At 75.4% G+C, this 115,343-nt stretch carries 102 protein-coding genes and 1 riboswitch (2 of these 103 only partly in view); of the genes, 37 read left to right on the top strand and 65 right to left on the bottom strand.

Going from position 1 to position 115,343, the window contains the following annotated elements:
* On the bottom strand, positions 1–978 hold the 5' portion of the coding sequence (locus ACI79F_RS09990) for an LCP family protein (protein WP_456544420.1). 648 nt of this gene lie to the left of the window's left edge; the window shows 978 of its 1,626 coding nt (coding positions 1–978); it begins with the start codon at positions 976–978; the stop codon falls past the left edge of the window.
* Positions 979–1,103: 125 nt separating this feature from the next.
* Here ACI79F_RS09990 and ACI79F_RS09985 point away from each other — a divergent pair, with 125 nt between their 5' ends.
* Complete coding sequence (locus ACI79F_RS09985; protein WP_456544419.1) at positions 1,104–1,907, top strand: exodeoxyribonuclease III; 804 nt, start codon at positions 1,104–1,106, stop codon at positions 1,905–1,907.
* A 57-nt stretch (positions 1,908–1,964) separates the two neighbouring features.
* On the opposite strand, the gene ACI79F_RS09980 is transcribed toward ACI79F_RS09985, so the two are convergent.
* Positions 1,965–2,756, bottom strand: coding sequence for an SDR family NAD(P)-dependent oxidoreductase (locus ACI79F_RS09980; RefSeq protein ID WP_456544418.1), 792 nt, complete (start codon positions 2,754–2,756; stop codon positions 1,965–1,967).
* Between the two features lie 110 nt (positions 2,757–2,866).
* Here ACI79F_RS09980 and ACI79F_RS09975 point away from each other — a divergent pair, with 110 nt between their 5' ends.
* Positions 2,867–3,388: a MarR family winged helix-turn-helix transcriptional regulator gene (locus ACI79F_RS09975; RefSeq protein WP_456544417.1), complete on the top strand. Its 522-nt coding sequence runs from the start codon at positions 2,867–2,869 to the stop codon at positions 3,386–3,388.
* 64 nt (positions 3,389–3,452) lie between these two features.
* On the opposite strand, the gene ACI79F_RS09970 is transcribed toward ACI79F_RS09975, so the two are convergent.
* Entirely contained in the window at positions 3,453–4,067 is a 615-nt protein-coding gene (locus tag ACI79F_RS09970) for a GNAT family N-acetyltransferase (RefSeq protein WP_456544416.1), read from the bottom strand.
* Positions 4,068–4,159: 92 nt separating this feature from the next.
* On the opposite strand from ACI79F_RS09970, the gene ACI79F_RS09965 reads away from it, so the two are divergent.
* From ACI79F_RS09965 to ACI79F_RS09955, 3 genes are all read left to right on the top strand, one after another.
* Positions 4,160–5,260: a spore photoproduct lyase family protein gene (locus ACI79F_RS09965; RefSeq protein WP_456544415.1), complete on the top strand. Its 1,101-nt coding sequence runs from the start codon at positions 4,160–4,162 to the stop codon at positions 5,258–5,260.
* Between the two features lie 37 nt (positions 5,261–5,297).
* On the top strand, positions 5,298–6,065 hold the full coding sequence (gene yaaA / locus ACI79F_RS09960; protein WP_456544414.1) for a peroxide stress protein YaaA: 768 nt from the start codon (positions 5,298–5,300) through the stop codon (positions 6,063–6,065).
* 158 nt (positions 6,066–6,223) lie between these two features.
* Positions 6,224–8,824 (top strand): SpoIIE family protein phosphatase, encoded by a 2,601-nt coding sequence (locus ACI79F_RS09955; RefSeq protein ID WP_456544413.1) that lies wholly within the window; start codon positions 6,224–6,226, stop codon positions 8,822–8,824.
* Positions 8,825–8,838: 14 nt separating this feature from the next.
* Here ACI79F_RS09955 and ACI79F_RS09950 read toward each other — a convergent pair whose 3' ends face one another.
* Positions 8,839–9,495 carry an FMN-dependent NADH-azoreductase gene (locus ACI79F_RS09950; protein ID WP_456578898.1) on the bottom strand — a complete coding sequence of 219 codons (657 nt, stop codon included), beginning with the start codon at positions 9,493–9,495 and terminating at the stop codon, positions 8,839–8,841.
* 107 nt (positions 9,496–9,602) lie between these two features.
* Here ACI79F_RS09950 and ACI79F_RS09945 point away from each other — a divergent pair, with 107 nt between their 5' ends.
* The gene (locus ACI79F_RS09945) at positions 9,603–9,977 is read left to right on the top strand and encodes a winged helix-turn-helix transcriptional regulator (protein WP_456544411.1); all 375 of its coding nucleotides are present in this window, start codon (positions 9,603–9,605) and stop codon (positions 9,975–9,977) included.
* A 111-nt stretch (positions 9,978–10,088) separates the two neighbouring features.
* Positions 10,089–11,504 (top strand): amidase, encoded by a 1,416-nt coding sequence (locus ACI79F_RS09940; protein ID WP_456544410.1) that lies wholly within the window; start codon positions 10,089–10,091, stop codon positions 11,502–11,504.
* A 446-nt stretch (positions 11,505–11,950) separates the two neighbouring features.
* Here the strand turns inward: ACI79F_RS09940 and ACI79F_RS09935 are convergent, their stop codons facing one another.
* Positions 11,951–16,885 (bottom strand): NAD-glutamate dehydrogenase, encoded by a 4,935-nt coding sequence (locus ACI79F_RS09935; protein WP_456544409.1) that lies wholly within the window; start codon positions 16,883–16,885, stop codon positions 11,951–11,953.
* 194 nt (positions 16,886–17,079) lie between these two features.
* Positions 17,080–17,448 (bottom strand): phage holin family protein, encoded by a 369-nt coding sequence (locus ACI79F_RS09930; RefSeq protein ID WP_456544408.1) that lies wholly within the window; start codon positions 17,446–17,448, stop codon positions 17,080–17,082.
* A 186-nt stretch (positions 17,449–17,634) separates the two neighbouring features.
* On the opposite strand from ACI79F_RS09930, the gene ACI79F_RS09925 reads away from it, so the two are divergent.
* Positions 17,635–18,822, top strand: a complete 1,188-nt coding sequence (locus tag ACI79F_RS09925; protein WP_456544407.1) for an AAA family ATPase — start codon at positions 17,635–17,637, stop codon at positions 18,820–18,822.
* Between the two features lie 3 nt (positions 18,823–18,825).
* Here ACI79F_RS09925 and ACI79F_RS09920 read toward each other — a convergent pair whose 3' ends face one another.
* The gene (locus tag ACI79F_RS09920; RefSeq protein ID WP_456544406.1) at positions 18,826–19,641 is read right to left on the bottom strand and encodes an alpha/beta fold hydrolase; all 816 of its coding nucleotides are present in this window, start codon (positions 19,639–19,641) and stop codon (positions 18,826–18,828) included.
* Positions 19,642–19,779: 138 nt separating this feature from the next.
* Between ACI79F_RS09920 and ACI79F_RS09915 the strand changes: the two genes are divergently transcribed.
* Positions 19,780–20,532 carry a ZIP family metal transporter gene (locus ACI79F_RS09915; RefSeq protein WP_456544405.1) on the top strand — a complete coding sequence of 251 codons (753 nt, stop codon included), beginning with the start codon at positions 19,780–19,782 and terminating at the stop codon, positions 20,530–20,532.
* 46 nt (positions 20,533–20,578) lie between these two features.
* On the opposite strand, the gene ACI79F_RS09910 is transcribed toward ACI79F_RS09915, so the two are convergent.
* The gene (locus ACI79F_RS09910; protein ID WP_456544404.1) at positions 20,579–22,300 is read right to left on the bottom strand and encodes a SpoIIE family protein phosphatase; all 1,722 of its coding nucleotides are present in this window, start codon (positions 22,298–22,300) and stop codon (positions 20,579–20,581) included.
* A gap of 143 nt (positions 22,301–22,443) precedes the next feature.
* Here ACI79F_RS09910 and ACI79F_RS09905 point away from each other — a divergent pair, with 143 nt between their 5' ends.
* Entirely contained in the window at positions 22,444–22,902 is a 459-nt protein-coding gene (locus ACI79F_RS09905) for an ATP-binding protein (RefSeq protein WP_456544403.1), read from the top strand.
* Positions 22,903–23,222: 320 nt separating this feature from the next.
* On the opposite strand, the gene ACI79F_RS09900 is transcribed toward ACI79F_RS09905, so the two are convergent.
* The 11 genes from ACI79F_RS09900 to ACI79F_RS09850 all read right to left on the bottom strand — a co-directional run bounded on the left by ACI79F_RS09900 (position 23,223) and on the right by ACI79F_RS09850 (position 32,371).
* Positions 23,223–23,726: a hypothetical protein gene (locus ACI79F_RS09900; protein ID WP_456544402.1), complete on the bottom strand. Its 504-nt coding sequence runs from the start codon at positions 23,724–23,726 to the stop codon at positions 23,223–23,225.
* The gene (locus ACI79F_RS09895; RefSeq protein ID WP_456544401.1) at positions 23,723–24,085 is read right to left on the bottom strand and encodes a response regulator; all 363 of its coding nucleotides are present in this window, start codon (positions 24,083–24,085) and stop codon (positions 23,723–23,725) included. Before ACI79F_RS09895 ends, ACI79F_RS09900 begins: the two co-directional genes overlap by 4 nt.
* Positions 24,086–24,113: 28 nt before the next feature.
* Complete coding sequence (locus ACI79F_RS09890) at positions 24,114–24,590, bottom strand: chemotaxis protein CheX (protein WP_456544400.1); 477 nt, start codon at positions 24,588–24,590, stop codon at positions 24,114–24,116.
* Entirely contained in the window at positions 24,587–24,925 is a 339-nt protein-coding gene (locus tag ACI79F_RS09885; RefSeq protein ID WP_456544399.1) for a response regulator, read from the bottom strand. Before ACI79F_RS09885 ends, ACI79F_RS09890 begins: the two co-directional genes overlap by 4 nt.
* Positions 24,926–24,972: 47 nt before the next feature.
* Positions 24,973–25,797 carry a CheR family methyltransferase gene (locus ACI79F_RS09880; protein ID WP_456544398.1) on the bottom strand — a complete coding sequence of 275 codons (825 nt, stop codon included), beginning with the start codon at positions 25,795–25,797 and terminating at the stop codon, positions 24,973–24,975.
* On the bottom strand, positions 25,794–26,933 hold the full coding sequence (locus ACI79F_RS09875; RefSeq protein ID WP_456544397.1) for a protein-glutamate methylesterase/protein-glutamine glutaminase: 1,140 nt from the start codon (positions 26,931–26,933) through the stop codon (positions 25,794–25,796). Before ACI79F_RS09875 ends, ACI79F_RS09880 begins: the two co-directional genes overlap by 4 nt.
* Before the next feature lie 343 nt (positions 26,934–27,276).
* Positions 27,277–27,885: a hypothetical protein gene (locus tag ACI79F_RS09870; RefSeq protein WP_456544396.1), complete on the bottom strand. Its 609-nt coding sequence runs from the start codon at positions 27,883–27,885 to the stop codon at positions 27,277–27,279.
* A 110-nt stretch (positions 27,886–27,995) separates the two neighbouring features.
* Positions 27,996–28,388, bottom strand: coding sequence for a VOC family protein (locus ACI79F_RS09865; RefSeq protein WP_456544395.1), 393 nt, complete (start codon positions 28,386–28,388; stop codon positions 27,996–27,998).
* A 21-nt stretch (positions 28,389–28,409) separates the two neighbouring features.
* Positions 28,410–29,294 carry a hypothetical protein gene (locus tag ACI79F_RS09860; protein WP_456544394.1) on the bottom strand — a complete coding sequence of 295 codons (885 nt, stop codon included), beginning with the start codon at positions 29,292–29,294 and terminating at the stop codon, positions 28,410–28,412.
* Between the two features lie 220 nt (positions 29,295–29,514).
* Positions 29,515–29,967 carry a chemotaxis protein CheW gene (locus ACI79F_RS09855; RefSeq protein ID WP_456544393.1) on the bottom strand — a complete coding sequence of 151 codons (453 nt, stop codon included), beginning with the start codon at positions 29,965–29,967 and terminating at the stop codon, positions 29,515–29,517.
* Between the two features lies 1 nt (position 29,968).
* Positions 29,969–32,371 carry a chemotaxis protein CheW gene (locus ACI79F_RS09850; RefSeq protein WP_456544392.1) on the bottom strand — a complete coding sequence of 801 codons (2,403 nt, stop codon included), beginning with the start codon at positions 32,369–32,371 and terminating at the stop codon, positions 29,969–29,971.
* A gap of 258 nt (positions 32,372–32,629) precedes the next feature.
* Between ACI79F_RS09850 and ACI79F_RS09845 the strand changes: the two genes are divergently transcribed.
* Positions 32,630–33,823 (top strand): acyl-CoA dehydrogenase family protein, encoded by a 1,194-nt coding sequence (locus ACI79F_RS09845; protein ID WP_456544391.1) that lies wholly within the window; start codon positions 32,630–32,632, stop codon positions 33,821–33,823.
* A 129-nt stretch (positions 33,824–33,952) separates the two neighbouring features.
* Here ACI79F_RS09845 and ACI79F_RS09840 read toward each other — a convergent pair whose 3' ends face one another.
* The 12 genes from ACI79F_RS09840 to ACI79F_RS09785 form a co-directional block, all read right to left on the bottom strand.
* A complete protein-coding gene (locus ACI79F_RS09840; protein ID WP_456544390.1) occupies positions 33,953–34,525 on the bottom strand; it encodes a 1,2-dihydroxy-3-keto-5-methylthiopentene dioxygenase in 573 nt (190 codons plus the stop codon).
* A gap of 160 nt (positions 34,526–34,685) precedes the next feature.
* Entirely contained in the window at positions 34,686–34,955 is a 270-nt protein-coding gene (locus ACI79F_RS09835; protein WP_456544389.1) for a hypothetical protein, read from the bottom strand.
* 81 nt (positions 34,956–35,036) lie between these two features.
* Positions 35,037–35,702 (bottom strand): methylthioribulose 1-phosphate dehydratase, encoded by a 666-nt coding sequence (mtnB, locus tag ACI79F_RS09830; protein WP_456544388.1) that lies wholly within the window; start codon positions 35,700–35,702, stop codon positions 35,037–35,039.
* Positions 35,699–36,415 (bottom strand): acireductone synthase, encoded by a 717-nt coding sequence (gene mtnC / locus ACI79F_RS09825; protein WP_456544387.1) that lies wholly within the window; start codon positions 36,413–36,415, stop codon positions 35,699–35,701. Before mtnC ends, mtnB begins: the two co-directional genes overlap by 4 nt.
* Before the next feature lie 11 nt (positions 36,416–36,426).
* The gene (locus ACI79F_RS09820) at positions 36,427–37,491 is read right to left on the bottom strand and encodes a methylthioribose-1-phosphate isomerase (RefSeq protein WP_456544386.1); all 1,065 of its coding nucleotides are present in this window, start codon (positions 37,489–37,491) and stop codon (positions 36,427–36,429) included.
* Between the two features lie 113 nt (positions 37,492–37,604).
* Positions 37,605–37,778, bottom strand: a complete 174-nt coding sequence (locus ACI79F_RS09815) for a hypothetical protein (protein WP_456544385.1) — start codon at positions 37,776–37,778, stop codon at positions 37,605–37,607.
* A gap of 67 nt (positions 37,779–37,845) precedes the next feature.
* Positions 37,846–39,051: an S-methyl-5-thioribose kinase gene (mtnK, locus tag ACI79F_RS09810; RefSeq protein WP_456544384.1), complete on the bottom strand. Its 1,206-nt coding sequence runs from the start codon at positions 39,049–39,051 to the stop codon at positions 37,846–37,848.
* Positions 39,048–40,037: a nucleoside hydrolase gene (locus ACI79F_RS09805; RefSeq protein ID WP_456544383.1), complete on the bottom strand. Its 990-nt coding sequence runs from the start codon at positions 40,035–40,037 to the stop codon at positions 39,048–39,050. Before ACI79F_RS09805 ends, mtnK begins: the two co-directional genes overlap by 4 nt.
* Positions 40,034–40,993, bottom strand: coding sequence for an ABC transporter permease (locus ACI79F_RS09800; RefSeq protein WP_456544382.1), 960 nt, complete (start codon positions 40,991–40,993; stop codon positions 40,034–40,036). Before ACI79F_RS09800 ends, ACI79F_RS09805 begins: the two co-directional genes overlap by 4 nt.
* A 1-nt stretch (position 40,994) precedes the next feature.
* Positions 40,995–42,065, bottom strand: a complete 1,071-nt coding sequence (locus ACI79F_RS09795) for an ABC transporter permease (RefSeq protein ID WP_456544381.1) — start codon at positions 42,063–42,065, stop codon at positions 40,995–40,997.
* Positions 42,062–43,660: an ABC transporter ATP-binding protein gene (locus ACI79F_RS09790; protein ID WP_456544380.1), complete on the bottom strand. Its 1,599-nt coding sequence runs from the start codon at positions 43,658–43,660 to the stop codon at positions 42,062–42,064. Before ACI79F_RS09790 ends, ACI79F_RS09795 begins: the two co-directional genes overlap by 4 nt.
* Complete coding sequence (locus tag ACI79F_RS09785; protein WP_456544379.1) at positions 43,657–44,703, bottom strand: BMP family ABC transporter substrate-binding protein; 1,047 nt, start codon at positions 44,701–44,703, stop codon at positions 43,657–43,659. The genes ACI79F_RS09790 and ACI79F_RS09785 overlap by 4 nt, the downstream gene beginning before the upstream one ends.
* Positions 44,704–44,799: 96 nt before the next feature.
* Positions 44,800–44,911, bottom strand: a riboswitch (SAM riboswitch).
* A gap of 130 nt (positions 44,912–45,041) precedes the next feature.
* On the opposite strand from ACI79F_RS09785, the gene ACI79F_RS09780 reads away from it, so the two are divergent.
* Positions 45,042–46,217 (top strand): pyridoxal phosphate-dependent aminotransferase, encoded by a 1,176-nt coding sequence (locus ACI79F_RS09780; RefSeq protein ID WP_456544378.1) that lies wholly within the window; start codon positions 45,042–45,044, stop codon positions 46,215–46,217.
* Positions 46,218–46,308: 91 nt separating this feature from the next.
* On the opposite strand, the gene ACI79F_RS09775 is transcribed toward ACI79F_RS09780, so the two are convergent.
* The 11 genes from ACI79F_RS09775 to ACI79F_RS09725 form a co-directional block, all read right to left on the bottom strand.
* The gene (locus ACI79F_RS09775) at positions 46,309–47,925 is read right to left on the bottom strand and encodes a methyl-accepting chemotaxis protein (protein WP_456544377.1); all 1,617 of its coding nucleotides are present in this window, start codon (positions 47,923–47,925) and stop codon (positions 46,309–46,311) included.
* A gap of 308 nt (positions 47,926–48,233) precedes the next feature.
* The gene (locus ACI79F_RS09770) at positions 48,234–49,865 is read right to left on the bottom strand and encodes a methyl-accepting chemotaxis protein (protein WP_456544376.1); all 1,632 of its coding nucleotides are present in this window, start codon (positions 49,863–49,865) and stop codon (positions 48,234–48,236) included.
* A gap of 463 nt (positions 49,866–50,328) precedes the next feature.
* The gene (locus ACI79F_RS09765; RefSeq protein WP_456544375.1) at positions 50,329–51,939 is read right to left on the bottom strand and encodes a methyl-accepting chemotaxis protein; all 1,611 of its coding nucleotides are present in this window, start codon (positions 51,937–51,939) and stop codon (positions 50,329–50,331) included.
* 321 nt (positions 51,940–52,260) lie between these two features.
* Positions 52,261–53,868, bottom strand: a complete 1,608-nt coding sequence (locus ACI79F_RS09760; protein WP_456544374.1) for a methyl-accepting chemotaxis protein — start codon at positions 53,866–53,868, stop codon at positions 52,261–52,263.
* Between the two features lie 293 nt (positions 53,869–54,161).
* Positions 54,162–54,911, bottom strand: a complete 750-nt coding sequence (gene otsB, locus ACI79F_RS09755) for a trehalose-phosphatase (protein WP_456544373.1) — start codon at positions 54,909–54,911, stop codon at positions 54,162–54,164.
* Positions 54,908–56,323 carry an alpha,alpha-trehalose-phosphate synthase (UDP-forming) gene (locus tag ACI79F_RS09750; RefSeq protein ID WP_456544372.1) on the bottom strand — a complete coding sequence of 472 codons (1,416 nt, stop codon included), beginning with the start codon at positions 56,321–56,323 and terminating at the stop codon, positions 54,908–54,910. Before ACI79F_RS09750 ends, otsB begins: the two co-directional genes overlap by 4 nt.
* Before the next feature lie 31 nt (positions 56,324–56,354).
* Positions 56,355–56,714: a fluoride efflux transporter FluC gene (locus ACI79F_RS09745; RefSeq protein WP_456544371.1), complete on the bottom strand. Its 360-nt coding sequence runs from the start codon at positions 56,712–56,714 to the stop codon at positions 56,355–56,357.
* Positions 56,711–57,124, bottom strand: coding sequence for a fluoride efflux transporter CrcB (gene crcB / locus ACI79F_RS09740; protein WP_456544370.1), 414 nt, complete (start codon positions 57,122–57,124; stop codon positions 56,711–56,713). The genes ACI79F_RS09745 and crcB overlap by 4 nt, the downstream gene beginning before the upstream one ends.
* A 162-nt stretch (positions 57,125–57,286) precedes the next feature.
* Positions 57,287–59,041, bottom strand: coding sequence for an N-acetylglutaminylglutamine synthetase (gene ngg / locus ACI79F_RS09735; protein ID WP_456544369.1), 1,755 nt, complete (start codon positions 59,039–59,041; stop codon positions 57,287–57,289).
* A 16-nt stretch (positions 59,042–59,057) separates the two neighbouring features.
* The gene (locus ACI79F_RS09730; protein WP_456544368.1) at positions 59,058–60,839 is read right to left on the bottom strand and encodes an N-acetylglutaminylglutamine amidotransferase; all 1,782 of its coding nucleotides are present in this window, start codon (positions 60,837–60,839) and stop codon (positions 59,058–59,060) included.
* Between the two features lie 106 nt (positions 60,840–60,945).
* Positions 60,946–62,421: a S8 family peptidase gene (locus ACI79F_RS09725; protein ID WP_456544367.1), complete on the bottom strand. Its 1,476-nt coding sequence runs from the start codon at positions 62,419–62,421 to the stop codon at positions 60,946–60,948.
* Between the two features lie 237 nt (positions 62,422–62,658).
* Here ACI79F_RS09725 and ACI79F_RS09720 point away from each other — a divergent pair, with 237 nt between their 5' ends.
* The 3 genes from ACI79F_RS09720 to ACI79F_RS09710 all read left to right on the top strand — a co-directional run bounded on the left by ACI79F_RS09720 (position 62,659) and on the right by ACI79F_RS09710 (position 64,546).
* On the top strand, positions 62,659–63,651 hold the full coding sequence (locus ACI79F_RS09720) for an aldo/keto reductase (RefSeq protein WP_456544366.1): 993 nt from the start codon (positions 62,659–62,661) through the stop codon (positions 63,649–63,651).
* A gap of 72 nt (positions 63,652–63,723) precedes the next feature.
* A complete protein-coding gene (locus ACI79F_RS09715; protein ID WP_456544365.1) occupies positions 63,724–64,086 on the top strand; it encodes a hypothetical protein in 363 nt (120 codons plus the stop codon).
* The gene (locus ACI79F_RS09710) at positions 64,079–64,546 is read left to right on the top strand and encodes a hypothetical protein (RefSeq protein WP_456544364.1); all 468 of its coding nucleotides are present in this window, start codon (positions 64,079–64,081) and stop codon (positions 64,544–64,546) included. The genes ACI79F_RS09715 and ACI79F_RS09710 overlap by 8 nt, the downstream gene beginning before the upstream one ends.
* On the opposite strand, the gene ACI79F_RS09705 is transcribed toward ACI79F_RS09710, so the two are convergent.
* Complete coding sequence (locus tag ACI79F_RS09705; RefSeq protein ID WP_456544363.1) at positions 64,483–65,301, bottom strand: hypothetical protein; 819 nt, start codon at positions 65,299–65,301, stop codon at positions 64,483–64,485. The genes ACI79F_RS09710 and ACI79F_RS09705 overlap by 64 nt on opposite strands.
* Positions 65,302–65,450: 149 nt before the next feature.
* Here ACI79F_RS09705 and ACI79F_RS09700 point away from each other — a divergent pair, with 149 nt between their 5' ends.
* Positions 65,451–67,775, top strand: coding sequence for a SpoIIE family protein phosphatase (locus ACI79F_RS09700; RefSeq protein WP_456544362.1), 2,325 nt, complete (start codon positions 65,451–65,453; stop codon positions 67,773–67,775).
* A 168-nt stretch (positions 67,776–67,943) separates the two neighbouring features.
* Here ACI79F_RS09700 and ACI79F_RS09695 read toward each other — a convergent pair whose 3' ends face one another.
* Both ACI79F_RS09695 and ACI79F_RS09690 read right to left on the bottom strand, forming a co-directional pair.
* Positions 67,944–68,474, bottom strand: a complete 531-nt coding sequence (locus ACI79F_RS09695; protein ID WP_456544361.1) for a flavin reductase family protein — start codon at positions 68,472–68,474, stop codon at positions 67,944–67,946.
* Positions 68,475–68,487: 13 nt separating this feature from the next.
* Positions 68,488–69,450 (bottom strand): hydroxymethylglutaryl-CoA lyase, encoded by a 963-nt coding sequence (locus ACI79F_RS09690; RefSeq protein ID WP_456544360.1) that lies wholly within the window; start codon positions 69,448–69,450, stop codon positions 68,488–68,490.
* 162 nt (positions 69,451–69,612) lie between these two features.
* Here ACI79F_RS09690 and ACI79F_RS09685 point away from each other — a divergent pair, with 162 nt between their 5' ends.
* Positions 69,613–70,506: a diguanylate cyclase domain-containing protein gene (locus ACI79F_RS09685; protein ID WP_456544359.1), complete on the top strand. Its 894-nt coding sequence runs from the start codon at positions 69,613–69,615 to the stop codon at positions 70,504–70,506.
* Between the two features lie 11 nt (positions 70,507–70,517).
* Here ACI79F_RS09685 and ACI79F_RS09680 read toward each other — a convergent pair whose 3' ends face one another.
* From ACI79F_RS09680 to ACI79F_RS09655, 6 genes are all read right to left on the bottom strand, one after another.
* Positions 70,518–71,138: a hypothetical protein gene (locus ACI79F_RS09680; protein WP_456544358.1), complete on the bottom strand. Its 621-nt coding sequence runs from the start codon at positions 71,136–71,138 to the stop codon at positions 70,518–70,520.
* A gap of 68 nt (positions 71,139–71,206) precedes the next feature.
* Complete coding sequence (pgm, locus tag ACI79F_RS09675) at positions 71,207–72,841, bottom strand: phosphoglucomutase (alpha-D-glucose-1,6-bisphosphate-dependent) (RefSeq protein WP_456544357.1); 1,635 nt, start codon at positions 72,839–72,841, stop codon at positions 71,207–71,209.
* A gap of 26 nt (positions 72,842–72,867) precedes the next feature.
* Complete coding sequence (locus ACI79F_RS09670) at positions 72,868–73,197, bottom strand: hypothetical protein (RefSeq protein WP_456544356.1); 330 nt, start codon at positions 73,195–73,197, stop codon at positions 72,868–72,870.
* Positions 73,194–73,601: a VOC family protein gene (locus ACI79F_RS09665; RefSeq protein WP_456544355.1), complete on the bottom strand. Its 408-nt coding sequence runs from the start codon at positions 73,599–73,601 to the stop codon at positions 73,194–73,196. Before ACI79F_RS09665 ends, ACI79F_RS09670 begins: the two co-directional genes overlap by 4 nt.
* Positions 73,598–74,455 carry a helix-turn-helix domain-containing protein gene (locus ACI79F_RS09660; protein WP_456544354.1) on the bottom strand — a complete coding sequence of 286 codons (858 nt, stop codon included), beginning with the start codon at positions 74,453–74,455 and terminating at the stop codon, positions 73,598–73,600. Before ACI79F_RS09660 ends, ACI79F_RS09665 begins: the two co-directional genes overlap by 4 nt.
* Positions 74,456–74,531: 76 nt before the next feature.
* On the bottom strand, positions 74,532–75,380 hold the full coding sequence (locus tag ACI79F_RS09655; protein ID WP_456544353.1) for an alpha/beta fold hydrolase: 849 nt from the start codon (positions 75,378–75,380) through the stop codon (positions 74,532–74,534).
* Between the two features lie 71 nt (positions 75,381–75,451).
* Here ACI79F_RS09655 and ACI79F_RS09650 point away from each other — a divergent pair, with 71 nt between their 5' ends.
* Positions 75,452–77,188 (top strand): helicase, encoded by a 1,737-nt coding sequence (locus ACI79F_RS09650; protein WP_456544352.1) that lies wholly within the window; start codon positions 75,452–75,454, stop codon positions 77,186–77,188.
* Positions 77,189–77,258: 70 nt separating this feature from the next.
* On the opposite strand, the gene ACI79F_RS09645 is transcribed toward ACI79F_RS09650, so the two are convergent.
* Positions 77,259–78,809, bottom strand: coding sequence for a flotillin family protein (locus ACI79F_RS09645; protein WP_456544351.1), 1,551 nt, complete (start codon positions 78,807–78,809; stop codon positions 77,259–77,261).
* Positions 78,806–79,360 carry an NfeD family protein gene (locus ACI79F_RS09640; RefSeq protein ID WP_456544350.1) on the bottom strand — a complete coding sequence of 185 codons (555 nt, stop codon included), beginning with the start codon at positions 79,358–79,360 and terminating at the stop codon, positions 78,806–78,808. The genes ACI79F_RS09645 and ACI79F_RS09640 overlap by 4 nt, the downstream gene beginning before the upstream one ends.
* 124 nt (positions 79,361–79,484) lie before the next feature.
* Between ACI79F_RS09640 and ACI79F_RS09635 the strand changes: the two genes are divergently transcribed.
* The 3 genes from ACI79F_RS09635 to ACI79F_RS09625 are packed head-to-tail and all read left to right on the top strand — an operon-like array spanning position 79,485 to position 81,926.
* Positions 79,485–80,825, top strand: coding sequence for a DNA polymerase IV (locus tag ACI79F_RS09635; RefSeq protein WP_456544349.1), 1,341 nt, complete (start codon positions 79,485–79,487; stop codon positions 80,823–80,825).
* Between the two features lie 26 nt (positions 80,826–80,851).
* Entirely contained in the window at positions 80,852–81,298 is a 447-nt protein-coding gene (locus ACI79F_RS09630; RefSeq protein WP_456544348.1) for a pyridoxamine 5'-phosphate oxidase family protein, read from the top strand.
* A gap of 37 nt (positions 81,299–81,335) precedes the next feature.
* Positions 81,336–81,926, top strand: coding sequence for a class I SAM-dependent methyltransferase (locus tag ACI79F_RS09625; protein WP_456544347.1), 591 nt, complete (start codon positions 81,336–81,338; stop codon positions 81,924–81,926).
* 78 nt (positions 81,927–82,004) lie between these two features.
* On the opposite strand, the gene ACI79F_RS09620 is transcribed toward ACI79F_RS09625, so the two are convergent.
* A complete protein-coding gene (locus ACI79F_RS09620) occupies positions 82,005–83,186 on the bottom strand; it encodes a PucR family transcriptional regulator (RefSeq protein ID WP_456544346.1) in 1,182 nt (393 codons plus the stop codon).
* Between the two features lie 106 nt (positions 83,187–83,292).
* Here ACI79F_RS09620 and ACI79F_RS09615 point away from each other — a divergent pair, with 106 nt between their 5' ends.
* The 3 genes from ACI79F_RS09615 (at position 83,293) to ACI79F_RS09605 (ending at position 86,808) form a co-directional block, all read left to right on the top strand.
* Positions 83,293–84,402 (top strand): ferredoxin reductase, encoded by a 1,110-nt coding sequence (locus tag ACI79F_RS09615; protein WP_456544345.1) that lies wholly within the window; start codon positions 83,293–83,295, stop codon positions 84,400–84,402.
* A 59-nt stretch (positions 84,403–84,461) separates the two neighbouring features.
* Positions 84,462–85,661 (top strand): fatty acid desaturase family protein, encoded by a 1,200-nt coding sequence (locus tag ACI79F_RS09610; protein ID WP_456544344.1) that lies wholly within the window; start codon positions 84,462–84,464, stop codon positions 85,659–85,661.
* A 76-nt stretch (positions 85,662–85,737) separates the two neighbouring features.
* Positions 85,738–86,808: a DUF2235 domain-containing protein gene (locus ACI79F_RS09605; protein WP_456544343.1), complete on the top strand. Its 1,071-nt coding sequence runs from the start codon at positions 85,738–85,740 to the stop codon at positions 86,806–86,808.
* Positions 86,809–86,957: 149 nt separating this feature from the next.
* Here ACI79F_RS09605 and dnaB read toward each other — a convergent pair whose 3' ends face one another.
* From dnaB to ACI79F_RS09575, 6 genes are all read right to left on the bottom strand, one after another.
* The gene (gene dnaB, locus ACI79F_RS09600) at positions 86,958–89,570 is read right to left on the bottom strand and encodes a replicative DNA helicase (RefSeq protein WP_456544342.1); all 2,613 of its coding nucleotides are present in this window, start codon (positions 89,568–89,570) and stop codon (positions 86,958–86,960) included.
* 654 nt (positions 89,571–90,224) lie between these two features.
* Positions 90,225–90,671 carry a 50S ribosomal protein L9 gene (rplI, locus tag ACI79F_RS09595; protein ID WP_456544341.1) on the bottom strand — a complete coding sequence of 149 codons (447 nt, stop codon included), beginning with the start codon at positions 90,669–90,671 and terminating at the stop codon, positions 90,225–90,227.
* A gap of 11 nt (positions 90,672–90,682) precedes the next feature.
* A complete protein-coding gene (gene rpsR, locus ACI79F_RS09590; RefSeq protein ID WP_014378671.1) occupies positions 90,683–90,919 on the bottom strand; it encodes a 30S ribosomal protein S18 in 237 nt (78 codons plus the stop codon).
* 38 nt (positions 90,920–90,957) lie between these two features.
* Positions 90,958–91,446, bottom strand: coding sequence for a single-stranded DNA-binding protein (locus ACI79F_RS09585; protein WP_456544340.1), 489 nt, complete (start codon positions 91,444–91,446; stop codon positions 90,958–90,960).
* A gap of 2 nt (positions 91,447–91,448) precedes the next feature.
* A complete protein-coding gene (gene rpsF, locus ACI79F_RS09580; RefSeq protein ID WP_456544339.1) occupies positions 91,449–91,739 on the bottom strand; it encodes a 30S ribosomal protein S6 in 291 nt (96 codons plus the stop codon).
* A 211-nt stretch (positions 91,740–91,950) separates the two neighbouring features.
* Entirely contained in the window at positions 91,951–93,036 is a 1,086-nt protein-coding gene (locus ACI79F_RS09575) for a hypothetical protein (protein WP_456544338.1), read from the bottom strand.
* Between the two features lie 116 nt (positions 93,037–93,152).
* Between ACI79F_RS09575 and ACI79F_RS09570 the strand changes: the two genes are divergently transcribed.
* Positions 93,153–93,965 (top strand): deoxyribonuclease IV, encoded by an 813-nt coding sequence (locus ACI79F_RS09570; protein WP_456544337.1) that lies wholly within the window; start codon positions 93,153–93,155, stop codon positions 93,963–93,965.
* Here the strand turns inward: ACI79F_RS09570 and ACI79F_RS09565 are convergent.
* From ACI79F_RS09565 to ACI79F_RS09555, 3 genes are all read right to left on the bottom strand, one after another.
* Positions 93,946–95,373 (bottom strand): glycosyltransferase family 87 protein, encoded by a 1,428-nt coding sequence (locus ACI79F_RS09565; RefSeq protein ID WP_456544336.1) that lies wholly within the window; start codon positions 95,371–95,373, stop codon positions 93,946–93,948. The genes ACI79F_RS09570 and ACI79F_RS09565 overlap by 20 nt on opposite strands.
* Positions 95,374–95,501: 128 nt before the next feature.
* Positions 95,502–97,889 carry a transglycosylase domain-containing protein gene (locus tag ACI79F_RS09560; RefSeq protein ID WP_456544335.1) on the bottom strand — a complete coding sequence of 796 codons (2,388 nt, stop codon included), beginning with the start codon at positions 97,887–97,889 and terminating at the stop codon, positions 95,502–95,504.
* A 173-nt stretch (positions 97,890–98,062) separates the two neighbouring features.
* On the bottom strand, positions 98,063–98,476 hold the full coding sequence (locus ACI79F_RS09555; protein ID WP_456544334.1) for a DUF5318 family protein: 414 nt from the start codon (positions 98,474–98,476) through the stop codon (positions 98,063–98,065).
* A 170-nt stretch (positions 98,477–98,646) separates the two neighbouring features.
* Here ACI79F_RS09555 and ACI79F_RS09550 point away from each other — a divergent pair, with 170 nt between their 5' ends.
* The 3 genes from ACI79F_RS09550 to ACI79F_RS09540 all read left to right on the top strand — a co-directional run bounded on the left by ACI79F_RS09550 (position 98,647) and on the right by ACI79F_RS09540 (position 101,279).
* Positions 98,647–99,258, top strand: coding sequence for a PadR family transcriptional regulator (locus ACI79F_RS09550; protein ID WP_456544333.1), 612 nt, complete (start codon positions 98,647–98,649; stop codon positions 99,256–99,258).
* A gap of 70 nt (positions 99,259–99,328) precedes the next feature.
* Positions 99,329–100,408 (top strand): inositol-3-phosphate synthase, encoded by a 1,080-nt coding sequence (locus ACI79F_RS09545; RefSeq protein ID WP_456544332.1) that lies wholly within the window; start codon positions 99,329–99,331, stop codon positions 100,406–100,408.
* 100 nt (positions 100,409–100,508) lie between these two features.
* On the top strand, positions 100,509–101,279 hold the full coding sequence (locus ACI79F_RS09540; RefSeq protein ID WP_456544331.1) for a hypothetical protein: 771 nt from the start codon (positions 100,509–100,511) through the stop codon (positions 101,277–101,279).
* A 226-nt stretch (positions 101,280–101,505) separates the two neighbouring features.
* Here the strand turns inward: ACI79F_RS09540 and ACI79F_RS09535 are convergent, their stop codons facing one another.
* A complete protein-coding gene (locus ACI79F_RS09535; RefSeq protein ID WP_456544330.1) occupies positions 101,506–102,165 on the bottom strand; it encodes a YqgE/AlgH family protein in 660 nt (219 codons plus the stop codon).
* Positions 102,166–102,276: 111 nt separating this feature from the next.
* On the opposite strand from ACI79F_RS09535, the gene ACI79F_RS09530 reads away from it, so the two are divergent.
* A complete protein-coding gene (locus ACI79F_RS09530) occupies positions 102,277–103,578 on the top strand; it encodes an MFS transporter (protein WP_456544329.1) in 1,302 nt (433 codons plus the stop codon).
* A 227-nt stretch (positions 103,579–103,805) separates the two neighbouring features.
* Here the strand turns inward: ACI79F_RS09530 and ACI79F_RS09525 are convergent, their stop codons facing one another.
* Positions 103,806–105,317, bottom strand: coding sequence for a CCA tRNA nucleotidyltransferase (locus tag ACI79F_RS09525; RefSeq protein WP_456544328.1), 1,512 nt, complete (start codon positions 105,315–105,317; stop codon positions 103,806–103,808).
* Positions 105,318–105,359: 42 nt separating this feature from the next.
* Between ACI79F_RS09525 and ACI79F_RS09520 the strand changes: the two genes are divergently transcribed.
* The 8 genes from ACI79F_RS09520 to ACI79F_RS09485 form a co-directional block, all read left to right on the top strand.
* Positions 105,360–105,836: an NUDIX hydrolase gene (locus ACI79F_RS09520; RefSeq protein WP_456544327.1), complete on the top strand. Its 477-nt coding sequence runs from the start codon at positions 105,360–105,362 to the stop codon at positions 105,834–105,836.
* Positions 105,833–108,175, top strand: a complete 2,343-nt coding sequence (locus tag ACI79F_RS09515; RefSeq protein ID WP_456544326.1) for a DUF6049 family protein — start codon at positions 105,833–105,835, stop codon at positions 108,173–108,175. Before ACI79F_RS09520 ends, ACI79F_RS09515 begins: the two co-directional genes overlap by 4 nt.
* The gene (gene murJ, locus ACI79F_RS09510) at positions 108,172–110,181 is read left to right on the top strand and encodes a murein biosynthesis integral membrane protein MurJ (protein ID WP_456544325.1); all 2,010 of its coding nucleotides are present in this window, start codon (positions 108,172–108,174) and stop codon (positions 110,179–110,181) included. Before ACI79F_RS09515 ends, murJ begins: the two co-directional genes overlap by 4 nt.
* 76 nt (positions 110,182–110,257) lie before the next feature.
* On the top strand, positions 110,258–111,922 hold the full coding sequence (locus tag ACI79F_RS09505; RefSeq protein ID WP_456544324.1) for a hypothetical protein: 1,665 nt from the start codon (positions 110,258–110,260) through the stop codon (positions 111,920–111,922).
* Positions 111,923–111,962: 40 nt separating this feature from the next.
* On the top strand, positions 111,963–112,985 hold the full coding sequence (gene trxB / locus ACI79F_RS09500) for a thioredoxin-disulfide reductase (RefSeq protein ID WP_456544323.1): 1,023 nt from the start codon (positions 111,963–111,965) through the stop codon (positions 112,983–112,985).
* A 99-nt stretch (positions 112,986–113,084) separates the two neighbouring features.
* Positions 113,085–113,411, top strand: a complete 327-nt coding sequence (gene trxA / locus ACI79F_RS09495; protein WP_456544322.1) for a thioredoxin — start codon at positions 113,085–113,087, stop codon at positions 113,409–113,411.
* Between the two features lie 145 nt (positions 113,412–113,556).
* Positions 113,557–114,708, top strand: a complete 1,152-nt coding sequence (locus ACI79F_RS09490; RefSeq protein WP_456544321.1) for an N-acetylmuramoyl-L-alanine amidase — start codon at positions 113,557–113,559, stop codon at positions 114,706–114,708.
* 79 nt (positions 114,709–114,787) lie between these two features.
* Positions 114,788–115,343, top strand: the start of a protein-coding gene (locus ACI79F_RS09485) for an aminotransferase-like domain-containing protein (protein WP_456544320.1). It continues 854 nt past the right edge of the window; only the first 556 of its 1,410 coding nucleotides appear in the window; its start codon is at positions 114,788–114,790; the stop codon falls past the right edge of the window.

Raw genomic sequence — 115,343 nt, 5'->3', positions numbered from 1 at the left:
GCCGTCGAGGTTGACCAGCACGAAGTAGTCGATGGTCAGCCCGAGCGCCTCGCCGACGCCGAGCTTGAGGAAGTCCGCGCCCGGGTCGTCGGTCGGCCCCAGGATGTCCGGGTACGCGGCCGGGCCGTTGCGGTAGACGGCGTTGAGCAGCCCCTCGCTCTCCGTGCTGCCCTCGAACCCGTCGGGGTAGACCTCGGCGAGCGGGCTGTCCTCGGGGAACGGCAGGTCCTCGAGGTTGCGGGGCAGGCTGAACAGCACCGTGTCCCCGCTGTCGGTGTCGATGCTGGCCACGATGACGGTGTCGGTGCGCACGCCCTCGCGGCCCTCGCCGCCGTCGCCGCCGAGGAGCAGCACGTTGACGCGCTCCTGGTCGCCGAAGGGGTCCGGCTCGTCGACCACCGTGGCGGACTCCCGGTCGTCGGCGAAGACGTCGTCGATCAGCCCGCTCTGCGCGACCGCGAACTGCCCGACCAGGTACGCCGGGTAGCCGATGCCGACGACGAGGGCGGCCACGAGCAGCGCACCCACCACGTGCTTCGACCTCGAGGTCGGCCGCGGCAGCAGCGCCCGGTAGCCGAGCACCACCACCAGCGCCCACAGGACGGCAACGGCCACCACCCCGGCCAGCAGCCAGCGCAGCTGCGCGGTGTCGAAGGCGATGCCCAGCGCCGTCCGGCGGCCCTCCGTCGCCAGCCAGGCGAGACCGCCGACCAGCAGCAGGAACAGGACGAGCACCACGGCCCCGGTCCGGCGGCGCCCGGCCGCCAGGAGTCCCGTGCCGGGGACGACGGCGTTGGCGACGGTCCAGGCCAGCGCGGAGCCGAAGCGGCGGGGACGGCGGCCGGCCGTCCCCGCGGCCGTCCCCGCGGTCGGCCCGGCAGGCGGCCGGCGGCGCCGGGACGGCACGGCAGCCGGAACGGGGGGCAGCCCGGCCCGGGGGGACCCGATCGGCCGGGTCGCGTCGTCGGCGTCCGTCACGCACGCACTCCCACGCGCCAGCTGCTCATCCCGCCATCGTCCCATCTGTCCAGGTCACCGGGGTCGGGCCCGCACGCGACGAGGGGCGATTACCCCTCCGAGGTGCATCCGTAAGCTCGTCAGGCGTGCGCTTGGCCACCTGGAACGTGAACTCGATCCGCTCCCGCGTCGACCGGGTGGTCGCCTGGCTGCAGCGCTCGGACGTCGACGTCCTGGCCATCCAGGAGACGAAGTGCCGCGACGACCAGTTCCCCGAGGACCGGTTCCGCGAGCTCGGGTACGAGTCCGCGCACGTCGGCCTCTCGCAGTGGAACGGCGTCGCGGTGCTGTCCCGGGTCGGCCTGACCGACGTGCAGGTCGGCTTCCCCGGCATGCCGTCGTGGGCGGCCAAGGAGGGCCTCGACCCCGCGCCGGAGGCCCGCGCGCTGGGCGCCACCTGCGGCGGCGTGCGGGTGTGGAGCCTGTACGTGCCCAACGGCCGCCAGCTCGGCGATCCGCACCTGGACTACAAGCTGGCCTGGCTGGAGGCGCTGCGGGTCTCGGCCGGCGGCTGGCTGACCGAGGACGCCGACGCGCAGATCGCGCTCGTCGGCGACTGGAACATCGCCCCGCAGGACGACGACGTGTGGGACATGTCGGTCTTCAGCCACTCGACCCACGTCTCGCCGCCCGAGCGGGAGGCGTTCCGCGCCGTCGTCGAGGCCGGCTACGCCGACGTCGTCCGCCCGTACACCCCCGGCCCGGGCGTGTACACGTACTGGGACTACACCCAGCTGCGGTTCCCCCGCCGCGAGGGCATGCGGATCGACTTCGTGCTCGGCTCCCCCGCGCTGGCCCGGCGGGTGTCCGGCGCGCGCATCGACCGCGAGGAGCGCAAGGGCAAGGGCGCCAGCGACCACGCCCCGGTCGTCGTCGAGCTGGCCGACTAGCGGACCGCTCCCCGGGTCGGGGCACATCCCGGGCACGGGATCCGGCTCTGCTGCACGTCAGAGGACCTGGACCAGGCGGCCCCCGTCCGCACGGAGCGCCCCGCCGTTGGTGGCCGAGGAGAGCGGGCTGGCGAGGTACGCGACCAGGTTCGCCAGCTCGGCGGGCGTCAGGAAGCGCTGCACGAGCGAGGTCGTGTTGCCGGCGGCGATGGCGGCCTTCATGTCGTCCTCCGACAGCCCGTGCAGGTCGGCGACGTGGCGAACGGCGGACGCGACGCCGTCGCTGTACGTCGGGCCCCCGAGCACGGTGTTGACCGTGACCTCGGTGCCCCGGGTGAGCTTGGCGAGGCCGTTGCCCAGCGCGAGCATCGCGGCCTTGCTCACGCCGTAGTGGATCATGTCTGCCGGGACGTCGACCCCCGACTCGCTGCTCACCATGACGATGCGTCCCCACCCTCGCTCGAGCATGCCCGGCAGCAACCGTCGCGAGAGCCGCACGGCGCTCATCAGGTTCACGTCGACGACCCGACGCCAGTCCTCGTCCGCGATCGCCGCGAAGGGCGTGACCTCGAAGATCCCGACGTTGTTCACCAGGACGTCGACATCGCCGACGGCCTCCAGCAGGCGGCCGGCCTGGGCGTCGTCCGCGACGTCACCCGCGACACCCGACACGTCGACGCCGTACCCGTCCGCGCGGAGACGGCGGACGGCGTCGTCGACGCTCTCGCGCGTGCGGCCGTGGAGGACGACGGCAGCGCCCTCGGCCGCGAGTGCCCGGGCGACGGCATGGCCGATGCCCCGTGTCGAGCCGCTGATGAACGCCCGCTTGCCCCGCAACCGCAGATCCATGTCCGCCCCATCTCGCCGCTCGTGACTTGCTTGAGCAAGTGACAGTACACATGACTTGCTCAGGCAAGTGATCTAGTCTGCGTGCATGCGCCACTCCAGCCGCCCCTCCCATGAGTGAGCTCTCCGGAGCAGCCGGATTCGACGACGACGAGCTGCGCACCTGGTCGGGTCTCGCCACGGTGCTGGAGTGGTTGCCGGCCCTGCTGGACGCCCAGTTGCAGCGCGACGCCGGTCTGACGCACTTCGAGTACGGCCTGCTCTACGCGCTGTCCTCCGCCCCGGACCGGACGCTGCGGCTGAGCGTGCTCGCGGGCTACGCGAACAGCACGCTGACCAGGCTGTCGCGCGCCGTCACCCGTCTGGAACGACGGCAGTGGGTCGTCCGCGCGGTCGATCCGACCGACGGGCGCTACACCCTCGCCACCCTCACCGACCTCGGACAGGACAAGGTCGACCAGGCCACGCCGGGGCACGTCGCGACCGTCCGGCAGCTGGTCCTCACGCCCTTGACCGCAGCCCAGCGCCAGCAGCTCCGGGAGATGACCCGGCGCATCCTGACCGCGGCCAGCCCGGTGCAGCCCTGGCGAGCCCCCGGGGCGGAGACCCCGGCTGACACGGACGGCCACGGCTGAGTCCCTCGAGCCCGCCACGGCGGCCCTCCCGCAGTCCGGACTCCTCGACGGAGTCAGACCCCGGTCATCGTCGGGCTGGGCGGCCGACCTCCCGCCGCATCACCCACCGCGCCCGGCCGCCGCTGCGGCCGGTCGTGGGCGCCGCGCGCTCGAACCCGGCCCGCTCGAACAGCTCGACGGTGCCCACGTATCCGGAGATGACGTCGACCCGGCCCTCGCCGGCCTCGACCGGGTAGCCCTCCACCACCTCCGCCCCGTGCGCCGCCGCGTGCTCGACGGCGCCGCGCAGCAAGGCGTGCATCAGCCCGTGCCCGCGGTAGCCGGCCCGCACGACGAAGCAGACGGCGACCCAGGCGTCGCGGTCGTCGAGCACCGGGATGGTGCGCGAGTTCAGCAGCCGCCGGTAGCTCGCCCGCGGGGCGATCGAGCACCAGCCGGCGACGACGTCGTCGACGTAGACCAGGACGCCGGGGCCGGGCTCGGCCGCGCACTCCGACCGCATGTACGCCGGCCGCTCGGCGTTCGGGACGCGGCTGTCCCGGTAGGCCATGCACCAGCAGCCCTCCGCGCCGGGCCGCTGGGTGCCGACCACCGTCGCGAAGTCGTCGAACCGCCCCACCGCGGGGCGGACGTCCACCACCGGCTCGGTGCCGGCCGGGTACCGGGGGCGCGCGGGCATGGCCGGAGGCTAGTGGCCGACGGCGCTCCGGGTGGGCCAGTTCACGCCCTGAGCTGGGCGGACGCCACCCCCCGGCGGTGTTGTACCGGGCGATGACCACCCCGGTGCTCGCCCCGCTCGCTCCCCCGCCCTCCCGCCTCTGGACCCCCTCGCGCGTCCTCGTCACCCGCTCGGCCGCCGAGCGGCCGCACGGGCAGCGCGTCCTCGCCCGCCTCGAGGCCGCCGGGGTGGACGCCGTCGACCTGCTGCGCGGCGACCGGCTCCCCGACCTGCGCGGGGACGGCGACCGGGCGGCGTTCATGGCCGCCAAGGACACGCTGGCCCTCGTCGTGCCGCCGCCGTCCAAGCGGGCGCTGCAGCCCATCCCGCCGTCGGCGGACTTCCGGCTCGACCTGGCCGAGGGCTGCCCGGCGCACTGCCAGTACTGCTACCTCGCCGGGTCGCTGTCCGGCCCGCCGATCACCCGCGTCTGGGCCGACCTCGACGAGGTGATCGCCGGCCTGGACCGCTACGTGGGGCGCGGCGCCGTCACGTCCGGTACCGCCGGGCGCGGCGCCGAGGGGACGACGTTCGAGGCGTCCTGCTACACCGACCCGCTCGCGATCGAGCACCTGACCGGCGGGCTGGCGCGGATGGTCGAGCACTTCGGCACCCACGCGTGGCCCGGCCCCGTGCAGCTGCGCGCGACGACCAAGTTCGACGACGTCGCCGGCCTGCTCGACCTCCCCCACGGCGGCCGCACCCGGCTGCGCTTCTCGGTCAACGCGGCCTCGGTCGACCGCCGGTTCGAGGGCGCCACGGCGCGGGTGCCCGCCCGGCTGCGTGCGCTGTCGGCGGTCGCCGCGGCCGGTTACCCGGTCGGCCTGACGATCGCGCCGATCATGCCCGTCGACGGCTGGCGGGAGGAGTACGGCGCCCTGCTCGACGCCGTCGCCGCCGCCGTCCCGGCCGGGCACGACCTCACCGTGGAGTGCATCACCCACCGGTTCACGCCCGGCTCGAAGCAGACCCTGCTCGACTGGTACCCGCGGACGAGGCTGGAGATGGACGAGGAGCGGCGCACGACCAAGCGCGGGAGGTTCGGCGCGGTGAAGCACGTCTACCCGAGGGAGACGATGGCCGAGCTGCGCGGCTGGTTCGAGCGCGAGTTCCCGGCCCGCCTGCCCGGCGCCCGCCTCCTCTACTGGACCTGAGGCACGCGCGGGGGCCGCGCCCGTAGCCTGGTCCCCCGTGCTCGTACTGCTGCCCCCGTCGGAGACCAAGCACCCCGGCGGCGACGGCGCCCCGCTCGACCTGGCCGCGCTGGCCACGCCCGAGCTCACGCCGGTGCGCGAGCGGCTGGTCGGCGCGCTGGTCGAGCTGGCCGCCGACCCGGCCCTGGCGTGCAAGGTGCTCGGCCTGTCCGAGAAGCAGGCCGCCGAGGCCGCCCGCAACGCCGTGCTGCGCACCGCCCCCACCCTGCCGGCGCTGGACCGCTACACCGGCGTCCTCTACGACGCGCTCGACGTGCGGTCGCTGACCCGCGCGCAGCGGGCCCGCGCGGACCGGCGGCTCGCAGTCGGCTCGGCGCTGTTCGGGCTGGTCCGCGGCACCGACGCCATCCCGGCCTACCGGCTCTCGGCGGGCAGCGTGCTGCCCGGCCAGCCCACGCTGCGGACGCTGTGGAAGCCGGTGCTCGCCCCCGCCCTCGCCGCGGCGGGGGAGCTCGTCGTCGACCTGCGCAGCGGCTCCTACCAGGCGCTCGCCCCGGTCCCGGGCGCGGTGACCGTCGACGTCCTCAGCGAGCGCCCCGACGGCTCCCGCTCCGTGGTCAGCCACTTCAACAAGGCGCACAAGGGCCGGGTCGCCCGGCTGCTGGCCACCACGACCGCCGAGCCCGGCGACGTCGTCCGGCTGCGGGCGCTGCTGCGGCGGGCCGGCCTGCGGGTGGAGCACGACGGCGGGACGGCGCTCACGCTCGTCGTCCCCGCGGCGGAGGTCGTTCCGCGCCGGGCCTGACGTGGGACGCATGTGACCACGCTGCGTGATGTGACGGATCTTTTCCGTTGCGGCCGTTGCTCGCAACGGAGCCGCCGTGACATAACAGGAACCGACACCGCGGGCCCCAGCGACGGATCGGCCGCGCCGACCCCACGCCCTCGGGGCTGAGGAGAACCGTGCACGACCCCGAGCGGCCGGAGCCCGCCGCCGACGGCCGGGCGACCGCCCGCGCCGCCGCGGCCGTCCGGTCGGACCCCGAACGGGTCCGTGCCGCGGCGCGGCTGCGCCCCGCCGACGCCGGCAACCCGGCCCTCGACCGGATCACCGAGCTCGCCGCGCGGCTGCTCGGCGCGCGGTCGGCGCAGATCTCGCTCGTCGACGACGTCCTGCTGGTGGCCGGCGGCGCCGGTGACGCGGTGCCCACCGTGGGCACCGAGAGGCCGGTCGAGGAGTCCTTCTGCGGCCTCGCCGTCGCCGGCCGGGCGCCGCTGGCGATCGGGGACGCCGCCGCCGACCCGCGCGTCCGCGACCTGCACCGGGCCACCGGCATCGGCGCCTACCTGGGCGCGCCACTGGCCGGCGCCGACGGCCGGGCCGTGGGCACCCTGTGCGTCTTCGACCCGCAGCCGCGGGACTGGTCCGACGCCGACGTCGCGCTCCTGGCCCAGCTCGCCGCCTCCGCGACCGCGGAGCTCGAGCTGTCCGCGCTGGTGCGCGAGTACGAGCGGGTCCGGCTGGGCTGGCAGATGGCCGTCGACGCCGGCGGCGTCGGCGCCTTCGACTGGGACCTGCGGACCGGCGAGCTGGCCTGGGACGACCGGCTGACGGAGATGTTCGGCTACGCGCCGGGCGAGTTCGACTCGACGATCGACGGCTTCACCGCGCGGGTGCACCCCGACGACCGGGCCCGGGTGTCCGAGGCGCTGCAGGCGGCGATCGAGACCCGGGGGGAGTACGAGGCCGAGTACCGGGTCGCCCTGCCCACCGGCGAGACCCGCTGGGTGCAGGCCCGCGGCCGGGCGATCGCCGACGGGGACGGCGCCGCGGCCCGGGTGATCGGCGCCGCCTACGACACCACCGACCTCCGGGCCGAGGACGTGCGCGTGACCCGCGTCCTGGAGGCCATGCCGGCCGGCTTCTACTCGCTGGACCGGGACTGGCGCTTCAGCTACGTCAACGCCGAGGCCGAGCGGCTGCTCGGGCACTCCCGGGACGAGCTGCTCGGCGAGCTGCTCTGGGAGGCCTTCCCGGCCGCGGTCAACAGCGTCTTCGAGGAGCAGTACCGCACCGCCGTCCGCACCGGGCGCCCCGCCGCCTTCGACGCCTACTACCCGCCGCCGCTGGACGGCTGGTACGAGGTGCGCGCCTGGCCGAGCCCGGAGGGCCTGTCCGTCTACTTCGTCGAGGTCACCGAGCGCCGGCAGGTCCAGGACCGCGCCGAGCGCTCCGCGCAGCGGCTGGCCCTGCTGGCCCAGGTCAGCTCCGAGCTGGCCGGCACGCTGGACGCCACCGTCGCCACCGCGCACCTGCCGCGGCTGGTCGTCCCGGCGCTGGCCGACTGGTGCATCGTCAGCCTCGTCGACGACGACGGGCGCACCCGCGACGTCGGGCACTGGCACGCCGACCCCGCCCAGCGCCCGCTGGTCGCCCGCTACGCGGCGGCCCGCCTCGACGCCATGCCGGCGACGGCGCCGGTCGGGCGGGCACTGCTGTCCGGCGAGCCGGTGCACGCCTCCTGCCGCGAGGTGCTGGCGATGCTGCCGCCCGGCGAGGCGCACGACACCCTCGAGCTGCTCGACCCCGAGGGCGGGGTGGCCCTGCCGCTGCGCGCCCGCGGGCGGACTCTCGGCGTCCTCACCCTGTTCTTCCGGCGGGGCTGGACGCCGCGCCAGGAGGACGTCGCGACCGCCCAGGACGTCGCCGACCGCGCCGGGCTGGCGCTGGACAACGCCCGCCTCTACCGCCAGCAGCAGCAGCTCGCCGAGGGCCTGCAGCGCAGCCTGCTCACCGAGCCGCCCGAGCCCGACCACGCCCAGGTCGCGGTGCGTTACCTGCCGGCCGCCGAGGCGGCCCGGGTCGGCGGCGACTGGTACGACGCCTTCCTGCAGCCCTGCGGCGCGACCATGCTGGTGATCGGCGACGTCGTCGGCCACGACACGGAGGCGGCGGCCGCGATGGGCCACCTGCGCGCCCTGCTGCGCGGCATCGCGACCTACAGCGACGCCGCGCCCGCCGAGGTGCTGCGCGGGCTGGACGCCTCCATGGCGGTGCTGAACACCCAGGTGCTGGCCACCGCGGCCGTCGCCCGGCTGGAGCAGACCGACGACGAGCGGGCCCGCGGGGTCACCCGGCTGCGCTGGGCCAACGCCGGGCACCTGCCGCCGCTGGTGCTGCAGCCCGACGGGAGCGTCGCCGACCTGGCCTCCTGGCACGGCGACCTCATGCTCGGCGTCGACTCCGGCGCGGTCCGCCAGGAGTCGGTGGTGACCCTCGACCGCGGCGCCACGGTGCTGCTCTACACCGACGGCCTGGTCGAGCGGCGCGACTCCGACCTCGACACCGGCGTCCGCCGGCTGCGGGAGGCGCTGGCGGACCTGGCCGACCGGTCCCTGGAGCAGCTGCTCGACGAGGTGCTGGAGCGGCTGGTCGACGGCCGCCCGGAGGACGACGTCGCGGTGGTCGCCGTCCGGCTGCACCCGCAGGACCGGCCGCGCCCGGTCGAGGCCGGCCCCAACCGGGTGCCCGACGTCGTCCCGGACGACCCCGCCTCCGGCTGAGGGGCCCCGACCCCTCAGGCGGCCGCGGGCTGGCGGCCGAGCAGGTGCGGGCCGTGGACGGCAGCCTCCCGCTCCGCCGCGGCCTTCAGCTCGGCGGCCACGTCGGTGAAGGAGTCCAGCGCGGGGTTGACGCCCACGAGCGTGAACTCGCGCTCCACCACCCGCAGGTCGAGCTGCCAGACGTCGGCGAGGATCCGGCGCATCCAACCGGTGGCGTGGTCCCAGCCCTCCCGCGGCGTGCCGGCGGAGTAGTTGCCGCCCCGGACCGTCACCAGCACCGCCGGGCGCCCGGCCAGCGGCGACTCGCCGCCGGGGGCCATCCGCGGGTCGGTGAGCACGAGGTCCACCCAGGTCTTGAAGTGCTGCGAGACGCCGAAGTTGTAGAGCGGGACGGCGAACAGCAGCGCCTCGGCGTCGAGGAGCTCGTCGGTGAGCGTCGCCGCGAGCGCCACCGCCTCCGCCTGCTCGGGACTGCGCCGGTCGGGGAGCAGGCCGGAGCCGGCGACGGCGGCACCCCAGGCGGTGGCGGGCACCGGCTCGGTGCCGAGGTGGCGGCGGACGACGGGGGCGGACGGGTCGCCGGCCCGCCAACCGGCCTCGACGATGTCCGCGATCTCGCGGCTGGCCGATCCCTCGACGCGGATGCTGGCGTCCAACCGGAACAGCGACATGGCGACGCTCCTCATGACGTAGCGACTAGCTCTTTGCTAGCACTACGAGAAAGCTAGCACTTCGATTTCCGGAGCGCACGGTTGCGGGTGCCACCTACGATGGCGGCGTGCCCGAGGAGGTCCTGCACACGCCGCAGGCGTGCGACGACGCCCTCAGCCGGGCCTTCGGCTTCCTGGGCAAGCGCTGGAACGGACTGATCATCGGGGTGCTGCGGACGGGGCCCGCCTCGTTCAGCGGGCTGCGCCGGGCCGTCGGCGGGATCAGCGACTCGGTGCTGTCGGACCGGCTGAGCGAGCTGGCCGCGGCCGGCCTGGTGCACCGCGCGGTCGACGCAGGGCCGCCGGTCGCGGTGACCTACGCGCTCACCGACGCGGGGGCCGCCCTGTCGCCGGTGCTCGACCAGCTCACCGCCTGGGCGCGCACCAACCTGCCCGCCGAGCGGTGCACCGAGGAGGCCGAGGCCGCGACACCGTCGGCCTAGCGGCCGGCACCGGGGCCAGGAGCCCTCCCCGACCTGCGCTGAGCCCCCTCGTCGCACCCGTCGCCGAGCCCTGCGGGCCCTTCCCAGGGCCGGCGTGACAACCTGCGAGGCGTGACCGCCGACGACGAGCTGTGCCTGCGCCCCGCGACCGAGCTGGCCGCGCTGCTCCGGGCCCGCGAGGTCTCCGCCCGCGAGCTGCTCGAGGCGCACCTGGCGCGGATCGAGCGGGTGGACCCGGCGCTCAACGCGATCGTCACTCTCGACGCCGAGGGGGCGCGCGCGGCGGCCGACGCCGCCGACGCCACGCTCGCCGCCGGGGACCCGGTGGGGCCGCTGCACGGGCTGCCGGTGGCCCACAAGGACACCCACGCGACCGGCGGCATGCGAACGACGTGGGGCTCCCCGCTGCACGCCGAGCACGTGCCGGACGCCGACGAGCTCGTCGTCGAGCGCCTCCGGCGGGCCGGCGCGGTCCGGGTCGGCAAGACCAACACCCCGGAGTTCGCCGCCGGCTCGCACACCTTCAACACGCTCTTCGGGGCCACCCACAACCCGTACCGGCACGGGCTGTCCGCCGGCGGCTCCAGCGGGGGCGCGGCCGCCGCGCTCGCCGCGGGCCTGGTGCCGCTCGCCGAGGGGAGCGACATGGGCGGCTCGCTGCGCAACCCGGCCGCGTTCTGCGGCGTCGCCGGCCTGCGCCCCACCCCCGGCCGGGTGCCCACCTGGCCGGCGCCGATGGCCTGGTCGCAGCTGTCGGTGCAGGGGCCGATGGGCCGCACCGTCGCCGACGTGGCACTCACGCTCTCGGCGATCGCCGGGCCCGACCCCCGCGTGCCGATCTCCCTGGCGGACGACGGCGCCGGCTTCGCCGCCCCCCTGCCGGAGGAGCTCGCCGGGCTGCGGGTCGCCTGGGCGCCCGACCTCGGCGGGCGGATCGCCGTCGACCCGGCGGTCCGGGCGGCGCTCGCGCCCGCGGCCGCGGTGTTCGAGCGGCTCGGCGCGACCGTGGAGGAGGCCTGCCCGGACCTGTCCGGCGCCGACGACGTCTTCGGCACCCTGCGCGCCTGGATCTTCGAGGCCGCGTACGGCGAGCTCGGCCGCCGCTCCCCCGAGCTGGTCAAGGAGGCCATCCGGTGGAACGCCGAGCAGGGCGCCCGGCTGACCGGGGCCGACATCGCGCGGGCCGAGCAGCAGCACACCGCGCTGTACGAGCGGGTCGTCGGGTTCTTCGAGCGCTACGACGTCCTGCTGGCCCCCACCACCCAGGTGCTGCCGTTCCCGGTCGAGCAGGAGTACCCGACGGAGATCGACGGGGTCCGGCTGACCAACTACCTGGAGTGGATGCGCTCCTGCACGCTCATCACGCCGACCGGCTGCCCGGCGCTGTCGGTGCCGGCCGGGCTCACGCCCGACGGCCTGCCGGTCGGCCTGCAGGTGGTCGGCCCGCCGCGCGCCGACCGGCGGGTGCTCGAGGTCGGGCACGCCTTCGAGCAGGCGCGCGGGCCGCTCCCCTCCCCCGCCCTCTGACCCCGTCTGCCGCTCTCTAGCCGACGCGCTAGAGAGCCGCAGACGAGGACATCGGCGCCGGGATCGCTCCTCCCCGTGCCGGACCGGAACTGTGCACGTGTCCACGTCAGGGACGGGCGATGAGGTGGACAGGTGCACAGTCATCCCTCGCCGGGGCGCTCACGCACCACCGACGACAACGGGAGGCGACGCCGCGGCCGTCGCCCCGGGGGTGGCCGGTGAGTTCCCCGCCCGCAGTGGGGGCCGGGCCTCGGCCGCCGGCAGTCCGGGCAACCGCACGGTCACGGCCGAGCAGTCGAGGCGCTCGCACGCCTCGACCGCCGTGGCCGCGGCCGGTGTGCCCACCAGGCCGCGCTCGGCGCAGAGAGCCCGCAGCCGGGCGAGGAACTCCTCGTCGGCCCTGTCCGGCCCTCGCCCGGGAACCACCCCGCGCCCCCCACGTCCTCCTAGAGACTGCGGAGGCCGCGCAGGGTCCGGACGGCGACGACCAGCTCGGCGAGCTCCTGCCGGTCGCCCGCGGCCAGGTCGGCCAGCTGGGCGGCGGCGCGGCGCTGGGCGGCGTCCCACCCCTCGACCCAGGCGGCGACCAGCGCGGCGGCGTCCGCGCCCGGTCCGGCGCCCTCGACCACCTGGGCGGTGAGGGCGGCCTGCTCGGCGGCGAGGTCGTCGCGCAGCGTGGCACGGGCGAGCGACGGCCAGCGGCGGTCCCGCGGCAGGGCGGTGACCAGGTCACGCAGCGGCACCAGGCCGAGGCGCTCGGCCACGACCTGCATGACCCGGCCGGCCAGCTCGATCGGCGCGCCCGTGCGCTCGGCGACGACGGCCAGGTCCAGCGCCGCCGGCAGCAGCGGCGCCACCGCCGCCTCGGCCGCCAGCTCCTCGGGCACGCCGGCCACCCGCAGCCGCTCGGCCCGCTCGGCGTGCGCGGCCGCCTCGGCCCCGAGCAGCCAGCCGGCCAGTCCGGCGCGGACCGCCGCCACCGGCCGGGCGAACCGCCCGGCGACCTCCCCGACCGGCACGGGGCGGTCCCCGGCCAGCTCGGGCAGCCGCAGCAGCCACCGGGTGGCGCGCTCGGTCAGCCGGGTGGCCTCGATGCGCAGCTCGGCCTGGGTCGCGGCGGGCACCCGGTTGTCCAGGGACCGTGGGGCGTCCCAAAGCCGGTCGGCCTCGAACACCGCGCGCGCGACCGCGTGCGCCCGCACGACCCCGGCGAGGGCCACGCCGGTCTCCTCGGCCAGCCGGAACAGGCCGGTCACCCCGGCGGTGTTCACCGCCCGGTTGGTCAGCGCGGTGGCGACGATCTCCCGGCGCAGCGGGTGCCCGGCCACCGCCTCGGGGAAGCGCTCGCGCAGCGCCGTGGGGAAGTACGCGGTCAGCAGCGGGGCCAGCGCCGGGTCGTCGGGCAGGTCCGAGGCCAGGACGGCGTCCCCCGCCTCGAGCTTGGCGTAGGCGAGCAGCACCGAGAGCTCGGGACCGGTCAGCGCCGAGCCGTCGCGGCGGCGCTCCGCCAGCGCCCGGTCGTCCGGGAGCGCCTCCACCCCCCGGTCGAGCCGCCCGGAGCGCTCCAGCGCCCGGATGAAGCGCTGGCCGGCGTCCAGCAGGCTGCGGGCGGAGGCGACCTCGACGGCCAGCGTCGCGTTCTGCGCGTGGTTGTCGGCGAGGACGGCGGCGGCCACCTCGTCGGTCATCTCCTGCAGCAGCGCCGCCCTGCCCGCGGCGTCCAGGGCCCTCGAGGCGACCACCCCGTTGAGCGCGATCTTGATGTTGACCTCGTGGTCGGAGGTGTCGACGCCGGCGGAGTTGTCGATCGCGTCGGTGTTCACCCGCCCGCCGGTCAGGGCGTACTCCACGCGGCCGCGCTGGGTGAGGCCGAGGTTGCCGCCCTCCCCCACCACCCGCACGCGCAGCTCCCGGCCGTCGACCCGGACGGCGTCGTTGGCCTTGTCGCCGGCGTCGAGGTGGCTCTCGGTGGAGGCCTTCACGTAGGTGCCGATGCCGCCGTTGAACAGCAGGTCCACCGGCGCGAGCAGCACGGCGCGGATCAGCTCCACCGGCGCGAGCGAGTCGACGCCGGCCGGCAGCCCGAGCGCGGCGCGCATCGGCTCGCTGACCGGCACCGCCTTCGCCGTCCGCGGCCACACGCCGCCGCCGGGGCTGATCAGGGCGGCGTCGTAGTCGGCCCAGGACGAGCGCGGCAGCGCGAACAGCCGGCGGCGCTCGGCGAACGACGCCGCGGCGTCCGGGTCGGGGTCGACGAACACGTGCCGGTGGTCGAAGGCGGCGACCAGCCGGATGTGCTCGGAGAGCAGCATCCCGTTGCCGAACACGTCGCCGGACATGTCGCCGATGCCGACGACGGTGAACTCCTGGCTCTGCACGTCCACGCCGAGCTCGCGGAAGTGCCGGGTCACCGACTCCCAGGCGCCGCGGGCGGTGATGCCCATCGCCTTGTGGTCGTAGCCGACCGAGCCGCCGGAGGCGAAGGCGTCGCCCAGCCAGAAGCCGCGCTCGAGGGAGACCTCGTTGGCCAGGTCGGAGAACGTCGCCGTCCCCTTGTCGGCGGCGACGACGAGGTAGGTGTCGTCGCCGTCGTGCCGGACCACCCGCGCCGGCGGGACGACCCGGCCCTCGACCAGGTCGTCCGTGAGCGAGAGCAGGGCCCCGATGAACAGCCGGTAGCAGGCCTGCCCCTCGGCGAGCTGCGCGTCCCGGTCGCCGCCCACCGGCGGCCGGCGGACGACGAACCCGCCCTTGGCCCCGGTCGGCACGATGACGGTGTTCTTCACCATCTGCGCCTTGACCAGGCCGAGGACCTCGGTGCGCAGGTCCTCGTGCCGGTCGGACCAGCGCAGCCCGCCGCGGGCGACCGCGCCGAACCGCAGGTGCACGCCCATCACCCGCGGCGAGCTGACCCACACCTCGCGCTCCGGGCGCGGCTGCGGCACGTCGGGCACCTCGGCCGGGTGCAGCTTGAGCGCCAGCGGCCCGCCCGCGTAGTACGTCGTCCGCTGGGTGGCGAGGACGGCGGCGAGCAGCGCCGTGAGCACCCGGTCGGCGTCCAGCGACTCCACCTCGCCGATGGCGCGGCGCAGCGACGCGGCCAGCGCCTCCTGCCGCTCGGCGCGGCCGGCCGCGCGGTCCGGGGAGAAGCGGGTCTCGAACAGGGCCACCAGCCGGGCGACGACGTCGGGGTGGGCGGCCAGCGTGGACTCCACGTAGGACTGGCCGAACGGCAGCCCGGCCTGGCGCAGCCACTGCACGTAGGCGCGCACCACGGCCACCTGCCGCCAGTTGAGCCCGGCGAGCAGGACCAGCGCGCCCAGGCCGTCGTCCTCGGCGTCGCCGCGCCACACCGCCAGGACGGCGTCGGTGAACCGCTCCGGCAGCGAGCCGGCGAACGGCAGCTCGCCGGTGGGCGCCGACAGCCCGAAGTCGTAGATCCAGGCGATCGGCGCACCGATCCGGTCGATCTCGTAGGGCCGCTCGTCGATGACGTCGACGCCCATGTGCTGGAGCACCGGCAGGACGTCGGACAGCAGCAGCCGCTCCCCCGCCCGGTAGACCGACAGCCGGGCCTCGCCGCCCTCGCGCGGGCGGCGCAGCCGCAGCCCGATCTCGCCCGGCGAAAGCGCCTCCAGCCGGGCCAGGTCGTCGACGGCGGTCGCCGCGGAGAAGTCCTCCTGGTAGCCGATCGGGAAGGCGTCGGCGACCCGGGCCAGCAGCCGCTCGGCCGCCTCGGCGCCGTGCCGCTCGTGCAGGGCCTCGGTCAGCTCGTCGGTCCAGCTGCGCGCGGCGGCGGCGAGCTCGGCCTGCAGCGCGGGCACGTCGACGTCGGGCAGCGCCGGGCGGCCGCCCCGGCTGACCGGCGGGCGGACGACGAAGTGCAGCCGGGCCAGCACCGACTCGGTGACCCGCGCGGTGTACTCGATGCCACTGCCGCCCAGCCGCTCCAGCAGCAGCTGCTGCATCCGCGTGCGGACCTCGGTCGTGTAGCGGTCGCGGGGCAGGTAGACCAGGGCCGACCAGAACCGCCCCTGGGGGTCGCGGCGCAGGAACAGCCGGGTCTGGCGGCGCTCCTGCAGCTGCAGCACGCCGAGCGCGACCGGCAGCAGCTCGTCGGCGCCGACCTGGAGCAGCTCGTCGCGCGGGTGGGCCTCGAGCAGGTCGACCAGCGCCTTGCCGGTGTGGCTGTCCTCGGGGACGCCGGTGCGGGCCACCACCTCGGCCACCCGCCGCCGGACCACCGGCACGTCGCGCACGCTGCTGGCCTCGGCCGCGGTCGACCACAGCCCGGCCAGCCGGTGCTGGCGGACGACGCCGTCCTCGCCGGGCAGCGTGACCGCGACCAGGTCCAGCCAGGCCCGCCGGTGCACGCTCGCCCGCACGTCGGCCTTGGTGACCGTCAACAGCGCGTCCCCGTCGGCCGAGCGGGACTCGGGCGGGGCGGCGCCGGCGGAGGGGTCGCTGCGGAGCATGCCCAGGCCGCTGCCGGGCACGGCGCGGACGGTGCGGGCGCGCCCGGTGGGCAGCTCGACGTCGCGGGCGCCGAGGAAGACGAAGTGGCCGTCGGCCAGCCAGCGCAGCAGCGCGGCGGTCTCGGCGGGGTCCTGCGCGGGGTCGTCGGTCGCGGCGGGCTCGGCGTCCCCGGCGAGGGCCAGCTGGTCCAGCCGGTCGGCCAGCGCGAGCGCGCGGGCCCGCGTGCGGTCGGCGTCCTCGTCCACGGCGCGGACGTCGGCGAGCACCGTGCGCAGGCCGGTGACCAGGTCGCCGCGCGCCTCCTCGTCCAGCGGGCCGTCGAGGACGACGGCCATCCACGACTCGGCGAGCGCGTCGGGGCCGCACTCCGCGGGGTCGGCGCTGTCGCAGAAGGCGCCGATCCGGCCGGTCACGTCCCGCCGCACCACCAGGACGGGGTGGACGACGTGCTCGAGCCGGAAGCCCTGGCGGACCACCTCGGCGGTGACCGAGTCGACCAGGTAGGGCATGTCGTCGGTGACGACGAACACGATCGACCGGCTGCGGTCGGCGCCCTCGCGCCGGGTGACCTCGACCGTGGCCGAGCCGCGCGGCCGGACGGCGGCCAGCCGCAGGTGGTCCAGCGCCAGCGCGGCGAGCTCGGCGGGGTGCTGGCGGAGCACCTCGGCCGCCGGCTCGCTCCAGTAGTACCGGCGGAACAGCCCGGGCAGGTCGGCGGCGGTGCAGCCGGCCGGCAGGCCCTCGGCGGCGCCGGGGGTCTCCTCGGCGGCCTGCTCGAGCAGCCGGCGCTTGGCCTCCCGGGCGGCCTCGAGTGCGGCGAGGTCGTCGGGGGCGCCGTTCGCGGGGGTGCCGCCGGCGGTCTGCTGCTGCTCGGCCTCGGCGACGTCGCCGGTGGTGCGGGCCATGACCCGACGCTAGTCGCGCGGGGCACCCCGGGCCCGCCGACGCGACGGGCCGGTGCGGCCACGATCAGCTGACCTGATCATGCGGCGTCCTCCCTCACCGTGTGCGGTGAGGGAGGACGCTCCACGATCAGGGAGGCTGATCGTCGCCGGACGTCGGCCGGTGCGGCCGGGGGTCGGCGGGGCGGTCGCCGGGGTCAGTCGCGGTCGAGGACCTGGTCGGCCAGCCAGCCGCCGACGGCCAGGAGCAGGCCGCCGAGGACCGCGCTGCCGAACCCGTCGACGGTCAGCCGGTCGGTGAGCGCGGCGGTGAGCCCGAGCAGCGCCGCGTTGATGACCAGCAGGAACAGGCCCAGCGTGAGCAGGACGAACGGCAGGCCCAGCAGCCGCAGGATCGGGCCGACGATCGCGTTGACCACGGCGAAGATCAGCGCGATCCACAGCCAGGTGCCGAACTCCCCCAGCGGGCCGTCGGGGTTGGAGATCACCTCGACGCCGTCGAGCAGGTAGGCGACGAGCCAGAAGACCCCCGCCATGAGCACGACCTTGAGCGCGAACTTGATCACGACGGCACGCTAGCGGCGCCCGACCCCCGGTGCCGGGACGTAGGGCACTCTACGGCTCTCTAGCGTGTCGGGTAGACGGCTCTCGACGCCGGTCGAGAGGTCCGACGGCGGCTCCGCCGCGACACGCGCTGTGCTGTTCTACGGATGTCTACGGTCGCGGCTAGAGAGGGCCATACGGTGCTCGACGTGGATCCCGTCCGGAACCCCTACGCCCCCGGCGCCGGCCAGCGCCCGCCCGAGCTGGCCGGCCGGGACGACGAGCTGTCGGCCTTCGACGTCGTCCTGGAGCGCATCGCCCGCGGCCGGCCGGAGCGCTCCCTGGTGCTGACCGGGCTGCGTGGCGTCGGCAAGACCGTGCTGCTCAACCAGCTGCGCTCGGCGGCGATCGGCCGCGGCTGGGGCACCGGGAAGATCGAGGCCCGGCCGGACCAGTCGCTGCGCCGGCCGGTCTCCTCCGCGCTGCACATGGCGCTGCGCGAGCTGCGCCATCCCGACCAGGAGTCGATGGACGCCGTCCTCGCGACGCTCAAGGCCTTCGCCCAGCGGGCCGTGGGCGCCGACGCCAAGCTGCGCGACCGGTGGCAGCCGGGCATCGACGTCCCCGCCGCCACCGGCCGGGCCGACTCCGGGGACATGGAGATCGACCTGGTCGAGCTGCTCAGCGATGCCGCGGGGCTGGCCGCCGACGTCGGCAAGGGCATCGCGCTGTTCATCGACGAGATGCAGGACGTGCAGGCCCCCGACGTGTCGGCGATCTGCGCGGCCTGCCACGAGCTCTCCCAGCAGGGCGCGCCGCTGATCGTCGTCGGGGCGGGCCTGCCGCACCTGCCCGCGGTGCTCAGCGCCTCGAAGAGCTACTCCGAGCGGCTGTTCCGCTACCTGCGGATCGACCGGCTCGACCGGGCCGCCGCCGACCGGGCCCTGCTGGCGCCGGCCGAGCGGGAGGACGTCGGCTTCGAGCCCGCGGCGCTGGACGCGCTGTACGCCGCCGCCGACGGCTACCCGTACTTCGTGCAGGCCTACGGCAAGGTCACCTGGGACGTCGCCGCCACCTCCCCCATCACCGCCGCCGACGTCGCCATGGCGGCGCCGGTCGCCGAGGCGGAGCTGGCGGTCGGGTTCTTCGGCTCCCGCTACGACCGGGCCACCCCGGCCGAGCGCGAGTACATGCACGCGATGGCCGAGCTCGGCGGGCCGCAGGGCAACGCCGTGGCCACCTCCGAGGTCGCCGTGTCGCTGGGCCGCAAGCCCGCGTCGCTGTCCCCGGCACGCGACTCGCTGATCAAGAAGGGGCTGGTCTACTCGGCCGAGCGCGGGCAGATCGCCTTCACGGTGCCGCACTTCGGCCGCTACCTGCTCAGCCACCCCGACTAGCGGTCAGCCGGGCCGGAGGAAGGCGCTGACGTCGGCGGCGACGTCCTCCGGGCGCTCCCAGTTCGGGCAGTGCCCGGTGTCGGGGTACACCCGCAGCCGGGCGTCGGGCAGCGCGGCGAGCAACCGGTCCTGCTGCCCGCGGTCGAACAGCGCGTCCCGGTCGCCCCACAGGACGAGCGTGGGTGCGCGGACCGCGCCCAGCCGGTCGCGGTCGTCGGACCGGACCAGTCCCTCCCAGGACTCCCGGTACACCCATCCCGGCGCCCGGCGGCTCTCGGCGACCAGCGCGTCGAAGAACCCCGGTGCGACCGGGCGGTGCACGGTGCTCGCAGCGAACTCCCGGGCGAAGCCCTCGGGGACCTCGTCGGGCAGGTCGGCGATCGCCGTCCGCACCTCCTCGACCAGGGCCTCGCCCATCCGGTCGGCCGAGCCGATGAGGACGAGCCGGTCCACCCGGTCGGGGTGCAGCTCGGCGGCCCGGCGGACGACGAAGCTGCCGAAAGAGTGGCCCACCAGGTGCGCCCGCCGCACGCCGAGCGCGTCGCAGAGGGCCACCAGGTCGTCGGCGAACCGGTCCAGGGCGTACCCGCCGGCCGCCGGCCGACCGGAGGCCCCGAACCCGCGCTGGCTGTAGGCGATCGCGCGCAGCCGCGGGTCCAGGTGCTCGAGGACCCGGCTCCAGGAGAACCACGAGTCCGGCCAGCCGTGCACGAGGACGACCGGTGGCCCGGTGGCGTCGCCGCCCTCGACGGTGTCCAGCCGGAGCCCGCCCGGCAGGGTCGTGGCGGCGGTGCGGAGCGTCTGCGTCGTCCCGGGCACGGGGTCCTCCCGAAGGTCGGCCCCCGTGCGCTGACGACCGTAGGACCGACGAGCCCCGAGCGGGGCCGGCCCGACCACTCCCCCGACGTGCCCGCTGCGGCGGGTTGCCGTCCGGTCGCGGTGGGCAGGGGGCCCGTCGTGCCGGAGTGGGTGGAGGCGGGGCTGTGGGGGCTGCTGGGCGGCGCGGCGCTGGTGCTGGGCGCCCTGGTCGCCTGGTTCGTCCGCGTGCCGCAGACGGTCATCGCGTCGGTGATGGCCTTCGGCTCCGGGGTGCTCATCTCGGCGGTCGCCTTCGACCTGGTCGCCGAGGCCGCCGACACCGGCGGGCTGGGGCCGACGGCGGTCGGCTTCCTCGGCGGCGCGCTGGCCTACCTGGGCGCCAACGCCGCGCTCGCCCGCCGCGGCGCCCGGCACCGCAAGCGCTCCGGGGACCAGCAGCCCTCGGAGGACGAGCAGGCCGGCAGCGGGGCCGCGATCGCCGTCGGCGCGCTGCTGGACGGCGTCCCGGAGAGCGTCGTCCTCGGGCTGGGCCTGCTCCCCGGCGGCGGGGTGAGCGCCTCGGTGCTGGCCGCGGTGTTCATCTCGAACGTGCCCGAGGGCCTGTCCAGCGCCGCGGGCATGAAGCGCAGCGGCCGCTCGGCGGGCTACGTGTTCGGCATCTGGGGCGGCATCGCCGTGCTCAGCGGGCTGGCCGCGCTGGTGGGCTACCTGGCCCTGGGCGGCGCGGCGCCGGAGCTGGTCGCCGTCATCACCGCGGTGGCGGCGGGCGCGATCCTGACGATGGTCGCCGACACGATGATCCCCGAGGCCTTCGAGCAGACCCGGACGTGGACCGGCCTGATCACCGCGGTCGGCTTCCTGACCGCGTTCGCGATCGAGCGGGCGGCCTGAGCCGGCCGGCGGCGGCCCCCGTGCTCAGGGGCGACGGCGCCCGGGCTCAGCGGGCGCCGGCGCGGGTGCGCACGGCCAGCACCGCGACGTCGTCCTCCGCGCCGTCGGCCAGCATCACGGCCAGCAACCGGTCGCACAGGTCCTCCAGCGGCCGGTCGCCGAACCGGGCCAGCAGCCGGCGCACCTGCTCGCGCCCGTCGTCCAGCGGGACGCCGCGCCGCTCGAACAGCCCGTCGGTGAACAGCAGCACGGTCGCGTCGTCGGGCAGGTCCGCGGCCCCGTCGGCCCGCGGCCCGCGCCAGCCGATGCCCAGCGGCGGGCCGATCGGCGCGGCGAGGTCGGTGACCCGGCCGTCCGGGGTGAGCACCAGCGGCTCGGGGTGGCCGGCCGAGGACCAGCGCAGCGTCCGGCCGCCGGCGCCGTCGTGCTCGATCCGGCAGACCAGCGCGGTCGCCATGGTGGGCACCGCCAGCCCCACGAGGGCGTGGTCGACCCGGCGCAGGACCCCGGCCGGCTCCTCCAGCCGGTCGAAGGCGATGCCCCGCACCAGCGTCTTGACCTGGCCCATGGCCGCCGCGGCCTCGATGTCGTGGCCCATGACGTCGCCGATGACGACGACGAGGTCGCCGTCGGGCTGCAGGAAGCTGTCGTACCAGTCGCCGCCGATGGACACCCCGCGGGTGGCGGCCCGGTAGCGGACGGCGGTCTCCAGGTGCGGCTGCTGCACCGGTGGGGACAGCAGCGACAGCTGCAGCCGCTCGGCGACCTGCTGGTTGGCCGCGGCCAGCCGGGCGTTGTCCAGGGCCAGCGCGGCCCGGCGCGAGGCCACCTCGGCGGTGCGCAGCTCGATGTCGGTGTGCGCCCCGCGGTCGGGGCCGTTGACCAGGGTGATCGCGCCGAACTGCTCGCCGCGGGCGAGCAGGGGGAAGGTGGCGACGGCGGTGGGCCGCAGCGGCGCCAGCGCCTCCCGGCTGAACTCGTCGGCGACCATCTGCTCGATGTGCGCACTCGTCAGCTGCGGGATCACGACCGGCTGGCCGCTGCGCAGCACCGTCGGCACCGGCGCGTTGGGCCGGTTGCTGCCCACGCGCGCGTCGGCGTAGCGGTGCATCGCCTCGACCATCGCGGGGTCACGGTGCGCCCGGCCGACGTCGCGGCGGGTGCCGTCGGGGTCGATGACGCTGACCAGGCACCAGTCGGCGAGCAGCGGCACGACGAGGCGGGCGAAGCGGCCGACGGCCTCGTCGGTGTCGAAGGTCGAGGTCATCGCCTGGCTGATGTCGCCGAGCAGCATGAGGTGCCGGCCGGCGAGCTCCGCCGACGCCGCGGCGTCGGCCGCGCGGAGGGCCGCGTCGGCCGCCCGCTCGGCGGCCTCCTCGCGGGCCGCGACGGCGGCGGCGCGTTCCTCCTCGGTGCGGCGGCGGTCGGTGACGTCGTCGTAGGTGACCACCAGGCCGGCGTCGGTGAGGAAGGCGTCGGCCTGGAACCACTTGCCCAGCGGCTCGAACCACGCCTCGGCCCGGCCGGACTCCCCCGTCGCACGCACCTTGGTGTAGAGCTCGTCGAAGGGCCCGCCGACGGCGTCGGGGAACGCCTCCCAGATCACGCGGTCGAGCAGCCCTTCGACGGTCTGGCCGAGAACGGCCGCGCCGGCGGGGTTGACGTAGACGATCCGCCACTCCGCGTCGAGGACGATCATCGGGCGCTCCATGCCCTCGACGGCCTGCACCAGCAGGTCGCCCGGCGGCTGCGCCCGGTCCGTGATCACGGCGCCCACTCTGCCTCATCGCGGCCGTTCCACCTGTGACTCGGCCCACGGGACCACTCCGACGGTCATCACACGGTTGAGCGACGGCCCCCGTGGGCACCGCAGTGTGCATCCGAGAAGCGGAAGCCGACGGGGGAGAGGACATGAGTCGACTGGCATGGCCCCTGCGGCCGCTGCCGGACGGCCGGGGCGAGATGTGGCGGTGGGACCTGGGGTCCCTCGCGGAGCTGCCGGCGGTCCGCGCGGCGCTGCGTGCCCGGCTCGACGAGGTGGGCTTCCCGCGTGATCCCGACGACCCCGTCGCCGACCGGATGATCCTGGCCTTCGACGAGCTCGCGTCGAACGCGCTGCGGCACGGTGGCCGGCCCGTGGTCGCCACGGTGATCGCCGGCAGCGGTGGCTGGATCCTCGACATCAGCGACCGGGCACGGGAGTCCATGCCGGCGCCGGCGGTGGGCCGCGACCCCGCCAAGGGCGGGCTGGGCCTGTACCTGGTGGCCCGGCTGTCGGTCGCGCACGGCTGGTATGTCGACGAGGTGTGCAAGCACGTGTGGGCCTGCCTGCCGACGACGGTCGACGACCTCTCGCCCGCCTACGGCTGAGCGCGGGCCGGCGGAGGCCGCCCCGCTCGCTGTCACCTGGCAGCGCTGCCGTCGGACCACGCGCCGACGACACCGCTGCAGGGTGACGGTGACGGCGCTGGGGTCGCGTTGCCGGCCCGAGTGGGGCCCGGAGGGCTCCGCGCAGGGACGGCAGAGGCGGCTCGGCGCCGGTCGGGAACGGCTCCTGGCCGCGGTGTCGTCCGGAGGACGACGGTGTTGTCGCGCCCGGGGCGGCGGGGCGCGGATGGCCCTGCGCCGCCCCGGGGCAGCTCCTCAGTGGCCCGGGGATCGCCCGGGCCGTGCGGGGAGTCGGTGCGGTGTCAGGCCGCCCCCGACGGGATGACCAGCGACAGGTTGCCCTTGCCGTAGCCGGGGACCTCGACGGCGACGTCGAGCCGGTTGAAGGCGGCGAGCATGCCGGCGATGTCGGCCGGCACGTCGTCCCCGGGGGCGTAGAGCTGGTACAGCTTCGAGTGCGGCGCACCCGGCACGTTGAACAGCGCCGAGACCACGTTGACGACCTCGTGCAGCGCCTCGGTGAGCATCGTGGTCAGCTCGCCGTCCTCCTCGACGGCGTCCTGGCAGCCGCCGGGGGGCAGCAGGGCCAGCGCACCGCCGGTGTAGGCCGACAGCGCGAGGTCCATGACGCACAGCGCGTTGACGTTCAGGTGCGGGTCGACGTACACGGCCACCGACACGGGCGAGCGCTCGGTCGGGGTGACCGGGGCGCCGGGGGCGACCGAGACGGGCTTGCCGACCAGGCCGGTGAGCATGTCCTTCACGGCCTTGAGGTCGGGCAGGACCATGGCCAGCGGGGCGGTCACGCGATCACCCCGTCCAGGGCCTCGGTGAAGGTCTCCTCGTTGAACGGCTTGGCGATGAGGAACAGCGCGCCGGCGTCGGCGGCCCTGTCCCGCATCTCCTGCGAGCCCTCGGAGGTGACGAAGCCGAACGGCACGCTGGAGCCGGACGACCGCAGCGCCTGCAGGCACTCGATGCCGGTCATGTTCGGCATGTTCCAGTCCGACAGCACCAGGTCGGGGCTCTCGGTCTGGACCTTGTCGTAGGCGTCGCGGCCGTCCTCGGCCTCGACGATGTCGTGGCCGTCGTACCCGGCCTGGCGCAGGGTCCGGATGACGATCTGCCGCATGACACGGCTGTCGTCGGCGATCAGGATCTTCACAGGAGCACTCCGTTCCGTGTCGTGCTGGTCAGTGGGGGATCGGGGTCCCGAGGGACCCCTGGGCGGTGATGGTCAGCGGCTGGCCGCGCCAGAGGACCTCGACGCGGCAGCTGTCCTCCGGCGTGAGCACCGGGGGCGGGGTGGTGCCGGTCTGCGGCAGCCCGAGGGCCGACGGACCCGGCAGGACGGCCTTGACGTTGCCGCCCACGACGTTGGCGATCTCGCCGAGCGCGTCCTCGACGTCCTCGGCCTCGAGCTGCGCCGGGGCGTGCTCGCGCAGCAGGGCGCGGGTCAGCTCCGCGGCGGTGTCGCGGCCGCAGGTGACGACGACGACGCCGTTCCACGGGCCGGCGATCGTGACCCAGGAGCTCAGCGTCGCGGCCGGCAGCGGCGCCGGCAGCGGCACGAGGAACTCCTCCTCGCCGACCAGGGCCGACCACGCCTGCTCGGCGATCTCGGTGACCGTCGCCTCGTCCAGCAGCGCGGTGACGAGGGTGGCGTTCACAGGGAGACCTCCTGCGGGAGCAGGCCGAGCAGCGCGAGTTTGTCGGCGAGCGCGTCGGCGGTGAAGGGCTTGATCACGTACTCGTGGGCGCCGGCGGCCAGCGCGCGCACGATCTGGCCGTGCTCGCTCTCGGAGGTGACCATCATCAGGGTCACCGCGCGCCAGGCCGGGTTGCTGCGGACGGCGGAGACGAACTGCAGCCCGTCCATCACCGGCATGTTCCAGTCGATGGTGCACAGGTCGGGCACCCAGCCCTCCAGGAGCACGTCGAGCGCCTCCTGGCCGTGGCCGGCGTCCCGGGTCTCGTAGCCGAAGCCCCCCAGGGTCCCGCTCACGATGCGCCGCATGGCGCGTGAGTCGTCGATCACCAGAGCACGCACGGTCAGGCCCCCTTCAGCGGGCGGTAGGCGGAGCTGCGGCCGAGCACGACCCGCTCCCAGGAGTCGTCGACGCCGAGGGTGGTCTCGGCGGCGCCGAGGAACAGCCACCCGTCCGGGCGCATGAGGGCGCGCACCCGGCGCAGGATCGCCTGCTTGGTGGACAGGTCGAAGTAGATGAGGACGTTGCGCAGGTAGACCACGTCGAACGGGCCCATCCGCGGCAGCGGGGCGGCCAGGTTGCACTCGCTGGCCGTCACCATCCGGCGGAGGTTCGCGTTGACCTCCCACTCGGCGCCGGCCCGGCTGAAGTGCCGGACGAGCATCGGCGCGGGCAGGCCGCGGTTGACCTCGAGCTGGCTGAACCGGCCGGCGCGGGTGCGCTCGACCATCTCGCGGGAGATGTCGGTCGCCGTGATCGAGACGCGGGTGCCGGCGTTGGGCAGCGCGTCCTCGAGCAGCATCGCGATGGTGTACGGCTCCTGGCCGCTGGAGCAGGCCGCGGACCAGATCTGCAGCCGCTCGTGCGGGGAGCGGGCCGCCTGCAGCGCCGGCAGCACCGTCGTCGTCAGGGCGGAGAACGGGTCGCCGTCCCGGAACCACGAGGTCTCGTTCGTGGTGAGCGCCTCGACGATCTTCCGCGTGTTCTCGGGGCTCGGCCGCGACCGCACGCTGTCGACCAGCTGGCCGACGTCGGTCAGGCCCAGCTGGCGGGCGATCGGCAGCAGCCGGGCCTCCACCAGGTACTCCTTGCCGGGCTGGAGCACGATCGCGCTCTCCCGGTGGACCACCTGGCGGACCCAGTCGAAGCTCGTGGCGGTGAGGGTCACCGGACACCTCCTGCGGTGAGCGCTGACGTCCGGCCCGGGACGGGGGACGGGCCGGTGGCCGGGCCGGTGAGGCGGCGCAGGATCGCCTCGGCGATCCGGTCCAGCGGGAGGATCTCGTCGGCCAGGCCGGCCGAGGCGACGGCCCCGGGCATGCCCCACACCACCGAGGTGGCCTGGTCCTGCACGACGACGGACCCGCCGGCCTCGCGGATGCGGGCGGCGCCGAGCCGGCCGTCGGAGCCCATCCCGGTGAGGACGACGCCGAGCACCGCGCCCCGGTGGGCGTCGACGGCGGAGCGGAACAGCGGGTCCACCGCCGGGCGGCAGAAGTTCTCCGGCGGGCCCTGGGTCAGCATCGTCGTGCCGCCGCGGGGGCCGGTGCGGATGGTCAGGTGGTGGTCGCCGGGCGCGAGGTGGACCGTGCCGGGGGCCAGCGGGGTGCTGTCGACGGCCTCGACGACCCGCAGGGCGCAGAGGCGGTCCAGCCGCTGGGCGAACTGGCGGGTGAAGACCGGCGGCATGTGCTGGACCAGGAGCACCGGCACCGGCAGCGACGCCGGCAGCGCGGGCAGCACCTTGGTGAGCGCCTCCGGCCCGCCGGTGGAGGAGCCGATGACCAGGATCGCCGGCTTCTCGGCCGGCGTGGTACGCGGCGCGGCCGGGCGGGGCGCGGGCAGCGGGGCGGCCGGACGCGCCGGCCCGGGGGTGACCGGGCGCCCGGTGAGCGCCTTGATCTTGGGGATGAGCTGCTCGCGGACGCTCTCCATCGACTGCGCGACGCTGCCGACGTTGGCCGGCTTGGTGACGTAGTCGTTGGCGCCGGCGGACAGCGCGTCGAGGGTCGCCGCGGCCCCGCGCTCGGTGAGCGTGCTGAACATGATGATCGGGACGCGGCTGCGGGTCGCCCCGCCCGATCCGGAGCGGATGGCGCGGACGGCGTCGATGCCGTTCAACTCCGGCATCTCGATGTCCATCGTCACCAGGTCCGGCTTCAGCTGCTCGACCTTGCCGAGCGCCAGCTTGCCGTTGACCGCGGTGCCGACGACCTCGATCGCGGGGTCCTGTGACAGCACGTCCGTCACGATCTTGCGGACGACGACCGAGTCGTCGACCACGAGTACCCGGATCGGGTTCATCCGTCCTCCTGCTCCCTGTCGGACAGCCGACAGGGGCTGTTCTGAGCTGTGTCGGCACCGGCGGCGGGCGCGTCCGTCTCGGCCGCGCACACCCGGTCCCCTGGGTGGCGACGTCCCGGACGCCTCACCCGTCACGGAAGTTGTCGGCCGCCCCAAACGTCTCCTGAAGTGCTGGGGCGAACTCGTTACGCAGTTCGCGGTGACCGTCTCCGGAAATGGCTCCTCGGCCATTTGTCGACAGCCGGGGACGGTCATCTCCCGGCGTCGCGCACGGCAGGTGACCAGCGGTTTCCCCGCCCGATCCGGGAATGGCCGGAGAAGTGGCGGCGAGGGTCGCGGGCGGTCAGTCCGTGCGGGGGTGGCGGTCGGCGAGCGCCCGCTCGACCGCGACGAAGTCGCGGGCGTCCCGGGCGTGCTCCCGGAGGCGCGCGGCCGGGACCCGACCGGAGCTTCTCCCGCCGGTGCGCCGAGCGGTGTACGCCGAGAGACCGTTCGGCCCCCCGAACGGGCACGGAGCGCACATCGCCCGTGTCCCTCCTGGCGATATGGAGCGCGCGGGCAGATCGTCCCGGCCGAGGTGCCACACGGGCCCGCCCCCGCGCGGCACGGTGACCTGGACGGCGCCGTGCCGGACCCCGGGGAGGAACGTGGTCGGCTGCGGCTGCCCCGACGACTCCGGGGTGACCTGGTTGGCCGGCCCGACCGGGATCTCGACCGTCGCCCCGGTGCGGTCGTCGTAGCCGAACACCGCCGTCCAGCTGCCGTCGGCGTGGACCGTGACGCAGTCGACCAGGGGGACGACGTCCGGCGGCGCGGAGCGGTCGGGGTTCGCTGCGGCGGCGCCGGGGGCCAGGGCCAGGGCGGCGGCGACGCCGGCGGTGGGCGAGCCGGCCGGCGCGATGTCGGCGGGGTGCGGGCACGGTCGGTCCTCGGTGTCGGCGGGCTGTCTCACCTGACACCTGGACATCGACGCGCCGGGCCGCCGTCCGGAGGGGAGATCCGTGAACCTCTCGTGTCGTCCACCGCACCGACCTGCGGCATCGGGACCGGACCGGCCGCGGGTCAGTCCCGCAGCAGCTCCGGCGGCGGCGCCAGGGTCGTGATGCAGAACGGGTGCCCGGCGGGGTCCAGCAGCACCCGCCAGCGCGGGTCGGGCTGCGGCTCGGCCAGCCGCGCCCCCAGGGCCAGGGCCCGGGCGACCGGCTCGTCCAGCGCCTCGCCGGCGGTCAGGTCCAGGTGGACGACGGAGGCGCCGGGCCAGGCCGGCGGCCGGTACCCCTCGACCCGCTGCGGGATCAGCAGCACGCCCGGCACCCGGACGCCGACGCTGGACTCCCGCCGCCACAGCACCCGGCCACCGAGCAGCCGCAGGTAGAAGTCGGCCAGCTCGCCGGGGTCGGCGCAGTCCAGCGACACCCCGACGAACCGCACGTCGGCCGGTTCGGACTCGTCCACGGCCGGGACCGTAGCGCCGCCTCAGGCGGTGGTGATCCGCTCCCACGGGGCCAGCAGCACCGACAGGGCGCTGGTGTCCAGCAGGTCGGCCATGGTCAGGCCCTGCACCACGCCGGCGACGGCGTTCCACACGCCCTGCGCGCCGTCCCGGCCGTCGAACCCGCCGTCGGCGAACGCCTGCACGGCCAGCAGCTGCGCGGCGGCCAGCACGCGGAGGCGGCCGGAGACGTGCGCCGCCCAGGCCGCCTCGTGCATGGCCCGCGCCCACGGCCGGCGCTCGAAGCGGCCCTCGTCCACCGCGCGGCGCCAGCGGGCGCGCGCGACGTCCTCCTGGTCCCCCAGCGCGGTCAGGAAGGCGCGCACCTCGACCGCGGCCGGGCCGAGGTCCGGCTGCGCCGCCGGCACCAGGCCGGTCGCCGTCGCCAGGGCCAGCGGCCCGGTGAGCTGGCGGCGGACCAGCGGGGGGAGGACGTCGGAGGCGAAGGAGCCGACCACGGCGTCGCCGAGCACGTCGGCGGCCGCGGCCAGGACGTCCTCGGGGAGGTCGGCCACGGCCGGGTGCTCGGGGCCCAGGACGTCGTCGCGCAGCACCCGCTCGACGGCGGCGGCGTCGCCGATCATCCCGCGCTCGAGCTGCTCGACCAGGACGGCGGCGCGGTCGCCGGTGGCGGCCGAGCGCAGGTGCGGCACGGAGGCGGCGAGCTCGCGGGCCCGGCGGGCGCGGACGGCCAGCACGGCCCGCTCCTCGCGGTCGCGGCCGGCGGCCGGGTGCGCCCCGGCGATGAGCTCCAGGGTGGCGGCGTCCGCGGTCAGCCCGGTGAGCAGCACGTCGGCCACCTGGCGCCCGAGCGGCAGGCGGACGAGGTCGAAGCCGAGGGTGGCGGCACTGACCAGCGAGTACGGCACGACAGCGCCTCCGAGGGCCGGGACAGGGGCCTGCCCATGCTGACCGTCATCGGCGGTGATCGCCACGTGCACGTCACTCGTTGGCTGGAGACGCGCCGGCCGGCGCTTGCGTGTCCACCCCGCCTGTGTCATCGCACGCTCACACTGCGTGAGGTGCAGACGCCCCGGAGACGGCACAGGCCCCCGCGCCGGTGCCGGTGCAGGGGCCTGGTCGCCGGGATCAGGCGGAGACGGCCTTGTGGACGTCGAGCGCGAGCAGCAGGTGGCCGTCGAGCTTGAACGCGCCGCGGATCAGCTCGCGCGCCGTCCCGTCCAGGGTGTCCGGCGGGGCCTCGAAGTCGGCCGGGTCGACGTCGACGACGTCGGCGATCGCATCGACCAGCAGGCTGACCGCCTCGCCGTGCAGCCGCACCACGATGACGACCGCGTCGGTGTCGGCCGGCCGCGGCGGGCGGCCGAGCCGCTCGCGCAGCTCGATGGCGGTGACCACCTGGCCGCGCAGGTTGATCAGCCCGGCGACGGCGGCGGGCGCCAGCGGCACCCGGGTCAGGCTCTGGCTGCGCAGCACCTCCTGCACGTGCGCCACCTCGACGCCGTACAGGTCGCCGTCCAGCCAGAAGGTGGCCAGCTGGCCGCCGATGGCGGGGGCAGCGGTCTCGGTCGCGGCAGTCACGTCAGACCTCCATCAGGGACGAGGGAACGCCCCGGGGCGTCGCGGAGTCGGTGGCGGCGCTGTAGAACGCCGGGTCGGCGGCCAGGATGGCCGCGCGGACGTCGAGCAGCTCGGTGACCTTGTCGCCGAGGACGGCGGAGCCGAGCAGGCCCATGTCGTCGATGTCGCTGCGGACGGCGGCCTCGCCGTCGACGATGTCGAGGATCTCCTCGACCACGATGGCGACGCTGCGGCCGTGGTCGCTGTAGACGATCACCTCGAGGACCTCGCGGTCGGCCTCGCCGTAGGCGCCCAGGTGCCGGTCGAGCCGGACGATCGGCAGGATCGCGCCGCGGTACTGCACGACCTCGCGGTTGCCCACGCGCTCGACGTTCTCGGTGCGCACCTGCTCGAGGCGGGTGACCGTGTCGAGCGGGATGGCGACCCGCCGGCCCCCGCCGATGGCGGCCAGCAGCATCCGCTGCCGCTGCGACTCGCTGTCGGCCGCGGCGACGGCGGCGGCCACGCGGGCCTCCTGCCGCTCGGCGCTCTCGGTGCGCAGGGCGCGGCGGGCCAGCGCCTGCACGTCCAGGATCAGCGCGACGGTGCCGTCGCCGAGCACGGTGGCGCCGGAGTAGAGGCCGATCGCCTTGAGCTGGCCGCCGACGGCCTTGACGACGATCTCCTCGGTGTTGATGACCCGGTCGACGACCAGGCCGAAGCGCCGGCCCTCCGACCGCAGCACCGCGATGACCACGTGCCCGTCGTGCCGGTCGGAGGTGAGCCCGAGGACGTCGGTGAGCCGGACCAGCGGCAGCAGCTCGCCGCGCAGCCGGTAGACCGGCGCCCCGCCGACCTCCTCGACGGCGTTGGCGGCCTTCTCGGCGTCCAGGCTGACGAGCTCCTGCAGGCTGATCTGCGGGATGGCGTACCGGTCGCCGGCGCACTCGACGGTGAGCGCCGGGACGATGGCCAGGGTCAGCGGGATGCGCAGCCGGCAGACGGTGCCGGTGCCGGCGACCGACTCGACCTCGATGGTGCCGCCGATCGACTCGATGTTGGTCTTGACGACGTCCATGCCGACGCCGCGGCCGGAGACGTTGGTGACGGCGGCGGCGGTGGAGAAGCCGGGCGCGAAGATGAGCTGGAGCACGTCGGTCGGGCTCATCCGGGCCAGCTGGGCGTCGGTGACCAGGCCCTTCTCGACGGCCTTGGCGCCGATCCTCGCCGGGTCGATGCCGGCGCCGTCGTCGGCGACCTCGACCACGACCTGGCCGCTCTCGTGCTTGGCGCGCAGGGTGAGCACGCCCTCGGCGGGCTTGCCGGCGGCGCGGCGGCGGTCGGGGGACTCGATGCCGTGGTCGACGGAGTTGCGGACCAGGTGGGTCAGCGGGTCCTTGACGGCCTCGAGCAGGGTCTTGTCGAGCTCGGTGTCCTTGCCCTCCATCTCGAGGCGGACGGTCTTGCCGCACTGGATGCCGAGGTCGCGGACGACGCGCGGCAGCTTCGACCAGATGTGGTCGATCGGCTGCATGCGCGTCTTCATGACGCCCTCCTGCAGCTCGCTGGCGATGAGGTTCAGCCGCTGCGAGGCGCGCACCAGGTCCGTGTCGTTGGACCGACCCACGTACTGGACGATCTGGTTGCGGGTCAGCACCAGCTCGCCGACCAGCAGCATGAGCTCGTCGAGCAGGTCGACGTCCACCCGGATGGTGCTGTCGGCGACGGCGCGGCGAGCGCCGCCGTCGGCCGAGGGGGCCGGCTCGGGGTCGGCGGCCTCGGTGGCCGGGGCCGGCCGCGGCGCGGGGACGGCGGGGGCGGCGGGCACCTCGGCGACCGGGGCGCGAGCCGGCTCCGGGGCCGCGGCGGGCGCGGGGGTGGGCTCGGGGACCACGGCCACCGGCGCCTCGACGACGGGGGCCGCGGCGACGGGGGCCGCGGTGACGGGCGCCGCGGCGGCCGGGGCCGGCGCCTCCACCGCGGGCGCCTCCTGGGCGGCCGGCGCCGGCGCCTCCGCGACGGGCGCCTCCTCGGCGGGGCGGTCCTCCATGGCGGCGCTGATGTCGGCGACGACGGCGGAGACGTCGACCGTGCCCTCCCCGCCGGTGGCCTCGATGGAGCCGAGCAGCGACCGGACGGTGTCGACCATCCGCAGCAGCACGCTGGTGCGGGCCGGGGTCAGCTCCAGGGCGCCGTCGCGCAGCCGGGAGAGCATGTTCTCCCCGACGTGGGTGACCTCCTCGAGGCGGTTGAACGCGAGGAAGCCGCTGGTGCCCTTGATCGTGTGGATCGTGCGGAAGATGCTCGACAGCCGCTCGCGGGAGTCCGGCTCCTGCTCGAGGACGACCAGGTCGGTGTCCAGCTGGTCGAGGTTCTCGTGGCTCTCGACGAGGAACTCCTCGACGATGTCGTCCAGACCGTCCACGGTGCCTTCTCTCTGTCGTGCGTCCGCCGGCCCGCGCGGGGCCCCGGAGTTGTCTCGGCGGTCGGGCCCGCGACTCAAGGCGAGTCGGCGGCCCTCGGGCTCCAGAAGCTAGGAGCCGCCCACCGCCGTCATCGGCACCCGCGGGGCGTGTCGGAACCGGCTCGGCCAAAAAGCTCGGCGAGCGTCCGCCCCCGGTCGACAAGGCGATGTCCCGCCCGCGCGGCGGCCCCCGGACCGGCCGGTGCGAGACTCCGGCGCATGAGCAGGGAGATCGTGGACAGCCCCGCCGCGGCGCTCGCCGCGGCCCGGTCGGTGGCCGACGCGCTGGCCGCGGACGTCGTCGCCCGGGACGCCGCGGGCGGCACCCCGGAGCCGGAGACGGCGCTGCTGCGCGGGTCGGGCCTGCTGCCGCTCCTGCTGCCCGCCGAGCGCGGCGGCACCGGGGCCGGGTGGGACACCGCCTACGCCGTCGTCCGCACCGTGACCGCCGTCGACCCCTCGATCGGCCAGCTGCTGGGCTACCACTACCTGCACTCGTGGCGGATCCGGCTCAACCGGGACGCCGACGCGGTGGCCCGGCTGGACGCCGCGGGCGCCGCGGCCGGCTGGTTCTGGGGCGGGGCGGGCAACCCGCGCGACGCCGGCTTCGAGCTGCGCCCGGTGGAGGGCGGCTACCTGCTGAGCGGCACCAAGCACTTCGCCACCGGCGCGGAGGTGGCCGACCGGATCAACGCCAGCGGCACCCGCACCGACACCGGCGAGAAGCTGTCCCTGGCGGTCGACGCGCACTCCGACGGCGTCCGGCACGGCCGGGACTGGGACGCGCTGGGCCAGCGCCGGTCGGCGTCGGGGTCGGTCACCTTCACCGACGTGTTCGTCGCCGCCGACGACGTCCTCGGGCCCAACGAGCAGGCCACGCCGGGTGCGCCCGCCTACGCGACGCTCCACGTGCTCGCCTTCCAGGCGATGCTCAACCAGCTGCACGTCGGCATCGCCGAGGGCGCGCTGGCCGCCGGCGCCGAGTACACCCGCACCCGGTCACGGGCCTGGGCCACGTCCGGCGTCGCGGAGGCGGTGCAGGACCCGCTGGTGCGGCAGCGCTACGGCGAGCTGTCGGCGCGGGTGCAGGCGGCCGCGGCGCTCACCGACCGCGCGTGCGCGGCGCTGACCGAGGCGGCCGGCCGCGGCTGGGAGCTCACCGCCGGGGAGCGGACGGAGGTCGCCGTCGGGCTGGCCGCGGCGAAGGTCGTGACCACGGAGGCGGCGCTGGAGGTGGCCGGCACCGTGTTCGAGCTGACCGGCGCCCGGGCGACCAAGGCCGGCACCGGGCTGGACCGCTACTGGCGCGACGCCCGCACGCTGACCCTGCACGACCCCGTGGCGCACAAGGCCGTGGAGGTCGGCGACTGGCTGCTCACCGGCACCGCGCCGGTGCCCAGCGCCTACAGCTGAGGCTCAGCGCGGCGGTCGTCGGCGCCGGTGTGCACGTGTCCACGTGAGGCGGCGTGAGTGACGTGGACAGGTGCACAACGGCGCTCACGGACGGCGGCGGGGAAGGGTCGTCGGCTCCCCGGCCGGGGCTCAGCGGGCGGCGACGATCTCGTCGTACGTCGGGAACGAGCGGGAGACGTCGCTGCCGGTGAAGTTGCCGATCCAGCCGTCGTCGTCGTGGAAGAACCGCACCGACACGTAGTCGGGGTCCGTGCCCATGTCGAACCAGTGCGTCGTGCCGCCGGGCACCGACAGCAGGTCGCCGGCCTCGCACAGCACGGCGTGCACCTTGCCGTCGACGTGCAGGTAGAACACGCCCGAGCCGGTGGCGAAGAACCGGTCCTCGTCGTCGTCGTGGGTGTGCTCGTCCAGGAACTTCGCGCGGCTCGTGGCCACGGTCTCCGGCCACGACGGGTCGTCGCTGGGGTGCATCTGGACGACGTCGACGAGCACATAGCCCTCCGACCGCGTGACGCCGTCGATGCGCTCGCGGTAGGCGGTCAGGACGTCGTCCTGCGTCGGGCGCTCCGGGAGCTCCTGCACCGGCCACTGCTCGAACCGGACGCCGATGCCCTTCAGCACGGCGGTGATCTCCGCGGCGTCCTCGGTACGGAGCTCGGGCGTCTGGGGAGCCTCGTCGCGCCACACGGTCAGCAGGGTCATCTCGCACCTCTCCCTCGGGTGGTTGCGCTTCCCGACCGGCAGCGGCCCGGACCCCCCACTGTATTCCCGGCTCCCCCGGGTCCCGGACCGTTCCCAGCTCCCCGGGCCCCGGAGAGCGGCCACGTCCGGCCGCTGGTCCCCCGGCGACCCGCGGGGGGCGTCAGACCCTCCGCCAGACGCTCGGGATGCGCGCGAGCACGCTTCCCCGTCCGCGGGGCGGCGCTCCGGTGACGGTGCCCTCGTACCGGAAGTGACGCCCACCCTCGGCGTCGACGAGCTCGACCGGTCCCACCACCTCGAAGGTCTGCCAGAACAGCACCTCGTGGACGTCCGCGGCGAGCGACTGGCGCCGCAACTCCCCCTGCAGCACGGCGGTCGCCTGCGCCAGGTCCGCACGGGTCAACGTCGTCGTCGCCGAGAAGGTGGACACCGGTCCCCCATCACCGGACGGCGTCGTCCCGAAACCACCCGGGCAGGTGATCCCGCGCGCCGTTCCACGTGGAACCGGGGATCAGCGGGCGGCGCTGACCGATCCGCCCGGCCGGGTCTCCGTCGCGAACTGCATGAGGAACTCGACGATCTCGGTGTGGTGCCGGGCCTGCTTCAGGTCCCGGCCCCAGGCGTACATGCCGTGCCGGGCGACGATGAAGGCCGGCACCTGGCCGTCCCACACCGGCTCCCAGGCGCCGGCGATCTCGGCCATGTCCTGGCTGTTGGGGACGACGGGGATGGTCACCGTCTCGTCGTGCGCCCTCCGGCCGATGCCCTTGAGCATCTCCAGGTCGCGCAGCGGCAGGCCGTCGGGGTACCAGTGGCCGGCCAGGACGGCGGACATGCAGTGCACGTGCACGATCGCGTCGGCGCCGGCGTGCGCGGCGATCCGGGCGTGCAGCGCGGCCTCGGCCGACGGCGGCAGCTCCGGGTGCGGCTGGTCGGGCACCGCCAACCCGCGCTCGTCGACGACGACGACGTCGCCGCTGGTCAGCTCGCCCTTGTCCAGGCCGCTCACGGTGACCGCCAGCCGCAGCGGGTCGCGGGTGAGCACCACCGAGAGGTTGCCCGACGTGCCGCGCATCCAGCCCATCGAGGCGAACCGCGCCGACTCCGCGGCCAGCGCCCGGCCGGCGGCCTCGAGCGCGCCGCGCGGGACCCCGCCGGCCTGCACCAGCCCGCTCACGCCGGCACCACGTCGAGCTCGGTGAAGTCGCTGACGACCGCGACGTCGCCGAAGTCCGCGCCGGCGTTGGGCTCGCCCTCCCGCCGGACGCCGACGGCCTGCCAGCCGGCCTCGCGGGCGGCGAACAGCTCGGCGGGCAGGTCGGAGAGGAACAGCAGCCGGCCGGGCTCGTCGCCGAGCGCGGCGGCGATCGCCGTGTAGGAGGCCGCCTCGCGCTTGGGGCCGGCCTTGACCGTGTCGAAGTAGTCGGTGACCAGCGGGGTGAGGTCGCCGGCGGGGGCGTGCCGGAACCAGGGCACCTGGCTGGCCACGGAGCCCGACGAGAACACCGCCAGCCGCACGCCGCGGTCGTGCCAGGCGCGCAGCCGCGGCACGACGTCGTCGAAGAAGTGCGAGGAGAGCTCGCCGGCGGCGTACCCGGCCGCCCAGATCTGACCCTGCAGGGTCTTCAGCGGGGTGGCCTTGACGTCGTCGTCCATCCAGCCGTGCAGCACACCGACCACCTCGTCGGTCCCGGCGTCGGCCGGCAGCCCGCCGTCGGCCTTGGTCTGCGCCACCGCCTCGGCGACGGCCGGGTCGTCGGCGTGCGCCTCGATCCACGGGCCCAGCCGCGGCCGGGCGTGGTCGTAGAGGGTGCCGTGGACGTACCCGGCGGCGCCGGTGGTGCCCTCGATGTCGAGGACGACGGTGCGCGCGGTGAGGCTCAGGGTCACGGGAGGCCAGCCTACTGAGCGCCCGCCTGCGGAGCCGCGTGGTACTCGGCCACCCGGCCCGGCTCGAAGGAGCCGCGGTCGGTGACGATGCGGGTGACGAAGCGTGGCGGGGTGACGTCGAAGGCCGGGTAGTGCCCGCGCTGCACCAGCGGCGACGCCGAGCGGACGCCGAGCACCGACAGCACCTCCTCGCCGTCCCGCTCCTCGATGACGACGTCCGCGCCGGTCGGCGCCTGCGGGTCCGGGGCCTGCACCATCGCGTAGAAGGGGACGTCGAACGCCGCCGCGGCGACCGCGTGCCCCAGGGTGCCCACCTTGTTGATCACGTGCCCGTCCATCGTCACCCGGTCGGCGGCGGTGACCAGCGCGTCGACCCGGCCGAGCGTGGAGGTCGGCGCGAGCACGGCGGCGGCCATCCCGTCGGTGATGAGCGCGACCTCCTGGCCCATCTCCACCAGCGTGTGCGCCGTCAGCCGGGCGCCCTGCAGGTAGGGGCGGGTCTCGGTGGCGACGTAGGTGTAGCGGGTGCCCGCGGCGTCGGCGGCCCGGACCAGCTCGATGAGGTAGGCGTCGGCCCAGCAGTGGGTGAGCACCCGCGCCCCGTCGGGCAGCAGCGCGACGGTGTGCGCGGCCAGCGCGGCGCTGCGCGACCGGTACTCGGCGTCCAGCTCCCGCGCGCCCGCCGCGACGGCCTCGGCCAGCTCGGGCGCGGTCCGGGCGCCGGCGACGTCGGGGCGGACCAGCAGCGCGGCGACGGCGTCCCGGACGGCGTTGTTGGTCGGCCGGGCGCCGGTCAGCGCCGAGCCGGCGGCCAGCAGCGCCGCCCGCGCCTCGTCGATGGGCCGGCCGGCGTGCTGGCGGGCGTCCAGCGCCATGCCGGCCAGCGCGGCGTAGAAGGGCCCGGAGCTCTGCGTGACCATCGCCCGGATCGCCTCGGCCACCTCCGCGGCGTCGCGGGCCAGCACCCACTCCTCGCGGGCGGGGAACACCCGGCGGTCGAGGATGCGGACGCCGTCGTCGGTCAGCCGGACACTGTCGTCGAGCACCGGCCGCGGCAGGGTGGAGGAGGCGGTCACGCGCCCCAGTCTCCCCCGCTCGGGCGGCCACCACCGGCACGGGCGCTGTGCGCTGCGTGACCGTCACGGCCGCCGGACGGTCCCCGGGCGCACACCGCTCGTGGCCTGCTACGTCAGGCGGCGGTCGCCCCCGCCGGCACCGGGGCGCACCGTGCGCGGCCGACGAGGCGGTCGGCCAGCCGGACGGTGACCGGCGGCAGCAGCGCCATCAGGCCGCGGGAGACCGCCCCCAGCACCACCCCGGCGAGCACCGCCGCCAGCACACCCCCGCCCACCCTGCGCAGCACCTCGTCACCCTCCGCCGTCCGCCGTGGCGGCGGCAGGGTCCGGACCCCCGACCCGGCGCGGTGCCGGTCAGCGCGCGGCGACCAGCGCCGCGACCGCCGCGGGGTCCGGGGCGCCCGTCGCGTCGCGGAACGCCGGCCGGTCCAGCAGCAGCGTCCGCGCCGCGCGCAGCACTCCGATGCTGGCCGGGCCCGGGTCGGGCAGCGTCTCCAGGTCGGCGGCGTGCGAGTAGCCGGCGACCCGCCGGACCATCTCGATCGCTGCGAAGCCCAGGGTGTCGTCCCACACCGACGCGAGCTGCCGGGTCAGCCAGCCCTCGTCGAGGAAGGTGTCGACCCGCCGCGGCCAGCCGGCGGCCCAGGCACCGGTGAACGCGCCCCACAGCACCCCGGCCTGCCCGGCCCGGTCGGCGGCCTCGGCGGCGTCGCCGAGGGCCGCGCTGCGGGCCGCGGCGATCAGCGCGTTGGCCAGGTAGAGCCCGAGGTCCAGCCCGATGGGGCCGACGACGGCGAACTCCGGGTCGATCACCCGGACCACCGCGGCGCCGTCCCGCTCCCCCACCATGACGCTGCCCGAGTGCAGGTCGCCGTGCACCAGCGCCTCGCAGCGGGAGCCGAACGCCGCCCGCAGCAGCGACACCTCGGTGCGCACCGCCGGGTCGGCCCGCAGCGCGGCCACCTCGGCGTCCAGCAGCGGGTGGTTGCTGTTGTTCTCGTGCACCGTCAGCGGCTCCGACAGCAGGTACCGCTCGGTGACCTCGGCCAGCACCGGGTTGACCGAGGCGGCCAGCAGCGTGGCCCGGTCGGCCGCCGAGGAGCCCGCGACGCCGGTGGCGAAGGTGACCCGGCCGACGAGGTCGCCGACCTGCCGGGTGGTGTCGCCGAAGGAGGCGCCCGCGGTGAGCGCGGTGCGCAGCACGGTGAGGTCGGAGAGGTCCTCCATCGTGAACGCGAACCGCTCGGGGTCGACGTCGACCACGGCGGGGGTCTGCTCGGGGGCGAACCGGGCGAAGGTGGCCAGCGCCCGCGCCTCGACCATCGCCCGCTCCGGGCTCATCGGCACCGACGGGCCCAGGGCGCGGATCCACGGCGGCGCCTGCTTGACCGCCAGCGAGCGCCCGCCGCCGTCCGGGACGGCGACGAAGACGCGGTTCATGTTGCCGTCGCCGACCTCGCGGACGGCGCCGGTGCTGCCGGCCGGGGCCAGGCCGCGGCCGGTCAGGTAGCCCCAGACGTCGCCGGGCTCGAGCACGGCGCCCGCCGGGCCGCCGCTCATCGGGTGCCCGCCAGGACCCCGACGAAGTCGGCGAGGAAACCGGGCACGTCGACCCCGGTGACGACCCGCGTGGGCGGCGCGGTACGCGCCTCCTCCTGCGCGAAGGGCACGGGCAGGCCCTCGGCGGTCTGCAGCAGGTGCGCCCGGGAGAGCAGCCCGTCGGGGACGACGGCGACCGGGCCGTCGACCCACGCGGTGGTCCAGCGCGGCTCGACGAGCAGGCCGGCCGCCAGCCCGTCCCAGGCCGGGGAGACCCGGCGGCCCCAGGCGTACTGGTAGAAGTCCATGTAGGACTCCAGGGCCGCGGCGCAGAACTCCCCCACCGGCGTGCCGCTGCGGTGCAGCACCTGCACGGCGGACTCGTCGACGATCGTCTGCCCGCCGACGTTGACCCCCACCATCACCAGCTCGCTGCGCGGCGCGGCGAACACCGCGCGGGCCGCGGCCGGGTCGTTGCTGACGTTGGCGTCGACGGTCTGCGTGACGCCCAGCGGCGGGAACGGGCCCGAGCCGCCCATGAGCACCGTGGAGCGGAACTTGGTGAGCACCAGCGGGTCGAGCTCCAGCGCCAGCGCCACGTTGGTCAGCGGCCCGAGCGGCAGCAGGTCGTACTCCCCCGGCGCCGAGTTGGCCAGCTCCACCAGGAGCTCCGCGGAGCTGTGCGCGACGACGGCGGGGGCCGGGCGGTCCAGGCCGAGGTCGCCCATGCCGTCGTCGCCGTGCACGTAGGGCGCCAGGTGCGCCGGCCGGCCGTCGACCGGGCCCGCGGCGCCGGCGGCGACCGGCACGTCCTCGAGCCCGGCCAGCCGCATGACGGAGCCGATGTTGAGCAGGGCGTCGTCCACCGAGCAGTTGCCGAACACCGAGGTGACCGCGCAGATCTCGGCGTCGGGACGGCCGGCCAGCCACAGCAGGGCCAGGGCGTCGTCGATGCCGGTGTCGGTGTCGACGACGACCCGCCGGGGTCCGGTGGGCGGCTGGGTCATCGGCTCTCCTCGGGGTGGACGACGGCCTCGGGGTGGGCGGCGCTCTCGGCGGCGACCGGGTCGGCGGCGCGCAGCCGGCGGCGCACGCGGACCCGGGAGAGGACCAGCACCACGAGCGTGACCAGGTAGGGGGCGGCGTCGGTGAGCTGCTGGGGCAGGCCCAGGCCCTGCAGCCGGAAGCCCCACGCCTCGGCGGCGCCGAACAGCAGGCAGGCGCCGAGCACCCACAGCGGCCGGTTGACCGCCAGCATCACGGCGGCGACGGCGACCCAGCCGCGGCCGGCGGTCATGTTCTCGGTGAACGCGGTGACGGTGCCCAGCGACAGCTGCGCCCCGCCCAGCCCGCACAGCGCGCCGGCGACCAGCACGGTCGCCGCCTGGTAGCGGGTGACCGGCACGCCGAGGCTGGTGGCGGCCTCCGGGTGCTCCCCCACCCCGCGCAGCCGCAGGCCGACCGAGGTGCGCGACAGCCACAGCGACAGGACGACGGCCAGCACGACCGCCAGCGGCACGAGCACGGTCGCGCGGCCGAGGACGGGGCCGAGCACCGGGACGCCGTCCAGCACGTCGAGGTCGGGCAGCCCCTGCAGGCCGGCGGGCGCGAAGGTGCCGGTGGCGTCGAGCGCCTCGCGCATCACGAAGCCGGTCGCGCCCAGCGCGAGCAGGTTCATGCCGACGGCGACGATGATCGGGTCGGCCCGCCAGGTGACCGCGCCGAGCGCCAGCACGACGCTGAACACCGCGCTGGAGAGCACCGCCGCCAGCACGCCCAGCCACGCGCTGCCGCTCCACCAGCTGACCGCGACGGCGGTGAACGCCCCCCACAGCAGCTGGCCCTCGAGGGCGATGTTGAAGACGCCGGCCCGGCCGCACAGGGCGCCGCCGAGCGCGGCGTACAGCACCGGGGCGGCCGAGGTCAGGACGGCGGCGACGAACGCGAGGTTGAAGACGTCCACGTCAGGCCCTCCCCCCGGCCACGCGGCGGGCGCGGGCGGCCATCCAGCGGGCGGCGAGCACCCGCAGCGCCAGCACCAGGATGACGACGGCCTGCAGCACCTGCCCGAGCTGGCGGGGCACGTCGACGTCGCGCTCCATGCCGGCCGCGCCGACCGACAGGACGGTGAACAGCGCCGCGGTGACCGGCAGCAGCGCGGGCCGGCCGCCGGCCAGCAGCGCCGCGGCGACGCCGGCGAAGGTGTAGCCCGGCGCGGTCAGCGCGTCGTCGATGAACCGGAACGGCTGGCTCATCACGATCACCGCGCCGGCCAGGCCGGCGACCGCCCCGGCGGCGGCCAGGGTGCCCAGCGTCAGCCGGGGCACCGACAGGCCGCCGTAGGCGGCGAACCCGCGGTTGGCGCCGGCGACGCGGATCTCGTAGCCGACCGGGGTCCGCGCGTCGACCCAGACGGTGGTGACGAGGACGAGCAGCACCAGCACCAGGCCGGCGTTGGTGTAGCTCATGCCCGGGAAGGCCGGCAGGTGGGCGGCGTCGGGCAGCCGCGGCGTCTGCGGGACCGGCGAGCCCTCCTCGGCCATCGGGAAGCGCACCAGGTAGGAGGTGAGCGCGACCGCCGGGGTGCTGAGCAGCAGCGTGGAGATGATCACCGGGACGCCGGCGCGGGTGGACAGCGGGGCGGAGACCGACGCCAGCGCCCCGCCGGCGAGCATCCCGGCGACGACGCACAGCGGCAGCAGCAGCGCGGCGGGCCCGGGCACGTAGAGGGCGACGGCGGCCGCGGCGATGCCGCCGGCGACGAGCTGCCCGTCGCCGCCGAGGTTGTACTCCCCCATCCGCGCCGGGATGGCGAAGGCCAGTGACATGGCGAGGATCGCGGTGAACCCGGCGACGGCGAAGTCGATGTTGCTGACGCTCAGGGCGCCGCGAACCATCGCGTCGTAGCCGAGCAGCGGGTCGACCCCGGCGGCGAGCATGACCACCGCGCCGACCAGCAGCGCGACGACGACGGCGCCGAGCGGCACCAGGGCGGCGGGGGCCTGCAGCCGCAGCCGCTGCGCGAGCGCGGTCACGCTGCTCCTCCCCCGGCGGCGGTCGCGCCGCTCCCCGCGGCGGCCACACCGGCGTCCCCGTGCACCATCGCCGCGCCGAGCACCTCGTCGGTGGCGTCGGCGGCGTCCAGCTCCGCGGTCACCGCGCCGTCCAGCATGACCAGCACCCGGTCGGCGAGCGCGCGCAGCTCGCTGATCTCGTAGGAGACGAGCAGCACCGCGCCGCCGCGGGCGCGGTACTCCAGCAGCAGCCGGTGGATCTCCTCGCCGGCGCCGACGTCGACGCCCTGCGTGGGCTGCTCGACCACCAGCAGCGGCGCCTCGTGGTGCAGCTCGCGGGCGAGCACGACCTTCTGCGCGTTGCCGCCGGACAGCGAGCTCAGCGGCACGGTCACCCCGGCGGTCTTCACGCCCAGCCGGGCGACCAGCTCGGCGGCCTGGGTGCGCATCGCCCGCGGGGAGAGCCGGCCGCGGCGGGCGATCGGCGGGGTGCGGTGGTGGCCCAGCGCCAGGTTGTCGGCCACCGGCAGCGCGGCGGCGGTGCCCACGCCGGGGCGGTCCTCGGGCACGTAGGCGACGCCCCGCGCGCGGCGCTCGCGGATGCCGAGGCCGGCCAGGTCGCGGCCGTGCAGCCGGACGACGCCCGCCTGCGGGGTGCGCAGGCCGACGACGGCCTCCACCAGCTCCCGCTGGCCGTTGCCGGAGACCCCGGCGATGCCGACGACCTCGCCGGGGTGCACGCGCAGCGAGACGTCCTGCACGCGGCTGGCGCCGGGCGCGGCGGGCATCCGCAGGCCGGTCACCTCGAGCACCGGGTCGCCGGTGACGGCGCCGCGCGGGTTGACGGCGGGGACGAGCCCGCGGCCGATCATCGCCTCGACGATCTCGCCGGCGGTGGTGTCGCGGGTGGTGAGCCGGGCGGTGACGGCGCCGTCGCGCAGCACGGTGACCCGGTCGGTCGCCTCGAGCACCTCGCGGACCTTGTGGGTGACCAGGGCGACCGTCGTCCCCTGCTCGGCCATCCGCCGGACGACGGCGAACAGCGAGTCGACCTCGCCGGGGGTGAGCACGGCGGTCGGCTCGTCGAGGATGAGCACCTCGGCCTGCCGGTGCAGCGCCTTGAGGATCTCCACCCGCTGGCGGACGCCGAGGGGCAGCGTGTCGACGCGGGCGGTGGGGTCGACGTCCAGGCCGATGCGGGCGGAGAGCTCCGCCACCCGCCGCTCGGCGGCCCGCCGGTCCAGCACCCCGAAGCGGGCCGGCTCGGCGCGGTAGACGACGTTCTCGGCCACGCTCAGCGAGCCGAACAGCCGGAAGTGCTGGTGCACCATGCCCAGGCCGGCGGCGATGGCGTCCAGCGGCGAGGACAGCCGCACCTCGCGGCCGTCGCGCAGCACCTGCCCGGCGTCGGGCCGGTGCAGGCCGTAGAGCACCGACATCAGGGTGGACTTGCCGGCCCCGTTCTCCCCGACGACGGCGTGCACGGTGCCGCGCTCGAGGACCAGGTCCACGCCGTCGACGGCGACGACGGGGCCGAAGCGCTTGGTGATGCCGCGCAGCTCGGCCGCGGGGGGAGCCCCCGCGGCCGAGCGCGCGTCGGTCGTGCTGCCGGTCATCCAGCGGCCGGGTCGTCCACGGTGATCGTGCCGTCGATGATCTGCTGGCGGATGCCCTCGAGCTGCTCGATGACGTCCGGGCGGTCGGCGATCAGGCAGCCGGAGTCGGCCACGTCGTCGGCGAAGGCGGTCAGGCCCACGCCGTCCTCGGCCAGGCCGTAGACCTGCGAGCCGCCGCTGTCGCCGTCCAGGATGGAGCGGACCGACTCCTCCAGCGCGACGTCGACGTTCTTGATGACGTTGTCGACGACCTGGCCCGGGGCCGAGCCGCACTCGTTCACGTCGACGCCGTAGGCCTGGAAGGCGCCGGACGCGGCGACCTCGAAGGCGCCGACGTTGCTGCCGGAGGCGGCGAGCAGCACCTGGTCGGCCCCGCCGTCGGCGAGCACCTGCGCCTGCGCCCCGCCGCGCGCCGGGTCACCGAAGGGGTTGTCGCCGCCGACGAACAGCGGGGTGGAGGCGACGGTGGGGTTCACGCTCTGCGCGCCGGCCAGGAAGGGGTCGACCCAGCGGCGGATGAACGGGGTGTCGAGGGCGGCGACGACGCCGATCTGGCCCGACTGGGTGAGGAGCCCGGCCTCGACGCCGGCCAGGTAGGTGGCCTCGTGCTCGCGGAAGGCGGCGCAGGTGACGTTGTCCGGCTGCGGGTCCGGGCAGCCGTCGACGAGCAGGAACTGCTGGTCGGGGTTGTCGACCGGCACCGTGGCGAAGGCGTCCTGCAGGGAGAAGGTCAGGCCGATGACGATGTCGGGCTGCTCGCGGACGGCGGCCTCGACGTTCTGCTGGATCGACGTCGGGTCGTTGCTCTCGAAGACGTCGAGCTCCAGCCCCTCCTCGTCGGCGACCCGCTGGGCGCCCTCGATCGCGAGCTCGAGGAAGTTGTTGCCGCCGACCGGGTTGGGGGTGATCACGATGATCGAGCCGGCGGAGTCGCCGCCGTCGCCGCTCCCCCCGCCGGAGTCGCTGTCGGAGCAGGCCGTGAGGCCCGCGAGGGCCACGAGGGCCAGCGCGGGCAGCCGGCCCCGGCTGTGGACGAGGTTCATCGGGTCTCCCTGGGAGCGGGCGCGGCGTGCGCGCTGGTCGGGCGACACCGTGACCGGTCCGGCCGGAGGGGGGCGGCCTCGGCGTCCACCCGATCCTCCTCGTCCTTACCGGGACACGGTGTCCAGGTCTGGTCGTCACCCGGAAGCACCCCGCGACGGAGAGGGTTGCCGGCCAGCGAGCCGGGGCTTGACGCTGGCGCTCAGGACCGGTCGAGAACTTACACGCGCCCGGCCCCCGGGAGGGCGGCGGCCCTCCGCCGACCGTCCCGCAGCCCGGGACGGCGGTCCACTCAGTGGGACGCCGTCCGGCCGCAGCCGCCGGTGGGAGACTGGCCGCCGTGACCCTGCCCAGCGCCGCGCTCACCGAGCGGATGCAGCCCTTCGCCACCACGGTGTTCGCCGAGATGTCGGCGCTGGCGGTACGCACCGGGGCGATCAACCTGGGCCAGGGCTTCCCGGACACCGACGGGCCCGACTCGCTGCTGGAGGACGCCGTCGGCGCGATCCGCGGCGGCGCCAACCAGTACCCGCCCGGCCCCGGCGTCGCCGAGCTGCGGGAGGCGGTCGCCGCCCACCAGGCGCGCTTCCGCGGGCTGCGGGTGGACCCGGGCGACGTCCTGGTCACCGTCGGCGCGACCGAGGCGATCGCCGCCGCCGTCCTCGCGCTCACCACCCCCGGCGACGAGGTGGTGACCTTCGAGCCCTACTACGACAGCTACGCCGCCACCGTCGCGCTCGCCGGGGCCACCCGGCGGACCGTGGTGCTGCGCTCGCCGGACTTCGCCGTCGACGAGGCGGCGCTGCGGGCGGCGTTCACGCCCCGCACCAGGCTGGTGCTGCTCAACACCCCGCACAACCCGACCGGCAAGGTCTTCACCCGCGCCGAGCTCGAGCTGGTCGCCCGGCTGGCCGCCGAGCACGACGCGGTCGTCGTCGCCGACGAGGTCTACGAGCACATGACCTACGGCGTCCCGCACCTGTCGATCGCGACGCTGCCGGGGATGGCCGAGCGGACGCTGACCATCTCCTCGGCCGGCAAGACGTTCTCGGTGACCGGCTGGAAGGTCGGCTGGGTGCACGGTCCGACGGAGCTCGTCGCCGCCGTCCGGGCGGTCAAGCAGTTCCTCACCTACGTCGGCAGCGGCCCGTTCCAGCCGGCCGTGGCCCGGGCGCTGGCCCTGCCCGACGAGTACTTCGACGGGCTGCGCGCCGACCTCGCCCGCAAGCGCGACCTGCTCGTGGCCGGGCTGACCGCGGCGGGCTTCGCAGTGAACCGGCCGGACGGCACCTACTTCGTCACCGCCGACGCCGCGCCGCTGGGCTACACCGACTCGATGGCGCTGTGCTGGGACCTGCCGCAGCTGGCCGGCGTGGTGGGCGTGCCGGTGCGGGTGTTCCACGACGACCAGGACGCGGCGCCGTCCCTGGTGCGGTTCGCGTTCTGCAAGCAGGACGCCGTCCTCACCGAGGCCGCCGAGCGGCTGGCCCGCCTCGGCGCCCGCCTGGCCCGCTGACCCCGCCCCCCTCGACGAGATCTGCACAGTCGACGCCATCAGCCGTCGATGGTGACGAGTGTGCAGATCTCGCCGAGGGGGCGGTCCTTCCTCAGTAGGTGAAGCGGCCGACGGTGCTGCGCAGGTCCGACGCCATCCGCGACAGCTCGTCGACGGCGGTGCGGGTCTGGGCGAGCGCCTGGGTGGTGGAGTCGGCGGCGGTGGAGACGCCGGTGATGTTGTCGGCGATCTGACCGGAGCCCTGCGCCGCCTCGGCGACCGACCGCGCCATCTCGTTGGTGGTGGCGGTCTGCTCCTCCACCGCGCTGGCGATGGTGGTCTGCCGGTCGGAGATCTGGGCGACGATCGAGCTGATCTCCCCGATCGCCGCGACCGCGGCGGTGGTGTCGCCCTGGATGGCCTGCACCCGCCGGGCGATGTCCTCGGTGGCCTTCGCCGTCTCCTGGGCCAGCTCCTTGACCTCGTTGGCGACGACGGCGAAGCCCTTGCCGGCCTCGCCTGCGCGGGCGGCCTCGATGGTGGCGTTGAGGGCGAGGAGGTTCGTCTGCTCCGCGATGCTCGTGATCACCTTCACGACGTTGCCGATCTCCGCAGAGGACTCCCCCAGCTTCGCCACGGTGGCGGTCGTCGTCTCGGCCGCCGTGACGGCGCGGTGCGCGACCTCCGAGGCCTCGGCGGCGTTGGTCGCGATCTCCCGGATCGAGGCGCCCATCTGCTCCGCGCCCGCGGCCACGGTCGCCACGCTGCGCGACACCTCCTCGGCGGCGCCGGCCACCACCCCGGACTGCGCCGAGGTCTCGCCCGCCGAGGCCGAGATCTGCGCCGAGGACGCCGACAGCTCCTCCGACGACGCCGCCACCGCGTCCGCCGCGCCGACCACCGTGGCCATGACGCCGCGCAGGCTCTGCTGGGCGGAATCGAGCGCGGCGGCCATGCGGCCCACCTCGTCCGCGCCGTCGACGGAGACGGCCACGGTCAGGTCGCCGGCGGCCAGGGCCTCGGCGGAGCGCTGCACGGCCTGCAGGTTGCGGACCATCCGGCGGACGACGACCACGGTCAGCCCGACGGCGAGCACCACGGCGGTCAGCGAGGTGACCAGCAGCAGCGTGATGGCGTTGCTCGCGTCGTCCTCGCTGGCGGCGTTGCGGGCGACGGCCTGCGCCGACTGCGCCAGGCCCTCCTCCTCGAGCCCGTCGGCGATGTCGGTCAGCAGCGGGCTGGAGACCTCGCGGTAGACCTGCGCGTAGAGGGCGAGGTCGCCGCTGTCGGCGGCGGGGAACAGCTGGGTGGCGCTGGTGGACAGGAACTCCTCGCGGGCGCTCTCGTACTTCGCGATCGCGTCGGGGTCGACGACGAACGGCCGGTACTCGGCCAGCGCGGCCTCGACGTCGGCGTTCTTCTCCTCCATCTCGCCGAGCAGCTCGACGCGGCGGGCGGGGTCGGAGACGGCGTACTCGAGGGTGCGGGCGCGGTGCGCGGCGGTGGCCCGCTGCACGGCCGACAGCGCGTTCAGCGGCTGCAGGTTCTCGGTGTAGATGCGCTCCTGGCCCTCGCGCATCTCCCCGATCCGGACCACGGCGAGCAGGTTGGTGGCGAGGACGACGACGGCGAGCAGGCCGACGACCGCGCCGATCTTCACCCCGAGGGGACGGTCGGCGAACCAGCCGCCGCGTCGCCGTGGACGGGCGGGGGTCGTGGGAAGGGACATGAGCTCTCCTGCGCGGGGACGGCCTGCCGGGGACGCCGGCTCGACGGTGCTGATGTGCGGCTGCGCGAGGAGCGTGCGGCATTGCGGACGTTGCCGAACCCGAATTCGGAGCGTGTCGCACGGCCCGACCGAGAAAGGTCGGTGACCGCTTCCCCCGGGTCGACTTGGCGCCATTCCGGCGCGCCTGGGAATGGTCGCGGGAATGGCACGGGGGCGCGGGACCGGAATCGGTCCCGCGCCCCCGTGTTCACTCGTCGCGGGCAATCGTGCGGTTCTGCACGGTGCGGAACCGCACCATCGCCCGGTCGTCAGTAGCTGAAGCGGCCCACCGTGGTGCGCAGGTCGGCGGCCATGCGACTGAGCTCGTCGACGGCGGTGCGGGTCTGGGCGAGCGCCTGGGTGGTGGAGTCCGCGGCGGTGGAGACGCCGGTGATGTTGTCGGCGATCTGACCGGAGCCCTGCGCGGCCTCGGCGACCGAGCGGGACATCTCGTTGGTGGTGGCGGTCTGCTCCTCCACCGCGCTGGCGATGGTGGTCTGCCGGTCGCTGATCTGGGCGACGATCTGCGAGATCTCGCCGATCGCCGTCACGGCCGCCGTGGTGTCGCCCTGGATGGCCTGCACCCGCCGGGCGATGTCCTCGGTGGCCTTCGCCGTCTCCTGGGCCAGCTCCTTGACCTCGTTCGCGACCACGGCGAAGCCCTTGCCGGCCTCGCCGGCCCGGGCGGCCTCGATCGTGGCGTTCAGCGCCAGCAGGTTGGTCTGCTCGGCGATGCTCGTGATCACCTTGACGACGTTGCCGATCTCGGCCGAGGACTCCCCCAGCTTCGCGACGGTGGCGGTGGTCGTCTCCGCGGCGGTCACCGCGCGGGAGGCGACGTCCGAGGCCTCGGCGGCGTTCGTGGCGATCTCCCGGATGGAGGCGCCCATCTGCTCGGCACCGGCGGCCACGGTCTGCACGCTGCGGCTGACCTCCTCGGCGGCGGAGCTGACCACCCCGGACTGCGCCGAGGTCTCCTCCGCCGACGCCGAGATCTGCGCCGAGGACGCCGACAGCTCCTCCGACGACGCCGCCACCGCGTCCGCCGCGCCGACCACCGTGGCCATGACGCCGCGCAGGCTCTCCTGAGCCGAGTCCAGCGCCGCCGCCACACGGCCCACCTCGTCCTGCCGGTGCACGCCGGTCGACCGGGTGAGGTCACCGGCCGCGAGTGCGTCGGCCACCGCCACCACCGCGTTGAGCGGCCGCACGATGCGGCGGGCGACGGCGAGGGCCAGCGCCAGGACCACCAGGGCTCCCAGGGCGATGACGACGATCATCGTCCACTGGCTGCGGGTTCGCTCGTCGTCGGCGGCCCGGTCCGCCGCGACCACGCGCGCCTGCAGCGACTCCTTGAGCTCGGTCGTGAGCCCGAGGATGTCGAAGTACACGTCGTAGCCGTCGCCGAGGATCAGTGCGTCGGCCTGGTCCTTCGCGGCCGGGGTGCCCTGGCCGTAGAGGGCGGCGACCTGGTCGTCGATGGCGAAGAAGTCCTGCCAGCGCTGCTGGATCTGCCCGTAGTCGTCCGCCTCGTCGGCGGTCAGCGCGTCCACCGGCATCGCGTCGAGCTCCGCGCGGAGCGTGTCGCTGATGTCGAGGAACCCGGCTCGGTTGGAGCTGGTCGGGTCGACCGCCTGCACCGGCCCCACACGGCTGGCGTCCCACGCGTACGCCGTCTGCCAGCCGCTCACGTCGGCGTTGAGGTACTCCATGGTCTGGGCGTGCTGCAGCGCCGCGGCGATCTCCGAGACCTGCCCCCGCGCGTCGGCGGCGCTGCCGAGCCCGGTCAGGGCGACGCCCCCGACGGCGACCGCGGCCGCCATGCCGGCGGCGCCCACGGCCAGGACGGAACCGCGGACCCCGATGCTGCGGCCCTGCCGGCCCGAGCTGCGCTCTGTCATGAATGGTTCTTCCTCGTTCGACGGGGTGGATTGACGACCTGAGGAGGGTGCAGCATTCCGGACGATCTCGAGCCATTTTCCACGGCGCGTCGCAGGACGGTCGGAGAATGGTCGGTGAGCGCAGCTCGCACGTCGACATGGCGCCAGTTCCCGCGGCCGGTAGCAGCCGCAGAGCGGCGGGAGGGCGCGGGACCGGAGCACGGCCCCGCGCCCTCGGCGCAGCATCAGGACGAGAAGCGACCCACGGCCGTGCGCAGGCCGGCGGCCATCCGGGACAGCTCGTCCACGGCGGTGCGGGACACGCGTCCAGCGTGTCGTCGAGAGCCTGTACACGACGTCTCGGGAACGGAGTCGACGATTTCCGCGACATCGCCGACGACCATTCTCCCGCCTGTCGACGAGGCGGTCGGGGAATGGCGAACGCCCGGGGCGGCCGGCGTCGTCGCCGGCCGCCCCGGTGCGGTCAGTAGGTGAACCCGGAGACCGCGGTCCGCAGGTCCGCCGCCATCCGCGACAGCTCGTCGACCGCGGAGCGCGTCTGGGTCAGCGCCTGCGTGGTCGAGTCGGCCGCCGTCGAGACGCCGGTGATGTTCTCCGCGATCTGCCCGGAGCCCTGCGCGGCCTCGCTGACCGACCGGCTCATCTCGCTGGTGGTGGCGGTCTGCTCCTCCACCGCGCTGGCGATGGTGAGCTGGTAGTCGTTGATCTGGCCGATCACGCTGCTGATCCGGCCGATCGCCGCCACCGCGCCGGTGGTGTCGTGCTGGATCGCCTCGACCCGCCGGGCGATGTCCTCGGTCGCCTTCGCCGTCTCCTGGGCCAGCTCCTTGACCTCGTTGGCCACCACGGCGAAGCCCTTGCCGGCCTCGCCCGCGCGGGCGGCCTCGATCGTGGCGTTCAGCGCCAGCAGGTTGGTCTGCTCGGCGATCGAGGTGATGACCTTGACGACGTCCCCGATCTCCCGCGAGGACTCGCCGAGCTTGGTGATCTGCCCGGTGGTCGCCTCCGCCTCGGTGACGGCCGCGGCGGCGACCCGCGCCGCCTCGTTCGCGTTCTGCGAGATCTCGCGGATGGAGGCGCCCATCTGCTCGGCGCCGGCGGCCACCGTCTGCACGTTCCGGCTGACCTCCTCGGCCGCCGAGCTGACCACACCGGACTGCGCGGAGGTCTCCTCCGCCGAGGCGGAGATCTGCGCCGAGGACGCCGACAGCTCCTCCGACGAGGCGGCCACCGCGTCCGCGGCGCCGGCCACGCCGGCGAACACCCCCCGCATGCTCTGCTGCGCGGACACCAGGGCCTCGGCCATCCGGCCGAGCTCGTCGCGGCCGTGCACCTCCGGGGCGACGGTCAGGTCCCCGCGGGCCAGCGCCTCCACCGCGCCCTGCACGCCGCGGACGGTCCGGACGATCTGCCGGACGACGTAGAGCGCGAGCCCGGCGGCCAGGACGACGCCGGCGCCGAGGAAGGCCCACAGCGTGACGACGGCGGAGGACGCGATGTCGCTCGCGTGGTCGGTGGCGTCCTGCCCGGCCCCGACGCGGCGCTCCTGCATGCCTGCGTACCCGTCCATGATCGCGTCCGAGGCGGCCTGCAGCGGACCGGCGATCAGCTGCCCGGCCAGGACCACGTCGCCGGCCTGCGCGGCCGGGACGAGCTGGGTGTCGGCGACCCCGTAGTACTGGTCGACGTGCCCGCGAAACTCCTCGAACGCCTGCGGGCTGACGGTCACCGCGGCGTAGGCGTCGAGCTGCTCGTCGATCGTGTCGCGGCGCTCGGCCAGGTCGGCCAGGATCTCCGCCTGCGTCTGCCCCGACACCAGGGCGAGGGAGTTGTACCGGGACCGGTCGCCCTGCCAGGACCGCTGGATGTCCGACAGGTCCGAGAGCGTGACGACGTTGTCGTTGATGTCGCCGGCCGCGCTCTCGAGCGTGGAGATCCGCGAGACGGCCAGCACGGTCATGGCGACCGCGACGACGGCGAGCGCCGCGATGGCGGAGCCGATCTTGACGGCGATCGGCCGGTCGGCGAACCAGCGGCCGCGGCGGGCGGGCGCGGGGGGAGGGGAGGCGTTCATCGGGTCGTGCTCCTGTGCTGGCCGTGGGCGGGGCCCCGGGTGCCGCCGCGTCGCGGACCGGGGTGCGACAGGAATGGTGCGGCACGGACCCGGCCGCGCGACCATTTCCCGTGGCGTGTCCGATCGTGATCCGTAATTGTCCGGACGACCTCCTCCCCGCCGTCCCCATGTCGACAGGAGAACGGTGGTGACCATTCCGCGGAATGGTCACGGGAATGCCCGAGGGCGCGGGACCGGCGTCCGGTCCCGCGCCCCCGTGTGCGCTCCTTGCGGGCAACAGTGCGGTTCTGCACGGTGCAGAACCGCACTCCTGCGCGGTCGTCAGTAGGTGAAGCGGCCCACCGCCCCCTGGAGGTCGGCGGCCATCCGGGAGAGCTCGTCGACGGCCACCCGGGTCTGGGTGAGCGCCTGCGTGGTGGTCTCGGCGGCGGTGGAGACGCTGGTGATGTTCGCCGCGATCTGCTCGGACCCGCCGGCGGCCTCGGACACCGACCGGGACATCTCGCTCGTCGTCGCCGTCTGCTCCTCGACGGCGGAGGCGATGGTGGTCTGCCGGTCGCTGATCTGCGCCACGATCTGCGAGATCTCCCCGATCGCCGCGACCGCCGCCGTCGTGTCGCCCTGGATCGCCTGCACCCGGCGGGAGATGTCCTCGGTCGCCTTCGCCGTCTCCTGGGCCAGCTCCTTGACCTCGTTGGCGACGACGGCGAAGCCCTTGCCCGCCTCCCCGGCCCGGGCGGCCTCGATGGTCGCGTTCAGCGCCAGCAGGTTGGTCTGCTCGGCGATCGAGGTGATCACCTTGACCACGTTGCCGATCTCGATCGACGACTCGCCCAGCTTGTTCACCGTCGCGGTGGTGGCCTCCGCCGCGCTGACCGCCCGCATCGCGACCTCGGAGGCCTCCGCCGCGTTCTGCGAGATCTCCCGGATCGAGGCGCCCATCTGCTCCGCGCCCGCGGCGACCGTCGCCACGCTGCGGGAGACCTCCTCGGCCGCCGAGCCGACGACCCCGGACTGCGCCGAGGTCTCCTCCGCCGACGCCGAGATCTGCGCCGAGGACGCCGACAGCTCCTCCGACGACGCCGCCACCGCCTGCGCCGAGGCCGCGACCCCGGCCATGACCTCGCGCAGGCCGGCCTGGGCGGCGTCGAGCGCGCCGGCCATCTGGCCGACCTCGTCCCGCGAGGTCACCCCGGCCGAGGCGGTCAGGTCGCCGGTCGCCAGCGCCTGCAGCGCCAGCTTGACCCGGTGCAGGGGGCGGGTGACCGAACGGCTGATCAGCCAGCTGATGGCCAGGATCGCGAGGACGGCGCCGGCGGCGACCCCCAGGCTGATCCGCTCGGACTGCGCGATGGCGTCCTGCAGGCTCTGCTCGGCATCGGCGCGGGCCGCCGACAGCTCGTCCTTGGCGGCGCTCACCGCGCCGTCGGTGAGGTCGTTGGCCGCCTGGATGTCCTCCCAGCGCAGCCGGCTGCCCGCCTGGTCGGCGACCGCGCCGTCGACGAAGACCTGGATGGCGCTGGTGTAGTCGCCGAAGCTGGCCTCGAGGTCGGCGACCGCGTCGGCGGCCGCGCCCTCGAGCCGGATGCCCGCGAGCTCCTGCAGGATCCCCTCGGGGGTCGCGATGTCCTCGGCGAGCTCCGCGAGCTGCTCGGCCGGGACGTCGCGCACCAGCGCCTTGAACCCGTCGACCTTGAGCTCGCTGGCCCGGGTGTCTATCTGCAGCACGAGCGTCTCGGCGTCGGCGAGGTCCTGCAGCCGGCCGGTGGCGTCGCGGACGGCGCTGTTGCCGACCAGGACGGCGGTGAGCAGCCCGGCGAAGGCGAGGACGACGACGCCGACGAGGACGCCGAACTTCACCGCCAGCGGCCGGTCGGCGAACCAGCCGCTGCTGCGGTGGGCGGGCGGGGCGAGTGCGGGAGCGGTCACGGGGACTCCAGAGAGGCGGCGGGTCGAGCGGCGTCATGGTGTGACGCGCACCACCGCCGCGCCGGGACCCCGGCCCGTCAGTGACGGAATCGTCGTGCGCACTGCCGGCCACCGCCGGTGCGGGTGTCGACCTGTCGACGGGGACCACGTCGACCCCGTCGGCCGCCGAGGGTGTCCCCGCAGGTCACGCCGGGGGAGAGGGCCCGCCGGGCGGCCCGGGTCGCCGGTCCGGGAGGCGGTGACCTCCGGCGGTCGGGCGACACGCCGGGTGGCAGCCGGCCGTACGCCGGGGGTCAGCCGGCGGTCAGTGCCGCGCCGAGCGCGGCGAGGACGGTGAGGGCGCCGTCCGGGTCGGCCACGCGGAAGGCGGCCACGGTCTCGCCGGGACCGACCTTGACGCCGGCGTCGTCCGGCCCCAGGACGGCGAAGGCGTCCTCGTCGGTGACGTCGTCCCCGAGATAGAGGACGGTGGCGGCGCCCAATTCGTCGCGCAGGCGGCGCAGCGCGCTGCCCTTGTCGGCGTCGGTGACGGCGAGCTCGAGGACGTCCTTGCCCGGCTTGCGGGTGACCGCCGGGTCGGCGAGCTCGTCGGCGCGGGCCAGCAGGGCGGCGGCCGCGGCCCGGTCGGCCACCTGGCGCACGTGCACGGCGACGCTGGCCGGCTTGATCTCCAGCCGGGCCGCGGGCGTGGCCGAGACCACCGGCGCCAGCACCTCGGCCAGCGCGTCGCGGCGGCCGGCCAGCTCCCCGGTGATCGGCCCGTCGAACTCGGCGCCGTGGCTGCCCACGAAGCGGTAAGGACCGCTGAGCCCGCTGGTCGCGCGCAGGTCGGCCACGCCGCGGCCGCTGACCAGCGCCACCGTCACGCCCTCGTGGGCCGCCAGCCGCGCCAGCGCCTCGGCGACGCCGGGCTCCGGGACGGCGGCCGCGGGGTCGTCCCGGAGCCGGGCCAGGACGCCGTCGTAGTCACAGGCGACCAGCAACGGCCGGCGCGCGGCCAGCCGCGGGAGTGCGGCCGCGAGGTCGTCGGGGAGCACGCTCACGCCTGGGCCTTCAGGGCCGCGAAGAAGGACGACGCCCAGTGCTCGAGGTCGTTCTTCGCCAGGTGCCGGCGCATCGCCCGCATGCGCTTGGCGCTCTCCTCCGGCTCGATCCGCAGCGCCCGGACCAGCTGGTTCTTCAGCCCGGCGATGTCGTGCGGGTTGACCAGGAAGGCCTGCTTCAGCTCGGCGGCGGCGCCGGCGAACTCCGACAGCACGAGCGCGCCGCCGAGGTCCCCGCGGGCGGCGACGTACTCCTTAGCCACGAGGTTCATGCCGTCGCGGTAGGGCGTCACGAGCATGACGTCGGCGGCCCGGTACAGCGCGGCCAGCTCCTCGCGGGGGACCGACTGGTTGATGTAGTGGACCGCCGGGCCGCCGAGCGTGCCGAAGACGCCGTTGATGTGGCCGACCTGCTGCTCGATCGTCTCGCGCATGTGCACGTAGTGCTCCACGCGCTCGCGGCTGGGGGTGGCCACCTGCACGAACACGGTGGACGGCGCCTCGACCACGCCGTCCTCCAGCAGCTCCTGGAAGGCGTTGAGCCGGACGGCGATGCCCTTGGTGTAGTCCAGCCGGTCCACCCCGAGGATGATCTTGTCCGGGTCGCCCAGCTCCTTGCGGATCTCGGCGGCGCGGGCGACCACCTCGGGGGAGCCGGCCAGCCGGTCGAAGGCCTCGGTGTCGATCGAGATCGGGAAGGCGCGGGCCGTCACGGTCCGCCCGTCGTACTGGATGACGTCCTTGCGGGTGGGCAGGTCGTGCAGCCGGCGGGCCAGCTGCACGAAGTTGCTCGCGGCGCTGGGCAGCTGGAAGCCGACCAGGTCGGAGCCGAGCAGGCCCTCGACGATGGCCGAGCGCCACGGCAGCTGGGTGAACAGCTCGTACGGCGGGAACGGGATGTGCAGGAAGAAGCCGATGGTCAGGTCCGGGCGGCGCTGGCGCAGCATCGCCGGCACCAGCTGCAGCTGGTAGTCGTGCACCCAGACGATCGCGCCCTCGCCGGCCACCTCGGCCGCCCGGTCGGCGAACCGCTTGTTGACCTGCACGTAGGTGTCCCACCAGGTGCGGTGGTACTCGGGCTTCTCGACCACGTCGTGGTACAGCGGCCACAGCGAGGCGTTGGACATGCCCTCGTAGTAGCGGTCGACCTCCTCCTCGGAGAGCTCGACCGGGATCAGCGACATGCCGCCGGACTCGAACGGCTCCGGCGCCGGGCCCGCCGAGCCGGACCAGCCGACCCACGCGCCGCCGCGGCCGGCCACGAAGGGCTCGAGGGCGGTGACCAGCCCGCCGGGGCTGCGCTGCCAGCGCGTGCTGCCGTCGGGGTCGGTGACCTGGTCGACGGGGAGCCGGTTGGCCACGACGACCACCGGGCTCTCCGCCCGCGTCTGGTGCTCCGTGCTGTCGGCCATACCGAGGGCGACCCTACCGATGTGCGGGCGCTCAGACGGCGGCGGCCACCGCGTACCCGGCGGCGGCGACCCCGAGGCCCAGCGCCAGCGTCCCGGTCAGGTAGGCCGCCGCTCGGCCGACGGCGCGTTCCTCGACCAGCCGGACGACGTCCGCGCCGAAGGTGGAGAACGTCGTCAGGGTGCCGCAGAAGCCGGTGCCGACCAGCGCCACCACCTCCGCCGGCGCCTCGCGGAGGCCCAGCAGCACCCCGAGCACGAGCGAGCCGGCCACGTTGACGGCGAGCGTGCCCCGCACGCTGCCGCGGCCGCGGCGGGCCGCGGCGACCCGGTCGGCGAGCAGCCGCAGCGGCGCGCCGGCCACCGCCCCGAGCACCACGAGCAGCGCGGTCACGCGACCTCCTCCTCGGCGGCCTCGACCGCGGGGATCGGCACGCCGCCGCGCCGGCCCAGCACCACCCCGGCCGCCGTGGCCAGGACCCCGCCGACCACCGAGGCGAGGACGTACCCGGCGGCGAGGCCCGGCGCGCCGTCGTCCACCAGCCGGACGACGTCCACCGCGAAGGTCGAGTACGTCGTGTACCCGCCGCACAGCCCGGTGCCGAGCAGCGGCCGCAGCCAGGCGCGGTCGGGGAGGCGGGCGAAGACCGCGCCGAGCAGGACGCCGAGCAGTAGGCAGCCGGTCAGGTTGACCAGCAGCGTCGCCCACGGCCAGCCGCCGGGGGAGGGCTCCAGCGCCGTCCCCACCCCCCAGCGGGCGAGCGCGCCGAGGGCGCCTCCCAGCGCCGCGAGCAGATACGCCACGCGCCCCGTCCCTCCCAGGCAGAGGAAGCAATCCCCACGTCCCGGCGGCCAGGACGTGGGTGGAGCTTCCTATGCCACGGGGGAGCGGGTGCCTCGGGGGAGCGGGTGCCTCGGGGGAGCGGGTGCCTCGGGGGAGCGGGGGCCTCGGGGGAGCGGGGCGGGTCAGCGGCGGCGCGTCTCCGGGAAGAGCAGGTCGACGAAGCGCGCGGCGGTGGGCTGCGGCTCGTGGTTGGCCAGGCCGGGGCGCTCGTTGGCCTCGATGAACACGTAGTCCGGCCCGTCGACCGCGGGCACCAGGAAGTCGATGCCGGTGACCGGGATGCCCAGGGCCTCGGCCGCCCGCACCGCGGCCTCGGCGATCTCCGGGTGCAGCCGGTCGGTGACGTCCTCGATCGTGCCGCCGGTGTGCAGGTTCGCCGTCCGCCGGACCTGCACGCGCTCGCCCCGCGGGGGGACGTCGTCCATGGCGTAGCCGGCCTCGGCGACCACCTCGGCGGTCGTGTCGTCGAGCGGGATGCTCGACTCCCCGCCGGTGGCGCGCTCGCGCCGCCGGCTGGTCGAGCGCACCAGGTCGGCCACCGGCAGGCGCCCGTCGCCGATCACCTCGGCCGGCCGCCGGACCGCGGCGGCCACCACCTGCCGGTCGATGACGACGACCCGCAGGTCCTCCCCGGGGACCAGCTCCTCGACCAGCACGTCGGGGCAGAACTGCAGCGCCAGGGCGACCGCCCTCTCCAGCCCGGCCGCGTCCTTGACGCCGACGGTGATGCCCCGGCCCTGCTCGCCGCGGGCGGGCTTCACCACGACCTCCTCGACCGCCTTCATCAGCGCCAGGGCGTCGGTCAGGTCGCCCTCGCGGGCCAGCGCGCCCTGGGCGACGCGGACGCCGGCCCGGCGCATGATCCGGCGGGTGACGCGCTTGTCGTCGCAGCGGCTCATGGCCACGGCGCTGGTGAACTCCGACAGCGACTCGCGGGTGAGCACCGAGCGGCCGCCCAGCGTCAGCCGCATCTCGCCCCACTCGGCGTCGGTGACCTCGACGCGGATGCCGCGGCGCAGCGCCTCCTCGGCGATGATCGTGGCGTAGGGGTTGAGCTTGTCCAGCCCGGGCGGCCGCGAGGCGAACAGCGGCGTGTTGATCGGGTTCTTGCTCTTCACGCAGACGGCGGGCACGCGGGCGAAGCCGAGCTTGCGGTACAGCGTGATCGCCGGCTTGTTGTCGTGCATGACCGACAGGTCGAGGTAGGCCCGGCCGCGGGCGACGTAGCGCTCGGCCAGCACCCGCACGAGCGCCTCGCCCGTGCCGGGCGGGGCGTCCTGCTTGTCGGCGACCAGGCACCACAGGCTCGTGCCGCCCTCCGGGTCGCCGAAGGCGAGCACGTGGTCCACGCCGGTGACCGTGCCGACGATCTTCCCGGTGCGGGTGTCCTCGGCGACCAGGTAGGTGAAGGTCCGGGTGCGGTGGTTGGCCCACATCAGGTCCGGGTCGGCGGCGACCATGCCGTTGCGGGCGTAGAGGTCGTCGATGACCTCCATCTCCGCCTGCGAGGTCACCGTGCGCACGAAGACGCCGCGGATGACGTCGGGCCGCGGCCGGTACCGGTGCAGGTCCAGCCGGTAGGTGAGCGACGGGTCGATGAACAGCTCGTCGGGCGCCATCCCGACCAGCACCTGCGGGTCCCGCGGGTAGACGCAGATGTCACGGCGGCCGGTCTCCTCGCCGCGCAGCGCGTGCACGATGTCGTCGAGCTCGCGGAACGTCTGCCCGAAGACCAGTCGTCCCCAGCCCAGGTCGAGGACGACGTCCTGCGCCATCCCCTCCAGCTCGTGCGGGGACGGCTGGTGCCAGGACCGGCTGGTCAGCTCGGGGGTGGACGGGACGGGGCGGCGCCGGTGGCCGGCCAGCCGTGGAGTCACGGTGTCGGTTCCTTCCTCAGACCCCGTGGTTCTGCAGCCAGAGCTCCAGCAGCCCGAGCTGCCACAGCTTGTTGCCCCGCAGTGGCGTGAGCCCGCCGTTCGGGTCGCCGAGCAGGCCCTCGACGTACTCCGGCCGGAACAGGGCCCGGTCACGGGCGGCATCGCTGCTCAGCGCGTCGCGGACCAGGTCGAGCACCTTGCCCTCGAGGTGGGTGATCGCCGGCACCGGGAAGTAGCCCTTGGGCCGGTCGATGACCTCCGGCGGGATGATCCGGCGGCCGATGGCCTTGAGCACGCCCTTGCCGCCGTCGGCCAGCTTCAGCTCCGGCGGGCAGGCGGCGGCCAGCTCCACCAGGTCGTGGTCGAGGAAGGGCACGCGGGCCTCCAGGCCCCACGCCATGCTCATGTTGTCCACCCGCTTGACCGGGTCGTCGACGAGCATGACCTCGCTGTCCAGGCGCAGCCCGGCATCCACCGCCGTCTCGGCGCCCGGCGCCTCCATGTGCGCGGCCACGAACGCCCGGCTGACGTCCTCGTCGAGCGCGTACCGCTGCGAGACCACCTGCAGCAGCTCGGCGTGGGTGCGGTCGAAGAACGCCGCGGCGTAGCGGTCCACGGCCTCGCCGCGGGGGACGCCGGCCAGCGGCGGGTACCAGTGGTAGCCGGCGAAGACCTCGTCGGCGCCCTGCCCGGACTGCACCACCCGGATCGACTGGCTGACCCGCTCCGAGAGCAGGTCGAAGGCGACGACGTCGTGGCTGACCATCGGCTCGGCCATCGCGCCGATGGCGTGGCCGAGCGCGCCGGCCAGCTCGTCGGAGCCCACCCGGATGCGGTGGTGGTCGGTGGCGAACCGCTCGGCGATGACGTCGGAGTACTGGAACTCGTCGCCCTCGCGGCCGCCGACGGACTCGAAGCCGATGCTGTACGTGGCCAGGCCGGTCTGCCCCTCCTGGGCGAGCAGCCCGACGATCAGGCTGGAGTCCAGCCCGCCGGAGAGCAGCACGCCGACCGGGATGTCGGCCACCAGCCGGCGGCGGACGGCGACGCGCAGCGCCTCCTCGATCGCGTCCTCCCAGTCGCGGGACGACCAGTTCGCGTGCTCGGCGCGGCGCTCGTACGCCGGCGCCCAGTACCGGTCCTCGCGGCTGGTGCCGTCGGCCTCGACGACCCGGACGGTGGCCGGGGGGAGCTTGCGGACGCCGTTGAGGATCGTCCGCGGCGCGGGGACGACGGCGTGCCAGGTGAGGTAGTGGTGCAGCGCGACCGGGTCGATGGAGGTGTCGACGTCCCCGGCGCGCAGCAGCGCGGGCAGCGTGGAGGCGAACCGCAGCCGGCCGGGCGTCTCGGCGAGGTACAGCGGCTTGATGCCCAGCCGGTCGCGGGCCAGGACCACCCGGCCGGTGTCGCGCTCGTGGACGACGAACACGAACATGCCGTGCAGGTGGTCGACGACGTCGGTGCCCCAGTGGTGGTAGCCCTTGAGGATCACCTCGGTGTCGGAGGTGGAGAAGAAGCGGTAGCCGTGGCCCTCGAGCTCGGCCCGCAGCTCCTTGTAGTCGTAGATGCAGCCGTTGAAGACGGCGGTCAGGCCGAGCTCGTTGTCGACCATCGGCTGGCCGCCGGCGGCGGACAGGTCGATGACCGAGAGCCGGCGGTGACCGAAGGCCACCCGCCCGGCGCTCCACATGCCCTGCCCGTCGGGGCCGCGGGGCACGAGCTGGTCCACCATCCGCCCGACCGCGGTGGTGTCGGCGAGCGTGCCGTCGAACCTGATCTCGCCGGAGAGGCCGCACATACGAGACGATCCAACCCGAGACGACCGGGGATCGCGACGCGAGACGGCGCGTCGTGAGCGGCGTCACGGCGGTTCCACGTGGAACGCCGCGACGCCGCCCACCCGCTCAGCGCAGGGCGGCGACCGCCGCCACGACGTCGACCAGGCCCGCGCCCTTGTCGAAGGACGTCGTCCGCCCGCCGACCGTGGTGTACGCCGCGCCGTCGGCGTAGCGGTGCGCGGTGCCGACCAGCGCGGCCTCGATCTCCGCCGGCGTCGCGGTCGGGTCAGCCTGGAACAGCTGGGCCACGATCCCGGCCACGTGCGGCGCGGCCATCGACGTCCCGCTGATCGTGTTGAACGTGCCGACGTCGAGCAGGCCGGGGCCGTTGCGCGGGTCCAGCCCCGTGGCGCAGATCGGCAGGTACAGCCGGCAGGACGACGTGATGGTGTCGCCGGGCGCGGACAGGTCCGGCCAGGTCGAGGGGTCGGCCGCGGCGCCGCGCGAGGAGAACTCGCTGACCACGCCGTCCCGGGTGCCGGTCTCCTGGTCGGAGTAGGACGCCACGGAGATGATGCCGCCGGTCGGGTCCTGGCCGGGCGGGTTGGTCAGCGAGGCCGAGCCGTCGCCGCCGTCGTTGCCGGCCGCCCACACGGTGACCACGCCCTCGGCGGCCAGCGCCCGCTGCAGCTTGACCGTCGCCGAGTCGGAATCGAACGCCCCGCCCCCGGACGGGCCGTAGGAGTTGTTCGTGACCCGGATCGGCGGGCAGACGTCCGCGGGGACGCCCGCGCCGCACGGCGCCGCATGGTTCTCCAGCACCCAGTTGAGCGCCGAGTCGGCGCCGACGATGAGCAGCGCGGCGCCGGTCGAGATGGACACGATGCTGGCGCCGGGGGCCGCGCCCTGCAGCCGGCCGCCGTCGGACAGGGTGGTCGGGCGGCCGGCGACGATGCCGGTGACGTGCGTGCCGTGCCCGCCCACGGCGAGCGTGTCGGTGTCCACGACGGTCGGCACCGGGACGACGCAGTCGGGCGTCGTCACCGTCTCGACCAGGCAGAGGCTCTTCAGGCTGGCCACCACCGCGCTGGAGCCGTCGGCGCCGTGCAGGTAGGGGTGGGTGGGGTCGACGCCGGAGTCGATGACGGCGACGGAGACGCCGCGGCCGTCCAGCGGCCGGCCGTCGGCGCCGATGAGCGTGGCGACCGCCTCGGCGCCGCGGGTGGCGGTGTTCGACGTCTCCTGCGCGAACTCGATCGGGGCGTTGCCCTCGAGGTAGGTGACGCCGGGCTCGGCCCGGACCGCCTCGACCTGGGCGGCGGTCCCGCGCGCGACGACGACGCCGATCCGCTCGAACTCGGTCACCGGGCGCAGGCCCGCGGCGGCGACGGCGTCCCGCGCGGCGTCCGCGTCGGTGCCGTGCACGAGCACCGTGGTCGGCACCGCGGCCGCCAGCCCGGCCAGCTGGCCGGCCAGGAAGTCCTGCACCGGGGCGAGCGGCGCCGGGGGAGCGGCCTGGGCGGGGGTGGCGGCGAAGAGGGCCCCGGCGACCAGTGCGGCCAGGCTCCCTCCCCCCACGAGTCGACGGGCGGACCGGGTCATGGGCTCTCCTCGGCGCTGGGGCGAGCGGATGGGGTGCGCCCTGTCCGAACGAGCGGGCGTGCGCCAGGTCACGGCCGGCCGGCGTCGTCGTCCTCCCTCACCGCAGCGCGTCCTCCCTCACCGCAGCGGGTCCTCCCTCACCGCCCACCCCGAGGGAGGACACGCCACGATCAGGTCACCTGATCCCGGCCGGGCGGCCGGGGTTGCCACGCGCGGGGGAGGGGCAGGAGCGCGAGCATGCAGACACGCACTCTGGGTCAGCTCACCGTCCCCGCCATGGGCCTGGGCTGCATGGGGATGAGCGAGTTCTACGGCACGGGCGACCAGGGCGAGGCGGAGCGCACCATCCAGCGCGCCCTCGACCTCGGCGTCACGTTCCTCGACACCGCCGACATGTACGGGCCGTTCACCAACGAGCGGCTGGTCGGCCGCGCGATCGCCGGGCGCCGCGACGAGGTGGTGCTGGCGACGAAGTTCGGCAACGAGCGCGGGGAGGACGGCTCCTTCCGCGGCATCAACGGCCGGCCGGACTACGTGCGCCGGGCCTGCGACGCCTCGCTGCAGCGCCTCGGCGTCGACGTGATCGACCTCTACTACCAGCACCGGGTCGACACCGCCGTCCCGGTGGAGGACACCTGGGGCGCCCTGCGCGAGCTGGTGGACGCCGGCAAGGTCCGCGCCACCGGGATCTCCGAGGCCGCGCCCGAGACGATCCGGCGGGCGCACGCGGTGCAGCCGGTGACGGCGGTGCAGACCGAGTACTCGCTGTGGACCCGCGACCCCGAGGACGACGGCGTCCTCGCCACCTGCGCCGAGCTCGGCATCGGCTTCGTCGCCTACTCGCCGATCGGCCGGGGCTTCCTGTCCGGGCAGATCCGCAGCGTCGACGACCTCGCCCCGGACGACTTCCGCCGGCACAACCCCCGCTTCCGGGGCGAGAACTTCGCCCGCAACCTCGAGCTGGTCGACCGGGTGCGGGAGATCGCCGAGGAGAAGGGCGTCACGGCCTCGCAGCTGGCGCTGGCGTGGGTGATGGCGCAGGGCGGCCGGGGCGGGAACCCGGAGATCGTGCCGATCCCGGGCACCAAGCGGGTGGCCTACCTGGAGGAGAACGCCGCGGCGGCGGGGGTGACGCTGACCGACGAGGACCTGCGCCGGCTCGACGAGGCCGCCCCGCGCGGGGCGACGGCGGGGGACCGCTACCCGGACATGAGCAGCGTCCACCGGTAGCGGTCGCGGCCCGGCGGCGGGCGGGCACGGCGACCGCGAGAGGATGGACGTCGTGCGCAGCGGAGCGGCCCGGTGACGACGTCGCTGGTCGTGGCCGTCACCGCGGCCGCCGTCCTGCTCGCGCTCGCCGGCCTGGCCTCCACCCTCACCCGGCGCCGGATCGGCCTGCTGCACCTGGCGCTGGCCGGCGTCCTCGAGGCGCTGCTCGTCCTCCAGGCGGTGCTGGCCGGCGTCCGGCTGGCCGGCGCCGACCTGCCCGAGACGGCGACGTTCCTGGGCTACCTGGCCGGGGTCCTGCTGCTGCCGGTCGCCGGCGTCCTGTTCGCGCGGACGGAGACCAGCCGGTGGGCGGGGACGGTCCTCGCGGTGCCGGCCGCCGCGGTGGCGGTCATGGTCTGGCGGCTGCTGCAGCTGTGGGAGGCCGGCGGTGGCTGACGCGGACCGGGCGGGGACCGCCCCGCCGGCGACCGGGCTGGGCCGCGTCCTGGTCGCCCTCTACGCCGTGTTCGCGCTGGCGGCCGGGTCGCGGGCCGCCGTCCAGCTGGCGACGCGCTTCGCCGAGGCGCCCCTGGCCTACCTGCTGTCGGCGCTGGCGGCGCTGGTCTACGTCGCCGCGGCGGTCGGGCTGCTGCGCGGCGGCCGCGGCGGGTGGCGCACCGCCCTCGTCGCGTGCGCGGTCGAGCTGGCCGGGGTGCTGGTGGTCGGCGTCCTGTCGCTGGCCGACCGGGCCGCGTTCCCGGACGAGACGGTGTGGTCGGGCTTCGGGCAGGGCTACGGCTACGTGCCGCTGGTGCTGCCGGTGCTGGGCCTGCTGTACCTGCGGGCGCAGGCTCAGAAGTCGCCGCCGCCGAAGTCGCCGTCGAAGCCCCCGCCGTCGAACCCGCCGCCGTCGTAGCCGCCGCCGAAGTCGCCCCCGCCGTAGTCCCCGCCGTCCGCGGCGTAGTCACCGCCGTCGCCGCCGTCGCCGCCGTCCGCTCCGGCGCCGTCCTGGTAGCCCTCGGCGTAGGCCTCCTCGTCGCCGCCGCCGAACAGGCCGCCGTCGCCGAGGCCCGTGTCGAACAGCGCGTCGGCGACCGCGGTGCCCACGACGAGGCCGCCGATGGTGCCGAGCATGGTGGCGCCGATCCCGGCGCCGATGCCGCCCATCCCGAAGCCGCCGCCGAAGCCCCGGCCGTACCCCGGGCCGTAGCCGGGGCCGTAGCCGGGACCGCCGTAGCCGGGCCCGTAGCCGCCGGGCCCGTAGCCGCCACCGGCGCCGGGTCCGAAGGCGCGCTCCAGCGTGCCCGGCTGGCGCAGCTCGGCCCGGGTGGCCGCGCGGGCCAGCGTCCGCGGGTCGTCGGAGCGGGGCCGCTCGCCCGAGGGGACCGCCGCGGCCAGCTGCACGAGCACCTGCTGCCGCTGGTCCGGGGTGAGCTGGGCGAACGCCTCCGCGTGCGCCTCCTCGATCTGGTCCGGCGGCGCGGTGCGCAGCAGGTACCGGTAGCGCTCGACGGCCTGCTGGTCGGTGAGCTGCCGGCCGCCGCCCGCGGCCGGCGGCGGGGACGGCTGCCGGTACCCGTCGTACCCGCCGTCGTAGCGGTCGTCGTAGCGATCGCCGTACCGGTCGTCGTGCCGGCGCGAGCGGCCGAAGAGGCGGTCGAGCAGTCCCATGGTGATCCCCTCCCGGACGGCGCGGTCGTCGGACGGACCGACCCCGTGCTGGGTGCCCGCTCGCCGGCGGCCCACACCTCGCACCGGGTCCCCGCTGGTCAGGCGTGCGGTCGTGGTGTCGGTCGCGCACGATCGTTTACGCTCAGGTGGTGCCGCCCGCCGACGACGACCTCCGGGTCGCGGACGTCATGACCCAGGTGGCAGGCACCGCCGCGGGGTCGCAGGCCGGGTCCCAGGCCGGGTCCCAGGCGGGCGTCGTGGCCAGCGCGAGCGCCGTCGTCTCCGAGTCGGGGAGCGCCGCGACCACCCTGCCGGGGGTGCTGGCCGACGCCCCGGTCGCCGTCCTGCTGATCGACCGGCAGGCGAGCACGGTCACCTTCGCCAACCCGGCCGCCGTGGAGCTGGCCGGCAACGTGCACCTGCCCGTGGGGATCGACGCGTGGGGCGCGGCCGCCGGCCTGACCGACCTGGGCGGCGCGCCGCTGGCGTCCACCAGCGGGCCGCTGTCCCTCGTGGCGCAGGGGCAGCCGGTGACCGGCGAGGCGGTGCGGCTGGTGCCGGGCCGCAGCACCGAGACGGCGCGCGCGGCGGCCGACGACGGCACCCGCGACCGGCTGCTGTGGGTCACCGGCTTCCCGCTGTCGCACGCGGGCAGCGACGGCCACCAGCTCTCCCTCGTCGTGTTCCTCGAGGTGGAGACCCCGGACGGCACCGCGGACCCCGACGCCGCGCTGCAGGCCCTGCGCGACCGGGCGGTCATCGCCACCGACATCGCGTTCACCATCAGCGACCCCCGCCAGGAGGAGGACCCGCTCATCTGGGTCAACCCCTCGTTCACGCGGATCACCGGCTACGGGTACGACGAGGCAGTGGGCCGCAACTGCCGGTTCCTGCAGGGCCCGGCCACCGACCCGGCCGCCGTCCAGGACATCCGGGAGGCGCTCGCCGAGCGGCGGGCGGTGACCACGACGCTGCTCAACCACCGCAAGGACGGCACCGCCTTCTGGAACCAGCTGTCCATCAGCCCGGTCTTCGACGGCGAGGGCGAGCTGGTGAGCTTCGTCGGGGTGCAGACCGACGTGACCGAGCGGGTCCGCGTCGAGCACGAGCGGGAGACCGCCTTCGCCGCCGAGCAGACCGCCCGTCGCGAGGCCGAGCTCGCCCGCGCCACCGCCGAGCAGGCCCGCGCCGACGCCGAGGGGGCGCGCAGCCAGGCCGAGCAGGCCACCAACCGGCTGGCGCTGATGGCCGAGGCGACCAGCACACTGATCGCCACGCTGGACATGTCCGACCTGCTCGACCGGCTGGCCGGGCTGTGCGTGCCGCTGCTCGCCGACTGGGTGTTCCTCACCCTCGTCGACGAGCACGGGGACGTCGTCGAGACCGCCTACCGGCACCGCGACGGCCGGGAGCCGGAGCTGCGCACGCTCAGCACCGTGCACGCCCTGCACCTGCCGCCGGGCTCGCCGAGCCGGCAGAGCATGCGCAGCGGCCGCCCGACGCTGATCGACCACGACCGCGCGCGGCTGGAGGGTGCGTTCGCCTCCGACGCCGCCCGCCGCGCGTTCGACGCGCTCGGCGGCCACTCGGTGCTGACGGTGCCGATGGTCGCCCGCCGCCGCACGCGCGGTGCCATGGCGCTGGTGCTGGCCGACGAGGACCGCACGTTCACCCCGTCGGACGTCGACCTCGCCGAGGACCTCGCCCGCCGCGCCGCCCTGGCGATGGACAACGTGCGCCTCTACCAGCAGGAGCACGCGGTGGCCGACACGCTGCAGCGCTCGCTGCTGCCCGAGCTGCCGGAGATCGCCGGCCTCACCGCGGCCGCCCACTACGTCAGCGCCTCCACCGCCGCCGACGTCGGCGGGGACTTCTACGACCTGCTGCAGCTGCCCGACCGGTCGGTCGGGCTGGTCATCGGTGACGTCGTGGGGCACGACATCGCCGCGGCGGCGGCCATGGGGCACCTGCGCGGGCTCATCCGCGCCTGCGTCTGGGACGCCCCCGACCCCGACCCGGGCGTCGTCCTCGGGCGGGTCGACCGGCTGGTCCAGGGGCTGCGGGTCGCCTCCATGGCCACGATGGCCTACGCCCGCGCCGTTCCGCCGGCCGAGCCGGGCGGGCCCTGGCGGGTGCACGTCGCCGACGCGGGGCACCCGCCGCTGCTGCTGCGCGAGCCCGGCGGCGGGGTGCGCACCCTCTCGGAGGTCCGGGGGCTGCTGGTCGGGGTGGACGAGGGGGCGCGGCGCCCCACCACGGTGCTCGACGTCGACCCGGGCTCGACCCTGCTCGCCTACACCGACGGGCTGATCGAGCGTCCGGGCGTCGACCTGGACCTGGGCATCGCCGAACTGGTCGCCCGGATCGAGGGGACCCCGCCCGGCGCCGACCCGGGGGCCCTGTGCGACGCGGCCGTCGCCGGCCGCCTGCACGGCGGGGACGACGTCGCGGTGCTCGCCGTCCGGCTCGGCTGAGACGCGACGGGCGCGCCCTCACGGGCGTCGTCCCCGCCCCGGGCCCACCGGCCGCTCAGGGGCCGACGCCGGCGCCCGTTGTGCGCTCCTCCACGTCACCGCGCCCGCAGGACGTGGACACGCGCACACTCGCCCAGCGTTCGCTCAGCGCCGGGGCGGGGCCGCCGGTCAGCCGTCGGAGCCGGGACCGCCGTCGAGCAGCCCGTAGCCGCCGCGGTGGAACAGCAGCGGCCGCCGGGCCGCGTCGGCGCCGAGGTCCAGCACCCGCCCGGCGACCAGCGTGTGGTCCCCGCCGTCGTACTCGGCCCACAGCGCGCAGTCGATCCAGGCGACGACGCCGTCCAGCACCGGCTGGCCCTGCGGGCTGGGCCGCCAGGGCACGCCGGCGAACCGGTCGGCCGCGGAGCCCGCGAACCGGGCCGACAGCGCGGTCTGGTCCTCGGCCAGCACGTTCACGCAGAACCGGCCCAGCTCGCGCAGCCGCGGCCACGTCCGCGAGGAGCGGGCCGGCGCGAAGACGATCAGCGGCGGGTCCAGCGACAGCGAGCTGAAGGACTGGCAGGTGAACCCGAGCGGACCGGCCCCGGTCGCGGCGGTGACCACGGTGACGCCGGAGGCGAAGTGGCCCATCACCTCGCGCATGAGCCCGGGCTCCACCGCCTCGACGGGACCCCCGGGGGAGGGGAGGGCGGCGCTCACGGCATCGAGTCCATCACGACCCGGCGGCCGCCTGCTCCGTGACCCTCGGCACGGACCGCCCGCCGGCCCGGTACAGCGAGCTCGGCAGGTCGTGGCCGACCGCCCGCTCGGTGACGGCTGCGGCGGCGAGGACGGCGTCGAGGTCCAGCCCGGTGTGCACGCCGGACTCCTCGAGCATGTACACGAGCTCCTCGGTGGCGATGTTGCCGCTGGCCCCGGGGGCGAACGGGCAGCCGCCCAGCCCGCCCACGGAGGAGTCGAGCTGGGTCACCCCGGCCTGGATCGCGGCCAGCGCGTTGGCCTGGCCGGTGCCCCGGGTGTCGTGGAAGTGCACGCCGACCGGCACGCCCGGGCACACCCGCCGGACGGCGTCGAGCAGCCGGACCACCCGCATCGGCGTGGTCGTCCCGATGGTGTCGCCCAGGCACAGCCGGTCGGCGCCGGCGGTGACCGCGGCGCGGGCGACGTCCACGGTGCGGGCGATCGGGGTGCGGCCGTCGAACGGGCAGTCCCAGGCGGTCGCGATGATCACCTCGAGGGTGCCACCGGCGCGGTGGGACAGCCCAGCGATCTCCCCGACCGCCCCGACCGCCTCGGCGGTCCCGCGCCCGGCGTTGGCCCGGCTGTGCCCGTCGGAGGCGGAGACGACGTACTCCAGGTCGGGGACGCCGGCGTCCACCGCCCGCACCGCCCCGCGGGCGTTGGCCACGAGCGCGGAGAACGCCACGCCGCTCCAGCGGCCGAGCTCCGCGGCCACCTGGTCCGCGTCGGCCAGCGCCGGCACGGCCCGGGGCGACACGAACGACGTCGCCTCGATGCGGCGCACCCCGGTGGCGACGAGGGCCTCCAGCATCGCGAGCTTGCCCGCCAGCGGAACGGGCGCCTCCAGCTGGAGCCCGTCGCGCATGCCGACCTCGCGGATGTCGACGGCGGGCGGGAGGACCAGGTCGAAGGGGTCCCTGTCGTCGAGGTGCACGGTCTCTCCTCTGCTCGTCCGCTCGCGCTCGTCGCCATCGTCCTCCCTCCCGGGGAACGACCAACACCACGTTCCACGTGGAACGGATCGGGGCATGACGGGAGATCGGACGGGCCGAACCGTCACAGGGGGCGACCAGGATGCTCGCTGAGGAGGTGGGACGTGGCCGAGTCGGCGAACGGGGGAGCGGTGGTTGAGGCGCGCCCGGTCGTGGTCGGCGCCGCGTTCGCGCACGCTCCGCTGGGCATGGCCGTCTGCGGGACCGACGGTGAGTTCCTCGCGGTCAACCCGGCGCTGGAGCGGCTGGTCGGCCGGCCGGCGGGCCAGCTGACCGGCGCCTCGCTGTTCGACCTGACCGAGCCCGCCGAGCGGCCGGCGGCCCGCGAGGCCTGCGCCTCCCTGCAGCTGCGGCCCGAGACCACCTCCCGGCTGGAGACCCGGCTGCTGCACGCCGACGGCAGCGCCGTCCCGGTGCAGATGACCGCGTCGGCGATGGCGGCGGAGGAGCCCACGCACCTGGTCGTCGTCGTCGAGGACATCACCGACCGCAAGGCGCTCGAGGCCCAGCTGGTGCACCGCTCGCTGCACGACCCGCTGACCGGCCTGCCGAACCGGATCCTGTTCGGCGACCGGCTGCGGCACGCCCTCGAGCGCGGGCACCGGGAGCGGACGCCGACCTGCGTGCTGATCGTCGACCTCGACGGCTTCAAGGCGGTCAACGACGAGTACGGCCACCCGATGGGCGACGCCGTCCTGGTGGCGTTCGCCGAGCGGCTGACCTCGGTGCTGCGGGCCAGCGACACCGCCGCCCGGCTGGGCGGCGACGAGTTCAGCATCGTCTGCGAGAACACCGAGCCGCCCGAGGCCGAGGTGCTCGCCGACCGGCTGCGCACGACCGTCCTCGAACCGCTGGACATCGAGGGCACCCGCATCCCGCTGGGCATGAGCGTCGGGATCGGCGTCGCCGAGCCCGGGGCCGACCCGGACGAGGCCTGCGAGCGGGTGGTCCGCAGCGCCGACGACGCGATGTACGCCGACAAGCACCGGACCCGCTGAGCGGACGCCCGTCAGGAGGGCGGGGCGCTCCCGACCCAGCCGAGGGTGGCCGGCAGCCGGGCGAAGACGGCGGTGAGCACCGGCAGCGCGCCGGCCAGCAGCACGAAGGAGGCGATGCCGACGACGGCGTCGTCGTCGAAGCTCCCCGCGCCCACGAGCAGCGCGACGAGCAGGACGGCGACCGCGGCCAGCGCCGAGCCGAACAGCAGGGTCGGGGAGCGGCGGGCCAGCAGCCGCACGGCGCCGGCGATCATCCCGGCGGCGCACGGCAGGCCGAGGACGAGCACGACCGTCGCGGCGTCGTCCTCCCCGGTGAGCACGGCGATCAGGAAGCCGAGCGAGCCGAGCAGCGTGAGCCCGCCGGTGACGAAGCCCAGCACGGCCGCCGCGGTGGCGACCCCCGGCCGGCCGGGGCCGTGCGGCCAGGTCGGCGGCGCCGCGCCGGGCCAGGCCGGGCCGTACCCCGGCGGGTACGGCGACGGCGGGTACGGCGCCGGCGGGTACGGCGCCGGCGGACCGTAGGGCGGCTGCCCGTACCCGTACGGGGGGACGGCGGGCGGACCCGGCGGGGGACCGTAGGCGGGCGGCCCCTCGTACCCGGGCTCCTGCGACCAGTGACCGTGCGTGCTCATCGCCGACGAGTCTGCGGGCGCGGCGGCCCTCCTGTCCCGGAGCGGGCGCGGCGAGTCCCCCGCCGGGGTCAGCCGCCCAGCGCCGCGGTGACCACCTCGCGGGCCTCCTGCTGCACCCGGGCCAGGTGCTCGGGGCCGTGGAAGGACTCGGCGTAGACCTTGTAGACGTCCTCGGTGCCGGAGGGGCGGGCGGCGAACCAGGCGTTCTCGGTGACCACCTTGAGCCCGCCGATCGCGGCGTCGTTGCCCGGCGCGCGGGTCAGCTTCGCGGTGATCGGCTCGCCGGCCAGCTCGGAGGCCCGGACGTCCTCGGGGGACAGCCGCCCCAGCGCCGCCTTCTGCTCGCGGGTCGCCGGGGCGTCCACCCGCGCGTAGGCCGACTCGCCGTACCGCGCGGTGAGCTCGCCGTGCAGCTGGGACGGCGACCGGCCGGTCACCGCCTGGATCTCGCTCGCCAGCAGCGCCAGCAGGATGCCGTCCTTGTCCGTCGTCCACACCCCGCCGTCGCGGCGCAGGAACGAGGCGCCGGCCGACTCCTCGCCGCCGAACCCGACCGACCCGTCGAGCAGCCCCGGCACGAACCACTTGAACCCGACCGGCACCTCGACCAGCCGCCGGCCGAGGCCCGCGACCACCCGGTCGATGAGCGACGAGGACACCAGGGTCTTGCCGACGGCGACGTCGGCCCCCCAGCCGTCGCGGTGCGCGAACAGGTACGAGATCGCGACGGCGAGGAAGTGGTTGGGGTTCAGCAGCCCGCCGTCGGGGGTGACGATGCCGTGCCGGTCGGCGTCGGCGTCGTTGCCGGTCGCGATGGCGTAGTCGGCGCGCTTGCCGATGAGCGAGGCCATGGCCGACGGCGACGAGCAGTCCATCCGGATCCTGCCGTCCCAGTCCAGGGTCATGAACCGCCACGTGGGGTCGACCAGCGGGTTGACCACGGTGAGGTCGAGCCGGTGCCGCTCGGCGATCGCGGCCCAGTAGTCGACCGACGCCCCGCCGAGCGGGTCGGCGCCGATGCGCACGCCGGCGTCGCGGACGGCGTCGAGGTCCAGCACCTGCGGCAGGTCGTCGACGTAGGTGCCGACGAAGTCGTACGCCTGCGCTGCGGCGCGGGCCCGGGCGAACGGCACGCGCCGCACGCCGTCGAGGCCGGCCCGCAACAGCTCGTTGGCGCGGTCGGCGATCGCCTTCGTGGCGTCGGTGTCGGCCGGCCCGCCGTGCGGCGGGTTGTACTTGAACCCGCCGTCGCGCGGCGGGTTGTGCGACGGGGTGACGACGATGCCGTCGGCGAGGCCGCTCGTGCGTCCGCGGTTGGCGCGCAGGATCGCGTGGCTGACCGCCGGGGTGGGCGTGTACCGGTCGGCGGCGTCGACGAGCACGGTGACGTCGTTGGCGGCCAGCACCTCCAGCGCGCTGGCCCAGGCCGGCTCGCTCAGCGCGTGGGTGTCGCGGCCGAGGAACAGCGGGCCGTCGACGCCCTGCGCGGCGCGGTACTCGCAGATCGCCTGGGTGGTGGCGAGGATGTGCGCCTCGTTGAACGCCGCGTCGAACGCCGAGCCGCGGTGGCCCGACGTCCCGAACGCCACCTGCTGCGCCGGGTCGGCCGGGTCCGGCTCGAGCGTGAAGTAGGCGGTGACCAGGGACGCGACGTCCACCAGGTCGCTGGGCTGGGCGGGCTGACCGGCACGGACGTCGCTCATGGGCCGATCCTCGCGCCCCTGCCGGGTCAGCGGCGACCCGGCCCCCGCTCCCGCAGCAGGCGGGCCGGGGCGCGGCGGGCCCAGGCCTCCTCGAGCAACTCGGCCACCAGGTCCGGCGCGGCGGCGGGCAGGTCCACCCGGACGCCGGACAGCGCCTTCCCCCACCACAGCAGGCCGCACGGCCCGCCCTCGACCGCCCGCGCGGTGGACTCGTCCAGCAGCACGTTGAGCTGGACGTCGCTCCACTGGGTGGCGAGCACCTTCGTGCCGAGCCGGTAGGCGGTGCGGCCGTGGTGGTCGCCCTCGGTCACCTCGGGCAGGGCGAGGGCGAGCCCGCGGACGTCGTCGGGCGTCACGAGCGCGGCGCCCCGCGGTAGCTGCCCACGCTCCAGCTGTTGCCCTCGGGGTCGCGGACGGAGAACTCGAGGCCGCCGTACGGCGGGGACTCCAGCGGCCGGAGGACGTCGGCGCCGGCGGCCTGCACCCGCGCCCAGACGGCCTCGACGTCGTCGGTGACCAGGTAGGCGCCGGTGGCGCCCGGCTTGACCGCCCAGCCGCCGTCGTCGCGGGCCGAGCCGAGCATCACGCCGCCGCCGGGCGGCCAGGCGAGCTCGGCGTGCACCACGAGATCGCCGTCGCGGACGACGAGGGTCTCGGTGAAGCCGAGGACGTCGACCAGCCAGCGGATCAGGGCGGGGGCGTCGGTGGCGCGGAAGGCGGGCCAGACGGTGGGGGCCGGGGCGTTCTGCGGGTTCGTCATGCCGCCGACCCTGCCGCGAGCACGACCCCGCCGTCTTGGACGAATCCGAACTCCGCGTCGAGCCAGCGCAGCGGGGAGAGCCCGGTGAACGCCCGCCAGTCCCGGGTCAGGTGCGACTGGTCGGCGTAGCCGGCCGCGGCGGCCAGCCCGGCGAGGTCCGGAGGACCCCCGGCCGCGACGCGGGCGGCCAGGGTGCGCCGGGCGCGGTCGAACCGGACCACCCGCGCCGCCTCCTTCGGGCCCAGGCCGGTCTCGGCGCGGAACCGGGCGGTGAGGTGCCGCTCGGACCAGCCGACCCGCCGCGCGAGCTCGGCCACCCGCAGCCGCCCGCCGGAGACCGTCGTCAGCCGCCACGCCTCGGCGACCTCGGCCGGCGGCCCGCCGGTCCCGCGAGCCGCACGCAGGAGCACGTCCTCCACCGCGGCGAACCGCGCGGCCCAGCCGCGCGCCGACCGGACCCGCTCCAGCATCTCGCCGGTCAGCCGGGCCCCGAGGACGTCCTCCACCCCCACGTCCACCGACACCAGGGCCGACGCCGGCACGCCGAGCAGCGCGCGCACGCCCATCGGGGCGAGCGCCAGCTGGATCCCCTCCTGGCGCCCGGGGTGGGCGAGCAGCGCGGGACGGGTGTGCAGGCCGCCCAGGATGCTGTCGAAGGCCCCGGGGCGCTGCGCCGGGTCGGCATGCGCCATCACCACCAGCGGTGCGTCCACCGGCAGCACCAGGGTGAGGAACGGCGAGGGCAGCCCGCGGTGGACGCCGGGGTCGAGCCCCTCCTGCCGGTAGCCGACCGCGCCGGCGACCAGCCCGCTCAGCGGCCCCGCCGGCCGGTGCACGACGAACTCGCTGGTCACCGCCCCAGGATGGCAGCGGCCGGGCCACGCCTCCAGCCCCCGGCCGGGCAGCTCAGGCCTCGACGGCGTCCAGGCCCTACCGTTGCTCGACCACGTCGAGGAAGCGGCGCAGGGTCTCCAGGAAGACCTCGGGCTGCTCGGAGTGCACCCAGTGCCCGGCGCCCTTGATCCGGACCAGCCGGGTGTGCGGGAAGAGCTCGTCCATCCGCGGCCGGTCCTCGGGCAGCACGTAGTGACTGGTCGCGCCCGCCACCCACAGCACCGGCCCGTCGAAGGTCGCGCCCGGCGGCGGGTCGGGGAAGCCGCGCAGCTCGCCGAGGTCGCGGCCGAGCAGGTCGAGGTTGAGCCGCCAGCGCCAGCCGCCGTCGGCACCCAGACCCTCCCGCACGAGCGACTGCAGCAGGAAGGAGCGCACCATCCGGCTGGGTACCGCCTCCCGCAGCGCGGCGTCCGCCTCGTCCCGCGTCTTCAGCCGGTCGAGGTCGAGCGCCTTCATGGCGGCGATGAACGCCGCGAAGGGGGAGGCCTCCTCGTCCGGGTCGTCGGTCCGGCCGCCGGTCTCGGGGTAGGCGACCGGGGCGACGTCGACGACGACGAGGGCCCGCAGCAGCTCCGGCCGGCGCAGCGCCAGCTGCATCGCGACCTTGCCGCCCATCGAGTGCCCGACCAGCGTCACCGGCTCGCCGGAGGACTCGAGCTCGGCGGCCACCAGCGCGGCCATGTCGACGTAGTCGACCCGGTCGGTCCACGGCGAGTGCCCGTGGTTGGGCAGGTCGAGCAGCGTGACCCGGTGCCGGTCGGTGAGCCCCTTGGCGATCGTCGTCCAGTTCTTCCCCTGGCCGAACAGCCCGTGCACGAACACCACCCGCGGGCCGGCCTCGCCCAGCGTGCGGGCGTGCAGCCGTTCCTCGGAGTTGACCGTCACCCGGCGATTCCACCAGATCCCGTCGGCCCGCCCGCCTACCGTCGTCGGCCGGACGACAGGGGGAGCTCCACATGCCCGGACGGCGCCGCCGGACCACCACCCGCGCGAGCGGCACCACCCGCACGGCGACCAGGCGGCGCGCGCCCGCCCGCCGCGCGGCCCCGGAGGTCCCCGACCTGCCGGTCGCCGGCCCGGGGGAGCGGGTGTGGGTGCTCGCCGTCCCGTTCCGCGCCCCGGCGCCGGGCGCCGTGTGGCACCCCGGGCTGCAGGCGCACGTGTGGGTCGGCCGGCAGCTGCCGCCGGAGCTCGCCGCGTACGACCCGGCGCCGTACACCCTGGAGCGGTTCCTCGAGGACGAGCTGAACGACGAGCCCCGCGCGCTGCCGCCGGTGAAGTCGCTGGAGCCGCGCGAGGAGCAGTGCACCGGCGCGGAGGCGGTCGTGGCGAGCGCCGCGGCCGGGCACCGGGTGTTCCTGCTGGGCGACGACCCGGGCGTCGGCAAGACCGGGACGGCGATCATGGCCGCCCGCGAGATCTGCGAGATGCGCAGCGGCGACCGGGTGCTCGTCGTCGCCGACCGCCCCGCCGCGATCACCATCCCGCACTGGACCCGGTCGATCGCCGGCTTCGGCGACGGCGGGCTGCGCTGGTGCGTCACCACCTGGGACCGGCTGGCCAAGGTCGCGGCGCTGCTCAGGACGGCGCCGCAGTTCGACGTCGTCATCGGCGACGAGGCGCACATGGTCCGGCACACGACCACCCAGCGCTGGAAGCACTGGAAGGCGGTCTCCGGCGCGGCGCGCGTGAAGGACGCCCCGTTCGTCGTCGCGGCCACGGCCACCCCGGCGCACACGCCGCTGGAGCTGCCCTACCTGGCCCCGCAGTTCGCCGCCCGGGCCGGGGAGCCGCTGCGGGCCTGGGCGGACCTGCCGGCGAAGCTGGCCGAGCACGGGTTCCACGTGGAACGGGGCCGCTACGGCTGGGCCTGGACCGAGGACCCCGACGAGCGCCGCGCCGACCTCGACCGGCTGCAGGAGTGGCTGACCGGCGGCGACCCGCCGGCGGCGCTGCACCGGTCGGCGCCGTGGGGGGCGGTGTCGGTGGGCGGCGCCGCGGTGGCGCTGAGCCCCGCCGAGCGGGCGAGCTACGAGGCCGAGTGGAACGAGTTCCGCGCCGAGATGCAGCTGGCACGCAGGGGCCGGCAGACCGCCCGCGGCCGCGCGGCCCTGCTCCGGTTCCGCCAGAAGGCGGGGCTCATCCGGGTGCCGGCGACCGTCGACTGGGTGCGAGCGCAGGTCGAGGCCGAGCGGCAGGTGGCCGTCTCGGTCGAGTTCGTGGAGACGGCGGCCGACCCGATCCGGGAGGCGCTGCTGGACGCCGGGATCGCCGTCGCCGGCATCTACGGCCGCGACCGGTTCGACGTCGAGGCCGAGCGGCTGCGCTTCCAGACCGGCGCCGCCCCGGTGTGCGTCTTCACCGTGACGGCGTCGATCAGCCTGCACGCCGGGGAGCTGCTGCCCGGGGGCGCGACCGCCACCGACACCCCGCGGGTCGGGCTGTTCCACCAGCCGCGGTTCTCCGGCATCCAGGCCCGCCAGGTCACCGGCCGCACCCACCGCGACGGGAGGACCTCGCCGTGGCGGGTGGCCTTCGCCGAGGACACCGTCGAGGAGCAGGTCGCCCGGGTGATGGTGGAGCGGCTGGCGGTCAGCGGCTCGACCGCCGGCGCGGACACCTCGTCGCTGCAGGAGATCGCCGAGCTGCTGGACGCCGACTGGCTGCCGAGCGCCGCGCTCACCGACGCCTGAGCCGCACCGCCGTCCCCGGAGCCGGCACGTGCCGCGGCTCCAGGGGCGACGGTGCGGCTCGAGCCGGGCCTCAGCGCGAGGTGGCGCCGTTGCCGTCGGAGGCGGGGCCGCCGTCGACCGGGATGCGGGTGACCCCGTCGCCGTTCCCGCCGGCCGCGCCCGCCGCCCCGGACAGCCGGCGCAGCAGCGCGTTGACGTCCAGGCCGGTCAGGTCCCCGGACAGCTGCAGGCCCTGGGCCACGTTCGACGCCACGGACCGGCTCAGCGCGTTGGCGCCGTCGGCGGAGATGACGGTCATCTTGTCCACGCCGGCCAGCGGCGCGGAGGCGGCGCCCACGACCTCCGGCAGCACCTTGACCAGCATCTCCAGGATCGCCGCCTCGCCGTACTTCTCGAACGCCTCGGCCCGCACGTCCAGTGCCTCGGCCTCGGCCTGCCCGCGGGCGAGGATCGCGGCGGCCTCGGCCGCGCCCTCCCGCTCGACCGCGTCGGCGATGGCCTGGCGGCGCAGCTTCTCGGCCTCGCCGCGCTTGGCGCCCTCGATCGCCTCGGCCTCGGCCAGCGCCGACCGGCGGGCCCGCTCGCCCTCACCGGAGAGCTTGGCCTGCTCGGCGGCGGCCTGGGCGGCGGCGATGGTGGCCTGCCGCTCGGCCTCGGCGGTGAGGATCGCGGCGTTCTTGCGCGCCTCGGCCTCCTGCTCGACGCGGTAGCGCTCGGCGTCGGCCGGGCGGCGGACCTGGGTGTCCAGCTGCCGCTCGGTCAGCGCCGCGGTGCGGACGGCGACCTTCTCCTGCTCGCTGAGGATCGCCTGGTCCTGCGCGGCCTGCGCGAGCGGTCCGGCGGCGGCCGCCTTGGCCTTCGCCGCGTCGGTCTCGGCGCTGATCTCGGCCTGCCGCAGCGCCAGCTGCCGCTGCGCGACGGCGATCGCCTCGTCGGCCAGCAGCTGCTCCTGCTGCGCGGCCTGCCGGGCGCGGGCCTCGGCGATGCTGGCCTCCTTGAGCACCCGCGCCGCCTCGGGCCGGCCGAGGTCGGCCAGGTAGGTGCCCTCGGCCTGGATGTCCTGCAGCTGGAAGGTGTCCAGCACCAGGCCCTGGCCGGTGAGCGAGGACTCGGCCTCCTCGGCGACGGCGGAGGCGAAGGCGGCGCGGTCGCGGATGATCTCCTCGATCGTCAGCCGGCCGACGATCGAGCGCAGCGCGCCGGCGAGCACCTCCGAGGTGAAGGTGTCGATGCCGCCCTGCTGGTTGAGGAAGCGCTGCGCGGCCGCGCGGATGGCGCCCTCGCTGCCGCCCACCTTGACGATCGCGACGCCTTCGAGGTCGCACTTCACGCCCTGCTTGGACACCGCGCCGCGGATGCCGACCGGGATGCGCCGGCTGGACAGGTCCATCGTGTGCAGCTTCTGCACGACCGGGAGCACGAAGACGCTGGCCCCCATGACGACCTTCTGGCCCGAGGCGTCGCGCGAGATCACGCCGTCCGCGCCGGTCACCTGGCGGCCCTGCCGGCCGGTGACGATGAAGGCCTGGTTGGGCCCGGCCACCTTGATCCGGCTGAGCACGAACAGCACGAGCACGATCGCGAGGACGACGATGCCGCCGATGGCGAGCAGCAGGGTCATGCGGGTTCTCCGAGTTCTGGGAGGGGGTCGGGCGCGGTCGAGACGACGTGGACGGCGGTCTCGCTGAGCACCTCGACCACGTAGACGGGGGTGCCGGCCGGCAGCGGGACGTCGCTGCGGGCGGCGTACTTGATGCTCTGGCCGGCCAGGCCCAGCCGGACCTCGCCGAAGCCGGCGGCCGGGATGGCCGAGACGACGACGCCCTGCGTGCCGGCCAGGTGGTGGCGGGTCAGGGTCTCGGTGGTCGGCATGTCGCGCAGCGCCCGGGACAGCCGGATCGCGCCCCAGGCCAGGGGGACGGCGAGCGCCAGCCCGACGAGGAGGGCGATGACCACCGCCCCGCCGGTCGCCAGCGTCTCCGGTAGCAGCGCGAGCGCGGCGGCACCGCCGAAGCCGACCCCGCCGAGCAGCGCCGCCACCGCCTCGAGCGAGAAGGGGCCGCCGTCGGCGTCGAACGCCAGGTGCCCGATCTCGCCGACGACGAGGGAGATCACGAGCAGGACGACGCCGATCCCGCCGACGACGAGGAAGGTGGTCGCGGCGGCGGTCACGGTCCTCCTCGATCGGCGGGTGCGGCCGCAGGATCGCAGGTCAGCAGGCCCCTGCCAACCGATTCGGGGACGGCGCCGTGCCGGTTCACCCGGGCGTGTCGGCGGCCTGGGGGAGGATCGGGGCGTGCGTCGAGAGGCCAGCGTGCTCCACCTGGACCTCGACGCCTTCTTCGCCGCCGTCGAGCAGCGGGACAAGCCCTCGCTGCGGGGCCGGCCCGTGGTCGTCGGCGGGGTGGGCGGGCGCGGCGTCGTCGCGACCGCCTCGTACGAGGCCCGCGCCTACGGCGCCCGGTCGGCGATGTCGACCGCGGAGGCCCGCCGCCGCTGCCCGCCCGGGACGGCGTTCCTCGGCGGCCGGTTCGGCGCCTACCGGGCCACCTCCGACGTCGTGATGGCGCTGCTGCGGGAGCTGTCGCCGCTGGTCGAGCCGGTGTCGATCGACGAGGCGTACGTCGACCTCGCGGCCGGCGCCGGCGCCGACCTGTCGGTGGACGGCGTCACCGCGCTGGCCCGCGGGCTGAAGGAGCGGATCGCGGCGGCGACCGGCGGGGTGACCGGCTCGGTGGGCATCGGCAGCTCGAAGCTCATGGCCAAGCTCGGGTCGGAGCTGGACAAGCCCGACGGCCTGGTCGTCGTCGCGCCCGGCACCGAGCTGGACGTGCTGCACCCGCTGCCGGTCACGACGCTGGGCGGCGTCGGGCCGGCGACCGCCGAGCGGCTGCACGCGGTCGGCGTCCGCACGGTCGGCGACCTGGCCGCCCGCTCCCTGCCCGACCTCGTCGCGCTGGCCGGCCGCGCGCACGGCACCGGGCTGTACCAGCTGGCGCGGGCCGAGGACGACCGCGCCGTCGTCCCCGACCGGGAGACCAAGTCCGTGTCGGCCGAGGAGACCTTCGAGCGGGACCTGACCGACCGGGCGGTGCTCGGCCGGGAGATCGACGCGATGGCCGCCCGCGTCGGCGGCCGGCTGCGCGCGGCCGCGTACTCCGGCCGCACGGTGACCCTCAAGCTGCGCCGCTACGACTTCACGACGCTGACCCGCTCGCAGACGCTGCCGCAGCCCACCGACGACCCGCGGCAGATCGCCGGCATCGCCCGGCGGCTGCTGGACGAGGCCGGCACGGCGGGCGGGCTGCGGCTGCTCGGTGTGGGGGTCTCGGGGCTGTCGCTGTACGTGCAGGGGGACCTGTTCGCCGAGGAGCCGGACGACGGCGACGACGCGGAGGCGGCCGTCCCCGACGCCGCGGAGCCCGAGCCCGACCTGCCCGCGGAGCGGCGCTGGTGGCCGGGGCAGGACGTCCGGCACGACGAGCTGGGCCCGGGCTGGGTGTGGGGGCGCGGCATCGGCCGGGTCACGGTGCGGTTCGAGGGGCCGCGCACCCCGCCGGGGCCGGTGCGGACCTTCCCCGCCGACGACCCGGCGCTGCGCCCGGCCGACCCGCCGGACTGGCGGGCTCCCGCCTGAACGCCGCGCGGCGCACACTGCCCCGCATGGCGCGGTGGGCCGAGGTGGCGGCGGAGGTGCCGGACCTGGCCGGCCTGGTGCGGGCGGCCTTCGCCACGTCGCCGCACGCGACGATGGCGACGCTGCGGGCCGACGGCGGGCCGCGGATCAGCGGCACCGAGGTGGAGTTCACCGCCGACGGCGAGCTGCGGATCGGCTCGATGACCGGCGCGGTGAAGGCCCGGGACCTGCTGCGCGACCCGCGGGTGGCGCTGCACAGCCCGACCGTGGACCCCGGCGAGGGCGGCACGGCCTGGCCGGGCGAGGGGAAGGTCGCCGGGCGGGCGGTGCACGAGGGGGAGGCCGACGGCGCGCACCTCTTCCGGCTCGACCTCGCCGAGGTCGTGTGGACCGGCCACACCGCCGACCGGACGGCGCTGCGCATCCTGGCCTGGCACCCCGGCCGCGGCCTCGAGGAGCACGTGCGGACCTGACCGGCCGGCCGCGGCGGCGTCCGGAGAGGATGGGCCCATGACCGAGCCGAGCGCCTGGGTGCGGATGACCGAGGCCGACCCCGGCCACTCCCCGGCCTACGTGGAGCGCTTCCGCCGGCTGGCCGCGCAGGGCACCGACATCGTCGGCGAGGCCCGGCTGGTCGACGCGATGCTGCCGCGCGGCGCGCGGGTGCTCGACGCCGGTTGCGGGCCGGGCCGGGTCGGCGGGCACCTCGCCCGCGCCGGGCACGACGTCACCGGGGTGGACGTCGACCCCGTGCTGATCGCCGCCGCCGTCGAGGACCACCCCGGGCCGCGGTGGCTGGTCGGCGACCTGGCCGAGCTCGACCTGCCCGACCGGTTCGACGCGATCGTCTGCGCCGGCAACGTCGTGACCTTCCTGGCGCCGAGCACCCGCGTGGAGGTGCTGCGCCGCTTCCGCGCGCACCTGGCGCCCGGCGGGCGGGCGGTCGTGGGCTTCGGCGCCGGCCGCGACTACGCCTTCGACGACTTCCTCGCCGACGCCGGCACGGCCGGGCTGGCGCCGTCGGTGCTGCTGTCGACCTGGCACCTGCACCCGTTCACGCCCGGCTCGGACTTCCTCGTCGCGGTCCTCGTCCCGGCCTGACGGGACGAGATCTGCACAGTCGTCGCCATCAGCGCTCGATGGCGACGACTGTGCAGATCTCGCGGAGGTCGTGTCGGGTCAGATCGCCGGGACGGCGAGGGCCAGGGTCAGCTCGAGCACCGTCCGCGGGTCGTCGAGCCGGTCGCCGAACAGCTCCCGCAGCTGCCCCATGCGGTACCGGACCGTCTGCGGGTGCACGAACAGCTCCGCCGCCACCTGCTCGCGGCGGCCCTGGTGCAGCAGCCACGAGCGCAGCGTCTCGGTGAGCTTCTCCCGCGCCGCCACGCCGACCCGGTCCAGCGGGGCCAGCACCCGGGCGCGGAGGTCGGCCAGGGCGGTGGCGTCGGCCCGCAGCACCAGCTCCGCGAGCCGCTCCTCGGTGTCCAGCGGCGCGCCGTCCTGCGGCCGCAGGCCCATCTGCAGGGCCCGCTGCGCGCGGGCGTAGGAGGTGTGCGCCTGGGCCCACGGCCGCGGCGGGCCGACGACGGCCTCCTTGCCCTGCAGCGCGGCCAGCAGCGGGGCCCGCCCGCGCCCCTCGGCGTCCGGGACCAGCAGCGTCACCCGCTCCGGGCCGGGGCCGACGTCGGGGATCTCCTCGGTGCTGACCAGGGTGCGCACGTCCAGGCCCGACAGGGCGGTCCGGGCGGAGGTCTCGGGCAGCAGGACGGCGGTGAGCGTGCGCGGCGGCAGCCACTCGGCGCGCTCGGCGGCGGCGGTCAGGTCGTGCAGCGGGCGCCCGGCGAGCAGGACGGCGGCCAGCCGCTCCAGGTGCCGGCGGCGGGCCCGGCCGGTGGAGGCCAGCTCGTCGGCGTGCCCGGCGACGCTGGAGGCCGACAGCTGGTCGATGTAGGCGAACACCAGCTCGGCGAAGCGGGCCAGGCCCTCCGGGGACAGGCCGGCGGCGACCGCCGCGCTGCTCATGTGCCGCCAGGCGACCCGGGCCCCCACCCGGTAGGCCGCCAGCAGCGCGTCCATCGACCGGCCGCTGCGGGCCTCGCCGCGACCCAGCGAGTAGGCCCCGTCCAGGGCCGGCCCGACCGGCCGGCTGGGGTCGGCCCCGCCGGTGGCCAGGGTGAGGAAGCCGCCGAGGGCCAGCTGGACGGCGCGGTCGATGGTGCGGCCCATGTCGCCGCCCAGGGCGTCGGTGTAGCTGGGCACCTCGTCGACGATCGCGGCGATGGTCGACTCCGCGACGGCGGGCAGCTGGCGGCCCAGCGCGACCGCCACGTCCGGCGGGAACGGCGATCCGTCCTCGGCCACGGCGTCCCCTCCGATCCGGCGCGGTTGTCCCCTGCGAACAAAGTACCGGCGCCGATTCACGTCAACGGCACAGGTACTTGGTCCCTTTCTTGGGAAACCTCGTGACATGACCGTGACCCAGCCGAGTCCTTCCCCGGCCCGGCCCCGGCTGACCGCGCTGCGGGACCGCGTGCTCAAGCTCGCCGAGTTCGCCACGACGCCGCTGCTGCCGTCCGACTACCTCGACCTGGTCGACCCGCTGCGCTCCGGCGCCGCGCTGCGCGGCCGGATCGAGGCGGTGCACCGCGAGACCCGGGACGCCGCGACGATCGTGATCCGCCCCGGCCGCGACTGGCGGCCGCACGTGCCGGGCCAGTACGTGCGGATCGGGATCGACGTCGACGGCGTCCGCCAGTGGCGCGCCTACTCGATCACCTCGGTGCTCGGGCGGGCCGACGGCTGCTTCACGATCACCGTCAAGGCCATCCCGGACGGGCGCGTGAGCAACCACCTGGTGCACCGGACCGAGCCCGGCACCCTGGTGCACCTGGACCAGGCCACCGGCGAGTTCGTGCTGCCGCGGCCGTGCCCGGACAAGGCGCTGTTCGTCACCGCCGGCTCCGGGATCACGCCGGTCATGGGCATCCTGCGCAACCTCGCCGACGACGAGCTCACCGACGTCGTCCTGGTGCACTCCGCGCCCACCGCCGAGGACGTCGTCTTCGGCGCCGAGCTGCGCGACCTGGCCGCCGCCGGGCGGATCCGCCTGGTCGAGCAGCACACCGACACCGCCGGGATGCTCTCCGCCGCCGACGTCGCCGCCCTGGTGCCCGACCTGGCCGAGCGCGCCACCTGGGCCTGCGGCCCGGTCGGGATGCTCGAGGCGCTGGAGGAGCACTGGGCCGGCGCCGGGCTGGCCGACCGGCTGTACACCGAGCGCTTCCGGCCCACCGTGATCGCCGCCGACGGCGAGGGCGGCACGGTCTCCTTCACCCGCAACGGCGCCACGGTCGACGCCGACGCAGCCACCCCGATCCTCGACGCCGCCGAGCAGGCCGGCGTCCTCATGCCGAGCGGCTGCCGCATGGGCATCTGCTTCGGCTGCGTGCTGCCGCTGCGCGAGGGCGCCGTCCGCGACCTGCGGACCGGCGAGGTGACCACCGCCGTCCCGGGCGACGGCGTCCTCGTCCAGACCTGCGTGAGCGCCGCCGCCGGCGCCTGCGCCATCGACCACTGAGCCGAGCCCCGGCCACCCCGACCGCACCCCGACCTGACCTGAGGAGCGGAACCTCCCGCATGACCGCCATCCAGAAGAAGTCCGACAACCCCATCGCGCACCTCACCGCCGAGGACGTCGAACTCCTCGGCAAGCAGCTGGACGCGATCCGGCAGAGCGTGCTCGACAGCCGCGGCGAGTCCGACGCCCGCTACATCCGCACGGTCATCGACGTGCACCGCAAGCTGGAGCTGGGCAGCCGCGCCGTCCTGCTCGCCTCGGGCTTCCCGCCCGCCTGGATCCTGGGCACGATCGGCCTGTCGGTCGCCAAGATCCTCGAGAACATGGAGATCGGGCACAACGTCCTGCACGGGCAGTGGGACTGGATGCGCGACCCGAAGATCCACTCCACGACGTGGGAGTGGGACATGGCCAGCCCGGCCGAGCAGTGGAAGCACTCGCACAACCAGCTGCACCACACGTACACGAACGTGATCGGCAAGGACAACGACCTGGGCTACGGCATCATGCGGGTCGACGAGGACCAGAAGTGGGGGCCGGGCTACCTGCTCCAGCCGCTGTGGAGCTTCGTCAACGCCTGCTTCTTCGAGTACGGGATCGCGGCGTACGACCTGGAGCTGGGCGCCGTCCTCGCCAAGAAGCAGACGGGGGACCCCGAGTTCCGCCGCCGCGGCAAGGCGGTGCTGCGCAAGATCGGGCGCCAGGTCCGCAAGGACTACGTCGTCCACCCGCTGCTGTCCGGGCCGAACATCGTGCCCACGCTGGCGGCCAACTTCGTCGCGAACATCGTGCGCAACCTGTGGTCGAACTCCGTGATCCTCTGCGGGCACTTCCCCGAGGGCGTCGAGACGTTCGAGAAGCGCTCGATCGACGGCGAGACCAAGGGCGAGTGGTACATCCGCCAGATGCTCGGCTCGGCCAACATCTCCGGCGGCAAGGCCATCCACCTGATGACCGGCAACCTCTCGCACCAGATCGAGCACCACCTCTTCCCCGACCTGCCGAGCAACCGGTACGCGGAGATCGCACCGAAGGTGAAGGCCCTGTTCGACGAGTACGGCCTGAACTACCACTCGGCGCCGATGTACGAGCAGGTGTACTCGGCCTGGCACAAGATCTTCCGGCTGTCGCTGCCGAACGGGTGGCTGGACAACACGACCGTGAAGAACCTGCCGCAGCAGCTGGTCAAGCTGTGGCGGATGTCGACCGGCTCGAAGGTCACCCGCCGCCGGCTGCAGCTGGCCGAGATGGCCGCCTGACGCCGCACCACCGATCCGCCGGACACCCGCGGCCCGGGACGCCCCACGTCCCGGGCCGCGGGTGTTCGATCGTCCGATGCCGCGGAACCTCGCCGCCTTCCTCGACGGCACGTGGAGCGACAGCAACGCGCACACCAACGTCGTGCAGGTCTGCAACCGGGTGCCCGACGAGGCGCCGGGGGTGCGCCAGGAGAAGTGCTACGTCCGCGGCGTCGGCACGGGGGTGTCCGACCGCCTCGTCGGCGGCGCCTTCGGCGTCGGGGTGGACGAGAACATCCGCCGCGCCTACGCCTTCCTGGCGGAGCGGTGGGCCTCCGACGACGACCGGATCTTCCTCATCGGGTACAGCCGGGGGGCGTTCACCGCGCGCAGCCTCGCCGGGATGATCGCCAAGTGCGGGCTGATCCGCGCCGAGGACCTCCCCGCCGAGGCCGTCTTCCGGCGCTACCGCGACACCTCCGCCCCGGGGCTGCGCGAGATGCAGGCCGGCGAGCGGCGGCCGCGCACCGCCGAGGACGAGCTCGTCCTCGCCTCCTCGCGGCTGGTGCGGATCCGCTTCCTGGGCGTCTTCGACACCGTCGGCGCGCTCGGCATCCCCGGGGGGCTGGGGCGCTGGCTCACCCGCCGCCGCTACCAGTTCCACGACACCAACCTGAGCGGCCTGGTGGACGTCGCCTGCCACGCGGTCGCCGTCGACGAGCACCGCGGGTGGTTCGAACCGACGATGTGGACCAGCGTGCCCGTCCCGATCCCCGGCCACCCCACCACGGTGGAGCAGCGCTGGTTCGTGGGCGGGCACACCAACGTCGGCGGCGGGGGGACGAGGGAGCCGCAGCGGCGCAACCCGCTGTCGGTCGTGACCCGCGAGTGGGTCGTCGGGCGGGCGGTCGAGGCCGGGCTGGTGGTCGACCCGCCCCGGCCGGCGCCCACCGGGGACGAGTGGCAGGGCCGGATCGACGACTGGTCCCGGGGCCTGCTCGGCCGGCTCACCGGCCTCCTGCCGGGGAACCGCACGCTGCTGCGCCCGGTCCGCGAGGCCGTCGCGGAGACCCTGGACGACGGCGTGCTGCGCCGGTGGGGGACCGGCCGGCCGCCGTACGAGCCGCGCAACCCGCACCTCGAGCCGTGGGTGCGGTCGCTGCTCTGACCGGGTGGGACCAGCTGCTGTGTGTGTGGCCCCGGCCGCGGCGCACGGGAACCCGCTGCCGCTGCTGCGCGCGGGGGACTGACACCCGAGAACGACCGAGGCCCGCAGCGATCGCACGCTGCGGGCCTAGGGTCGAGAGGGCGCCGGGGTCAGTTGGCCATGTCCACGAAGCGGCTGTAGTGGCCCTGAAAAGCGACCGTGACGTTGGCCGTCGGGCCGTTACGGTGCTTCACCAGCATGATGTCGGCCTCGCCGGCCCGCGGCGACTCCTTCTCGTACATGTCTTCTCTGTGGATCATCATCACCATATCGGCGTCCTGCTCGATCGAGCCCGATTCGCGAAGGTCGGAGAGCATCGGCTTCTTGTCCTGCCGCTGCTCGGACCCACGGTTCAGCTGCGACATCGCGATGACCGGGCACTCGATCTCCTTGGCGAGGAGCTTGAGTGCACGGGAGAACTCGGAGACCTCCTGCTGGCGGCTCTCCACCCGCTTGCCCGACGTCATCAGCTGCAGGTAGTCGATGACCACGAGCTTCAGGTCGTTCCGCTGGCGGAGACGCCGCGCCTTGGCTCGGATCTCCATCATCGTCATGTTGGGCGAGTCGTCGATGTAGAGCGGGGCGTCGGCCACCTCACCCATCCGGCGGGCCAGCTTCGACCAGTCCTCGTCCGACAGCGTGCCGGCGCGCATGTGGTGCAGCGGCACCTTGGCCTCGGCCGACAGCAGACGCATGGTGATCTCGTGCTTGCTCATCTCGAGCGAGAAGATGACCGTCGCCATGTGGTGCTTGATCGCCGCTGAACGCGCGATGTCCAGGCCCAGCGTCGAGTTGTGGGTCGGGATGAAGCTGCGGCCGGCCAGGAACAGCGAGTCGGCCGCGTCGACCTGGATGCAGCGCACCGGCACGCTCGCGATCGGGCGGACGTCGGTGATGAACCGGCTGCCCCGCGCGGTGAACGTGCGGGCCCCCCGCTCCTTGTGCAGCAGCTTCTTGCGCTCGAGGCGGAAGACCTCGTCGTCGGTGCTGAAGGTCAGCGTGTAGCAGGTCGAGGACTCCTCGCTGCGGCCCTTCACGCGCTTGGTGGTCATCCGCACCCGGTGCCCGAGGCTCGCGATCAGCTCGCGGGTGTCCTCGGCCAGCCGCCGGCTGGTGACCCCGAACTGCACGACCCCGCTGGGGGCCACGGTGCCGTCGGTGTCGAGCAGACCCGCCAGCAGTGCCCGCCGCTGGGCCACCGAGGCCCGCAGGTAGGCGACGGGGATGTGCTTGTCGCCGAGCACCCCGAGGCCGCGCAGGAGCGCCTTCACGGTGCCGTGGTCGTCCCGGCAGGCCTGGCACTGGGCGAGGCCGGACGACGGCCCGCCGCAGTCCGGGCAGGTCGCCTGGCGACCGACGCCGCCGCCGGCGCGCAGCCGCCCACCGCACGTCTTGCCACAGGTCTGCACCTGCGACGTCCGCGGCACGAACAGCTCGCCGCAGATCGGGCACGGGCGGGCGGCGACCTCGGCCTGCGGCAGCCGGAGCGAGTACCGCCGGTCGGTGCCCGTCGGCTCGGCAACGAGCCCCTCGGCCTCGATGTACACGGCGATCTCGGGGTCGGCGCTGGTGAACTGGGCCGCGGCCGAGGTGCCGTCGCCGAGCCAGACGCCCAGCGCGTACGGCGGCAGCGGCAGGTCGGCCTCGGGCAGGTCCAGCGGGGCTGCGTTGGTCACCGAGTGGTTGAGCCGGGCGTCCCGGGTCGCGCACCGGACGGTGCGGGCGATCTCCTCGGTGGTGCGCACCTCGGCGAAGGTCTGCTGGCTGCGGTACCCGTTGTAGCCGCTGCGGGCCGCCTGCGCCGACTTCCGGCTGGCGCGGGTCTCGGTGAGCCACTGGTGCTGGGCGTCGGCGACGATCACGGAGCCGTCGGAGAAGTGCACCTCATAGCAGGGCCGGCCGGTCATCACCTCGGTCGCCGCGACCACCGTCGTCGGCCGGCCGTCGGAGCCGAGCACGCGGTCGCCGATCGCGATCTCGCCCATCGTCGTCCACCCGGTCGGCGTCGCGATGGGGGTGTCGAGCGCCAGGGCCTTGCCGACACCGGGACGGGCGGCGATGACGACCATCTGACCGGCCTGGAGGCCGTTGGTGAGCTCGTCGAGGTCGCGGATTCCGGTCGGCACGCCGCGGCTGACCCCGCCGCGGCTGGCGATGGCGTCGAGCTCGTCCATCGTCGGCTGGAGGATGTCCTCGAGCCGCGAGTAGTCCTCGCTCATCCGCTTCTCGGTGACGTCGTAGATCTCCTGCTGGGCGCGGTCGACGATGTCGTCGACGTCGCCCCGCCCGCCGGCCGCGCCGTAGCCCAGCTGGACGACGCGCGTGCCGGCCTCGACCAGCCGCCGCAGCACGGCCTGCTCGGCCACGATCGCGGCGTAGTAGCCGGCGTTGGCCGCGGTGGGCGTCGAGGCGATCAGCGTGTGCAGGTAGACCGCGCCGCCCATCTTCGACAGCTGGTCGGTGCGGTTGAGCTCGGCGGCGACGGTGATCGCGTCCGCGGGCTCGCCCCGGCCGTAGAGGTCGAGGATGCAGTCGAAGATGATCTGGTGCGCCGGCCGGTAGAAGTCGGCGCTGTGCAACTGCTCGACGACGTCGGCGATCGCGTCCTTGCTCAGCAGCATCCCGCCGAGCACCGACTGCTCCGCCTGGACGTCCTGCGGCGGCTGCCGGTCGTACTCCGGCGCCGTCGCCTGCGGCCGGCTGAAGTCGTCGGCCACCGCCACGTCAGTCCTCCATCCACTCTCCGGCGCACCCCGTCACAGGCCCCGGCCGCTGAGCCGGGGCCTGGTGGGGGAAGCACCAGGACGTCGTCCACCTGTCTCGAACGCTTGTTCGAGACGTTCCTACCGGCGGCCACCGACAGTTCGGGCCGGACGGGCAGGCGAAGAGGACGTTAGGAACGGCGGACCGGTCCGTCCATCACCGCTGTGGGCCCCGTTCTGCACAACTTGTGGACAAGTCGGTGGACACAGGCGTGTCGACATGTGGAGACAGCGGGGGACGGCGACGCGCTCGGGCGCGTATCCCGCGGCTGACCAGCGCAGGGACGACACACCGGGTGTGGACGGGAGAAATCCGGGAGAACTCGCCGTGTCGTCCCCCGGCGTGTCGCCCGCCCGGCGCACCCGTCCCAGGCGCCCCACCGGCGGGTCGTCGTCCACAAGAGCCGGACGTCACGAGCGGTGTGCGGCCACGACCCGATCCGGCCGCCGGACGGTCGTGCGGCGCACAGCGCCCGTGGCACGGGTCGGGGCGCGGGGGGCGCGGCGGGGCGTGCCGCGGGCCCGGAGCGGGGCGCAGCGCCCTGTCAACGCCCCGGGAACGCCACGAGGGGCGCCGGACCGGAGTCCGACGCCCCTCGTGGGGTGCTGCGGGTGTCAGGCCGCGACGACGTCGATCGTCAGCTCGGAGGCCACCTCGGGGTGGATCCGGACGGTGACCTTGTGCTGGCCGGTCGTCTTGATGCTGCTGGGCAGCTCGATGCGACGACGGTCCAGCTCCGGGCCGCCGGCCGCGGTGACCGCGGCGGCGACGTCGGCGGTGGTGACGCGGCCGAACAGGCGGCCGCCCTCACCGGCGCGGGCCGGCACGCGGACGGTCAGGCCACCGAGGCGGCCGGCCACGGCCTGCGCCTCCTCGAGGCTGCGCACGTCGCGGGCGGCACGGGCCCGGCGGAGCGAGTCCACCTGCTTCTCGGCACCGCGGGTGGCGACGATGGCCAGCCCGCGGGGCAGGAGGTAGTTGCGGCCGTAGCCGCCCTTGACCTCGACGGTGTCGCCGGAGGACCCGAGACCGGTGACCTCCTGCGTCAGGATCAGCTTCATCGTGCTCATGGTCAGCGCGCCGTGGAGGTGTAGGGCAGCAGCGCCATCTCGCGGCTGTTCTTCACGGCCGTCGCGACGTCACGCTGGTGCTGGCTGCAGTTGCCGCTGACGCGGCGGGCACGGATCTTGCCGCGGTCGGAGATGAACTTCCGCAGCAGGGTCGTGTCCTTGTAGTCGACGTAGGTCGCCTTGTCCTTGCAGAACTGGCAGACCTTCTTCTTGGGCTTGCGCACGGGGGGCTTGGGCACTGGGTTCTCCAGGTACGACGTGGATCAGGGAATGAGGATCAGAAGGGCGGCTCGTCGGACGGGCCGGCGGGCGTCGACCACGGGTCGCTCGCGCCACCGCCGCCGCCACCGCCACCGAAACCGCCGCCACCGCCGCCGCCGAAGCCGCCGCCACCCTCGCCGCGCTGGGCCTTGGTGACCTTCGCGGTGGCGTAGCGCAGCGAGGGGCCCACCTCGTCGACCTCGAGCTCGACGACGGTGCGCTTCTCGCCCTCCTTCGTCTCGAAGGAGCGCTGCTTGAGGCGACCGGAGACGATGACCCGCGAGCCGCGGGTGAGGGACTCGGCGACGTTCTCCGCCGCCTGCCGCCACACGTTGCAGCGCAGGAAGAGCGCCTCGCCGTCCTTCCACTCCTGCGACTGACGGTCGAACGTCCGCGGGGTGGAGGCGACGGTGAAGTTGGCGACCGCGGCACCCGACGGCGTGAACCGCAGCTCCGGGTCGGAGGTCAGGTTGCCGATGACGGTGATGACGGTCTCGCCGGCCATGGTCAGTGGACCTCGGGCCGCATCAGCTTGGTGCGCAGGACCGACTCGTTGAGGTTCAGCTGCCGGTCGAGCTCGGCCACGGCCGCGGGCTCGGCGTTGATGTCGATGACGGCGTAGATGCCCTCGATCTGCTTCTTGATCTCGTAGGCGAGCCGGCGACGACCCCAGATGTCGACCTTGCCCACCGTGCCACCGGAGTTGGTGACGACGGTCAGGAACCGGTCGAGGGAGGGCGCGATCGTGCGCTCCTCCAGCTCGGGGTCGAGGATGACCATCAGTTCGTAGTTGCGCATGGAGAAACCCCACCTCCTCTGGTCTCGGCGGCTGCAGTGCATCTGCAGCAGGAGGGTCGTACATGCGTCGCGCGCCCCCACCGCCGGACGACGGCCGGGAACGCGCCACCGCACAGGCTACCAGTGCGGTCGTTCGCGCTCCCCGGGCGTCCACAGGCGGACGCACGACGGCCGCCGCCCCCGGCGGGGACGGCGGCCGGCGACGAGGTGCTCAGCGGGAGCGGTGCGACCCGCCGCTGCGGGTGGCCAGCTGGGTGCGGACCAGCGCGGCGGCGGCCGCGACCAGCGCGACGACCGCCACGAGGGCGGGCAGCGGGAGGGTGTCGCCGGGCGTGCCGGCGGGGCCGGCGCTGGTCGCGCTCTCCTCGTCCAGGGCGGCGTCCCCGAGGCCGGAGAGCTGCCCGAACACCGGCACCGCGGCGCCGTCGTACCCGCCGGCACCGCCGGAGCCGTTCGCCGCCCCGCCGCCGGGCACCGCGCTGGCGCCCGAGCCGGGCGTGAACCGGCTGAGGTCCAGCGCACCGGCGCCGCCGCCGGTGGGCGACATGTCCGCGGCCCCCAGCCCGGTGTCGTAGGCGTAGGGCGAGCCGTCGACGCCGGACGCGGCCGGCGCCTGCGGCACCACCGGCTGCTCCGGGGCGGGGGCCTCGCCCTGCGGCAGCACCTGGGGGAGCACCTGGCCCAGGCCCGGCAGGCTCGGGACGTCGATGGTCGGCAGCTGCGGCAGGTTCACCGACGGCAGGTTCGGCAGCGGGATCAGCGTGTTCACGATGAACGGCGTCGGGACGCCGATGGTCACCGTGGTCTGCGTGCCGTTGTAGGTGACGACCTGGCTCTGCGGCAGCGCGGCCAGCGCCCGGCTGGTGACCGTGTCCAGCAGCGACCCGACGACCGAGGCGTCCGGGACGCTGACCCGGTAGGTGTAGGTGATCCAGCACGGGCCGATGCAGTTGTCGTCGAACCGCTCCTCCACCGACTGGCCGCGCTGCAGCGGGTGGTCGCCGGAGGGCAGCCGCAACGCGACGTCGGTGTGCACTCGCACCGTCACCAGCGACGGCAGCAGGCCCCCGCCGCCCACCTGCAGCGTCTTGTCCTCGATCAGGTTCGTGAAGCGCACCGTGTCGCCCGGGTCGACGCTCACCAGCGGCGGCGTCAGGTCCCGGATGTCGACCGGCACGGTGTCCGCCGCGCTCGCGGACGGGGCGGCCAGGACCGACCCGGCCAGGATTGCCAGCCAGAGCAGCACCGCTCCGGCGAGCCCCCGCCGCGCGCTGCGTCGGATCCGCCCCGTCGCCATCCCTGCACACCCTCCGTCGAGCTACTGGGGAGTAACCCCCGTCACGGTGCAGGAACGATGATGTGTGTCCCGGGTTACGGCCAAACCTGTCATCGGCCGGAACTACTGTCGCCGACGTGGCCTCCCACCCGATCGGCGTACACGTCGGCCCCGGCCTGACCGAGGACGACCAGCTGCTGGACGGCGGGCCGGTCGCCCGCGCGGCGGAGATGGACGCCGACGGCGTCCAGGTCTTCCTGGCCGACCCGCAGGGCTGGAAGGCGCCGAAGCCGCGGCCCGACGCAGAGGCCCTGCGCGACGGCGGCGTCACCGTCGTCGTGCACGCCCCCTACGTGCTCAACGTGGCCACGACCAACAACCGGATCCGGATCCCCAGCCGCAAGCTGCTCGGCCAGCACGCGCAGGCCGCGGCGGCCGTCGGCGCGCTCGGCCTGGTGGTGCACGGCGGGCACGTGCTCGCCCAGGACGACCCGGCCACCGGCGTGGACAACTGGCGCAAGACGTTCACCCGCCAGGCCGAGACCGGCGGCTTCGCCGTCCCGCTGCTCATCGAGAACACCGCCGGCGGCGGCAACGCGATGGCCCGCGACCTCGACGCCCTGGCCCGGCTGTGGGAGGCGGTCGGCGAGTTCGGCGCCGGGTTCGTGCTCGACACCTGCCACGCGTGGGCGGCCGGCTGGGACCTGGAGACGGCGGTGGACGACGTCCGCGCCATCACCGGCCGGATCGACGTCGTCCACCTGAACAACAGCCGCGACCCCGCCGGCTCCAGCCGCGACCGCCACGCGCCGCTGGTCGGCGGCGAGATCCCGACCGAGGTCCTGCTGGCCGTGGCCCGCGCCGCGGACGCCGCGATCGTGCTGGAGACCCCGGGCGACGCGGCCGCCCACGCGGAGGAGGTGGCGCTGGTCAGGTCGGCGATCGGCTGAGCCGGGGTGTCGGCCGGTGGGCCGGCAGGGTGAACCGGTCCGGGGCGTGGTCCAGCACCCCGCCGGCCGGGTCGTCGACGCCGGGCCAGCTCGTCCGGACGACGTCGTGGTCGGGCCGCCAGACCTCCCGGACGACCAGGGCGATCAGCAGCACCACGGCGACGTCCCGGGCCACGACGACGATCCAGAACCACTCCTCGTCGATGCCGCGGTTGGCGGTGCCGAGGTACCAGAGCAGCGTGACCACCCAGACCAGCGCCTCGACCGCCTGCCACAGCAGCAGCGAGCGCCAGCGCGGCCGGGCCAGCACCGCGAGCGGCAGCAGCCACAGCGAGAACTGCGGGCTCCACACCTTGTTCAACAGCAGGAAGCCGGCCACCAAAAGGAACGCCACCTGCGCCACCCGGGGCCGCACCGGCGCCGCCAGCGTCAGCCAGGCCACCCCCAGCCCGTAGGCCAGCAGCAGCACGGCGATGACCGCGTTGAGCACCGACGGCGTCTCGCCCTCGGCGAGCGGTCCGTCGAACGCCCGCCCGTCGGTGAGCGTGAGGACGAGGTTCCACAGCGTCTCGGGGTTGGCCGGCCGGCTGCGGCTGAAGGTGAAGAACGTCGCCCAGTTGTCGAACGCCAGCACCGCCACCGGCACGTTGACCGCCAGCCAGGCGACGACGGCCGCGGCGGCGGTGCGCAGCCAGGTGCGCCACCGCCCGGCCCGCAGGCACAGCAGCAGCAGGGCGCCGAGCACCAGCAGCGGGTAGAACTTCGCGGCCACCGCCAGCCCCAGCAGCACCCCGGCGAGGACCTCCCGCTGCCGCGCCCAGGCCCACATGCCCAGCCCGGTGAGCGCGACGGCGAGCAGGTCCCAGTTGGTGAACGCGTGCACCAGCAGGAGCGGGGAGAGCGCGAACATCGCGGTGTCCCACGGCCGGCGCCCGGCCAGCGCCATCACGGTGCGGGTGGCCACCAGCGCCAGCAGCGACAGCAGCAGGCACGTCACCACGTAGTAGGCCTGCACGTCGGGCACGGTGGGCAGCCAGCCGTCCGGGCCGGAGAGCTCGCCGTAGGCGCGGGCCAGCCCGGCGGCGACGGCCATCAGCCCGCCGGTCAGTACCGGGTACTCGACCGCGGAGTCCAGGTAGGGGACGGCGCCCTCGTCGAGGCCGTGCACGCCCCACAGCGGGACGGCGTCGTTGTAGCAGAAGTGCGTGTACTGGACGTGCCCCTGCCAGTTGCCCGAGGAGCAGGGCGCCTGCTTGGTCCAGGCCACGGCGAGCACGGTCGTGGCGAACAGCAGGCAGATCCGCAGCGGCGTCCAGAACAGCGCGCGGCCGGTCACCGCGTGCCGGCCCCACGGGCCGCCGACGGCCTCGCTGGCCTGGGCGGCGATCGGGTCGGTCCAGGTCGGCACCACCCGGTCCGGACCCGGCGGGAGGGTGGCCGCCGCGGGCCCCCCGGACGGCACGGACCCCCCGGCAGCGGAGCTGTCCGGAGGGTCCGTGGGGTGCGCGCCGGTCACGGCGCCAGTCTGCCCCGGCCTCAGCCGCCGCCGGGCGCGGCCTGCTGCGGGTTGCCCGGGCCGCCGCCCTGCCCGCCGCCGGGCGCCTGGGTGCCCTGCTGGTTCCCGGGGACGGGCAGCAGCGGGGTCGGGGTCGGCGTGGGCGTCGGGGTGGGGGTCGGCGTCGGCGTGGGGGTCGGCGTCGGGGTCGGCGTGGGCGTGTCCTCCGGCTCCTCGACCGTGGTGGTGGGCGCCGACTGCGTCGTCTGTGGGGCCTGCGACGTCTGCGGGGCCTCCTCGGTCGCCGGCGGCCCGTTCCGGTCGGCGTCGATCACCGGCTCGTCGGGCAGCGGCTCCTCCGGCGTGCCGGCCAGGACGGTGTCCATGAACTGCTGCCAGATGGCCCCCGGCAGCCCGGAGCCGTAGATGATCGAGCCCGCGGCGTTGACGATCGGGTCGCGGGCGTCGGTGCCCATCCACACCGCCGTCGACAGCGACGGGGTGTAGCCGACCATCCAGGCGTCGGAGTTGTCCGTGGCGTTGAGCCCCTGGGTACCGGTCTTGCTGGCCACCGGGCGGTCCCCGTCCAGGGAGCGACGGGAGTAGTCCGCCACGCCCTCGAGCGCGTACGTCGTGTCGTTGGCGACGTCGGTCGGGATCACCTGCTCGCCGGGGTCGCCGCCGTACTCGAGCAGCGTCGCGCCGGAGGTGTCGGTCACCCGCGAGACGAAGTACGGGCTGCGCTCGATGCCGCCGGCGGCCAGCGTGGCGAAGCCGTGCGCCTGGTCGATGGGGCGCATCTCGTACTCGCCGATGCCGATCGCCGACCCGGTGAAGCCGTCGGCGTTGGCCAGCGTCGTCTGGCCCTCCAGGAACCCGCCCTGCCAGGTCTCCGGCAGGCCGGTGGCGGCCAGCGCCGTGCCGCGCACCTCGTCGGGCCCGACCTCGTAGGCCAGCCCGTAGAACGTGGTGTTCAGCGACCGGGTCATCGCCTCGACGAGGGTGCAGTTCCCGCACGAGGCGCCGCCGGAGTTGCGCACCGGGGCCTCGCGGTCGGGGAACGTCTGCGGCGAGGAGCCGTCGCGGCGCGACTGCACCCCGATGCCCTGCTCCAGCGCCGTGGCCAGCACGTAGGGCTTCATCGAGGAGCCGGGCTGGCGCTGGGACTGGGCGTAGTCGGTGCCGGTGCCGTTCGGCCCGCCGTAGTAGGCCTGGACGGCGCCGGTGCGCGGGTCGATGGCGACCAGGGCCTGCCGCAGGTTCTCCGGCTCGCCCTGCATCACGTCGGTGACCGCGGCGACCGCCGCGTCCTGCGCGGGCTTGGAGATCGTGGTGGTGATCCGCAGGCCGCCGGCGTAGATCTGCTGGTCGGTGTAGCCCTTGGCGCGCAGCTCGGCGAGCGCCTGCTGCACGATCAGGCCCTCGGGCCCGCCCGGGATGCGCAGGCTGCTGTCGGTGCGCGGCAGGACCGGCGGGAACACCGCGGCGGCGCGCTGCTCGGCGGTGACCCAGCCCTCCTCCTCCATGGTGTCCATCACCCGCTCCCAGCGGCTGAGCGCGCCCTCGGGGTTGACCTCGGGGTCGTTGTTGGAGGGGTTGCGGATCAGGACGGCGAGGGCGGCGCCCTGCTCGGCGGTCAGCGCGCTGGCCGGGACGCCGAAGAAGGTGGTGGCCGCGGCCTCGATGCCGTAGGCGCCGCGGCCGAAGTAGATGGTGTTGAGGTAGTTCTCGAGGATCTCGTCCTTCGAGTACTCGTTGTCCAGCTTGATGGCCAGGAAGAGCTCCTGGAACTTGCGGCTGAACGTCTGCTCCGTCGACAGGAAGGCGTTCTTGACGTACTGCTGGGTGATCGTCGACCCGCCCTGCGTCGAGCCGCCGGTGACGTTGTTCCAGGCCGCGCGGACGATGCCGGTGAACGAGATGCCGGGGTCGGAGTAGAAGTTGCGGTTCTCCGCCGCGAGGATCGCGTTGCGGGCCGGCTCCGACACCTGGTCGAGCGGGACGTTGGTGCGGTTCTCGTCGCCGAGGCGGGCCATCTCGGTCGTGCCGTCGGCGTAGTAGACGACCGTCGTCTGCGCGTTCTGCACGCTGCTCGGGTCGGGCACCTCCGTCGTCGCGTAGACGACGCCGACGAAGACGGCGAGCAGCACGAACATCCCGGCGACGACGCCGGCGAGGATCTTCAGCCGGCGACGGCGACGCTGCTTCTTGGTGCGGACGGACTTGCCCCGGCCGCCGCGGCCGTTGCCGCCCGCGGACGGCCGCCCGCCGCCCGGGCCCTTGCCCGGCGGGCGGTTGCCGCCGGAGCCCGATGCGCCGGCGCGGGACGCCGTGGTCCGTCCCCGGCCCGCGCCCGAGCGGGCGGGGGGAGGCCGACGGACCGAGCCGGCCCCCGGGCCGACCGGCGACGTCTCGTCGTGGGAGGGCACGAGCGAGCCCCTTCCTGACAGTCGAGTGGGACGGGACGAGTTCGTCCCGCTACCCAGAGTGGCGTGTTCAGCTGTGCGAGCGGGGGAGGACCCGCCTCATCGCGACGCGTGTCACGCGCCGTCCCTGTACAACGACGCACGCGACCGCAGGGTGTTCCCCGACGTGAGCGGTACTACTCCGTGGCCGCCCGCCGGCGGCTGCGGCGCGGCTGGCGGCCGGGCTCCGGTTCGGCGCCCAGCACGTAGGAGCAGTCCAGGTGGTTCCACCCGCACGCGCGGCACACCTCGACCTCGTAGACGGAGAACTCCTCCTGCATGGCGTCCATCCGCACCAGTTCCGCGTGCGTCTTGGCCTGCCCCGACACGTGGCCGAGCGCGTCCCCGTAGACGTAGCTCACCGTCGTCAGCCGCTGCCCCCGGCAGACCGGGCACGGCTGCTCGGTCGGGTCGCCGTGGTACCGGGCCGCGCGGGTCAGGTACGGGCTGGCGTCACAGACCTCGTACAGGCTGGTGCGGCCCGCGTGCACGGCGGCCAGGACGGCTCGCCGCTGCAGCGAGTAGTCCACGACGGAACGTCGTCCGGGCACCGGGCCAGGGTACGCACCCGGCGCTGCCGGGGGGCGGTCGTGCGAACCGCCGCCCCACGCGCCCGCGGGTGGCACGGCGCGCCACTCCCGGGTGACGACCTGTTGCCCTTGGGTTCACCTGCCGATGTATCGTCTCGATACATCGACCGGCAGAGGGCTGGGGAGGCGGAGTGCTCGAGTTCGCCATCCTCGGCCTGCTGCAACAGTCGCCGATGCACGGGTACGAGCTGCGCAAGCAGCTCAACCAGGTGCTCGGCGGCCTGCGCAGCATCTCCTACGGCTCGCTGTACCCCGCGCTGAAGCGGCTCCACGCCGCCGGGTTCGTCACCACTGCCGAGCCCGGTCCGCGCGAGCTGCTCCCGGCCGATGCACCGGCGCTCACCGGGCGTCGCGGGAAGGTGGTCTACACGATCACCGCGGAAGGCAAGGAACGCTTCCAGGAGCTGGTCAGCCAGGCCGGCCCGGAGGCGTACGACGACGGGGGGCACTTCGGCGTCCACCTCGCCTTCTTCCGGCACACCGCCGCGGACGTGCGGCTGCGGATCCTCGAGGGCCGCAGGCGGACGGTCGAGCGGCAGCGCGAGGGGCTCCGGTCCTCCCTGGCCCGGACCCGCGAGCGCTTCGACCGCTACACGCTGGAGCTGCAGCGGCACGGGCTCGAGTCGGTGGACCGGGAGGTCCGCTGGCTGTCCGAGCTCATCGACCGGGAGCGCACCGACAGCGAGCTGACAGACAGGGAGCAGCGGGACACCGCGACCGGCGAGGACGGTCGCGCGCACTGACCCGGTGCTCGGGGCGGGTTCCCGCCCCGCACAACGAGGGACCTGCGGGTCCGACGGAGGAAGGAAGCCCATGGGAGCCGTCAAGGTCGCCATCGTCGGCGTCGGCAACTGCGCCGCGTCGCTGGTGCAGGGCGTGCACTACTACCGGGACGCCGACGCGAACGGCTCGGTCCCCGGTCTGATGCACGTCCGCTTCGGTGAGTACCACGTCTCCGACGTGCAGTTCGTCGCCGCGTTCGACGTGGACGCGAAGAAGGTCGGTCGCGACCTCTCCGAGGCCATCGTCGCCAGCGAGAACAACACCATCAAGATCTGCGACGTGCCGCCGCTCGGCGTCCCCGTGCAGCGCGGCACCACCCTCGACGGTCTGGGCCGGTACTACCGGGAGACCATCGAGGAGTCCGACGAGCAGCCGGTCGACGTCGTCGCCGCCCTGCGCGAGTCCGGCGCCGACGTGCTCGTCTGCTACCTGCCCGTCGGCTCGCAGCAGGCCGCCGAGTTCTACGCGCAGGCCGCCCTGGACGCCGGCGTGGCGTTCGTCAACGCGCTCCCGGTGTTCATCGCCGGCACCAAGGAGTGGGCGGACAAGTTCACCGCCGCCGGGGTGCCGATCGTCGGCGACGACATCAAGAGCCAGGTCGGCGCGACCATCACCCACCGGGTGCTGGCCAAGCTGTTCGAGGACCGCGGCGTCCAGCTCGACCGGACGATGCAGCTCAACGTCGGCGGCAACATGGACTTCAAGAACATGCTCGAGCGCGAGCGCCTGGAGTCCAAGAAGATCTCCAAGACCCAGGCCGTCACCAGCCAGGTCGACCGGGACATGGGCAAGGACAACGTGCACATCGGCCCGTCGGACCACGTGCCGTGGCTGACCGACCGCAAGTGGGCCTACGTCCGGCTCGAGGGCCGCGCGTTCGGCGACGTCCCGCTGAACCTGGAGTACAAGCTCGAGGTCTGGGACTCCCCGAACTCGGCCGGCATCATCATCGACGCGGTCCGCGCGGCGAAGATCGCCAAGGACCGCGGCATCGGCGGCCCGATCCTGTCGGCGTCGTCGTACTTCATGAAGTCGCCGCCGGTGCAGTACAGCGACAGCGAGGCGCGTGACGCCGTCGAGGCGTTCATCCGCGGTGAGGTCGAGCGCTAGGCGCCACCGACCGACGGCAGGGCCCGTCCCCCTCACCGGGGGGCGGGCCCTGTCGCGTGTGCGGCGCTGGTCGGGCCCGTGTGCTGCCTACGCTGGCCGCATGCCGCCGCGCCGCCGTCCCCTGCTGCTGGCCGCGGGGCTGGTGGCGGCGCTGCTGGCCGGCTGCTCCGGTGGCGGGGACGAGCGGCAGCCCGGGGACCCGGTCACCGAGGCCGAGGCCGACCTCCTGGCCGGGCTGCTGGCCCGCAACGCCGAGGAGGGCGGCGCGGACTTCGTCGTGACGGCGCCGTTCGGCGAGGACGGCCTGCTGACGCTGACCGGCGAGGTCGACTACGCCGACGCGGTCGGGCGCGCGCAGGCGGTCACCAGCTCCGGCGACGCGGACGACGAGGTCCGGACCGTGTTCTTCACCGCCGACGCGCTCTGGTTCGGCGACGTGCCCGGCCTGGCCGAGGCGCTGACCGCCGCGGGGCTGCCCCCGGCGGGCTACCTGCGCCGGCCCGCGGCCGCCGAGGGGGACGACGAGGGCAGCGCGCCGCTGGCCGACGTCCTGGTGCGGCTGGTGCTCAACCTCGCGGCCGCCGAGGACGACGACCCGGCGGCCTTCCGCGGCGGCGAGTACACGTGGGAGGGCCAGCGCTCCATCGACGGCAGGCTGAGCACGGTCTTCGGCTCGCCGGCCGGCTGGACGGTGGCCGTGGACAGCGCGGACGACCTGCTGGTGCAGTACGCGACGGAGCTGCCGGGCCAGGCCTCGGCGGTGACGGTCTCGCTGGCCGACCACGGGCCGCGCGACATCGCCCCGCCCGCGGCCGAGGAGACGGTGGACGGCGCGGCGCACCCGGAGCTGCTGTCCGCCGTCGGGCTGTAGGACCGCGCCCGCTCCGCGCGATGGTCCGGGGGCCCGTTCCGGGCCCGGCTGCACCCATGGTCCGGGGGCCTGTTCCGGGCCCGGCTGCACCCATAGTCCGGGGGCCCGTTCCGGGCCCGGACGTGCGGGAAGGGGCGGCCTCTTCCCCAGACCGCCCCTTCCCGACGTCCTTCCTACCAGATGACGGCCGCGCGCGCTCGTCCCCGGCGGAAGTCGGTCGGGGGAGTCAGTTGGCGGAGGGGTCGGCCGGCGCGGTGGAGAGCACGGCCAGCCGGCCGCTCTGCCGGCCCATGACGCGGCGCCACAGCTCCGGCCCCGCGAACCCGCTCAGCACGTCGTCCCCGGAGCCCTGCACGCAGGCCCAGGCGCCCTCGGCGACCTCGCCGGCGAGCTGACCGGGAGACCAGCCGGCGTACCCGGCGAACACCCGCAGCCCGGTCACCAGGCCCTCGACCTCGACCGGGTCGGCGTCGAGGTCGACCAGGCACACCTCGCCGGCCACCCGGCGCAGGCCGCACTCCTCGTCCAGCGGCCCGGGCGGGCTGGTCGCCAGGCACAGCGCGGTGTCGGTCTCGCAGGGGCCGCCCACGTGGAACACGCCGGGGTCGACGGCGAGGTCGCACCAGCCGGGCAGCACGTCGCGGATCTCGACCTGGCTGGGCCGGCCGAGGACGACGCCGAGCGTGCCCGTCGCGTTGTGGTCGAGCACGTAGACCACGGTGCCGGCGAAGGTGGGGTCCGTCAGCGACGGCATCGCGACCAGCAGCGAGCCGGGGCGCACGTCCTCGACCGAGCCGGTCGACAGCGGGGGCACCGCATCGGGGCGGCGCCGACCGGTGGCGGGCCGCGCGGGCGGTCCGAAGTCGGGGTCGGGCGAGGAGGTCATCGGGTCTCAGTGTGCCCCACCGGGGAGCGGCGTGACTGATCGAGGCGCGCGGTGGCGGGACGGCGGCGCGTGGGTGACTGCGCGACACCGGCGCCGACCTAGGGTGACCGCGTGCAGCAGGCGCCGAGCCGGGTCCGGCAGCTGGTCGGCCGCCCGGACTTCCGCCGCCTGCTCGGCACCCGGCTGCTGTCCCAGTTCGGGGACGGCGTCTTCCAGGCCGCGCTGGCCGGCACGGTGCTGTTCAACCCGCAGCGGGCCGCCGACCCGGCCGACGTCGCCGCCTCGTTCGCCGTCCTGCTGCTGCCGTACTCGCTGGTGGGGCCGTTCGCCGGGGTGTGGCTTGACCGGTGGAGCCGCCGCCAGGTGCTGCTGCTGGCCAACCTGGTGCGCGCGGTGATCGTGCTGGTCACGGCGGGGCTGATCGCGGGTGGCGTGGCCGGGCTGCCGTTCTACGTCACCGGCCTGCTGGTGTTCGGTGTCAACCGCTTCCTCCTCGCGGCACTGTCGGCCGGACTGCCGCACACGATCGAGGAGCGCTGGCTGGTGTCGGCCAACGCCCTGTCCACGACGGCCGGCACGGCGGCGTCGGTCGTGGGCGGCGGGGCCGCCGTCGGGATCGCCGCGGTCGCGGGCTCCGGCGACGCGGCCTACGCCGCCGTGGCCGCGGCGGCCGCGCTGCCGTACGTGGCGGCGGCGCTGGTGGCCGGGGGGTTCGCCCGTGCCCACCTCGGCCCCGACCACGCCCTGGGCGCCGCGCGGCTGGCCGCGGGCGACGTGCTGCGCGGCATGGTGGACGGCGCCCGGCACGTCCTGGCCATCCCGCCGGCGGCGGCCGCGCTGGCCGCGATGGCCGTCCACCGGGTCGGGTTCGGCTTCGTGACGCTGATGACGCTCCTGCTGTACCGGAACACGTTCGAGGCGTGGGGGCCGCTGCTGCCCACCGGGCTGGCCGGCGCCGGGCAGGTGCTGACGTTCGGCGCGGCCGGGGCGCTGCTGGCCGCCGCGGTGACCCCGCGGGTGGTCCGCCGGATCGGCAAGCCGTGGTGGATCGTCGTGCTGCTCGTCGTCGGCGGGATCGGCCAGGTGGCGCTGGGCCTGCCGTTCGTGCCGCCCGCCGCCGTCGCCGGGGGCTTCGTGCTCGGCTTCGTCGGGCAGGGCGTGAAGATCTGCGTGGACACGACGCTGCAGGAGACCGTGGACGACGACCACCGCGGCCGCGTCTTCTCCGTCTACGACACGCTGTTCAACATCACGTTCGTGGCGGCGGTCGCGGCGGCGGCCTTCCTGCTGCCGCCGTCCGGGGTGTCCTCGGGCGTCGTCCTCGCCGTCGGCGCCGGCTACCTCCTGGCCGCCGCGGCCCATGCGGAGTGCGCCCGGCGAGGTCTCCTGCGCTCTCACACTCCGGTCAGCTGAGCACGGCTGCGATCTCGCGGCCGCACTCCACCGGCTCGCTGCGGAGCCGGCGCGCCGGGCACCGCAGGAGCAGCAGCCCGGCTGGCTGGAGGGCGTTCTGCAAGGACGAGGTCGCTCGTCCAGTCCTCGGCGGAGAGGTGGGACGCCGGGACGTCCGCCTCGACGGCGACGCCGTGCGCCCGCCAGAGCGCGACAGGGGCGAGGTCTCCTGCGCTCTGACACTCCACTCAGGCGCGGGCGGCCCACCAGCGGCGGAGCTCGGCCTCGGCCTCGTCGCGGTCCAGCGGGCCGCGCTCGAGCCGCAGGTCCTTGAGGTGGCGCCACGCCTCGCCGACCTCCCGGCCCGGCGGCAGCCCGAGGATCTCCATGATCGCGTTGCCGTCGAGGTCCGGGCGCACCCGCGCGAGGTCCTCCGCGGCCGACAGCTCCGCGATCCGCTGCTCCAGCGAGTCGTAGGTCGCCGCCAGGGCCGCCGCCCGCCGCCGGTTCCGCGTCGTGCAGTCCGAGCGCACCAGCGTGTGCAGGCGGGGGAGCAGGTCGCCGGCGTCGGTGACGTAGCGGCGCACCGCGGAGTCGGTCCACTCGCCGCGGCCGTAGCCGTGGAAGCGCAGGTGCAGGAAGGTCAGCCGGGAGACGGCCTCGATCACGTCCTTGGGGTAGCGCAGCGCCGTCAGCCGCTTGCGCACCAGCTTGGCGCCGACCACCTCGTGGTGGTGGAAGGAGACCCGCCCGCGCGCCTCGTGCCGGCGGGTGGCCGGCTTGCCGATGTCGTGCAGCAGCGCGGCGAGGCGGAGTACGAGGTCCGGGCTCTCCACGTCGGCACCGGCCGCCGCCAGCTCCTTCTCCCGCGCGATCGCCTGGTCGAGCACCGTCAGCGAGTGGGCGTAGACGTCCTTGTGCTGGTGGTGCTCGTCGATCTCCATCCGCAGCGCGGCGAGCTCGGGCAGGACGACGGCCGCCAGCCCCGTGTCCACGAACAGCTCCAGCGCCGCCCGCGGCGCGTCCTGCAACAGGGTCTTCGACAGCTCGGCCTGCACCCGCTCGGCGGTGATCCGGCCCAGCTCGCCGGCCATCCCGGTCATCGCCGTCACGACCTCGTCGTCGGGCGCGAGGCCCAGCTGCGCGACGAAGCGCACCGCCCGCAGCATCCGCAGCGGGTCGTCGGCGAAGGAGTCGCCGGCGGCCCCGGGGGTCCGCAGCCGCCGGGCCAGCAGGTCGCCCAGCCCGCCGAAGGGGTCGGTCACCGTGCGGTCGGGGCCCAGCGAGACCGCCATGGCGTTGACCGTGAAGTCCCGGCGGGCCAGGTCGTCGGCGAGCGACGTCCCCCAGGCGACCTCCGGGTTGCGGGACTCGCGGTCGTACCGGTCCGCGCGGAAGGTGGTGATCTCCAGGCGGACGCCGCGGACCTCCGCGCCGACCGTCCCGAACGCGATGCCCTGGTTCCACGTGGAACCCGCCCACCCGCGGAGCAGCTCCAGCGTCTGCTCCGGCCGGGCGTCGGTGGTGACGTCGAGGTCCCCCGGGACGGTGCCGGTCGCCGGCCCACCCGCGCCCGAGCCCGCGGCCAGCAGCGCGTCCCGCACCGAGCCACCCACGAGGTGGGCCTGGAACCCGGCCGCGGCGAAGCGCTCGCCCAGCTCCGCCAGCACCGGCGAGACGTCGACGAGCTCCCGCACCGTCTGCTGGACAGCGGGCGGCACGGCCTCGGCGGGCGGGCGACGCGGGGGCGGGGCGGACACGACGAGCCAGGGTAGTGCCGCCGGTCGCGCTACCCTCCTGGCATGGCTGGGACGGGCGCGCGCGGACGCCCCGGCCGCCGGTTGCGCCGGGTCGACGAGACCTCCGCCGGGGGCCTGGTGGTGGCCGATGACGGGGTGACCGGGCCCCGTGCTGCCCTGATCGGCCGCACCGACCGGCGCGGCCGCCTGCTCTGGTCGCTGCCCAAGGGGCACATCGAGGAGGGCGAGACCCCCGAGGACACCGCCGTCCGCGAGGTCGCCGAGGAGACCGGGATCATCGGCGAGGTGCTCGCCCCGCTCGGGATCATCGACTTCTGGTTCGTGGCGGACGGACGACGGGTGCACAAGACGGTCCACCACTTCCTGCTCCGCGCCATCGGCGGCGCGCTGTCCGACGCCGACGTCGAGGTGACCGAGGTGGCGTGGGTCCCACTCGAGGAGCTGAGCGAACGGCTGGCCTACGCCGACGAGCGGGCCCTGGTCGAGCGCGCGCCGGCGCTGCTCGCCGACAGCGCGTGAGCCGCGGCCCCGACTCTCCGCACGGGCACGGCACCGGACGCCGGGGCGGTCGTCCCGGCCGTTCGGCGCTGCTGCGGCTGCTGCTCGCGGTCCTGCTGGCGCTGCCGCTGCTCGCCGGCGTCGCGCTGGTCCCGTCGTCCCCGGCCGCCGCCGCGCCGGGGGACGAGGCCCCCGAGGACGACCCGACGGGGGACCCGGAGCGCCCGGTGCGCATCGAGGTCACCCGGATGGACCCGGCCACGGTCGCGCCCGGCGGGGCGATCACGCTCAGCGGCACGCTGACCAACACCGGCGAGGACGACCTCACCGGGCTGACCGTGCGGCTCCAGCGCGGCGAGCCGCTGCGCACCCGCGGCGACCTGCTGGCCGCCGACACCGACCCCGGGGCGACCCCGGTCGCGGCGGCGTTCCTGCCCATCGCCGGCACGCTGGCCGCCGGCGAGTCGCTGCCGTTCTCCTACACGACCACCACGGCCGACCTGCAGCTCACCGAGGACGGCGTCTACCCCGTCCTGCTCAACCTCAACGGCGTCACCTCCGACGGCGAGGAGAGCCGGGTGGGGGAGGTCGACACCTACGTCGTCCAGCTGGCCGCCCCGCCGGTGGGCAGCACCGGGGTCGCGTGGCTGTGGCCGCTGACCGAGCCGACCCACCGCGACGCCGCCGGCCGGTTCGCCGACGACGACCTCGCCGACGCCGTCGCCTCCGACGGCCGGCTGGACCGGATGCTGACCACCCTCGAGCGGCTCCCCGAGGCCGCGCCGACCGGCGGCCAGCCGCAGCCGGTGGCCAGGGTGACCCTCGCCGTCGACCCGGCGCTGCTGGAGGCGCTGGCCGAGATGGCCGAGGGCCCCTACGACGTCGCGGGCGAGGAGGACGCCGGGCAGGGCACGGAGGCGGCCGCGGCCTTCCTCGAGCGGCTGCGCACCCTCGCCCGCGTCCACCCCGTCGTGGCGCTGCCCTACGGGGACGCCGACGTCGACGCGCTCACCACCGCCGGCCTGCCCGCGGTCGCCGCGCGCACCCTGCCGGGCACCGGGACCGCCGCCGCCGTCCCCGCCGCGCCCGAGGAGGGCGGCCCGCCGGTCGACCAGGCCGGGGCGGGCGCCCGCATCGTGCGCGACGTGCTCGGGGTGGAGTCGCGCACGGACCTCGTGTGGGCGGCCGGTGGCACCGTGCACGGCCAGACCCTCGGCCTGCTCCGCGACGGGGAGATCTCCTCCGTCGTCGTGAGCTCGGCCGGGCTGGCCGACGGCGGGGAGGCCGTGGGGCTGGGCTCCGGCGGCGCCGCGGCCCGCACGACGCTGGCCGAGGGCAGCGAGGGTCTGGTGGCCGACGCCGAGCTGGGCGCCCTGGTGGGGGACGCCGACGCCGCCGCCGGGGGCGTCCGCCTGGCCGGCCAGCGGTACGTCGCCGAGCTGGCGCTGCTCGCCCGCCAGGCCGGCGGGGACCCGGTCGCGCCGCGCACCGTCCTGGTCGCCCCGCCGCGGGAACTGGACGCCGACCCCGACGGCCTGGCCGCGATGATCGCCTCGACCTCCCAGGTGCCGGGGGTGCGGTCGGTCGTCGTCGACGAGCTGCTCACCGGGCCCACCGCGCAGACCGGCGGGCTCACCCCGCCCGCGGACCCGGCGGGCCTGGACCCGGCCGTCCTCGCCGACGTCCAGGCGGCCGTCGGCGTCCGGGACGACCTGGCCGGCGCCGTGGTCGGCGACCCCGCGGCCGCGCTGGCGCCCTACGACGCCGCCGCCGCCCGGGCCACCTCCGTGGCGCTGCGCGACGACCCCGAGCGCGCGCGGGAGGCGGCCGCCGACCTGCACCGGACGATGGACGGGCTGCTCGACCGGGTGACCCTGCTCTCCCCGGCGGACGGCACCTACAGCCTCGCCTCCAGCGACGCCCCGCTGGTGCTCACCGTCCAGAACGAGCTGCCGTTCGCCGTCTCGGTACTGCTGCAGGTGCGCACCCGCAGCGGGGTCGGGCTGTCGGTGGAGGACATCGGCGTCCAGCAGCTCGAGCCGGGGGAGCGCACGACCCTGCAGGTGCCGACCGAGGTGCGCCAGTCCGGCCGCTTCGCGGTGACCGCGAGCCTCACCACCCCGGACGGCGGCGCGCTCGGCAGCCCGGTCGACCTGCAGGTGACCAGCACCGCCTACGGCGTCATCTCCCTGGCGATCACCATCGGCGCCGCCGCCCTGCTCGGCCTGCTCTTCCTGCGCCGCGGGGTCCTGTTCCTGCTCCGCCGCCGCGCCGGCGCCGGGGCCGAGGACGACGAGCTGCAGCTGCCCGCGCCGGAGGGCGCGGCGGTGCCGCTGCCGCCCACCCGGAGCCCGGTGTGAGCGGCGACGGGCCGGTCGAGGAGCAGGACCGGCTGCCGCTGCCCCCCGTCCCCCCGGCGACGCCCCGGCGGCCGGCCGGCGACGGGGACCGGCCGCGGTCCCGCCCGGCGGCCCCGCTCCCGCCGCCGCCGTACCCGGTGGTGGCCGACCCGGCCGACGGCACCGGCGTCCGGCCGCCGGTGGCGGTCCCGCGCCCGGCGCCGCTGCGGCCCGTGCCCCCCTCGGCGGTCCGCCGCGACCGTCCCGCGCGCATCGACCGGCCGCTGCCGCCGGTGCCCCCGCCGCGGCCCCGCTTCGTCCCGGGCCCCGACGACACCCAGATCATCCCGGTCCTGCCGGCGGTGCCGCACCGGGTCGACGAGACCGACGAGGAGGCCTCGGCCCGCGAGGGTGCGCCCGGCGCCAGCCGCGGCATCCTGCGGGCCGCCGGCACCATGGCCGTGGCCACGCTGGTCTCCCGGGTCACCGGCCTGCTGCGCACGATGGTGCTGGCCGCGGCCCTCGGCGTCGGGCTGGTCAACGACGCCTACAACACCGCCAACACGCTGCCCAACATCGTCTACGAGCTGCTCCTGGGCGGCGTGCTCACCTCGGTCATCGTGCCGCTGTTCGTGCACGCCCAGGAGCGCGACCGCGACGGCGGCGTCGCCTACGTGCAGCGCCTGTCGACCATCGCGATCGCCGGGCTGACCCTGGTCACCGCCCTCGCGGTGGCGATCGCGCCGCTGCTCACGCGGCTGTACGGCATCTCGGGCGACCCGGAGCAGGTCGAGCTGGCCAACTGGCTGGCCCGCATCCTGCTGCTGGAGATCGTCTTCTACGGCATCGGCGCGCTCGCCCAGGCGGTCCTGAACTCCCGCGGCGTCTTCGGCCCGCCGGCGTGGGCGCCGGTGCTCAACAACGTCGTCGTCATCGTCACCGGTGTGGTCTTCATGGCCGCCTCCGACGGCGAGCTCGAGCCCGGCACGATCAGCCCCGGCCTGGTGTGGCTGCTCGGCGTGGGCACCACCCTGGGCATCGCCGTCCAGGCCCTGGTGCTGCTGCCGCTGCTGCCCCGGGCCGGGGTGCCGCTGCGGCCGCGCTGGAACCTGCGGGAGACCGGGCTGCGCGAGGCCGGCTCGCTGGGGCTGTGGGTGATCGCCTACTCCGCGGTCAGCGCGGTCGGCGTCGCCGTCGCCACCCGGATCGCCAACGAGGCCGGCCGCGAGGGCGGGCTGGGGTCCAGCGCCTTCGCGATCTCCAGCCTGCTGTTCCAGATGCCCTACGGGATCATCGGCGTCGCCCTGCTGACCGCCCTGGTGCCGCGGATGAGCCGCGCCGCGGCGCGCTCGGACGTGGCCGGCGTCGTCTCCGACCTCTCGCTGGGCACGCGCCTGTCGGCGCTGGGCCTGCTGCCGGTCACCGCAGCGCTGACGGTGCTCGGCCCCTCCCTGGCCACGGTCGTCTTCGCCCGGGGCAACACCAGCGTCGAGGAGGCGCAGGCGATCGGCGTCGCCCTGGCGCTCGGCGCGTTCGGCCTGCTGCCCATGGCGGTGACCCTGCTACAGCTGCGGGTCTTCTACGCGATGAAGGACGCCCGGACGCCGACGCTCATCCAGGTCGGCATGGTCGCCGTCCGCGTCCCCCTGCTGCTCGCCGTCCCGGCGGTCGTCGACGCCGACCACGTCGTGGCCGGCCTCATGCTCGTGACCAGCGTGACCTACGTGGCCGGCTGGGTGTTCGGGCACGTCGCGCTCACCCGCCGGCTGGGGGGCCTGGACACCCGGTCCACGCTCGTCCCGGTACTGCGGGTGACCGCGGCGTCGCTGGGGGCAGCGCTGGTCGGCTGGGGGGTCACGATCGCGTCTCGGAGTGTGCTCGGCACCTCGGTGGCGGGTTCGCTCGGCACCCTGCTCATCGGTACCGTGGTCATCGGAGTCGCAGCCGTCGGAGGCATGCTGCTCGCCCGGGTCCCCGAGGTGACCGGACCGCTCGCCGCGGTCCTGGCGCGCCGGCGGCGCGGGTGACCGGTGGCCGGGCGCCGCGACGCCCGAAGCGGGGCGCGTGCGCCGCAGGCGACGAGCGGACGAGGGGGCTGCGGCGATGACGTCCACCGTCACCGGTCTCCCCGACCGGTACCGCCCGCTGGACGAGATCGGTCCCGTGGAGCCCACCGCGACCGGCGTGATCCGCTGCTGGCGGGCCAAGGACCGGGTGCTCAACCGCGACGTCGCCATCCGGGTGCACACCCCGGGCGGCCCCGCGGCGCGGGCCTGGATCGGCCGCGCGCTGACCGCCGGCGGGCTGGCCACCCCGGCGCTGGCCATGGTCTACGACGCCGCCGAGGGCAGCGGCGCGGCCGCGGCGCCCGGCAGCGCCGCCTACGTCGTCAACGAGTGGATCGAGGGCCGCACGCTCGCCGAGCGGCTGACCGAGGGCCCGATGCCCGAGCGGGAGGCGCGCACCGTGCTGCGCCGGCTGGCCGAGGGCATCGCCGAGGCGCACCGCGTCGGCCTGGCGGTCGGCGGGATCGGCCCGGAGACCGTCGTGCTCCGCCCGAACGGGCTCGTCGGCCTGCGCGCCGTCCCCGCCGCCACCGGCACCACGCAGGGCGACATCGCCGCCCTCGGCGCCCTGCTCGAGTTCTGCCTCACCGGCCGGCAGGCCGGCGTGCCCGGGCCGGACGGCCGCCCCGAGCCGCCACCGGTCATCCCGCAGCCCGACCTCGCGGCCCTCGTCCGCCGCGCCCGCTCCAGCGAGCCCGGTGCCGGGCTGTCCAGCGCCGCGGCGATGGCCGCGCTGCTGGCCCAGCCGCCCCGGCCGAGCCAGACCGCGCACCTGGTGCGCGACCCCGACGAGAGCGACAGCGGCTGGCTGCGCCGGCTGCGGGAGCGGCGCGACGAGGAGGAGGCGGCCGACGAGGGCCCCGCCCCGCGCCGGCTCGGCGTCAACGGGCTGCCGCCGGCGCCGGCCCACCGCGACGACCGCCTGCCGTTCGACGCGTTCGACGACGACGACGCGCACGACGACGACCTGCACGACCCCGACGACGCGGCGGGCGGCGGGTACGCCGGGGGCTACGCCGACGAGCACGGGGACGACGCGGACGACGAGCGGCCCGGCCGCCGCCGGCTGCTCGTGGTGGTCCTGCCGCTGCTCGCGCTGGCCGTCGTCGTCCTGCTGGCGTGGTGGTTCGGCACCAAGGTGCTGTCGGTCGCCGGTCCCGACGACGACGGCGCCGGCGGGTCGACCCCGCCCTCGTCGTCGGTGCCGCAGGAGACGGCCGGCGAGGAGGCCGCCCCGCCCCCCGCCGACGTGCCGGCCGCCACCATCACCTCGGGCACGCTGTACGACCCGCAGGGCGACGGGGAGCCGGAGAACCCCGGCGCCGTGCCGCTGTCCTTCGACGGCGACCCCGGCACCGCCTGGTCGACCGTGAACTACCGCGGCTCCGCAGCGTTCGGCGGGCTCAAGGACGGCATGGGCATCGTCTACGACCTCGGCAGCGACCAGGCGCTCGCGGCGGTGACGATCACCACCACCACCCCGGGCGCGACGATGGAGGTCCGGGTCGGCGGCGCCCCCGAGGCCGACGTCGCCGAGTGGAGCGTGGCCGCCGCCGGCACCATCGACGGCACCACCGAGCTGGCCTTCGACGAGCCGGTGACCACCCGCTACCTGCTCGTCTGGGTCACCTCGCTGACCGAGGGCGACGACGGCTTCTCCGCCGCCATCGCCGAGGTCACGCTGCGCCCCGCCGGGGAGTAGCGGGGCCCCGCGCGGGAATGCGGCCCCTACGATCCGGGTTGTGCCGCCCGTGACGAACGACCACCAGCCCACCCCCGGCCCCGCCGTGACGACCGAGATCAGCGACCCGGTCATCCCGCCGGCGGAGCACGACGGCGTCCGCGACCTGATCATCATCGGGTCCGGGCCGGCCGGGTACACCGCGGCGATCTACGCCGCGCGGGCCAACCTGCACCCGCTGGTCTTCGAGGGCTCGCAGTTCGGCGGCGCCCTCATGACGACCACCGAGGTGGAGAACTTCCCCGGCTTCGCCGAGGGCGTCCAGGGTCCGCAGCTGATGGACGACATGCGCACCCAGGCCGAGCGGTTCGGCGCCGAGCTCGTCGCCCGCGACGTCAGCGAGGTCGACCTGACCGTCAACCCGAAGATCGTGAAGGTCGGCGACGAGGTGCACCGCGCGCACGCGGTCATCGTCGCCACCGGCTCCAAGTACCGGTACCTGGGCCTGGACAACGAGGCCCGGCTGCTCGGCCGCGGCGTGTCCGCCTGTGCCACCTGTGACGGGTTCTTCTTCCGCGACCAGGACATCGTCGTGGTCGGCGGCGGCGACTCGGCGATGGAGGAGGCCACCTTCCTCACCCGCTTCGCCAAGTCGGTCACCGTGGTGCACCGGCGGCAGGAGCTGCGCGCCTCGAAGATCATGCAGAAGCGGGCGCAGGACAACCAGAAGATCCGCTGGGCGCTGGGCAAGCAGGTGGCCGACGTCCTCGGCGAGGACACGGTCTCCGGCGTCCGGTTGGTCGACGTCGACAGCGGCTCCACCGAGGAGCTGCCCGTCGCCGGCATGTTCGTCGCCATCGGCCACGACCCGCGCAGCGAGCTGTTCGCCGGCCAGCTGAAGCTGGACGACGAGGGCTACGTGCAGGTCGAGCACCCCACCACCCGCACCAACATCGACGGGGTGTTCGCCTGCGGCGACGTCGTCGACCACATCTACCGGCAGGCCATCACCTCGGCCGGCACGGGCGCCGCGGCCGCCATCGACGCCGAGCGCTGGCTGGCCGAGACCTTCGACGAGCGGTAGGCCCCGCCACCGCGGGTCCCCGCCAGGGGACCGGGCATAGACCGACCACCACGCTGGTTCACCCACCAGCGACCCGCGCAACCAACAGGGAGAACGACCATGGCAGGCAACACCGTGACGGTGACCGACGCGAGCTTCGCCGACGAGGTCCTGGGCAGCGACAAGCCCGTCCTCGTCGACTTCTGGGCGGAGTGGTGCGGGCCGTGCAAGATGGTCGCCCCGGTGCTCGAGGAGATCGCCTCCGAGCACGGCGACAAGCTCACCATCGCCAAGCTCAACATCGACGAGAACCCGCAGATCGCCCGGGACTACCAGGTCATGTCGATCCCGACCATGACGGTGTTCCAGGGCGGCAAGCCGGTGAAGAGCATCATCGGCGCCAAGCCGAAGGGCGCGATCCTCTCGGACCTCGCCGACTACATCTGAGCCGACCGGCATCCCAGCCGGCCCGCTGCTCAGCGTGACCCCAGGGCCCACCCGGCCACCCGGCCGGGTGGGCCCTGACGCGTCCGGGGCGGCGGCGGGCACCCCGACGGGCCCCCGGCCCGGGCGGGGACCACAATCGGAGACGATGGCGAGCGAGAACGGCATGTACCCCCTCCGTCCCGGTGACCGCGGCGCCGCGGTCGCCGACGTCCGCGCCGCACTGCGCAGCCTCGGCCTGCTCGGGCCGGCGACCGCCGACGACGGCGAGCCCGGCGCGGACGCGGCCTACGACGAGGCCACCGAGCTCGCCGTCCGGCACTTCCAGCAGATCCGCGGGCTGAGCGTCGACGGCCACGTCGGCGAGGAGACCTACCGGGCGCTGTCGGAGGCGCGGTGGTCCCTGGGCGACCGCCTGCTGCACCACGACCCCGAGCGCCCCATGCGCGGCGACGACGTCACCAACCTGCAGGAGCGGCTGCTCGAGCTCGGCTACGACGCCGGCCGCGCCGACGGCATCCTCGGCCCGGAGACCGAGGCCGGGCTGCGCGCCTTCCAGCGCGACTACGGGCTCACCGCCGACGGCACCTGCGGGCCGGCCACCCTGCGCGCGCTGCGCCAGCTCGGCCGCAAGGTCACCGGCGGGCGCCCGCAGCTGCTGCGGCAGAGCGCGTCGATGGTGGCGAGCGGGCCGCACCTCATCGGCCGCGTCATCGTCGTCGACCCGGGCCACGGCGGGGCGGAGACCGGGTTCACCGCGGGGGAGACCACCGAGGCCGACCTGGTGCTCGACCTGGCCTCCCGGATCGAGGGGAGCCTCGCCGCCGCCGGCGCCACCGTCTACCTGACCCGCGGCCGCGACCAGAACCCGACGGCGGCCGAGCGGACGACCTTCGCCAACGACGCCCGGGCCGACCTGTTCATCTCGCTGCACATGGACGCGCACAGCTCCGAGCACGCCCGCGGGGTCGCCAGCTACTACTACGGCACCGGCTCCGGGGCGTCCTCGACGGTGGGGGAGCAGTTCGCCCACCTGGCCCGCCGCGAGGTCGTGGCGCGCACCGGCCTGATCGACCTCGGCGGCTACCCGAAGACGTGGGACCTGCTGCGGATGACCCGGATGCCCGCGGTGCGCCTGGACTGCGGCTACCTCTCCCACGAGGTCGACCGGCTGCTGCTGCTCGACGCCCGGCTGCGCGGCACGGTGGCCTCCGCCGTCCTCGCCGCCGTCCAGCGGCTGTTCCTCCCCGCCGAGGCCGACCCGCCCACCGGCACGTTCGTCCTGCCCCAGAGGGTGTGACGCTCGCCCTCTCCGGACCCTTCCGTCACAGTCCGACGTGTCGCGGAAACCGGCGGGACGCCGTCCCTACACTCGACGGGTGGCCACTCTCCCGCCCGGTGTGCCCCCGGGCCCCGGCGCGAACGCGCACTCGCACATCACCCCCCGGCACCCGCGGCTGGACCCCCTCGCAGACCGGTACGCCGCGCGCACGCACGGCATGAAGACCTCGGAGATCCGCGCGCTCTTCTCCGTCGTCTCCCGGCCCGAGGTGGTCTCGCTGGCCGGCGGCATGCCCGCGGTGACCGCACTGCCCCTGGACGCGGTCGGCTCGATGATCGGCGACCTGGTCAGCGGCATGGGCGCGCAGACCCTCCAGTACGGCTCCGGCCAGGGCGACCCGCGGCTGCGCGAGCGCATCTGCGACGTGATGGCGCTCGAGGGCATCACCGACGCCTCGCCCAGCGAGGTCGTGGTGACCGTCGGCTCCCAGCAGGGGCTGGACCTGGTCACCCGGGTGTTCTGCGACCCGGGCGACGTCGTCCTCGCCGAGGGGCCCTCCTACGTCGGCGCGCTCGGCGTCTTCCAGGCGGCCGAGGCGCGGGTGCGGCACGTCCCGATGGACGACGACGGCCTCATCCCCGAGGCGCTGGAGC

Source organism: Blastococcus sp. SYSU D00868, from assembly GCF_054050575.1.
Note: the sequence above shows the minus strand (reverse complement) of the source record. Positions and strands in the feature narration are given on the sequence as shown.

What these genes read in the sequence shown, in the direction of transcription:
- ACI79F_RS09980 (WP_456544418.1), bottom strand. Translation starts at nt 2,756, where the DNA reads ATGGATCTGCGGTTGCGGGGCAAGCGGGCGTTCATCAGCGGCTCGACA.
- ACI79F_RS09975 (WP_456544417.1), top strand. Translation starts at nt 2,867, where the DNA reads ATGAGTGAGCTCTCCGGAGCAGCCGGATTCGACGACGACGAGCTGCGC.
- ACI79F_RS09970 (WP_456544416.1), bottom strand. Translation starts at nt 4,067, where the DNA reads ATGCCCGCGCGCCCCCGGTACCCGGCCGGCACCGAGCCGGTGGTGGAC.
- ACI79F_RS09965 (WP_456544415.1), top strand. Translation starts at nt 4,160, where the DNA reads ATGACCACCCCGGTGCTCGCCCCGCTCGCTCCCCCGCCCTCCCGCCTC.
- ACI79F_RS09950 (WP_456578898.1), bottom strand. Translation starts at nt 9,495, where the DNA reads ATGTCGCTGTTCCGGTTGGACGCCAGCATCCGCGTCGAGGGATCGGCC.
- ACI79F_RS09935 (WP_456544409.1), bottom strand. Translation starts at nt 16,885, where the DNA reads ATGGCCCGCACCACCGGCGACGTCGCCGAGGCCGAGCAGCAGCAGACC.
- ACI79F_RS09905 (WP_456544403.1), top strand. Translation starts at nt 22,444, where the DNA reads ATGAGTCGACTGGCATGGCCCCTGCGGCCGCTGCCGGACGGCCGGGGC.
- ACI79F_RS09875 (WP_456544397.1), bottom strand. Translation starts at nt 26,933, where the DNA reads ATGAACCCGATCCGGGTACTCGTGGTCGACGACTCGGTCGTCGTCCGC.
- ACI79F_RS09845 (WP_456544391.1), top strand. Translation starts at nt 32,630, where the DNA reads ATGAGCAGGGAGATCGTGGACAGCCCCGCCGCGGCGCTCGCCGCGGCC.
- ACI79F_RS09840 (WP_456544390.1), bottom strand. Translation starts at nt 34,525, where the DNA reads ATGACCCTGCTGACCGTGTGGCGCGACGAGGCTCCCCAGACGCCCGAG.
- mtnK (WP_456544384.1), bottom strand. Translation starts at nt 39,051, where the DNA reads ATGAGCGGCGGCCCGGCGGGCGCCGTGCTCGAGCCCGGCGACGTCTGG.
- ACI79F_RS09805 (WP_456544383.1), bottom strand. Translation starts at nt 40,037, where the DNA reads ATGACCCAGCCGCCCACCGGACCCCGGCGGGTCGTCGTCGACACCGAC.
- ACI79F_RS09790 (WP_456544380.1), bottom strand. Translation starts at nt 43,660, where the DNA reads ATGACCGGCAGCACGACCGACGCGCGCTCGGCCGCGGGGGCTCCCCCC.
- ACI79F_RS09785 (WP_456544379.1), bottom strand. Translation starts at nt 44,703, where the DNA reads ATGAACCTCGTCCACAGCCGGGGCCGGCTGCCCGCGCTGGCCCTCGTG.
- ACI79F_RS09775 (WP_456544377.1), bottom strand. Translation starts at nt 47,925, where the DNA reads ATGTCCCTTCCCACGACCCCCGCCCGTCCACGGCGACGCGGCGGCTGG.
- ACI79F_RS09770 (WP_456544376.1), bottom strand. Translation starts at nt 49,865, where the DNA reads ATGACAGAGCGCAGCTCGGGCCGGCAGGGCCGCAGCATCGGGGTCCGC.
- ACI79F_RS09765 (WP_456544375.1), bottom strand. Translation starts at nt 51,939, where the DNA reads ATGAACGCCTCCCCTCCCCCCGCGCCCGCCCGCCGCGGCCGCTGGTTC.
- ACI79F_RS09750 (WP_456544372.1), bottom strand. Translation starts at nt 56,323, where the DNA reads ATGGCCGACAGCACGGAGCACCAGACGCGGGCGGAGAGCCCGGTGGTC.
- ACI79F_RS09730 (WP_456544368.1), bottom strand. Translation starts at nt 60,839, where the DNA reads ATGTGCGGCCTCTCCGGCGAGATCAGGTTCGACGGCACGCTCGCCGAC.
- ACI79F_RS09725 (WP_456544367.1), bottom strand. Translation starts at nt 62,421, where the DNA reads ATGACCCGGTCCGCCCGTCGACTCGTGGGGGGAGGGAGCCTGGCCGCA.
- ACI79F_RS09720 (WP_456544366.1), top strand. Translation starts at nt 62,659, where the DNA reads ATGCAGACACGCACTCTGGGTCAGCTCACCGTCCCCGCCATGGGCCTG.
- ACI79F_RS09705 (WP_456544363.1), bottom strand. Translation starts at nt 65,301, where the DNA reads ATGGGACTGCTCGACCGCCTCTTCGGCCGCTCGCGCCGGCACGACGAC.
- ACI79F_RS09680 (WP_456544358.1), bottom strand. Translation starts at nt 71,138, where the DNA reads ATGAGCACGCACGGTCACTGGTCGCAGGAGCCCGGGTACGAGGGGCCG.
- pgm (WP_456544357.1), bottom strand. Translation starts at nt 72,841, where the DNA reads ATGAGCGACGTCCGTGCCGGTCAGCCCGCCCAGCCCAGCGACCTGGTG.
- ACI79F_RS09665 (WP_456544355.1), bottom strand. Translation starts at nt 73,601, where the DNA reads ATGACGAACCCGCAGAACGCCCCGGCCCCCACCGTCTGGCCCGCCTTC.
- ACI79F_RS09650 (WP_456544352.1), top strand. Translation starts at nt 75,452, where the DNA reads ATGCCCGGACGGCGCCGCCGGACCACCACCCGCGCGAGCGGCACCACC.
- ACI79F_RS09645 (WP_456544351.1), bottom strand. Translation starts at nt 78,809, where the DNA reads ATGACCCTGCTGCTCGCCATCGGCGGCATCGTCGTCCTCGCGATCGTG.
- ACI79F_RS09630 (WP_456544348.1), top strand. Translation starts at nt 80,852, where the DNA reads ATGGCGCGGTGGGCCGAGGTGGCGGCGGAGGTGCCGGACCTGGCCGGC.
- ACI79F_RS09625 (WP_456544347.1), top strand. Translation starts at nt 81,336, where the DNA reads ATGACCGAGCCGAGCGCCTGGGTGCGGATGACCGAGGCCGACCCCGGC.
- ACI79F_RS09615 (WP_456544345.1), top strand. Translation starts at nt 83,293, where the DNA reads ATGACCGTGACCCAGCCGAGTCCTTCCCCGGCCCGGCCCCGGCTGACC.
- ACI79F_RS09610 (WP_456544344.1), top strand. Translation starts at nt 84,462, where the DNA reads ATGACCGCCATCCAGAAGAAGTCCGACAACCCCATCGCGCACCTCACC.
- ACI79F_RS09605 (WP_456544343.1), top strand. Translation starts at nt 85,738, where the DNA reads ATGCCGCGGAACCTCGCCGCCTTCCTCGACGGCACGTGGAGCGACAGC.
- rplI (WP_456544341.1), bottom strand. Translation starts at nt 90,671, where the DNA reads ATGAAGCTGATCCTGACGCAGGAGGTCACCGGTCTCGGGTCCTCCGGC.
- ACI79F_RS09585 (WP_456544340.1), bottom strand. Translation starts at nt 91,446, where the DNA reads ATGGCCGGCGAGACCGTCATCACCGTCATCGGCAACCTGACCTCCGAC.
- rpsF (WP_456544339.1), bottom strand. Translation starts at nt 91,739, where the DNA reads ATGCGCAACTACGAACTGATGGTCATCCTCGACCCCGAGCTGGAGGAG.
- ACI79F_RS09575 (WP_456544338.1), bottom strand. Translation starts at nt 93,036, where the DNA reads ATGGCGACGGGGCGGATCCGACGCAGCGCGCGGCGGGGGCTCGCCGGA.
- ACI79F_RS09545 (WP_456544332.1), top strand. Translation starts at nt 99,329, where the DNA reads ATGGGAGCCGTCAAGGTCGCCATCGTCGGCGTCGGCAACTGCGCCGCG.
- ACI79F_RS09540 (WP_456544331.1), top strand. Translation starts at nt 100,509, where the DNA reads ATGCCGCCGCGCCGCCGTCCCCTGCTGCTGGCCGCGGGGCTGGTGGCG.
- ACI79F_RS09535 (WP_456544330.1), bottom strand. Translation starts at nt 102,165, where the DNA reads ATGACCTCCTCGCCCGACCCCGACTTCGGACCGCCCGCGCGGCCCGCC.
- ACI79F_RS09520 (WP_456544327.1), top strand. Translation starts at nt 105,360, where the DNA reads ATGGCTGGGACGGGCGCGCGCGGACGCCCCGGCCGCCGGTTGCGCCGG.
- ACI79F_RS09505 (WP_456544324.1), top strand. Translation starts at nt 110,258, where the DNA reads ATGACGTCCACCGTCACCGGTCTCCCCGACCGGTACCGCCCGCTGGAC.
- trxA (WP_456544322.1), top strand. Translation starts at nt 113,085, where the DNA reads ATGGCAGGCAACACCGTGACGGTGACCGACGCGAGCTTCGCCGACGAG.
- ACI79F_RS09490 (WP_456544321.1), top strand. Translation starts at nt 113,557, where the DNA reads ATGGCGAGCGAGAACGGCATGTACCCCCTCCGTCCCGGTGACCGCGGC.